The following is a 115,343-nucleotide window of genomic DNA, read 5'->3' as shown; positions in this document are numbered from 1 at the left end:
GAGCGCGCGACGCTTACGATCACCGCACCCGCCGGGCTCAAGGACGTAAGCGGCCGTGCGCTCGCGAACGCCGATCTTTTCCCGCTGCATACGGCGACCGCGCCAATGCCGCCGCTCGCGAAATTCCCGTCCTCGACCTTCGGCATCATCGAGCGCTACGCGGAGCCCGGCACGCCGCCGCTGGTGCCGGTCACGCTGCGCAACGTAGAAGCCGACCTGCACGTGCAGGGGCTCAACGCGGGCGAGGCGAAGTTCGCGAAGCTCGCGGTGCAGTCCGATACCGACATGCGCCGCTGGATGCGCCTCGTCGACCAGTTCGACAATTTCGGCATGAGCGAGACGTCGATCGACAAGCAGATGCCGGGGCTGCTCGCGCGCGCGAAGTCGCCCGTGGTGATTCCGCGCACGACGGGCGAGGGTGACGACGACGCGAAGGAGCGCATCATCGACGTGCGCTCGCTCTCACTGCTCGATGGCCAGCCAGGCGTAGAGACGCTCACGCTGCCCAAAGCCGATCCCAAGGCGTTGCGGCCGTTCGAAGTGGTGGGCATTCCCGTGCCGAAGCCGGGCTTCTACGTGATCGAACTCGCTTCGCCTTCGCTCGGCGCCTCCTTGCTCGGCAAGCCGGCGCCCATGTACGTGCGCACGACCGTGCTCGTCACCAATGTGGGCGTGCACTTCAAGCAAGGCCGCGAGAATAGCGTGGTGTGGGTCACATCGCTCGACAAGGGCGAACCGGTAGCCGGCGCCGAGGTACACGTATCGGATTGCAACGGCGAGATGCTCGCCACGGGAAAGACGGATTCCCATGGACTCCTGACGATAGACGGACCGCTCTCGAATCGTCGCGACTGCGGCGAAAACAGCTTTAGCGGACTGTTCGTTTCGGCGCGCATCGACGACCCGAAAACGGGCCCCGACATGGCCTTCGTGCAATCGGACTGGAATCGCGGCATCGAGTCGTGGCGCTTCAACGTGCCGACCGACACGAGCGTGCAGCCCACGGTGCGCGCGCATACCGTGTTTGACCGCACGCTGCTGCGCGCGGGAGAGACGGTGTCGATGAAACACTACATCCGCGCGCAGACGATGCATGGTTTCGCGCTCCCGCAGCAGTACCCCACACGCGTGACGATACGTCATGCCGGCAGCGGGCAGACATGGCATCTGCCACTGAAGTGGGCCGCCGACCATACGGCGGACTCGACCTTCGTGTTGCCGCCCGAAGCGAAGCTCGGCGAATATGACGTCTCGCTAGACGACGGGGACGCGAACGCGAGCACGGCAGGCGACGGCAACGACGAAGCCGACAACAGCGCGGACGCCATGCATATGAGCTACGACAGCGGCAGCTTCCGCGTGGAAGCCTTCCGCTTGCCGGTGCTCAAGGGCACGATCGCCGTGCAGAACGAGAAGACGTCGCCGCTCGTCGCCGCTACGCAGGCGAGCGTGGCGGTGCAGATCGATTATGTGTCGGGCGGCGCGGCTTCGAATCTGCCTGTGCAGGTTTCGGCGCTCGTGAAGGACACCACGCCGTCGTTCGCCAGCACGTACAGCGATTTCAGTTTCGCACCGTATGTGAGCCGGAGCCCGGCCGATAACGCGTCAGAAGACGAGGACAGCGGCCCGCGCGAGGACAACGAGGTCGCGAAGCTCGTGGCCGACAAGGAGCCGCTCACGCTCGACCGCAACGGTGCGGGCACGCTCGTGCTGAAGAACCTGCCGGCCGTGGACGCGCCCAAGCGCCTCGCGCTCGAAGCGACCTTCGCGGACCCGAACGGCGAAGTGCAGACCATCAGCGGCGCGGCCACGCTCTGGCCCGCTGCCGTGGTGGCGGGCATCAAGTCGGGGCATTGGGTCTCCGTGGGCAGGACCGTGCCGGTCACCGCACTCGCGCTCGATCTGCAGGGCAAGCCGCACGCGGGCGTGAAGCTCGAGGTGCGCGGTGTGGCGAAGATCACGACGACTTCGCGCAAGCGCATGGTGGGCGGCTTCTACGCCTACGACAACCACACGGAAACACGCGATCTCGGCACGCTGTGCAGCGGCACGAGCGACGATCACGGCTTGCTCACCTGCGACGCGAAGCTCAAGGAAGCGGGCAATATCCAGCTCGTAGCCACGGCGCGCGACGGCGACGACCATGCCTCGACGGCCACGACCTCGGTATGGGTCACGCGCGAGGACGAGCTCTGGTTCGGCAGCGAGAACACGGACCGCATCGACGTGTTGCCCGAAAAGACGAGCTACGAACCCGGCGAGACCGCGCGGTTCCAGGTGCGCATGCCATTCCGCTTTGCGACGGCGCTCGTGGCCGTGGAACGCGAGGGCATCATCGAAACGCACGTGGTGCAACTCGACGGGCGCGATCCGACCGTCGAACTGAAGGTGAGCGAGACGTGGGGGCCCAACGTCTACGTTTCGGTGCTCGCGCTGCGCGGGCGTATTCACGAAGTGCCGTGGTATTCGTTCTTCACCTGGGGGTGGAAAGCGCCGCTCGAATGGGCCCGTGCGTTCTGGTACGAAGGGCGCCAGTACGAGGCGCCCACGCCGCTCGTCGATCTTTCGAAGCCGGCTTTCCGCTACGGGCTCGCGCAAATCCGCGTGGGCGACGCGGCGCACCGCCTCGCGGTGAGCGTGACGCCCGACGCGAAACGCTACGCGGTACGCGCGACGTCCCACGTCCAGTTGCGCGTGCAGCTTCCGGGCGGCCAGCCGGTGCCGGCGGGCACGCAGATCGCCGTGGCAGCCGTGGACGAAGCGCTGCTCGAACTCATGCCCAACCGCAGCTGGGATCTGCTCGACGCCATGCTGCAGCAACGCGCCTACGGCGTGGAGACGGCGACGGCGCAAATGGAGATCGTCGGACGGCGGCACTTCGGGCGCAAGGCGGTGCCGGCGGGCGGCGGCGGCGGGCATGGCGCGACGCGCGAACTCTTCGACACGCTGCTCTACTGGAACCCGCGCGTTACGCTCGATGCGAAGGGCGAGGCGCAAGTGAGTGTGCCGCTGAACGACTCGATCACGCGTTTTCGCATCGTCGCGATTGCGGCGAGCGGGGTGGCGCGTTTCGGCACGGGCAGCGCGACCATCGAGAGCACGCAGGACCTGCAGCTGATCTCGGGCCTGCCGCCACAGGTGCGCGAGGGCGACACCTTCCGCGCGCAGTTCACGCTGCGCAATACGACCGCGCGCGCGATGAAAGTGCTGGTCGCGCCGAACGTACCGCCGCTCGCGCTGGCCGCGCAGACCGTGGAGCTCGCGCCCAATTCGTCGCGTGAGATTGCGTGGACGGTTGCGGTTCCCGACGATCTCGCCGAGGCGGAGCGGCCCGCGCTCGTGTGGAACGTGAGTGCGGCGGAGCAGGGCGGCGCGCATGCGGCGGATGCGGTGAAGCTCGCCCAGCAGGTGAGCGCGGCGATACCCGTGACGGTGCAGCAGGCCACGCTCGCGCAGGTGGACGGTACGCTGTCGATTCCGGTTGCGCCGCCGGCCAACGCGAGCATGACGCGTGCAGGCGCGGTGCGTGGCGGCATTGCGGTGTCGCTGCAGCCGAAGCTCGCGGACGGCCTGCCCGGCGTGCGCCGCTGGTTCACGCGCTATCCGTATTCCTGCCTCGAGCAGCAGACGTCGATAGCGATCGGCTTGCGCGACCCCGCGCGCTGGCAGGCGGAGCTTGCGCGCCTGCCGGTGTATCTGGACCGTGACGGCCTCGCGAACTACTTCCCGCCCGCCGACGACAGCGCGAGCCGCGGCAGCACCGCGCTCACCGCGTATCTGCTCACGATAAGCGACGAGGCGTCGAAGCTCGACCCGCGCTTCGCGCTTCCCGACGCCTTGCGCAGCAAGATGGTGGAGGGCCTCACGCGCTTCGTGGAAGGCCGCATCGAGCGCAATTCGTGGGCGCCGCGCCGCGATCTGGATCTGCGCAAGCTCGCCGCCATCGATGCGCTGTCGCGCTACGGCGCGGCGAACGCGCGCCAGTTCGGCTCGATCGAGATTGCGCCGAACCAGTGGCCCACTTCGGCGGTGATCGACTATGCGGAAAGTCTCGCGCGCATGCGCGACGTGCCGGACCGCGCGGAGAAACTGGCGCAGCTCGAGCAGATCCTGCGTGCGCGGCTCACGTGGCAAGGCACGCAGCTGACCTTCTCCACGGCCGCCGAAGACGATTTGTGGTGGCTGATGACGGGCACGGAGGTCAACGCGGCGCGCCTCGCGCTGGCCTTTGTCGGCAACCCCGCGTGGAAGGAGGAAATGCCGCGGCTCGTGGCGGGCCTGCTCGCGCTGCAACGCAACGGCGCATGGAGCACGACGACGGCGAACGCATATGGCTCGCTCGCGGTCGAGCGCTTCTCGCGCGTGTTCGAGCACGACCCGGTGACGGGCGCGACGAAGATCCAGCTCGGCGATACGTCGCGCATCGTCGACTGGAACGCGGCGGCTCAATCGGCGGCTCAATCGGCGGCGCAAGCGGCATCGGGCGCCAGCGGGGCCACGGCGGCGACGCGCAACGCGCCCGTGCGCAGCACGCTGCTAGCATGGCCAAAGCAGAACGCGGCGGTGCCCCTCACGTTGACGCAGGAAGGAAGCGGGAAGCCATGGGCCACGGTGGAGAGCCTCGCGGCGGTCGCGTTGCGTGCGCCGTTCGCGGCAGGCTATCGCATCACGAAGACCATCACGCCGGTGGACGCCACGGTGAAGGGCGTGTACACGCGCGGCGACGTCGTACGCGTGCGCCTCGACATCGACGCACAAACCGACATGACGTGGGTCGTCGTGAACGACCCTATCCCCGCGGGCGCGACGATCCTCGGCTCCGGGCTCGGGCGCGATTCGGCCGTGGCGACGCAGGGCGAGAAGCAGGACGAGAACGGTCCGTGGCCCGCGTTCATCGAGCGCGGCTTCGACGGTTATCGTGCGTACTATGAGTTTCTGCCCAAGGGCATGGTGTCGGTGGAGTACACGGTGCGGCTGAACAACGTCGGCACCTTCGGGTTGCCGCCCACGCGCGTGGAGGCGCTCTACGCGCCGGCCACGTTCGGCGTCGCGCCAAATGCGCCGGTGGTCGTGAAGGCGGCGCCGTGAGCGGGCCATTCGCGCTACGGCATCGCGCGGCGTGCGCACTCGGCGCCGCCGCGCTGTGCTTCGTGCTCGTGCCGCTGCCCGCGCTTGCACTGCCGACTTTCGATGATGTGCGCGGCCAGTGGAAAAGCTCCGACTGGGTTCTGCTGGCGCGCGACGGCACGCCGTTGCAGCGCACGCGGGTGGAACACGCCGCGCGGCGCGGCGACTGGGTCGCGCTCGCCGACGTGTCGCCGGCGCTGCGCGAGGCGATTGTCGTTTCGGAGGACAAACGATTCTATGAGCACAGCGGCGTGGACTGGCGCGGCGCGACTGCCGCCGCCTGGGCGAACCTGTGGAGTACCCGCACGCGTGGGGCATCTACGGTCACGATGCAGCTCACGGGACTGCTCGACGACGACCCGAAGCACTCGGGCCAGCGCTCGCTCGCGCAAAAGGCCGTGCAAGCCGTGGACGCGCTACGGCTCGAACGCACCTGGCGCAAGGACCAGATTCTCGAGGCGTATTTGAACCTCGTGCCGTTTCGCGGCGAGACCGTGGGGCTTGCTGCGCTTTCGCAAACGCTGTTCGGCAAGGCGCCGTCGGGGCTCGACGAACGCGAATCGGCCGTCGCCGCCGCACTCATCCGCGCGCCCAATGCGCCTTATACGAAGGTCGCCACGCGCGCGTGCCGCATCTTGCGCGACATGCGCGCAGCGAACGTCGAGAGCGGTTGCCCGAATCTCGATGCTTTCGTGCAGATCGCCTTCGCGCGCCCGGCCATCGCCACCGACGATCCCTCGTTCGACGGGCGCAGCGAAAACTCGCCGCAGCTGGCGCCACACTTCGCGCGCCAGATCGCGAACGCCGTGCATCCCGCGACCGGCATGCGCGTGCGCTCGACGCTCGACGCGAACCTGCAACGCTACGCGCGCGACACGCTTACGCGCACCCTCATCGAACTCAATGCGCGCGCGCATCCGCGCAACGTGCAGGACGGCGCGGTCGTCGTGCTCGATAACGCAACCGGCGACGTGCTCGCGTGGGTCGGGTCGTCAGGCGGCCTGTCGAAGGCACGGGAGGTCGACGCAGCGCTCGCGCTGCGCCAGGCGGGCTCGACGCTCAAGCCTTTTCTCTACGCCGAGGCCATCGACGAGCGCCGCGTGACGACCGCCTCGCTGCTCGACGACGCCCCGCTCGATCTCGCGGCGGGCGGCGGCCTCTATATGCCGCAGAACTACGACAAGGGCTTCAAGGGCTGGGTGAGCGTGCGCACCGCGCTCGGCTCGTCGCTGAACGTGCCGGCCGTGCGCACGCTCGTGATGGTGACGCCGCATCGATTCGCGAAGACGCTCACGGCGCTCGGCTTGCCGCTCACGCAGGCGGGCGACTACTACGGCTTCAGCCTCGCGCTGGGCAGCGCCGACGTGAGCCTCGTCACCCTCACGAACGCGTATCGCGCGCTGGCCAATGGCGGCGTCGTGAGCCCGATCGCCGATTTGCCCGCGTCTGCGCAGGCCGCATCGAATAGCGCGTCGAAGCGAGTATTCAGCCGCGAGTCGGCGTTCATCGTCACGGACGTCCTCGCTGACAACAATGCGCGCACGCGTACCTTCGATTTCGACAGTCCGCTGGATACGCGCATGTTTTCCGCGGTCAAGACGGGCACGAGCAAGGACATGCGCGACAACTGGACCGTGGGCTTCACGTCGCGCTATACGGTGGGCGTGTGGGTCGGCAACGCGGATGGCTCGCCCATGTGGGACGTGTCGGGCGTCACGGGCGCGGCGCCGGTGTGGGCCGCCATCGTCGGCTATCTGCATCGGCGCGTGCCGAGTGTCGCGCCTGCCGCGCCGCGGGGTGTCGAGCGCGTGCGCGTGCAGTTCGCCAATGCCGTGGAGCCATCCCGCAACGAGTGGTTCATCGCGGGCACGTCCACGCCGCTCGTGGGCCTCGCATCGAATGCCGCCGATCTCGCGCGTGGGCCCGCGCAAATCGGCAGCCCCGTGGACGGCACCATTTTCGCGCTCGATCCCGACATTCCCGCGCAGCGTCAGCGTGTCTGGTTCGAGCGTGCCACCGGCTCGAGCGCGCGCGTGAACTGGCGCCTGGACGGCAAGGCGTTGGGCGGCGCCGCGCGCCTCGCGTGGCTGCCCTGGCCGGGCAAACACACGCTCGAACTCGTCGATGCGAGCGGACAGGTGACCAATACCGTGCGCTTCGAGGTACGCGGCGCGCTTGCGAAGCCGCAGAAGTCGATGCGCGCCGACGCCGCGCAAGGCGGCGTGGCGCGCTGAGGGAGAGGCGAGCTTAGTTCGCGGGCGCAGTCGCGGCGGTTGCCGCCGGTGCTGCTGAAGCCGGTTGCGTGCCTTGCGCCCCCTGCTGCTGCAGCGATTGCTGATTGCCCTCCCAGCCGCCGCCGAGCGCGAGGAACAACCGCACCTGGTCGAGCGCGACTTCGCCTTCGGCCGCGGCGACCTGTGCGTGCACACTGGTGAGCGTGCGCGTGGCGTCGAGGTCGGAGAGGAAGGGTTCGCGGCCCGCCGCATAGAGACGATGCGTTTCGTCCGCCGACTGCTGCGCCGACGTATAGGCCGTGCGCAGTGCATCGGCGCGCAGGTCGTCGGCGGCGTAGGTCGCGAGGCTCGACTGCGTTTCGCGCAGCGCGTTGAGCACCACGCCGTCGAAGTGCGCGAGCGCGCCGCCCGTGGCAGCCTCCGCGGCGCGCACGCGGTCGCGCTGGCCGTTGACCGGGAAGGTCCAGCTGATCAGGGGTCCGAATGACCAGGCATTGGTCGCAGGGGTGAACAGATCGCTCGTCAGGCCGACCGTGCCCACGCCCGCGCCGAACGTGACGTCGGGGTACATCTCGGCGATCGCCACACCGATGCGCGCCGTCGATGCCGCGAGCTGGCGTTCCGCCTCGCGCACGTCGGGGCGGCGCTTGAGGAGCGCGGCGCCGTCGCCGACGGGAATCGGCTGCTTGAGCCTCGGCAGGCGTTTGCACGCGAGCGCGGCGGGCGGCAGGTCCTTGGGGGCGCGCGCGAGCAGCATGGCGAGCTGATACTGTGCCACGCGGCGGCGTCCCTCGAAGCGCGGGATATCGGCGGCGATCGTATTGGCCTGGGTCTGCCCGCGCGTCACGTCGGGTTGGTTGCCGCGGCCCGCGTCGCGCAGGCGCTTGGTGAGCGCCACGCGCTCGTTCTGCAGCTTGAGCGATTCCTGCGCGATCTCCAGTTCCTCGGCGGCCGAGCACGATTCCACGTAAGCCTGCGCCACGTTGGCGACCACGGTGATGCGCGCGAGGTCGGCCGCGGCTTCCACGGCTGCGTCGTCGGCGCGCGCGGCTTCCACGCCGCGCCGGAGCTTGCCGAACAGGTCGAATTCATACGAGATGTTGACGCCGAGGTCGCCCAGCGTCGCGACAGGCACCTTTTCGAACAGGAGGTACTGCTCGCCCGACACCTGCGCGCGCTCGGCGGTGGCGTGCGCGGTGCCCGAGAAGCCGCCCTGTGCATTGGCGATGTCGACCGCCGCACGCGAGCGCGCGAGATTCGCCGCCGCCACGCGCAGGTCGGTGTTCGACTTCAGCGCCTCCTGCACGAGTTCGTTGAGCGTGGGGTCGTCGTAAAGCTGCCACCAGTTGGCGGGCACGCCCAGTTGCGAGACGGGCGCATGGTCCGCGCCGTCGATCGGCCCTTGCGCGAGCGGCGCATTGACCGCGGCTTCCTGCGGCACGTGATAGTTGGGACCGAGCGTGATGCACGCGCCCAGCGCGAGCGTGAGCGGCGCGAGCGCGAGGTTGGGCCAGACGTTGGGCGACAAGCGGCGGCGCCAGAGACTACGGCGTGTCATTGCGAAGCTCCGGCAGCCTGGGAAGCGGCGGGGGCGCTCGCATTCATGGCGGGCTGCGAAGCGACGGCGCCGCTTGCGTTGTTCGCGTGGGCGGCCTGGTGGTCGTTGTTCGCTTCCGTGCGCACGGCCACGGTTGCCGTTCGCCCCGCGATCATGCGGAAATCGGCGGGCACTTCGTCGAGCGCCACGCGCACCGGAATACGCTGCGCGAGACGCACCCAGCTGAACGCCGGATTCACGTTGGGCAGCAGGTTCGGCGCCGCCTGGCGGTCGCGGTCCTCGATCGCCGCGACGATGCTCTGCACATGACCACGCAGCGGGCGCGTCTCGCCCATCACCGTGATCTCCACGGGTTGGCCGATCTGAATGCCGTGCAGGCGCGTTTCCTCGAAATAGCCATCCACGCGGAACGAATGCATGTCCACGACGGCGACCACCGCGCGGCCTGCCGTGACGTATTCGCCAGCCCGCGGCGCGCGGTCGTTCAAATAGCCGTCCACGGGGCTCACGATCGTCGTGCGCTGAAGATTGAGCCTGGCGGTGTCGACCTGGACCTGGGCGTCGGCGGCCGCGGCCTCGCCCTGATCGACGCGCGTGCGGCTTTCCTCGAGCGTTTCCGCCGCCACGAGATTGCCGAGCCCGATATTGCGCGCGTATTCGCGCTTCGCCTGGGCGAGCGTGGCCTTGCGCTGCTCGAGCGCGGCCTGCGCGAGGCGCAGCGCGAGCGAGTAGCGCGCCTGGTCGATCACGAACAGCACCTGGCCTTGCTTGACCTGCTGGTTGTCGACGACGTCGACGCGGGTGATGAGTCCGCCCACGTCGGGCGCGACCTGGATCACGTCGGCGCGCACGCGGCCGTCGCGCGTCCACGGCGAGAACATGTAGTAGTTGACGATGCGCCACAGCACGAGGGCGGCGACCACGACGACGATGAGCGTCAGCAGGATCTGTCCTGCGGAGAACCAGGTTTTTTTCACGTTCACGTTAATTCACGAAGCGATGCGACACGATGATGACGGCAGCCAGCACGAAGACATAGATGCCGAGATCGAAAATGGAACGATGCCACACGAGGCGGTAAAAGCCGACGCGCGTGAGCACCTTGCCGATCACGACATTGATGAGGTACGCAATCAGCATCAGGACGAGCACGGCGGGCACGAACACGCCAAAGATATCGATTTCGCCGATCATGATGCGAGTTTCGAAAAAGGATGAGAGGGACGCGCGCTCATGCCGCGGCCTCCGGGTTGGAAGGCGATTGTGCCGCAAGGGCCGGATAGAGCGCGATGCGCAGGCCCACCAGCGCGTGCAGCGTGTCGCGCAGCCAGCGCTGCGAGACGAGCGCGCGCGGCGCGGGCTGGGCATCGGCGTCGGCAAGCGTGGCGGGCGGCAGTTGCGCGCGCGCGCGGGCCGCCACGCGGCGCATGGCGTCGTCGATGCTGGAGAGCAGCGCCGACGGGGCGTCCTGGCGCTCGCTCGCTCGCGCGCAGCGCGCATAGTGGTCGCTCACGCCCGCGAGCACGCGGTCGATCGCGTCGGGCACGTCGCCGTCGAGCTTGTGGCGCGAGCGGCGCAAATCGAGCGAATTGAGCGCGATACGCAGGTCGCGGAAGCTCTCGATCGACGGATGGCGGTGCTCGTCGGAAGCCGCGAGACGCGGAATGAGCTGCATGAGGCGATCGACCATGCGTGACGTGAGGTTGCGCTGGTCCGCGATAGGCGTGGGCGATGCCGAGAGCGCGACATCGCTCCAGCTCGAGCGCAGGAGGCGCCGCGCCGCGAGCTCGGCGCCGAACGGGCGCGTGACGCGCGTCCACAGGTAGGCGAACAGGAGGCCCGCCACACCGGCAATATTGCTGTTCAGGAAGACGAAGAAGTCCGACTCGTAAGCACTCTGCACGCTGATGAAGGTGGCCGTGTTCACGGCCACGAGCATCGTCACCATGTTGAAGGCCGGGCGCGGAATGAGCGTGCCGATCAGGATGAACGGGCCCGCGAACAGCAGCACGAGCATCGCGAAGTCGTGCACCTTGGGCAGCGCGACGAACAGATAGAGGCCCGCGAATACCACGCTCGCCGCGGTGGCGAGGAAGAAGCGGAACACCAGCGGCGCGGGCTCGTCGGATGCCGCAAAGAAGCAGCAGGCCACGGCCGCGAGCGTTACCGCGCCCGCGCCGTCGTGCCAGCCCGAACTGACCCATAGCCAGCAGGCCACGAGAATCGCGCTCACCGGCACGAGGCACGAAAACACCATGAGGCCGCGATCGTAGAAGCGTTCGGTGCCGCCAAGGCGCCAATGGCGATAGCGCGGCCGCCACGAGCCGATTTTCGCTTCGTGCGCGATGAGCGCGCGCAGCGCGCGGCAGTCCTGCCACACGTCGATCACCTGGCCGAGCCGCCAGAGTGCGTTCGAGAGCAGCGCGCCTTCCCAGCTCGAGAGTGCGTCGCGCGCGGGCTGCAGCGTCGCGATGCGCTTGCGCAGATTCTCTGCGGTCGGGTCGCCCGCGTCGTCGTGCATTTCGGCGGCGCGCGTGGGCAGCGGTTCGTCGAACCAGCGCGCCGCGTCGGCGAGCAGGCTGTCGAGGCCCTCCGGCCACACGTGCAGATCGCGGCGCAGCGCGACGAGCGGGTCGGCGAGCGCGGAGATCATCGGCAGAAAAAGCTGCATGCGCCCGCGCAGCGACTCGGCGCGCTCGAGGATCTCGGGGTGCGTGTGGTCGTAGCTCAACTGGCTCAGCAGGAATTCGAGCTGGTTGACCGTCGCGGCGAGACGTTGACGGCACGCCGAAAGCGCCTTGCCCGCAATATGGCCCGAGAGCGTTTCGCGGCCGTACCAGGCGGCGTCGCGGAACCACGCGTCGGCGCGCTCGATGAGCGTGGGCGCGAGACGGCTAGGCAGGATGTTGCTGCCCACCACGCTCGCGCAAATGATGCCGACCGTAATTTCCTGCGTACGCGCGATCGCCACGTCGAACACCGTGGTGGGATCGCTCACGGTGGGCAGCGCGATGAGCGGCATCGTATAGCCCGCGAGCATGAACACGTAACTGCGCGCGGTGCGGTCGGAGATCGCCAGATAGAGCAGCGTTCCCGTCCAGGTCGCGACGATCGCGCTGAAGAGCAGCGGCGTTTCGACGAAGGGCGGCACGAGCGCGACGGCGGCGGCCGCGCCGAGCGCGGTACCGAGCGCGCGGTACAGCGCCTTCGAGCGCGTGGCGCCCACGAACGGGTTCGAGACGATGTACACACTGGCCATCGCCCAATAGGGGCGCGGCAGCTGAAACTTGAGCGCGATATAGAGCGCCAGCATCGACGCGGCGAAGGTCTTGACCGAAAAGAGCCAGTCGCGGATGGAGGGGTAGGTCATGAGTCCGCTTTCTGCTTTCAGTCGTGTAAGGGCCGGTCAGCCTGGTCTGCGGGGGGAACGGCGTTGAACGCGTTGAGCACGCGCAGCGTCGCTTCGAGGTCGGCGCGGCTCACGCCCTTGAGCACGCGGGCGCGCAGCGAGCGCAGCTCGTCCTCCATGCGCTCGGTCACGGCGCGGCCTTCGCTCGTGAGCGAGATCGTTTTTGCGCGGCGGTCGTCGGGGTCTTCGTCGCGGCGCACGAGGCCCGCGGCGCACAGCTGGTCGAGCAGGCGCACGAGCGACGGGCCTTCGATGCCCACGTGCTCCGCAAGCGTCACCTGGCGCACGGCTTCGCCAAGGCGCCCGGCGGTGAGCAGCGGCGCGGCGCACGCCTCGGAGACGTTGTATGCGGTGAGGGCGCCGTGCGTGGTGCGCCGCCATTTGCGTGCCGCCACGACGAGCGTGCTGCTGACCGCAAGGCGTAAAGTATGAAGATTCGACATCGGCGGATCATAGCCCAAAGCGATTCGATAGCAAACTATCTTTTTCTTTCGCAGCGCCACGAATCGGATGGTATGCGACTCGTCGGCGGCCTGCTTTCTATCTGATGCGCGGTGATGCGTACGGCCAACAGTGCGCGAGGCGCACGGCTTTTTTGGCGTTGTTTCGTACGCGCTTAACTATTTGACCAGCGGGAAAGCAGGGCGGGAAGCTGCACCATGTCGGTGAATACGTGTGCGACGCCCGCCTCGAGCAGCGCCTGAGCGCTGCTGTGGCCGGGCTCGGGCGGGCTGAAGCCGAACACCGTGGCGCCCGCGGCGAGGCCCGCGCGCGCGCCCGTGACCGTGTCCTCGATGACGGCGCAGCGGGCGGCCTGCACGCCGAGGCCGGCCGCCGCCGCGAGATAGACATCGGGATGCGGCTTGCTGCGCGGCGTTTCGTGGCCGCTATAGATGTGGCCGGCGAAGCAGTCGAGCAGGTTCACCTTGCGCAGCTGCAGCTCGACCTTGCGCCGGTCCGCACCCGAGGCGACGGCGATGCGCCCGTTCATTGCCGCGTGCACCGCGCGCACGGCGGCGGGCGCGCCCGGAATCTCGACGAGATCGCGCTCTAGCGCGTCGTTGCGGCGCGCGCGAAAACCTTCGAGCCAGGCGTCGGTAATCGCGAACCCCGTATGCGCTTCGATGCGCGCGGCCTCGTCTTTCACGGCCTTACCGACGAAGATGCGCATGGCTTCGTCCACCGTGAGTGTCCAGCCGAGTTCGCCCAGCATCTGCGTGAGCACCACGTGCGTAATGCGTTCTGAGTCGACGAGCACGCCGTCGCAGTCGAAGAGGATGGCGTCGAAGGGGATGGGGGACATCGTTTGCCTGCGGTTGCTTTCGGTTGCCTGCGGTTGCGTCATGCGGCGCGCATCGGGATCGCGCACGCAAGAGCGCGATGATAACCGGGGTCGCGTTTGCGTGGCTTTCTCTCGGGCAAGCCGTGCAGGGTGCGGCGTTGGTCGGCCCGTGCGAAACGATGGACAATAGCGTACCCAATCGCTACCCCACCGCTCTGATGTCCACCGACGAAAAGACCCCCAACGAACTCCCCGGCCGCGCCAGCTACACACAATTCGCCGACCGCTACGCCGAGCAGGCCCCGGTCAAGCCGCACAACGCGCTCTACGAACGGCCCGCCACACGCTCGCTGCTAGGCGCGGTAGCGGGGCTCGACGTGCTCGACGCGGGCTGCGGGCCCGGCATCTTGAGCGCGGAGCTGGCGGGCGAGGGCGCACGGGTGCAGGCCTTCGACGTCACGCCCGCGATGGTCCAACTGGCGAAGGCGCGCTGCGCAGGCCTCGCGGTCGATATCGCGCAGGGCGATCTCGGTCGGCCGCTCGACTGGCTCGCGAGTGGCTCGGTCGACCGCATCGTGTGCTCGCTGGCCCTCGACTACGTCGAGCACCTCGCGCCGACATTTCAGGAGTTTCACCGCGTGGCGCGCCCCGGCGCACTGCTGGTGTTTTCGATGTCGCATCCCATGCGCGACTGGATCGACACGCGCACGCGCGGTTCGCGCACCTACTTCGAGACGACGCGATTCGGCCTGCATTGGGGCGGCTTCGGCGAGCCGAAGCCGTGGGTGGAAGCGTTCAGGCGCCCGCTTGCCGATATCTTCAACGCGCTCATGGAAGCGGGCTGGGCCATCGACCGCGTGCTCGAACCCATGCCACAACCGGAAATGAAGGCGGTGTCGCCGGCGCTGCACGCGGAACTGGCACAGGCCCCGGCGTTCATCTGCGTGCGCGCACGGCGCGTTTGACTGGTCGAGCGGCGCCATGGCGCCGCAAGCGCTTAGCGCCGCGCTTCGCGCGAGCCGGCCGAAAGCGATTCTTCGAGCGCGGCAACTCCGGCGGGCAGATCGACCTTCACGCCGAGATCGCTCATCGTGCGACCAAGCGCATGGACGGTGCGAAAGAGGTTGTGCTCGCGGCACTGTTCGCCCATCTGCCCGATGCGAACGATCGGGAGACCGAACGATCCGGCAATCTCCACCTGGTATTGCTGCGAGATGTGATTGCACACCTCGCGTGCGGTGACGCCCTCGGGCAGCCCGATGCCGACCACGGAATTCAGGCGGCACGTTTGCGGCGTATAGAGCGCGAGACCCAGCGCGCTCACGCCGCTTTGCAGCGCGAGCGAGCAGCGCAGGTGGCGCGCAAAACGCTTTTCGAGCGTTTCCGTGCACACGAGGCGCAATGCTTCGTGCAGCGCCAGCACGCCCGAGACGGGCGCTGTGTAGTGATAGCCGGCGTTGTGCCAGAAGTTTTCGGCGAGTATGGCGTCGAGGCACCAGTGCGTGTTCGGTGCGGTGCGCGTACGCACGCGCTCCCAGGCGGCGTCCGAAAAGGCGATGAGCGAAACGCCAGGGATCGAAGAGAGGCCCTTCTGGCCGCCCGTGATGACGACGTCGATGCCCCAGGCGTCCATTTCGAGCGGCATGGTGCTCAGCGTGCAGACGGCGTCCACCACCACGAGCGCGCCGGCGGCTTTGGCGAGCTGCACGATTTCCTTGAGCTCGCGGTTCCATACCGTATTGGAGGTTTCGCCGTGCACGATCGTAACGACGGCCGGGCGCGTGCGCTCGATGGCTTGCGCCACGGCTTCGAGCGAGGCGATTTGGCGGTCGGCGACGTCGAGCGTGGTGACCTCGGCGCCCACGCGGCCCGCCATTTCGGCCATGCGCTGGCTGAAGAAGCCGTTGACGATGGAGAGCACGCGCGTGCCCGGCCACGCGAGGTTCGAGATCGCCATTTCCATGGCCGCCGAGCCGGGGCCGGCCACACCGAGCACCCAGTTCGAACGCGTCTGGAACACGTAGCGCGCCATCGTCTTCACTTGATGAATGACGCGCGCCATCGTGTCGCCGAGGTGATTGATGACGACGGTATTGGCCTTGGCCACGGCGTCGGGAATCGGCACCGGGCCCGCACCCATCATGAGGAGCGGCTCCTCGGGCAGGATGCGGTCGAGCGTTTCGACGCTGGGGCAAGGCACGGGCGCGGCCTCGGCCGCTGCCGCCGCTGTGCGCGAAGTGGCCAGCGGGTCGGGGTGGAGCGCGTTGTCGTTCATCTTGAGTACCTGGTTTTACCTTGAAGGGAGTTGCGTGAGACGCGCGCGATTGGCGCGCCATCAGGCAGTGTTGTGTGGCGCGGCAGCGCTGACCATGTACAGTTGCGCGGAATTTCGCTGAACAGTCGTACGGGCGGCGCAGCGGCCCGCTGCGGCATTGCGGCAGCCACCCTATAATCAATCGCATCGCCCGATAATGCAAGGAAGACCGCGTATGTCGCAATTCGCCGTGGACAACCCGTTTCTTGAAACGCTCGGCGTGAGCGTCGCGCAGTGGCGCGAGGGCTACGCGGAGCTCGTGATGCCCATCGACGCCTCGAAGCTCAATCGCCAGGGCGTGCTGCAAGGCGGCGCGATTGCCACGCTGCTCGACGCTGCCGCCGGCTACGCGGGACTCTTCGCGCCGGTCGGCGACCCGCCGCGTCATGGCTTCACCCTCTCGCTCACGACCAACTACCTCGACAAGGGGCTTGGTCAGTTCGTGCGCGCGAAGGGGTTTCTGGAGCGCGGCGGCCGTTCGATCTTCTTTGCGCGCGCCGAGGCGTGGGTGGACGATCGTTTGCTGATCGCGAGTGCGCAGGGGACCTTCAAGTATTCGTATCCGAAGAAGGCATGACCGAAACGCCGCCCATTTGAATCGGCATCCGAAATAATTTCGCTGAAAAGCAGAAGCCCGCCGCTTCGATTGAAGGGCGGCCTTTTTAACGCTGGGCGCGGGCACTTATCCCAGTAGCAGCGCGTCGTCGTCGAGCTTCTCGTGGCGGGTCTGCTCGAACATGCGCAGGAGGTCCGGCACGTCGAGGCCGCGGCGCGCATCGCCCGAGACGTCGAGCACAACCTGCCCCTGGTGCAGCATCACCGTGCGTTGTCCGTAGTCGAGCGCCTGGCGCATGCTATGCGTGACCATCATGGTCGTGAGCTTCGCCTCTTCCACGATCCGTGCGGTCAGCTCCAGCACGAACGCGGCAGTTTTCGGATCGAGCGCCGCCGTGTGCTCGTCGAGCAGCAGGATGCGCGAAGGCTGCAGCGACGCCATCAGCAGACTCACCGCCTGGCGTTGGCCGCCCGAAAGCAGGCCGATGCGATCGGACAGGCGATTTTCGAGGCCCAGATTCAGGAGGCGCAGCTTCGCGCGGAACAGCTCGCGATCCTGCTTTTTCAGCGCGGAGCCGAAGCCGCGGCGCTTGCCGCGCGCCATCGCGAGCGCCATGTTCTCTTCGATGGTGAGCGCCTCGCAGGTGCCGGCCATCGGGTCCTGGAACACGCGCGCGACGAGATGCGCGCGGTCCCATGCCTGTTTCTTCGTGACGTCCTGGCCGTCGATGGTAATCGTGCCGCCATCCACCCTCTGGTCGCCGCTGATCGCGTTGAGGAAGGTGGACTTGCCCGCGCCGTTCGAGCCGATCACGGCCACGAACTGGCCGCTCGGGATGTCGAGCGTGAGGCCGCGCAGCGCGCGCGTTTCGATCGGCGTGCCGGGGTTGAAAGTCAGTTTGAGGTCTTTGGCGCTGAGCATCTCATGCCCTCCCGTTCTTGCGGCCAAACAGCTTCTTGCGCGTGGCGGGCAGCACGAGCGCGATCGTCACGAGCACTGCAGTAACGAGATTCAGGTCCTGCGCCTTGAGGCCGATGAAGTCGCTGTTGAGCGCGAGCGCAATGAAGAAGCGATAAAGAATCGCGCCGAGCACGGCGGCGAGCGTGGTCAGCATGAGCCGGCGCGCGGGCAGGATGCTCTCGCCGATGATCACGGCCGCAAGCCCGATCACGATGGTGCCGATGCCCATCGAAATGTCCGAGCCGCCCTGGGTTTGCGCGAAGAGCGCGCCGGCCAACGCGACGAGCGCGTTGGAGAGCGCCATGCCGGCGAGCGTCGCGCGGCCCGTGGCGATGCCCTGTGCGCGCGCCATGCGCGGGTTCGCGCCCGTCGCGCGCAGCGCGAGGCCGTATTGCGACGAGAAGAACCAGTCCACGCCGAACTTCGCAGCCAGTACGACGACGAGGAGCGCGAGCGGACGCAGCACGTAGTCGGGCAGCCAGGCGGGCTGGATGATCGTGAATACCGTCGACTCGGAGATGAGCGGCACGTTCGGCGCGCCCATCACGCGCAGGTTGATCGAATAGAGCGCGATCATCATCAGGATGCTCGCGAGCAGATCCATGATCTTCAGGCGCACGTTGAGCCAGCCGGTGATGAAGCCGGCGATGGCGCCAGCGACGACCGCACAGGCGGTGGCGAGAAACGGATCGTGACCGGCCGCGATCAGCGTGGCGGCGACTGCGCCGCCCAGCGGGAAGCTGCCGTCGACGGTGAGGTCGGGGAAGTTGAGGATGCGAAACGAGATCAGCACCCCGAGGGCCACGAGACTGAAGATCAGGCCGATCTCGAGCGCGCCCAGAAGCGAGTAGAGGGACATGAGGAAGAATCCTGTTGCGGCGGCGGTGCGCCGGAATCGACGCGCGGCGCACCGCCCGGATGGGGCGGCGCGCCGTTGCGCGCGTAAGTGGCCGTTATCGGGCCAGGCAGTGCGGCTGCGTGTGATGCGCCATGCCTGCGCCTTACTTCACGACAGTGGTCGCGTCCTTGAGCAGATCGGCCGAGAGCGTCACGCCCTGCTTTGGCGCGGCGGCGGGGTTCACGAACAGTTGCAGCTGGCTGCTGGTTTCCGAGGCGATCGTGCCGGGCTTCTCGCCCTTGAGAATACGCACGACGACCTTGCCCGTCTGGTGGCCGAGGTCGCTGTAGTCGATGCCGAGCGCCGCGATGGCGCCGCGCTTCACGCTGTCCGTATCGGAGGCGACGAGCGGGATCTTCGCGTCGTTGGCGACCTTCACGAGCGCTTCGTAGGCCGAAACGACGTTGTTGTCGGTGTTCGTGTAGATCACGTCGACCTTGCCGATCAGGCTCTTCGCTGCGGGGCCGATGTCCACGGTGCGCGGCGCGGCGGCTTCCTTGAGCGTCATGCCCTGTTGCGCGAGCAGTGCCTTGAGCGCCTTCACGACGACGACCGAATTCGCTTCGCCGGGGTTATAGACCATGCCGACGGTCTTCGCATTGGGCACGACGCGCTTGATGAGCGCGACCTGCTTGTCGAGCGGCAGCTTGTCGGAAACGCCGGTCACGTTCGTGCCGCTCGGCGTCCACGTCTTGACGAGCTGTGCGGCCACCGGATCGGTCACGCCCGAGTACACCACGGGTACGGACTTCGTTGCGGCCACAACGGCTTGCGCCGACGGCGTCGCGATGGCCACGATCGCGCTCGGGTTGTCGCCGACGAACTTGCGCGCGATCTGTGCGGCGGTGCCCGTGTTGCCCTGCGCGCTCTGGTATTCCCACTTGAGGTTCTTGCCGGCGTCGTAGCCCGCGGCCTTGAGTTCGTCGCGCACGCCGTCGCGGATCGCGTCGAGCGCGGGATGCTCGACGATCGACAGCACTTCCACGGTCGCGGTTTCGGCGGCGCGTGCGGCGGCCGAAGTCAGCGCGAGTGCGGCGGCGCCGGCGAGCAGGGAAAGGGTGGCGGCAGCGGCTGCCTGCTTGAAGGTCTTCATTCTGTTTGATCTCCCCCAGTGCTGGGTTCTTGCGGTTTTTTCGGATCTGCACGGTGTGGCGTCGCCGGCTTCACGCGTGGCGCGAGAGCACGCGGCATGCGCCGTAGTGGTGCATGCGGGCGCGGCGAGGGAGCGAGGATACCACCGTCTCTTGCGGGGCTGGAACGCGGTGCCGAGCCAGTGAGGCGGGCGCGCCACGGTGTCGCGCGGATTAATTCGAACTCACTCGATTCGATTATGAGAAAAATTCGCGCTTTAACGAAAGCTTTCGCGGTTCCATAGTGGAAGGCGGAAAAGTAGGGTGGTGTGAGATTTATGGTGCCAGTTCAGCGAATATAGAACTTCAATTTTAAGGATTTCGTAATATTTGTTCTTTGAAATCAATGATTTGGCGCATTTTGCATTTAGGGTAATCCCGATTGATCGATTATTGGATTGACGCTTTTATCGCGACAAAAGATTAACTTTTAAAGTTATTGCAAGATGCCATTCGTCGATCAGATTTCATTGGAATTAAAATAACGATCGACAGCGCGTAAAAATCAAGAAATGCAGGAATTCCATACATCCGCGCCAGTCGGTCATCGCAGCCCGGTGACTAGCCCGTCGCTCGCCCGAAAGACTATTTTCACGAGCGTTTTCAAGCGCTTTCCGACATGCCCCTCTATTGACCGATTTCAAAACTCAACTCGATATCCGAAAAAACCCCTGGTTGCGGTGAAATGGGATTATTGATAGCATCCGCCGGTCGCTGATTCAGGCCGGTCCACCTTTCCGGTACGAATTGCAGCGAACGGGGCAGGCGGAATGCTTGCGCAACAGAGTCTGTAACTCAGCAGTCTCTCCGAACTCAGTCGCCTACCAGGGCGCTGATACACGCCGGGCCCCGTCACGTCTTTTTTCTCTGGTGCTCGTCGTGGTTGTTCCCCATTGAAGATCATTGGGGCGCTGTTCGTTTGCGCAGGTCATTCCGTCTGACCGGTTGACCCGAAAACAATCGAGGAGCTCCTGATGATGTCGTTGTCCCGCCTTACCTCCGTTTCCGTGGCCGCCGCGCTGCTCGCCTTTGGTGCAAGCGCAAACGCCGACACCGTGAAGATCGCCATTGCCGGCCCGTTCAGCGGCCCGGTCGCCCAGTACGGCGACATGGTCAAGGCGGGCGCGCTGACTGCGATCGAGCAGATCAACGCCGCCGGCGGTGTGAACGGCAACAAGCTCGAAGCCGTCCTGATGGATGACTCGTGCGAGCCGAAGCAGGCCGTCGCCGTCGCCAACAAGATCGTTTCGCAGCACATCCAGTACGTGGTCGGCCACGTCTGCTCGGGCTCGACGATTCCCGCTTCGGACATCTACGAGAACGAAGGCGTCGTGATGGTCACGCCGTCGGCCACCGCGCCGCAGCTGACCGAAGGCAAGAAGCGCCAGTTCATCTTCCGCACCATCGGCCGCGACGACCAGCAAGGTCCGGCTGCCGCCGCCTACATCATCAACAAGGTCAAGCCGAAGAAGGTCGCGATCCTGCACGACAAGCAGTCGTACGGCCAGGGCATCGCCACCTCGGTCAAGGCCGCGCTCGACAAGGCGCACATTCCTGTCGTCGTGTTCGAAGGCATCAACGCCGGCGATTCGGACTACTCGGCAGTCGTCACGAAGCTCAAGTCGCAGGGCGTGGACTTCGTCTACTTCGGCGGCTACCACCCGGAAATGGGCCTGCTCATGCGCCAGTCGCGTGAACAGGGCGTGAAGGCCACGTTCATGGGTCCGGAAGGCGTGGGCAACAAGGACGTGACGGCCATCGCCGGCCCGGCTTCGGAAGGCATGCTCGTCACGCTGCCGGCCGACTTCGCTTCGGACCCTGCCAACGCCAAGCTCGTGAAGGCCTTCGCCGACGCCAGGCGCGACGCCAACGGCCCGTTCCAGATGCCGTCGTACGCGGCAGTCGAAGTGATCGCCGACGGCATCGCCGGCGCGAAGAGCACGGACCCGACCAAGGTCGCGGCCTACCTGCACAAGAACGCGTTCAACACGCCGATCGGCAAGGTCGAATACGACGCACAGGGTGACCTGAAGTCGTTCCGCTTCGTCGTCTACACGTGGCACAAGGACGCCACCAAGACCGCTGCGAACTGATCCCGGCGCTGCACGCTGCTAACGCCCCGCCTTCTCGTGGACGGGGCGTTTTTATAGCGGTTGTGCGCGCAACTAAAAGAGGGTTGGTACGGTTCCAAAGGTCTCTCCACAGGTCTCTCATCGGCTTCACGGCCGCGGGGCTTACGCATGAATGATTTTCTTCCTCAGTTCACCCAGCAGCTCGTCAACGGGCTCACGCTGGGTGCGATCTATGCGCTGATCGCCATCGGCTACACGATGGTCTACGGCATCATCGGCATGATCAACTTCGCTCACGGCGAGATTTACATGATCGGCGCCTATGTGGGCCTCGTCACGCTCACGGCCATCGGCACCTCGGCGGGTTATCCGCTGCCGCTCGTGCTGGGCGCGGCGCTCATCGTCTCGGTGGTGGTCACCGGGCTCTACGGATTCGCGGTCGAGCGCGTGGCGTACCGGCCGCTGCGCGGCGGGCCGCGCCTCGTGCCGCTCATCTCCGCCATCGGCATGTCGATCTTCCTGCAGAACTACGTGCAGATCGGGCAGGGCGCGCGCGACGTGTCCGTGCCGATGCTCATTTCCGGCGCGCTCGACTTCAACATGGGCGGCAACTTCGAAGTGACGGTTCCGTACTCGCGCATGCTGATCGTCGGCGTGACGCTCGTGCTGATGATCGCGCTCACGCTCTTCATCTCGCGCTCGCGCATGGGCCGCGCGTGCCGCGCCTGCGCGGAAGACATGAAGATGGCGAACCTGCTCGGCATCGACACGAACCGCGTGATCTCGTTCACCTTCGTGCTCGGCGCGATGCTCGCGGCGGTGGGCGGCGTGCTGATCGGTCTCACGATCGGCAAGCTCAATCCGTATATCGGCTTCATCGCGGGCATCAAGGCGTTCACGGCCGCGGTGCTGGGCGGCATCGGCAGCATTCCGGGCGCGATGCTCGGCGGCGTGCTGCTCGGTCTCGCCGAAACCTTCGCGTCGGGCTACATGCCTGCGGAGTACAAGGACGTCGTGGCCTTCGGCCTGCTCGTGCTCGTGCTGCTCTTCCGTCCCACCGGCCTGCTCGGCAAGCCGGACGTCGAAAAGGTGTGAGGTCGAAATGAGTCAGACTGTTTCGGTTCGCGTGGCAGCAGTTGGCCCGTCCTCGTCGCAAACGGTGAAAGGCGCGCTCGCCGCCGCCGTGGCGACCATCATCCTCACGGCCCCCATCCTGGGCCTGCAACTCACGCTGGATGGCTATCAGGTCGTGCTGCAGCAGCACTGGCGCCCGGTGTGGATCGCGGCCGCCGTGGTGTTCGTGTTCCAGCTCGTCAAGCCGATGTTCGTGCGCGCCACGAGTCGCGTGCGCTTGCCCCGGGCCCCCGCGCTCGGCGCGCGTCAGCAGCGCGTGGCGATCTGGGTGCTGCTCGCGTTCGGCGCGGTGTTCCCGTTTCTCGGTTCGCGCGGCGCGATCGATGTGGCGACGCTCGCGCTCATCTACGTGATTCTCGGCCTCGGCCTCAATATCGTGGTGGGCTTCGCGGGTCTGCTCGACCTCGGCTACGTGGGCTTCTACGCAGTGGGCGGCTACACGTATGCGCTGCTCAACCAGTACTTCGGCTTCACGTTCTGGGAATGCCTGCCGCTCGCCGCGCTTGCCGCGGCCACCTTCGGCTTCGTGCTCGGCTTCCCGGTGCTGCGCCTGCGCGGCGACTATCTCGCCATCGTCACGCTCGGCTTCGGCGAGATCATCCGCCTCTTGCTCAACAATCTCACGAGCATCACGGGCGGCCCGGACGGCATCTCCAGCATTCCCAAGCCCACCGTGTTCGGCTTCGAAATGGCCCGCCACGCGAGCGTGGAAGGCGCGAAGACGTTCAACGAGTTGATCGGCATCGAGTACAGCGGCGAGCACATGGTGATCTTCCTGTACCTGCTCGCGCTCGTGCTGGTGGCGTTCACGCTGTTCGTCACGAGCCGCCTGCTGCGCATGCCCATGGGCCGCGCCTGGGAAGCGCTGCGCGAAGACGAGATCGCGTGCCGCTCGCTGGGCCTGAACCCCACGCGCATCAAGCTCTCGGCGTTCACGCTGGGCGCGTCGTTCGCGGGTCTCGCCGGTGCGTTCTTCGCGGCGCGCCAGGGGCTCGTCACGCCCGAGTCGTTCACCTTCATCGAGTCGGCGCTGATTCTCGCCGTGGTGGTGCTGGGCGGCATGGGCTCGCAGCTGGGCGTGGTGCTCGCCGCGATCCTGCTCACGGTGCTGCCCGAAGTGGCGCGCGGCTTTGCCGAATACCGCATGCTGATCTTCGGTCTGGTGATGGTGCTGATGATGATGTGGCGTCCGCAGGGCCTGTTGCCCGCGAGCCGTCCGCACGTGGAGTTGCCGCAATGAGTGCACAAGCGTTGTTGAAAGTAGCCGGCTTGCAGATGCGCTTCGGCGGTCTGCTGGCCGTGGACGGCATCGACTTCGACGTGCGTCCGGACGAAGTCTTCGCGATCATCGGGCCGAACGGCGCGGGCAAGACCACGGTGTTCAACTGCGTGGGCGGCTTCTACAAGCCCACCGCGGGCGACATCGTGCTCGAAGGTCACGCCATCACTGGCCAGCCGAGCCACCAGGTCGCGCGCCGCGGCCTCGTGCGCACGTTCCAGAACATTCGCCTCTTCAAACAGTTGACGGTGCTGGAAAACCTCATGGTCGCCCAGCACCTGAAGGTCAACCGCAACATGCTGAGCGGCCTGTTCGCGACGCCCGCCTATCGCCGCGCCGAACGCGCCGCGCTCGAGCATGCTGCGTACTGGCTCGAGCGCGTGGGCCTGAAGCAGGTCGCGAATCGCGAAGCGGGCACGCTGTCGTACGGCCATCAGCGCCGGCTCGAAATCGCGCGCTGCATGATCACCGATCCGCGTCTTCTGATGCTCGACGAACCCGCGGCAGGCTTGAACCCGCAGGAAAAGGTCGAGCTTCAGCAGATGGTGGACGGCCTGCGCAACGAGTTCGGAATCTCCGTACTCCTGATCGAGCACGACATGAGCCTCGTGATGGGCGTGTCGGACCGCATCCTGGTGATGGAGCACGGCAAGCCGATCATGATCGGCAAACCCGACGAAGTGCGCAACGACCCGCGCGTGATCAAGGCCTATCTCGGAGAGGACTGATGCTGAAGCTGGAAAAGGTCCATACCCACTACGGCGCGGTGCAAGCGCTGGCGGGCGTGTCGATCGAAGTGAACAAGGGCGAGATCGTCACGCTGATCGGCAGCAACGGCGCCGGCAAGACCACGCTCATGATGACCGTGTGCGGCACGCCGCGCGCATCCGCGGGGAAAGTGACGTTCGAAGGCGAGGACATCACGCGCATGCCCACGCACGAGATCATGCGCAAGGGCATGGCGATTTCGCCGGAAGGCCGCCGCGTCTTCCCGAGCCTCACGGTGCTCGACAATCTGCAGATGGGCGGCTTCTTCGCCTCGCAGCACGAGATCGATGCGGGCATCGAGCACGTGTTCAAGCTGTTCCCGCGCCTGAACCAGCGTGCGAAGCAGCGCGCGGGCACGATGTCGGGCGGCGAGCAGCAGATGCTCGCCATTGGCCGCGCGCTCATGAGCAAGCCGCGTTTGCTGCTGCTCGACGAGCCCACGCTCGGCCTCGCGCCGCTCGTGATCGCGCAGATCTTCGACATCATCCGCACGATTCGCGAAGAGGGCGTGACGGTGTTCCTCGTCGAGCAGAATGCGAACAAGGCGCTGCACGTGGCCGATCGCGGCTATGTGCTGGAAACCGGACGCGTCGTGCTCGCCGATAGCGCCGACAATCTGCTCGCCAACGACAACATCAAGCGGGCCTACCTGGGCGGTTGATCGTCGCGGACAAGACCGCACTGCGGCCCGCGCCATCCGCGTTCATCGAACGCGGGATGCGCGGGCCGCTTCTTTTGCGTCGACGAAATGTCGAATCAATCGCCGCGTGCAATCGCAAGCTGCGCGATCAAACGCATCAGCTCGGCCTGGCGGCGCGTGGTGGTTTTCGCGAACACGTGATGCAGATGCGTGCGCACCGTCGAGGGCAGCACCTGCAGCACTTCGGCCACGTCCTTAGGGTTGAGGCCCTTGCCGACCTCGCAGGCCACGCGCGCTTCCGCGGGCGTGAGTCCAAACAGCGCGATAAGACGCGTTTCCACGCCGCGCCGCGACGATTGCGGATCGATCACGATGAGCATGGCCGTGCCGGCGCGCGAGCCGTGGGCGAAGTAGTCGGCGTGACGGTGCTCGCCTAGCGGCGAAATGAGCGCCTGCAGCGGTTCGTCGGGCGGCTGGCGGGCGATCAGCATCGCGCCGCCGCTGCGCCCGCGCACGTCGCGCCCCGCGGCTCGCGCAATCAGCGAGCGCAACTGCTGGGTGGCGGCTGCCGTGGCGGCGCTGAGCACGGCGTGTTCGGTGCGCAGCCCGTTTGCGCGCGCGAGCTGCGCCGTGGCGGCGCGATTCGCGAACACGATGTGCGCATCGGCGTCGACGATCAGCACGCCATGCGCGAGCGCGTCGAGTGCGTCCGCGGGGGCATTCGCGCTTTGATCGCGCGAGGCGAGGGTGCGCGCCGTGTGCCGCTGCACGCGCAAGGCATTGCGCAGATGTGGCAGCAGCGTGCGCAGCGCGTCCAGTTCGTCTTCGCTATAGAAGCGTGTTTCATGGCGCAGCGCGCCGAGCACGGCGGCCATATCGCCTTCACGCAGCACGTTGGCGAAGGCCACCGTGTAGAAGCGCTGCGGGCGCACCCACTCCTGCACGAAGGCGCTGCGTTGCAGACTCCCCTGCGAGTGGATCATCGTGTCGGTGACCAGCGTGCCGGCGGCCCAGCGGCGCACCTGCGGCACGAGCGGATCGAAGCCGCCGTAGTGCTGCGCGTACGATTGGGCAAACGAAGCGTCGATGCCGTCCCACTCGGCGAGCGAGAACGTGCTTTCGGGCGGCAGCATGGTGAGATTGACGTGTTGCGCGCCGATGCGTTGCGCGATGCGCGCACACACATCCGGCCAGCGTTGCGCGTCAAAGCCGGCATCGTAGATCGCGTCGATCAGGCCGCCGGTATCATCGGGCTCGCCGTACCGCGCGCGCGCGCTGTGTGCCACAGTATCGATAGCCGCGGCGTGTGCGGCCGTGGTGGGCCCCATGATGGTCTCCAGGCTGGAAATTATCGACGGCAGAAGGCCTCAGGGCAGGCCGCACGAGGCTGCATACAGGGCCATGTGGCACTGCAACGACGCAAGGGGGCGCTCAGGGCTTGAATCCACGTTTGCAAACGGCGGGCGGGAGGGGATGCACTGCAACATCCCGGGGTACCTATTCTGAATGAATAGACGATCAAACCTACGATTCGCTTTCGTCAGAAGAGATTTCGGGTTTCGTTACATCCGATGCATTGCGGGTACTGGACAAGCGCGTCGCGCTCACGATAATTGAGCGTCCAAACAGGCGCGCCGCACGGGGAAAAGGCGGTGCGCGTCAGTGAAAGTCAGAGAAAGCGGAGAGTCTTTGGATGTCTGAAGAGTACGAAGTGCATGGACCGCACGACCACGCGGTCGAACACGCCGCGGCGGGCCATGGCGGCCACGGCGAGGGCGATCCGTTCCCGGGCCGCATGGCGGTGATGACGGCCATCCTCGCTTCGATTGGAGCGATCTTTGCCTACCAGAGCGGCAACAGCGAGAACCAGGCGCTCTACTACAAGAACGAAGCGGCGATCCGCAAGACCGAAGCCGCGAATCAATGGGCTTACTATCAGGCGAAGGGCGAGAAGCAGAACCTCGCGGAACTGGGCGCGCAACTCTCCGCGCTAGCGCCGAATTCGGACGCTGCGCAGAAGCGCTTTGCCGCCGACGCCGACCGTTATCGCCAGCAGAAGGAGCCGATCCGCGCCAAGGCGGAGGCGCTCGAAAAAATCGTCGAGCAGGACGATGCGCTCAGCGAGCACGTGCTGCATGGCCATCATCGCTGGGCACAGGCCACGACGCTCATCCAGATCTCGATCGCGCTTACGGCGATTACGCTGCTTACGCGGCGGCGCTGGCTGCTCAATACGTCGGTGGGCGTCGCGATCGTCGGGGTGGGGCTGGGCGCGTTGGCGTTCTTCGGCGGCTGAGCGCTCACCCGCCGCACACGATCGCCGTGAGCAGCAGCGGCACGACCGATTGCACGGTGGCGTCGCTGTTGGTCTCGCGCACGCGTGAGCGCACCTTCTCCGCAGGCGCGGACACCACCACACCGTAGAGCGGCGAGGTGATCTCCTTGCCGGCGCCGCGCTTGAAGAGCGTGTCGTCGCGGTCGTAGCCGAGCACCACGTAAATGGGGAAGCCGAACGCGCTCAGGCGGCTGCCGCGCACCGGGCTGAACGCGTTGACCGAATTCGCTTCGACGCGGCTCGGCTCGGGCTCGATGGATTTTTCGTCAATCAGCGACGAAATGAATGTGTGAGGATCGGACTTGCAGTCGAACTGCTGGTCGTGTGTGGCGGATTGCGTGGCTTGCGCATGCGCGGCCACCGGGACCAGCAGGGCGGCAAAAGCGGCAAGGCCGCTCAGCGCACTCCGCAGCGTGGCGGCCGGGAGCGCGAATATCACGGGAGTGTAGTGCTTGGTCATAGCTACGAGCAGCAATGCCGAGAGAAGACCGGATGACTCCATTCGACAGCCGGACTTCGTTCGTGTTCAAAGCTTACGGCACATAAATTGCGCGGGCCGTGCGCCCGCGCACATCTTCATGCTGGATGGGGGCGGCTAGAGCATTGACTTCGCCTGGCTCAGGATCTTGTCGCAGACCTGCTTCGTGGCCTCCTCCTTGAGGCCGCCGCCCGTGAGGTCGAGCTTCTGTCCGTTGCCGGCCGTGAGGATGCCGCTCGTGCCCTGCGTATAGCCGCTATCCGTCGTGTTCGCGCCGCCGGGCAGCTTGCCGAGCAGCGAATCCTTCACGTTGCTCGCGGCGTCGGCGTTCAGGTAATTGTTCTTGATGCAGTACTGCAGCACGCCGGTGACATTGCCGAGACTGTTCGAGGTGAGCGAGGGTGCCGAAAGCGAGTTGCCGAGGCCGCCCAGATTGCCGAGCGCGCCCTGTGCCGAACCGCTGTTGCTGCCGCCCTGGTTGAGCAGGTTGCCGAGCTGCGCCTGTGCGGCGCCCCAGGGGGCGAGCAGCGCCAGGGTCATGGTGGCCATCAACGCCGTGGCGATGCGCGGCGTGGCGACGCCCGGAACAGACGTTTGCATACACGAATCTCCGTGGTGGTTCAGTGCGCCCTTACTATAGACGGATTCGTTTAGCCGGCTTCGCTACGTGACGCCGCACGAGCGTTCGGTTGGCGGCGGTGCAACCGCTGCGAGGTGCGACCGCCGGGACTCGCCGTGAACGTTTCATGATGCATCTGATGTTTTCATCGCCATGTCATTTGTTGCGGGCACAACGATAGCGCTGCAGGAGCAAATCTGGCGTTCGTCGAGGCGGATATGTCTTAAGTGGTATGCATGCGTTCGGAATTGCGTAGGGCGCGGTTCGTGTGCCAGCTACGCAACGATTGAACCTGTTACAAGTGTATCTGCGCTGTAAAACACTGCGTTTCAGGCCTTTTTTGGCGATCTTTCCGGCTATTCAAGGTTGAGATTGTTTCGAACCGTAACACTTATTACGGCCCTCCTCATCGGCTGGTTTCAGGTGGTATGCTTCCTGCACAATTCTCCCTTGCACGAGTGAGACCACGTGTATTGCGTCAATACAGTGAAAGAACGCACTGCCAGAGTGCGCATCGCGACGCAAATGAACACGTCATACAAGCATATGGTGCAACCGAGCTAGCCAACGCGGGCAACAAGATCCGCAGGCCAGTGCTCCGTCACTGCAGCCCCGGTCCGGCTGCGTGGAGAACAGCATGAATTTCGAAGAACTGAGCGACGACGAGTGGATGCAGGTGTCTTCGCTCGTGTCAGATGAACCTCCAATCAGGCTCAACCGGCGCGGCCGCCCTCGTGCCGAGCCGCGCGTGGTGGCCAATGCCGTCCTGTGGATTCTCACCACCGGTGAGTCGTGGTCGCGTCTGCCCGCGCGTTATCCGTCCGGGCCTACCTGCCGTCGTCGTTTCGAGGAATGGCACAGTAGCGGCACGCTGATCGAGCTGGTCGAGCTGCTCTCGCAGCGCGGCCGCAAGTTCGTTTATGTGCCGCAGCCGGCGCAGGCCGATGCGCAACCCGTTGCAGTCGCAGTCGAGGAAGTCGCCGAGGACGATGGCCAGCCGGCCGTGTTCTGGAAGAGCCCCGAAGCCTGGCAGGCGCCCGCTGCGCTCGCCGACGCGCCGCTTGCCGATCCCATGGAAAGCATGATGCGTCAGCTCGCGGGCGGCGAAGCGGCATTGCCCGTTTCGATCGACGCGCCTGTCGTGTCGGCCGCAACGAGTGCAACGACTGTTGCGAGTGCGACGCGTTCGCAGAACGATGCGCCGTTCGCACCGTTCTCGCCTTCCCGCGTGAGCAAGCCGGTTGCGACTCGCGCGATGCCGCGCGACGCGTCGCATCGCAGCGCGCATCCGGCGGGCGGCGTGGTACAGGTCGCGGAATGGCGCGGCTATACGATGAGCCTCACCGTGCAGCCCGTGCGCAACCGCATGTTCCGCGGGGCCGTGGAAATTCTCAAGGATGGCAAGCGCATCGAGCGCTCGGGCCTGATCGGGCCGCCGTTCCAGGATCGCGAATCCGCCAGGAATTTCGCCTTCGACTGGGCGCGTGAATGGCTCGATCGCGAAGGCATCGCTGAGTCCGCGTCCGGCGTTTCGTGGCCGGGTTCGCATCCGGCCAAACATGCCGCGTCGAAGAGCGCTGCACCGAGCGCTTCGCAAACGGCGCTGCCCGACGTCGCACCGCACGCGCCCATCCAGGCGCCAGGCGTGACGCGCGGCGATCCGTCCAATGCCGCCGCCGCGCGCGCGTTGCCTCCGGCCGTGCCGGGCAGTGTGCGCCTCGCGCCGCTGCAAGCGCCGGTACAGCGTTACACCGCCACGGGCGCACTGCTCACGGGCAGCGAAGCCAATACGACGTCGTCCGGCACTGCCGAGCGACGCACCGATGGCACGACCGGAACGCGCTACCGCACGCTCTCGCGTTGATCTTGCAAGGCCGCGCGCGCGATGCGCGCGGCCTTCCTGCATGGCCGCTACTGCTTTCTTCACTGCCTGCCGTACTGGTCGTCGAGACGCACGATATCGTCTTCGCCGAGATACGAGCCCGACTGCACCTCGATGATCTCGAGCGGCATCTTGCCCGGATTTTCCAGTCGATGCGACACGCCAAGGGGGATGTACGCTGACTCGTTCTCCGAAACGATGAAGCGTTCTTCCCCACGCGTGACGAGCGCTGTGCCGCGGACGACGACCCAATGCTCGGCGCGATGGTGATGCATCTGCAGCGAGAGACGTGCGCCCGGTTCGACCACGATCCGCTTGACCTGGAAGCGCTCGCCGCTGTCCACGCTGTCGTAGTGACCCCACGGGCGATGCACGAGGCGGTGCGCCACGGCTTCGGTGCGGCGTTCCTGCTTCAGGCGCTGCACGATCTTCTTGACGTCCTGGGCGCGCGAGCGGTCGGCGACGAGCAGGGCGTCCGGGGTCTCCACGACCACGAGGTCCTTCGTGCCGAGGCAGGCCACGAGCCGGCCGTCAGAATGCGCGAAGGTATCGCTGGCGCCTTCGAACATCACGCGGCCGTGCGCGACGTTGCCTTCGTCGTCCTTCGGCGAAACCTGCCAGACGGTGTCCCATGAACCGAGGTCGGTCCAGCCTGCCGTCAGCGGCACGACCACGCCGCTAGCGACCGTCGGGTCGCCGGAGAGCGGTTCCATCACGGCGTAGTCGATCGAGTTCGAAGGCGAACGTGCGAACGCTTCGCTATCCACGCGGAAGAAGTCGCCGTCGGCCTTGCCGTTCTCGATCGATTCCGCGCATGCGGCGTAGATGGCCGGATGGAAATGACGAATCGCCTTGAGCCAGGTCGATGCGCGCACGATGAAAATGCCGCTGTTCCACCAGTAGCGCTGCGAAGCGACGTACTGCTGCGCCAGCTCGAAATAGGGCTTTTCGACGAAACCGTTCAGACGCCGCGCACCGTTGGGTTCGCCATTCGCGAGCGGCTCGCCCACGTGAATGTAGCCATAGCCCACTTCGGGATGCGTAGGCACGATGCCCATCGTCACGATCTGGCCATTCGCGGCATGACGCACGCCGTCGGCCACGGCGTTCTGGAACGCTTCGAGGTCGGCAAGCGCATGGTCGGCCGGCATCACCACGAGAATGCCGTCTTCGTGCTTTGCCGCCACCGACATCGCGGCGATCGTGAGCGCGGGCGCCGTATCGCGGCCCACGGGCTCGAGAATCAGACGCGCCTGCTTGCCCGCCGCGCGAACCTGGTCGGCAGTGGTGAATCGATGTTCTTCATTGCAGACGATCAGCAATTCCTCTGCGAGCGTCACGCGCTCGGCGAGCGCATCGAGGCGGCCCGCGGTGTTGGCCAGCAGCGACTGCTCGCCAACGAGGTTGATCATCTGCTTCGGATATTGCTCGCGCGACAATGGCCACAACCGCGAGCCCGCGCCGCCCGCTAGCACTACAGGGCACACCTGCAATGCACTGCGCGTTTCGGCACGCGTCTGGGACGCTTTTGCCGATGCCGTAGCGGAACCCGTATCCGTCATCTCGCTCTCCTGTAAAAGGTATCGGTGATGCGATTTGTAGCATGCTTAAAATCGTCATAAATCGAGTCGTAAAGAAGAAAACGGAAAATATTCGAATTAAATTTAAATCATGCTTCCGTCACAACAGAATTCAGATAAAAAATTCAATAAAAATTCCGTTGCAGGTCGCCGCAATTTCTTGTTGGAACCCAAATTCAGGCGTCATGGCAGGAAAAATCTGCCGGAATGACCGGGTTGTGAACCAATGCAGGCGTGTGTTCCGGTAATCTTTGCCGACAAAAGCCGCGAAAAAATGGCCCGCAAGGGCCGAAACAATTGGAGATACTTTTAAGGCTTGCGGCCAGAATTTTTATCGCGCCTTATTAGGGTTTATTCGGATCAGAATTCGCGACGCCAGACGTTTTTTTGTGGCGACGCAGTCCCAGAAACTTTTGAAGCGACCGGCCATGATTTGCAGTGCGTGGCCGCGATTCATTTTTTAAACCCGAGGTGCCGGACATGCTCAGCGTTCTAGCCAGAATTTTCGACGTTGCCGCCATCGCCGCTGGAGCGCTGCTCGCGGCCGCCTTGCACCGTGGCCAGCTCGTGCCGCTCACCGACGCGGAGAGCGTGGCGCTCGCGTTCAACTGCGTGCTCGCGATCTGGATGTTCCCGGCATTCGGCATCTACAAGTCGTGGCGCGGCAAGTCGCTCTACGCCCTCTTTGCCCGCGTGTGCGCCGCCTGGCTCGCCGTGGAGGGCACGGGCATCCTGCTGAGCTTCAGCCTGCACCGCGCCGATTCGCTCTCGCGCCTGTGGCTCGCGTACTGGGTCGTCGCCTCGGTGGCGCTCCTGATCCTCTCGAAGGCGCTCGTGCACATGGTGCTGCGTGGCATTCGCCGCGAGGGCTACAACCAGAAGGCCGTGGCGGTGGTGGGCGGTCCGCGCTACGGCCGCTTCCTGATCGAACACATGCGCTTTCACCCGGAAGCGGGCTTTCACCCGGCGCTCGTGTTCGACGAGGACAGCGACGCCGATGGCGCCGCCGCAATCGACGGCGTGCCCGTGGAGCGCAACCTGCAGGCGATGCTCGAGTTCGTGCGCAAGAACGAAGTGCGCGAGCTGTGGCTCGCCTTGCCGATCACCAAGGAGCGCACGATCCATCGCATCGTCACGGCCTTGCGCAACGACTTCGTGAACATTCGCTTCATTCCGGACGTGCGCAGCCTGTCGTTCTTCAGCCAGCCCGTGGTCGATCTGCTCGGCGTGCCGGCCATCAATCTCGCGGCCTCGCCGGTCACGGATCTGCGCGTGCTGCCCAAGCGCGTGTTCGACATCGTGTTCGCGGGCGGCGTGCTGGTCGCGCTCGCGCCGCTGCTGGCCGTGATTGCGCTTGCCGTGAAGCTCACGTCGAAGGGCCCGGTGTTCTTCAAGCAGCGCCGCAAGGGGCTGGATGGCAACGAGTTCGAAATCTACAAGTTCCGCTCGATGAAGGTCCATGCGGAAGTCGCGGGGCAGATCACCCAGGCGCGCCGCAACGATCCGCGTGTGACGCGCGTGGGTGCGTTCCTGCGCCGCACGAGCCTCGACGAGCTGCCGCAGTTCATCAACGTGCTCAAGGGCGAGATGTCGGTGGTGGGGCCGCGCCCGCACGCGCTGGCCCACGACGACATCTACAAGGACCTCGTGCGCGGCTACATGGCGCGCTACCGCATCAAGCCGGGCATCACGGGCTGGGCGCAGGTCAACGGCTTTCGCGGCGAAACCGATCGCGTGGAAAAGATGCGCGACCGCGTGCGCTTCGATCTGCACTACATGCAGCACTGGAGCTTCGCGCTCGACCTGCGCATCGTGGCGATGACCATGTGGAAGGGCTTCGCAGGCCAGAACGCATATTGAGGCGAAGCGAGTGCGCGCGATGCAAATGTGCGCAACGTTTCGCGTGACATGAAGAATCAATCACTTTTGAGGTGGGCATGAATCTGACGATCATTGGCAGCGGTTATGTGGGTCTCGTGACGGGCGCCTGTCTTGCCGACATTGGCAACGACGTGTTTTGCCTCGACGTCGACGAACGCAAGATCGACCTGCTCAATCAGGGCATCGTGCCGATCCACGAGCCGGGCCTGAAGGAAATCATCGAGCGCAATGTGCGCGCGCGCCGGCTGAAGTTCTCGACCGACGTGGAAGCGGCGGTCGCGCACGGCGACGTGCAGTTCATCGCCGTCGGCACGCCGCCCGACGAAGACGGCTCCGCCGACCTGCAATACGTGCTGGCGGCCGCGCGCAACATCGGTCGCCACATGACCGGTTTCAAGGTGGTAGTGGACAAGTCCACGGTGCCGGTGGGCACGGCTGCGCTCGTGCACGACGCGATCGCCTCCGAACTGCGCAAGCGCGGCGAGAGCCACATGTTCTCGGTGGTCTCGAACCCGGAGTTCCTCAAGGAAGGCGCGGCAGTCGAGGACTTCGCGCGGCCCGACCGCATCGTGCTCGGCTGCAACGACGACGTGCCGGGCGAGCGCGCGAAAGAGGTCATGAAGCGCCTGTATGCGCCGTTCAACCGCAATCACGAGCGCACGCTGTACATGGACGTGCATTCGGCCGAATTCACCAAGTACGCGGCCAACGCCATGCTCGCCACGCGCATTTCGTTCATGAACGAACTCGCGAATCTCGCCGACCGCGTCGGCGCCGATATCGAGGCCGTACGCCGCGGCGTGGGCTCGGACCCGCGCATCGGCTACGACTTTCTCTATGCGGGCTGCGGTTATGGCGGCTCGTGCTTCCCGAAAGATGTGAAGGCGCTCATGCGCACTGCCGAGGATTTCGGCGAGCCGCTGCAGATCCTGCGTGCCGTGGAGTCCGTCAATGAAGCGCAGAAGCAGGTGCTCGCCCAGAAGATCGTTACGCGCTTCGGCTCCGACCTCACCGGCCGCACGTTCGGCGTCTGGGGGCTCGCGTTCAAGCCGAACACCGACGACATGCGCGAGGCGCCGAGCCGCACGCTCATCGCCGAACTGCTCGCGCGCGGCGCCACGGTCAAGGCTTACGACCCGGTTGCGACCGCCGAGGCGCAGCGTGTACTCGCGCTCGATCTCGCGCACGCGCCAGAACATCAGGCGCGGCTGTCGTTCGTGAACGACGCGATGGAAGCCGCGAGCGAAGCGGATGCCGTGGTGGTCGCCACCGAATGGAAGGTGTTCAAGGCGCCCGATTTCGAAACGCTGAAGTCGCAGCTGAAGATGCCGATCGTGTTCGACGGCCGCAATCTCTACGAGCCGTCCGCGCTGCAGGAACTCGGCATCGAGTACCACGCCGTGGGCCGTGCGAGCGCGACGCAGGCAAGCCGCGCGCGCGCCGAAACCGCCGCAACGCAGGCAGTGGCCTGAGCGGTGCCGGGCTTCGTGCTTAGCGCCATGTAAAGGAAGGGAGTCACGCGATCATGATCAAGAACGTGCTCATCGTCTGCCACGCCAACGTCTGCCGCTCGCCGGCGGCGGAACAGCTCTTTCGCGAGCGTCTGAGCGAACAGACAGGCTCACGGCCGGATTCGTTTCAATCGGCGGGCCTGCGTGCGCGCGATGGCGACGACATGGACCCCGTGATGCAGTGGCTCCTTGCCGAGCGCGGCGTGAAGGTCGGCGGGCACCAGTCGCGCCGCCTCACCAGCCGCCTCGTGCGCTCCGCAGACCTCGTGCTCGTCACCGAGCGCCGCCAGGTCGCCGCGGTCGAGCGCATTGAACCCACCGCGCGCGGCAAGGTGTACGCGCTCGGTAATTGGGAAAACTCTGATGTCAGCGATCCGCATGGACTCCATGAGTCCGCGTATCGCCAGAGTCTTGAATTGATGGATCGTATGGTTAAGGGATGGTTGAGCCGAATATGCCAATGACAAAACTGAAACTGACGGCGGTGGTCGCGTTGAGCGTCTTCGTTTCCGCGTGCGCGACGGCGCCCGGCAATTATCTCGACACGTCGAGCCTGAAGGAACAGCCGAACAACCAGCCGCAGCAGCAATTCAACGTGACGCTCATCACGCAGCAAGTCGTGCTGCAGCAGGCGCAAGCGGCCGCAGCCCAGCCGAGGGCGCCGCTGCCGCCCTCGAAGTTCTCGAGCGCTGCCGACTACACGTATCACATCGCGCCGCAGGACATTCTTGGCGTGACCGTGTTCGATCACCCCGAGCTGTCGACGCCGCAGGGCTCGACGTTCTCCACGGGCGGCAACACGACGCAGACGGTGGGTCAGGCGCTCACGCAGCCGTATACAAACGCGCTGCCGGGCCAGGCCGACCCGTACGGACAGACCGTGGCCAAGGACGGCACGATCTTCTTCCCGTTCGTGGGCCGCATCATGGCCGCGGGCAAGACGCCCGGCCAGATCCGCGACCAGCTCGCGTCCGGCCTCGGCCCCTATGTGAAGAACCCGCAGGTGGACGTGCGCGTGCTCGCGTACCGCAGCCAGAAGGTGCAGATCACGGGCGACGTGAAGACGCCGGGCCCGCTCTCGATGAGCGACGTGCCGCTCACGCTGGTGGACGCCATCACGCGCTCGGGTGGCACGACCGACAACGCCGACATCAACCGCGTGCGCCTCACGCGCAACGGCAAGCTGTACATCCTCGATGCGAACCGCATGCTCGACGGCGGCGATTCGACTCAGAACGTGCTGCTGCAGGACGGCGACGTCATCAATATTCCGGATCGTTCGGATAGCAGAATTTTCGTGATGGGCGAAGTGAAGACGCCGCTGCAGACGAACCTGATTCGCGGCGACCTCACGATCGCCGACGCGCTCACCCAGGCGGGCGGCATTCTCGATACCGACGCGAACCCGCGCCAGATCTTCGTGATGCGCGGCATGAAGGACAACCCAACGCAGCCAGAGATCTATCGTCTCGACATGACCAAGCCCGACGCGATCATGCTTTCGTCGCAGTTCCAGCTCAAGCCGCTGGATGTGGTGTACGTGGGCACGGCCGCTTCGACGACCTTCAACCGTGTGTTGCAGCAGGTGCTGCCGACCATCCAGACCGTCTTCTATCTGAAGCAGATCGCGAAGTAAGCACGTGATCGAAAAGCTTCGAAAGAGGACCCAGGAGCAACACCTAAACAACGGGATTGAATCGTGACCATACAAGCCAATAGCCAGGCGGCCCCGGCGGCCCGCACCGAGGAAGAGGACGTCGTCCTCGGCCAGTTGCTGCGCGTCATCATCGACGACATCGGCTGGCTCATCGCGATCGCGGCGGCGGTGATCGCCATGGCCGTGTTCTACTGCTTCATCGCCAAGCCGGTCTATACGGCCGACACCCAGGTTCGCGTGGAGCCTTCCGACTACACGTCGCAGGCCCTCACGCAAACGCAAACCGGCGCGAACATCAGCTCCGGATCGTCGACGGGCAGTCTGCCCACCGACGCCGAGATCCAGATGATCAAGAGCCGCAGCGTCGTCGAGCCGGTGGTGAAGCAGTTCAAGCTGAACACCACCGTCACGCCGGTCATGCTGCCGCTGATCGGCAGCCTGTCCGCGCGTCTCGCGACACCGGGCACGCCGGCGCGTCCGTGGTTCGGGTTGAGCAACTGGCTCAGCAATTTCGCGTGGGGCGGCGAAGTCATCAACATCGACTCGATCGAGGTTACGCCCGAGCTCGAAGGCAAGAAGCTCACGCTCACCGCGCTCGACAACGACCGCTACGTGGTTTCGACCCCGGACGGCGCGCGCCTGCTCGAAGGCGCCGTCGGCCAGGTCGAGCAGGGCGGCGGCGTCAAGCTGCTCGTCAACAAGCTCGTTGCGCGTCCTGGCACCCGCTTCAAGGTCGTGCGCCTGAACGACCTCGACGCGATCAGCGGTTTCCAGAACGCGATCCAGGTTCAGGAGCAGGGCAAGCAAACGGGCGTGATCGACATCTCGCTCGAAGACAACGACCCCGAGCACGCGGCAGCAATCGCCAACGCGGTGGCGCAGTCGTATCTGCGCGAGCACGTAGCGACCAAGCAGGCCGACGCGAGCAAGATGCTCGACTTCCTGCGCAGCGAACAGCCGCGCCTGAAGTCGGACCTCGAGAACGCCGAAGCGGCGCTCACGGCTTATCAAAGCAAGTCGGGCTCGATCAACGCGAGCGACGAAGCGAAGATCTATCTCGACGGCAGCGTGCAGTACGAGCAGCAGATTTCGGCGCTGCAACTGCAGATCGCCTCGCTCCAGCAGCGCTTCGGTGACCAGCACCCGGTGCTGATCGCGGCGCGCCAGCAGCTCGCGCAGTTGCAGGGCGAGCGCGCGAAGTACGACACGAAGTTCCGCGACCTGCCGGCAACCGAAGTGAAGGCCGTGCAGCTGCAGCGTGACGCGAAGGTGGCCGAGGACATCTACGTGCTGCTGCTCAACCGCATCCAGGAGCTTTCGGTGCAGCGCGTGGGCACGGGCGGCAACGTGCATATCGTCGATCCGGCCCTGCGCCCAGGCAACCCGTCGAAGCCCAAGAAGCTGCTGATCATCTCGGCGGCGTCGCTGCTCGGCATCATTCTCGGCACGGGCTTTGTGCTCATGCGCCGCAACATGTTCAAGGGCATCGTCGATCCGGACCAGATCGAGCGCTCGTTCCAGCTGCCGGTGTACGGTCTCGTGCCGCTTTCGCCGGAGCAGCTGGCGCTCGAAAAGCGGGCCCCGGTGCGCGGCGGCACGCGTCTGCGTGAAGTGCTCGCGAACTCGCGCCCGAAGGACCTCACGGTCGAAAGCCTGCGTAGCCTGCGCACCTCGCTGCAGTTCAGCGTGATGGACGCGCGCAATCGCGTCGTCATGCTGACGGGTTCGGTGCCGGGCGTGGGCAAGAGCTTCCTCACCGCGAACCTCGCCGTGCTGCTCGCCCATTCGGGCAAGCGCGTGCTGATGATCGACGGCGACATGCGCCGCGGCGCGCTCGAACGCCATCTGGGCGGCCCCCAGGAAAACGGCTTCTCCGAGCTGCTCTCGGGGCAGATTTCGCTGGACGAGGCGATTCGCGCGACCGAAGTGGACAACCTGCACTTCATGTCGTGCGGCCGCCGTCCGCCCAATCCTTCCGAGCTGCTGATGTCGCCGCGTCTAGGCCAGTACCTCGAAGGCCTGTCGAACCGCTACGACGTGCTGCTCATCGACACGCCGCCGGTGCTCGCCGTGACCGATGCCGCCATCATCGGCGGCCATGCGGGCTCGACGTTCCTCGTGCTGCGCTCGGGCATGCACACCGAAGGCGAAATCGCCGACGCGCTCAAGCGTCTGCGCAATGCCGGCGTGCGCGTGCAGGGCGGCGTGTTCAACGGCGTGCCGGCGCGTACGCGCGGCAACTACGGCTATGGCTACGCGAACGTGCGCGAGTATCTCAGCGCATGACGCAGGTGGCCCCATCAAGCACAGCAAAGGAGAACTCGCGATGAAAGTGACCGTGCTCGTGCCGACCTATCGGCGTCCTGACGATCTGTCGCGCTGTCTTTCGGCGCTGCTGCGCCAGCAGCGCGCGCCCGACGAGATCGTGGTGGTGGCGCGTGCCGACGACGAGGCGACGCACGCGTGCCTCGCCGAACACGTCACTCCCCGCGTGCTCAACGTGGAAGTGGCCATCGTCGAGGAGCCGGGGCAGGTGGCGGCGCTCAATCGCGGCATCGAGGCCGCGACGGGCGACGTGATCGCGATTACCGACGACGACGCCGCGCCGCGCGCCGACTGGGTCGCGCGCATTGCGGCGGCCTTCGAGGCCGACCCGAAGCTCGGGGCGCTGGGCGGCCGCGACTGGGTGCATGAAGGCGGCCGCGTGATCGACGGCGAGCGCACGCTGGTGGGCAAGCTGCAGCGCTCGGGCCGCATCATCGGCAACCATCATCTGGGCGCGGGCGGTGCGCGCGAAGTCGATCTGCTCAAGGGTGCGAACATGAGCTATCGACGCGCGGCGATCGGCGACCTGCGCTTCGACCGGCGCCTGCGCGGCACCGGCGCGCAAACGCACAACGACATGGCATTCAGCCTGAGCGTGAAGCGCGCGGGCTGGAAGCTCGTCTACGACCCGCTGGTGGCCGTCGACCATTACCCCGCGCCGCGCCCGGGCGAAGACCCCCGCAACGCGCAGACGCTCGCCTCGATCCGCAACGCCGCCTACAACCTGCATCTGATCCTGCTCGGCCATCTCACGCCGCTGCGCCGCGAAACCGCCTGGTGGTGGTACGCGCTCGTCGGCACGCGGGTGTATCCGGGCCTCGTGCATACCGGCCTGAGCGCCGTGCGCGGCGATTCCGCGGGCGCGGCGTTCGCACGCTGGCGCGCGGTGCGCGGCGGCGCACGAGAGGCGCGCCGCGCGCTCGTTTGACTGGCGCGGCCAACGACTACAGGGAGGACCCCGAATGAGCAGTACGCAAGTCCACGTCCACCTTTTCTATGGCGCCGATCCGCGCCGCTATCGCAAAGGCGAGAACATCGGCAGCCTGTATGGCTACCACCACGCGGAATCTGCGGAATTCGCCCTCAATTACGCGCAGGACGCGAGCGAAAGCACGCCCATGCGCTTCATGCGGCGTGCGCTGAAGGCCGCGGCCGGTTTCGACTTCATTCACGCCTGGCGCAATCGCCGCGCCATTCTGCAGTCCGACGTCATCTGGACGCACACCGAGCAGGAGCATCTGGCTGTGGCGCTGGTGCTGCTGATGAACGCGAAGAAGGGCGGCGCGCGCCCGCTGCTGCTCGCACAAAGCGTGTGGCTGCTCGACCGTTGGCCCGGCTACGGCGCGCTGCGCCGTGCGATCTACAAGCGGCTGCTCAAGCGTGCCGATCTGCTCACCACGCTCGCGAGCGAGAACGCCGCGCTGTGCGGCGAGTATTTCGGGCGCGAGGCGCGTCACGTGCTCTATGGGCTCAATACCAGCGATTTTCCGCTGCGTCCGCCTGCGCAGTGGACGCCGCATACGCCCGTGCGCGTGGCCGCGATCGGCAACGACCGCGATCGCGACTGGACCACGCTCGTCAGCGCGCTCGGCAGCGATTCGCGCTACCAGGTGCGCATCGCCACGCGCCGGCGCATGCCGGCATCGGCGCGCGCGGACAACGTCGAGATCGTGCGCGTTTCCGGCATCAAGCAACAGCACGCGCTGTATGACTGGGCGGACATCATCGTCGTGCCGCTGCGTCCCAACACGCATGCTTCGGGCATCACGGTGATGCTGGAAGCCGCGGCGCTCGGCAAGCCGATGATCGCGACGAAGGTCGGTGCGCTCGAAGATTACTTCGACGACAAGGCCGCCTCGTACGTCGAGCCGTTCAACGCCGAGCAACTGCGCGACGCGGCGAATGCCCTCGTGGCCGACCCGGCGCGGGCGCTCGCCCAGGCGCGCGAGGCCTGCGAGCAGCTGCGCACGCGCGATCTCACGACTGAGCACTTCGCGCGGCAGCACGCGCAGCTCACGCGCGAGATGCTGCACGAGCGCGATGCGCGCAACGGCGAGTCGATCGCGAGCGAACCCCAAGGCCGGGGCGTCGCCGCGCGCGGGATGTGATCATGGACGTCACGACCGCTATCCCCGCACCCGCGCCGGCGAGCCAGCCGGGCCGCCGCCGCGGCGGCCTGCGCAGCCTGCTCGGCCGCGATACGCTGCCGCCGCTCGCCTTGTGGGTATTCACGGTGCTGCTGATCGGCGCGCACCAGGGCACCGTGCTGACGCTGGCGTTTCCCGTGCTGTCGATCGCGGTGGGATTCTGGCTCTACTTCGTGAACCCGGTGCGCTATATCGGCTTCATGTGGTGGCTGTGGTTCCTGAGCCCCGAAGTGCGGCGCCTCGCCGACTACGGCAAGGGCGGCTTCACGCCCACCAGCCTCATTCAGGTCGCGCCGCTCGCCGTCACGATGATCAGCGGTATTTCGCTGCTGCGCTACTACCCGATCCTCGGGCAGCGGCGCGGTCTGCCGCTCCTGCTCGCGCTGCTCGGCATCGGCTATGGGTTCGTGGTGGGCGTGGTGGGCAGCGGCCCGGCCGCGGCGGTCTATGACCTTGCCAACTGGATCTATCCGTTCCTGATCGGCTTTCACATCATGGTGCTCACGCGCCAGTATCCCGAGTGCAGCAAGACCATCATCAACACCTTCATCTACGGCATGCTCGTGATGGGCGCGTATGGTCTCGTGCAGTTCTTCATCATGCCGCCGTGGGATGCGATGTGGATGATCGGCTCGGACATGAACTCGCAGGGCGACCCCGTGCCGCTCGGCGTGCGTGTGTTCAGCACGATGAACTCGTCGGGCCCGTTCGCGTTCGCGATGATGGGCGCGATGGTGTTCGTGATGGCCGCGAAGCATCGGGTGCGCTGGGTCGCGGCGGCGTTCGGCTTTTTCTCGTTCGCGCTCTCGCTCGTGCGCTCCACGTGGGGCGGCTGGGCAATCGCCATGGTGATCCAGCTGATGAAGTCGAGCAACAAGGTGCGCATTCGCATCATCGTCAGCGCGATCGTGCTGGCGGGCGTGTGCGTGCCGCTGCTCACGTTCGGTCCCGTGGCGGACCGCATGCAGCAGCGTCTGAATACGCTCGTGAACCTGAAGGACGACCAGAGCTACGAGGCGCGTAACCAGTTTTATGCCGACTTCGCGAAGAAGGCTTTCACCGACGTGACGGGCGAGGGTCTCGGCGCCACCGGCGCATCGACCAAGCTCTCGAGCAACAACGGCCAGCTCGGCCAATACGGCAGCTTCGACAGCGGCGTGATGAACATTCCGTTCGTGCTGGGCTGGCCCGGCACGCTGCTCTACATGTCGGGCGTGCTGTGGCTGCTCGTGCGCGCGGTGCGCGTGTCGATGCGTTTTCCAGAGGACCGCTACGTGTGCGCGTGCCTGAGCCTCGCGATATCGATCTTCGCCATGCTCGTATTCACCAACTCGCTCGTGGGTACCGGCGGCCTGCTGCTCTTTTCGAGCGTGTTTTCCATTCTCAGCGCGGGGCATTGGGCGAAGCTGCAACGCCGGGCCCCTACCACGGAGGTCTCCGATTGAGAGTCGCAATCGTCACGCATGTCGTGCGCCACAATGACGGCCAGGGCCGCGTCAATCATGAAATCGCGCGCGCCGCGCTCGACGAGGGGTTCGAGGTGACGCTGGTCGCCTCGCATGTCGCGCCGGAGCTGCTTGCCCACCCCAAGGTGAAATGGGTGAATGTGCAACCTTCGCGCGCGTGGCCCACCAACCTGCTGCGCCAGCAGGTATTCGCGGTGAAGAGCGCGCTGTGGCTGCGCCGCAACCGGCGCGCATACGATGTGCTCCATGTGAACGGCTTCATCACCTGGGCGCACGCCGACGTCAACACCGCACACTTCGTGCACGGCGGCTGGGCGCGCAGCAAGTACTACCCGTTCGGTCTCACGCGCGGCGTGTGGTCCGCTTACCAGTTCGTCTACACGCGCGCCAATGCGGTGCTGGAGCGCTGGGCGTATCGGCGCTCGCGCGTGATCGCGGCCGTTTCGCGCAAGGTCGCCGACGAAATTCGCGCGTCGGGCGGCAACCCCGTGGAGCGGCTCGACGTGATCTACAACGGCGTCGATACGCGTGGCTTCTCGGCCGCGAGCGCGGACCGCGCGAAGTTCTCGCTGCCCGCCGACGCGTTCCTGCTGCTCTTCGTGGGCGATCTGCGCACGCCGCGCAAGAACCTCGGCACGGTGCTGCACGCCATGAAGCAGATGCCCGACAACGTGCATCTGGCCGTGGCGGGCTACCTGCCGGGCAGCCCGTATCCCGACCTCGCACGCGAGCTGGGCATCGAGTCGCGGGTGCATTTTCTCGGCCTCGTGCGCGAAATGCCCACGCTCATGCGCTCCGTCGATACCTACGTATTTCCTTCGCGCTACGAAGCAATGAGCCTCTCGCTGCTCGAAGCGATGGCGGCGGGCTTGCCCGTCGTCACCGCGCGTACGGCAGGCGGCGCCGAAATCATCACGCCCGATTGCGGCATCGTGCTCGAAGACCCCGACGACGTGCCCGCGCTCGCCAACGCCGTGAAGACGCTCGCCACCGACACGCCGCGCCGGCTCGCGATGGGCGAGGCGGCGGCGGAACTGGCCACGCAGTTCGGCTGGGCGCGCATGGCCGCGCAGTACATCGCGCTCTACCGGCAACTGGCCGGCGACGCGAGCGAGGCCGTACGCCGCGAAGAACCCGCGTTCGCTGCTGCGACGCTGCCGGGCGGTCAAACGCTCCAGCGCGCAGAGACCCCCCGATAACCGCATACGTGCAGAATGAGGACACGCGATGACCACACAATCCATTCAATCGCTGCAGATCGGCATGCACTGGTTTCCCGAGCGCGCAGGCGGCCTCGACCGCATGTACTACTCGCTCGTCGGCGCGCTGCCCGGCGCGGGCGTGCGCGTGCGCGGCGTCGTGGCCGGCTCGCCCAAGGTGGCCCAGGACAGCGGCGGCGCGATTCACGGCTTCGGCTCCGCTTCGCGCTCGCTGCCGTTTCGCCTCATGGACGCGCGCCGTGCGCTGCGCAGCGAGATTCGCCGCCACCGCCCCGACGTGATTTCCTCGCACTTCGCGCTGTACACCTTCCCCGGGCTCGACGTCACGCGCGGCATTCCGCAGGTTTCGCACTTCCAGGGCCCGTGGGCCGACGAAAGTTTCGTGGAAGGTGCGGCCACGCTGAGCCAGCGCATCAAGCACTCGCTGGAGCAGTCGGTGTATGAGCGCTCCTCGCGGCTCATCGTGCTGTCGAAGGCGTTTGGCGACATTCTCACGCGCCGCTACGCTATTTCGCCCGAGCGCGTGCGCATCGTGCCGGGCTGCGTGGATACGGCGCATTTCGACCCGGCCTGCACGACGGCGGAAGCGCGCCTGAAGCTCCAGTTGCCGCAAGGCCGCCCGATCATCCTCGCCGTGCGCCGCCTCGTGCGCCGCATGGGCCTCGAAGACCTGATCGACGCGATCAAGATGGTGAAGCAACGCCACCCGGACGTGCTCCTGCTGATCGCGGGGCGAGGCCGTCTGGAGTCCGAACTTCAGCAGCGTATCGACGAAGCAGGGTTGGCTGACAACGTGAAGCTGCTCGGTTTCGTGCCCGACGCGCACCTGCCCTCGCTCTATCGCGCGGCCACGCTGAGCGTGGTGCCGACAGTGGCGCTGGAGGGCTTCGGCCTGATCACGGTGGAGTCGCTTTCCGCGGGTACGCCGGTTCTGGTGACACCCGTGGGCGGTCTGCCGGAGGCGGTGGCGGGTCTGTCGCAAGATCTCGTGCTGCCGAGCACGGGCGCGAACGCGATCGCCGATGGCATCGACGGCGCGCTTTCGGGCCGCATCAAGCTGCCGGATGAAGAGGCATGCAAGGCGTACGCGCGCGAGCACTTCGACAACGCCGTGATCGCGAAGCGCGTGGCCGGTGTGTACGCGGAAGCGATTGCCGCTCACTGAAGCGGGTCGATCGACCCAAAGAAAACCGCCGCTCGGGAGAGCGGCGGTTGATTTGTAGAACGAGAGCAGGCAAGCAGCGCTATTGCGTTTCGAGCACGCGTTCGCGGGCCTCTTCGTACATCCAGCGCAAGGTTTCTTCGAGGTGTTTGCGCGAGCTGTCGCCAACGATGGAACGCAGCTTCGCATTCGACCCGATCAGCTGACGCACCTCGTTGGCGCGCACGAACCGCGGATCGACATGCACCTCGATCTCGTAGCCGGCGATGCGCGCGAGCATGTCGAGCAGCGCACCGAGCGTCTGACCGCTGCCCGAGCAGACGTTGACGGTGGTGCCGCGCGGCGCGACTTCGACGAGCCGCGCATAGGCGTTCACCACGTCGCGCACATCGGAGAAGTCCCGGGCCACGTGGAGGTTGCCGAGCGAGATCTCTTTTTCGCCGCGTGCGTAGTGCTCGACGATCTTCGGGATCAGGAAGTCCGGCGACTGGCCTACGCCCGTGTAGTTGAACGGGCGCGCGATGATGATCGGCAACTGCGCCTGAAAGCGCCTCGCGACGTATTCCATCGCGAGCTTGCTGACCGCGTAGTCGTTGGCGGGTTGGGGATCGACCTGTTCGTCGATCACGCCGTTCGTGGCGTTGCCGTAGACGTTCGCGCTGCTGGCCAGCAAGACGGCGCGCGGCACGTGCTTCTGCTGCGCGAGTGCCTCGAGCAGATTGCGGGTGCCGACGATGTTCACGACGTAGGTGCGTGCCACGTCGCTGTCGGCCACGTGGGCCACTGCGGCGAGATGCACGACCACGTCGGGCTGTACGGTTTCGAGCGCATGGGCGATCGCGGCGCGGTCGAGCAAGTCGGCCTCGATTGCGGTGGCGCCGAACGGGAAGGCTTCCGCGTCCAGCGATTCGCCCGTCCGCACGGTGCCCCACACGCGGTAGCCGTCCGCCGCGAGGCGGGCGGCCATATAGCGGCCCGTAAAGCCGCCAATGCCCGTGATGAGCGCGCGCGGACGGCTAGCGGGCTCAGAATGTGTCATGGCGTTCGTTACGCGCAAGGTCGGCCGTGACCATCATCTGGCAGAGCTGCTCAAGCGAAGTCTGCGGTTTCCAGCCGAGTTTCTCCTGCGCCTTGGTCGCGTCACCGATGAGCAGATCGACTTCGGCGGGGCGGTAGTAGCGCGGGCTCACGCGCACGAGCGTGCGGCCCGTGGCGACGCAGATGCCGGTTTCGCGCTCGCCCTTGCCCGACCATTCGAGCTGGAAACCGGCGGCGGCGAAGGCCATCTTCACGAAGTCGCGCACGGTTTCGGTGCGGCCCGTGGCGAGCACGTAGGTGTCGGGCTCGTCGGCCTGCAGCATGCGCCACATGCCCTCGACGTATTCGGAGGCGTAGCCCCAGTCGCGCTTGGCGTCGAGGTTGCCGAGTTCGAGCATGTTCAGCTTGCCGAGCTTGATCTTGGCGACGCTGTCGGTGATCTTGCGCGTGACGAACTCGCGCCCGCGCAGCGGCGACTCGTGGTTGAAGAGAATGCCGCTCGTCGCGAAGATGTCGTAGGACTCGCGGTAGTTGACCGTGGACCAGTGCGCGAACAGCTTGGCCACGCCATAGGGGCTGCGCGGATAGAACGGCGTGTCCTCGCATTGCGGAATGGCCTGGACCTTGCCGAACATTTCGGAGGTCGAAGCCTGGTAGAAACGCGCCTTCGGATTTACGACGCGAATCGCTTCGAGCATGTTCAGCACGCCGATGCCGGTGACTTCGGCGGTCGTGGCGGGCTGGTCGAACGACACGCCCACGAAGCTCTGGGCGGCGAGGTTGTAGACCTCCTGCGCCTGGGCGCGTTCGACGAGGCGCAGGGTCGAGCCCGCGTCCGTGAGGTCGTGTTCGACGAGGTCGAGCGACGGATGGTCGAGGATCCCCAGCTCGTTCATGCGCCAGAAGTTGACGGAACTGGTGCGGCGATAGGTGCCCGTGACGTTGTAGCCCTTGTCGAGCAGAAGACGCGTGAGGTAGGCGCCGTCCTGGCCGGAAACACCGGTGATGATCGCTTTGCGACGTTCGTTCATGTGATGTGCCTTTGAAGTATCGAACGGGATTCAGGAATTACGACTGCGGGCTCGACTGGCTCACGCGCGCGGTGAGGTCGACCGGCTCAACCGCTGGGCGGCGGCGCGGACCGCGCGTGAGGCGGCGCTCGAAGAGAAACCAGCTCGCGCTCGCATAAGCGAGCGTGAGGACGAGCGCAATCGCGGCGCTCTGGATGCGGCCGTAATGGAGCGGCCACACGGCATAGAGAATCGTGAGGTGAATGAGGTAGATCGTGTAGCTGATCGTGCCGATATACACGAGCACCGGGTTGGACAGCAGGCGCCGCACGATGCCTTTCGACTGCAGCGCGAACACGACGATGGAGGTGCAGAGCACGAGCGAAACGCTATAGAGCATGGCGTTGGAGAGCGGCGTGTTCATGCCTCGAAAGCGCGGGTAGTGCAGGTGCAGCCAGGCCAGCACGCCGAGCGCCGCGAAAAAGAGCACGGCGGCGGGCCATTTGAAGGGCTCGAGCGCATTGCGGTCGCGGCGCACGAGCACGGCGAGCAGCGCGCCGGCGGCCAGCAAATCCATGCGGAACGGCGTGAGGTAGTAAATGGGCCAGTACGAGTCGAACCACGGGGTCGCGACGGCGCGCAGCACGGGTACGACAAAAATGAGCGCGGCGGCCACGACGGCCATGAGCCGTTGCGGCAGAAGCAGCACGACGAAGGGCCACACGATGTAGAACTGCTCTTCGACGGCGAGCGACCAGAGAATGTTGAGGCTGTCGTGCCCGCTCTGGCCGAGTGCGTCGCCGATATTGGTCGCGAAGAACGCATACCACGGCCAGTAGTGTGCCCAGCCGAAGCCGAACAGCAGCGACGAAACGATGAGCAGCAGCACGTAGGGCGGCAGGATACGGCGCACCCGGCGCGCATAGAAGTAGCTGAAATACGATTGCCCCCGCGCCTTGCGTTCGAGCAGGATGCCGGTGATGAGAAAGCCGCTCAGCACGAAGAACAGGTCGACGCCCATCCACAGCGGCGCGCGCAACGCGTGCTGCGCGAACACGGCGAGCACGGCGAAGGCACGCAGACCGTCCAGCTGGACGATGCGGTGGGAATGGTCGGCGAGGCCTTGTTGACTGACTGGGCGGCTTACGGTCATCGGTTCTCCGGTGGGGTCATGCATGCGCGATTGCTTCGCGATTCATTCTAGAAAGAATTAAATGTTCAAAAAGCCGAAATATATTGATTCTGGATTTTTGAATTTAAATGCCGGAATTTGCGCGATATGAAATACGCATTGCCGAATGGAAAGTGTGGCGGGCGTGCCGAACACCGCGCCGCATGGCTTTTTGGCGTGATATCCGGTGTTCGGGAGTTTATTTCCGGATGACTCAGAAATGGGTCATAAATACTGAATTTTTTTGAATTATTTTCCCTTTTTTGGAGGCGATTTTTCAGCGGATTTGTACGGCATGATCCTGGCAGATTGCCGTCACTTGACCGGAGGAATTGCCTTGCCGTTATCGAATCCCGATCGCCGCTTGCGCAGGACGTTGGCACTGGCCGCGATGTGCACGTTTATCTGCACGTCGTCGGTTCAGACCATCGCCGCGCCGCAACTCAATGTGACGACCTCGTGGATCGGCAATAGCTTTGGCAACGGCCAGGGCACCTGGATGCAAATCAACGTCACGGCCATCGCCGTCACGCCCGAAGGCAAGGTGTTCACCAATGCGCCGTGGGACGAGAGCGGCGCCGAGATCAGCGCGTACCAGGACGGCAAGCCGCTCGGCTTCGCCGGCGGCACGCATGGCTGGGGGGGAGCCGGCGGCAACGCCGTGGCCGTGAATCATCGCTATCTGTATGCAGCGGTCGGCGTGGGCAACGAGAAGGGTCATCTGGTCGGCAGCGGCATCTGGCCTGCGAAGGGCAGCCAGTGGTACGGCATCACGCGCCGGCCGCTCGACGAGCCCAAGCGCGCCGCCGCATTTCAGGCTTCGCCCGATCCGCTCAATCCGCATGCGCAGCTTTCCGCGTCTTTCCTGAAGATCAACGACGTGCCCATGGGCACGCATGCCGACATTGGCGGACTCGCCGCGACGGATTCGACGCTCTATGTGAGCAACACGCCGATGAACCGCATCGAGGTGTACGACGCGAATTCGATGCAGCGCAAGGGACAATGGGACGTGCAGGCGCCGGGCCGCATCGCGCTTGCAGCCGACGGGTCGGTGTGGGTGCTCACGGGCGCCGAAGCGGGTAAGGGCGCCGCGCATCCGCGCGTCGAGCACTACTCGGCGGATGGCAAGCGCCTCGACGACACGCTCGCGCTACCCGACGATTCGGTGCCGGTGGATCTCGCGTTCGATCCGCAGCAACGGCTGCTGATCGCCGATAACGGTCCGCGCCAGCAGATCCTCATTTTCACGCGCAACGGCAAGAGGTGGACGCAGAGCGCCACGCTCGGCGAGAGCGGCGGCATTTTCTCGGGCGTCGCGGGCCGGCCGGGGCCGGGCCGTTTCAACGGCCTCACGGGCGTCGGCACCGACGCGCGCGGGAACATCTATGTCTCGACCAACGGCGTCGGGCCGCAGCACGAAGACAACATCGGCGCGGGTCTTGGCGCAACGCTGGAGGCCTATACGCCTGCCGGCAAGCGCCTGTGGAACCTGGAAGGCCTGCTGTTCGTGGACGGCGCGTGGGTGGACCCGCAGCGCCCCAACAGCGTCTACACGGGCAACAAGCGCTTCGAACTCGACTTGTCGAAGCCGCCGGGGCAGGACTGGAAATATGTCGGATTCCTGTCCAATCGATTCCGCTATCCCGACGATCCCGTTTTCCACACGGACCAGTGGCCGGGTCTGCCTACCGCGCGCGTGTTGAGCGGGCACACGTTCCTGTTCCTCACCGACATGTACGCGGACCACCTGAAGATCTACCGCTTCGACGCGCAGCGCGACGGCGAGACCGCGATTCCCTCGGGCTTCATTGCGGGCCGCGGCCGCGGGGTGCAGAACGTGCCGAACGCGCCGCCGCCCGGCGGCGACTGGATCTGGCGCGATGCGAACGGCAACGGTGCCTTCGACGCCGACGAATTCACGCGCAATCCGGGCCGCGACCATCTGGCAGGCGGGTGGGGCTGGTGGATCGACACGCGCGGCGACATCTGGCGCGCGCGCGACGACAAGGGCATCTGGCGCTTCCGCTATGGCGGGCTCGACGCGAAGGGCAATCCGATCTACTCGTACGACAAGCTCGACAAATACGCGGTCCCCGCGCCGTTCACCGAAGTGCATCGCGCGATCTACGAGCCGCAGACCGACACGCTCTACGTGACGGGCTATACGGCCGATGCGCCGCACGATCCGGGCTTCTGGAAGGAAGCGGGGCGCGTGCTGGTGCGCTACGACAAGTGGTCGAGCGGCCACCCCGAGCAGCACTACATGCTGCGCCTGCCGTGGGACCCGAAAGCGAAACCGCCCGTCACGCCCGCGGGGCTCACGGTGGAAGGCCAGTACGTGTTCGTGGTCGAGCCCGCGGGCAACGTTCACGTGTACGACAAGGACAGTGCGAAGGAGATCGGCACCTTCGGCCCGGGCGCCGAAGTGGGCAACACCTCGGGCTGGGTCGACGTGCCGTTCGGCATCACCGCGCATCGCGAAGCGAACGGCGAATACCTCGTGTTCGTCGAGGAAGACGCGCGCGGCAAGGTGCTCATGTACCGCTGGAAACCGGCCTGACCCGCTACGGGCCCCGCAACTGGATACCCAATGGATAAAGGCATACTGCGCAACGTCGCAATCAATCTGTTCGGTCTCGTGCTGCCGACCTTCGTGTCGCTCGTCACGGTGCCTTCCTACATCCGCCTGCTCGGTGTCGAGCGCTACGGCGTGATCGCGCTCGTCTGGACGCTGATCGGCTACTTCAGCGTGCTCGACCTCGGCATGAGCATGGCCGCGCAGAACCAGATCTCGAAGGCGTATGCGTCGAAAGACGCCGACGCCTGCGAGCGTGTGTTCTGGAGCGCGTTCTGGCTGAACTTCACGACCGGCGCGATTGGCGGCCTGCTGATCTATTCGGGCGGCGCGCTTTATACCGCGTATTTCACGCACGTCACGCCCGAGTTGCGGCACGAAGTCTATCTCGCGCTGCCCTGGCTCGCCGTGGCGATTCCGGTGGCGAACGTCTCGTGGGTGTTCGCGGGTGCGATCAACGGCGCGGAGCGCTTCGGCATCTACAACACGAACCAGACGCTCGGCACGTTCCTGTTCCAGCTGCTGCCGCTTGCCGCTGCCTGGGCGTACGAGCCGAATCTGCAGACCGTGCTGGCCGCCGCCGTATTCGCGCGTCTGGCCGCCGCGATCCTGCTCGGCCGCTCGGCGCTGCGCGTGCTCGGCATTCGCAAGGTGCGCGGGCCGCGCCTCGATACGTCGAAGGCGCTCTTCAATTTCGGCGGCTGGATGCTGGTCGCGAGCATCACGACGATGGTCGCGGACTCGCTCGACCGCATGATGCTGGGCGCGGGCCTCGGTGCGCGCTTCGTCACGTATTACACCGTGCCGCAGAACCTCGTCACGCGCCTGAACATGGTGCCCAATGCGCTCGTGCGCACGCTGTTTCCGCGCCTGTCCGCGCTGGGCCGCGAGCATGCCGATGAAATCGCCGCGCAGTCGCTGCAGTTTCTCAATGCCGTGTTCACGCCGATCGCCATCGGCGCGATCGTGGTGCTCCAGCCCTTCCTGCATGCGTGGGTCGGGCCCGTGATCGCCGCGCATGGCGCACCGGTTGGGCGCGTGCTGATCATCGCCGTGTGGCTCGTCGGGCAGGCGGGCGTCACGCGCATTCTCATCCAGTCGCAAAACAATCCTGCCGCCGCCGCGCGCGTGGGGCTCGTGGAGCTGCCGCTCTTTGCCGGTCTGCTGTGGCTCGGCATTTCGCGCTTCGGCTTGCCGGGCGCGGCCGCCGCCGTGCTGTTTCGCGCACTGTTCGACTACGTCGTACTGCTGTGGCTTTCGCGCATTCATAGCCGCACGATCATCGTCGATATGTTCGCTCACCTGAGTTTTCTCGCCGCTGCGCTCGCTCTTGCGTGGTGGCTGCCGGACGCGCTGTACGCAATCGGCGCCGGTGTCGTGCTCGCACTTGCCAACGTGGTGTGGTCGGTTGCGACCACGCCGATGCTGCGCGGCTACGCCCGTTCCCTTCTCTTTCGACTGAATTCACGGAAAAGCGCATGAGTCACGAACTGATCGACGAAGCGGCGCCGTCCGAAAGCGCTGCCGCGCCCCTTCAACGGCGCGACGCCACCAAACCGCGACGCTCCGAAACGGGCGCCGTCATGCCGCTGCGGCCACTGCGGCCCGCCCTCGCCGCAGGCCGTGCGCCGCGCGTGGCCATCGTGCACGACTGGCTCGTGACCTACGCGGGCGCGGAGCGGGTGCTCGAGCAGATCCTTGCCTGCTTTCCGGATGCAGACCTGTTCTCGGTCGTCGATTTCGTCGATGCGAAAGACCGCACGTTCCTGCGCGGCAAGCGCGCGACGACCTCGTTCATCCAGAAGCTGCCGGGCGCGCGCAAGCGTTATCGCGCGTACCTGCCGTTCATGCCGCTCGCCATCGAGCAGCTCGACGTGTCGGCCTACGACGTGGTGATTTCGAGCAGCCATGCGGTGGCCAAGGGCGTGCTCACGGGACCGGACCAGTTCCATATCAGCTACGTGCATTCGCCGATCCGCTATGCGTGGGACCTCCAGCATCAGTACCTGCAGGAGTCGAGCCTCACGCGCGGGCCGAAGTCGATGCTCGCGCGCCTGATCCTGCACTACATCCGCAACTGGGACGTGCGCACCGCGAATTCGGTGGACCAGTTCGTCGCCAACTCGGAGTTCATTGCGCGACGCATTCAGAAGGTGTATCAGCGCCAGGCCGAGGTGGTCTATCCGCCCGTGGATATCGACGCGTTCGAGCTGGAAACCACCAAAGACGACTTCTATTTGACGGCCTCGCGGCTCGTGCCGTACAAGAAGATCGACCTGATTGTCGAGGCATTCGCGCGCATGCCCGAGCGGCGCCTCGTGGTGATCGGCGACGGCCCCGACATGCACAAGGTGCGCGCGAAGGCGACGCCCAATGTGGAAGTGCTGGGCTATCAGCCTTTCGCCGTACTGCATGACCGTATGCGCCGCGCCAAGGCGTTCGTGTTCGCTGCGGAAGAAGACTTCGGCATTTCCGTGGTCGAGGCGCAGGCTTGCGGCACGCCCGTGATTGCATTCGGCAAGGGCGGCGCGCTCGAAACGGTGCGCGACACCGGTTCGCGCCCCACGGGCATTTTCTTCGAAGAGCAAAACGCGGACGCGATCATCGACGCCGTCGAGTCGTTCGAAAGCGATCCTGGCCGATTCCGCGCCGAGGATTGCCGCGCGAATGCCGAGCGCTTTTCTTCGCGGCATTTCCGCGAGCAATTCTTCGCGCGCGTGGCGAAAGCGGTGCCGGCGATCGCGCAGGCGGGCTCGGCACACGGCGCAGCGCCGTACGAGATCGAAGCGGACGCAGCGGACGCGCCGCGCGTGCTCGCCATCGACCAGAGCGGTGTGCTGGGCGGCGCCGAGCTATCGCTGCTGGAAGTGGTGAAGGGCTTGCGCTCGCGCATCGACGTGCTGCTCTTCAACGACGGGCCCTTCAGGGAGGCGCTCGACAAAGCCGGCGCGCGCGTGGAGGTGATCGATTCGGGTGCGTTGAACAAGGTGCGCCGCGATGGCGGCACGGCGCCGCGACTGGGCGTGCTTGCGGGCATTGCCGCGCTCGTGCGCGAGACGCGCCGCCGCGCGCGCGAAGCCGACGTGCTCTACGCCAACACGCAGCGCGCGATGGTGATCGGCGTGCTTGCGGGCAAGCTCGCGCGCAAGCCGGTGGTCTGGCATTTGCGCGACATTGTTAGCGACGAGCATTTCGGCCGCGTGCAGCGCGCGGTGATCAAGGGCTGCGCGAAGCTGGGGCTCGCGCATGTGATCGCGAACTCGCATGCATCGGCGAAGGTGTTTGCGCAGCTCACGCGCTTCGACGCGAAGCGCATCGACGTGGTGCACAACGGCGTGGATGAATCGCCGTTCCGTGCGCTCGCGCGCGTGCCGCAGGCTCAACTGCGGGTGCAGATCGGGTTGCCCGAGGATGCGTTCCTGGTTGGTGCTTTCAGCCGTCTGGCGCGCTGGAAAGGCCAGCATGTGCTGCTCGAAGCTTTGCTCGACGAGCCGCGTGCGCATGCTGTGTTTGTTGGTGCGCCGCTGTTCGGTGAGGACGCTTACGCTGCCGAGCTGCGTGCATTCGTCGAGGCGAACGGGTTGCAGGCGCGGGTGCATTTTCTCGGCTTCCGGCATGACATTGCGGCTTGCATGCGGGCCGTCGATGTGATCGCGCATACGTCTATTACGCCTGAACCGTTTGGGCGTGTGGTCGTTGAGGGGATGCTGGCGCAAAGGCCTGTGGTTGCTTCTCGCGATGGTGGTGTGACTGAGATCGTCGAGCATGGTGAAAGCGGGCTGCTTTGTACGCCAGGTGATGCCAAGGAACTCGCTGCCACCATCGGCAGGTTGCACGACGACGCGGCGTTGCGGGATCGGCTTGCTGTGCAAGGGCTGGCTACTGCCCGGGAGCGGTTTGGGAAGCAGCAGTATGTCGATGCTGTCGAGCGGGTGCTCGATGGGGTTGTTGCTCGGGGCAAGTAAGTTTTTTTGCTTTTTTTAGGCCTTTTTTCGCGGCTTCTGGCCGCGTTGGCCTTTCCTTGTGTTCGCGTCGGTATGCAGGCGTTGCCCCTGTGCGGGGCGGCACCTACTTTCTTTGCGGCGGCAAAGAAAGTAGGCAAAGAAAGCCGCTCAAACCGCCAGCGCCCGCCACAGTTCACATCGCACCACTAATGGTTAATGGCTCCGGAGCGTCTGTCGCCTCGCACCACCCAACTCAGTGACAAGGCAGTCATTCATCCCGCTGCTCGCTACGCGCGCTGCGGTCGGGGCTGCATGGGAAACCAGGGGCGCTGTCAGCCTCGGCTAGGATGCACGCGCACCAATGGTTTCGGGCTATGCCATTCGGCGCGCGGAGCGCCGCCGGAAGGATGAGCGCCTTGTCACTACCTTTGAAGGTGCGAGGTGACAGACGCTCCGGAGCCATTCAGCATGTACGGCGCGATGTGAACTGTGGCAGGCGCTGGCGGTTTGAGCGGCTTTCTTTGCCTACTTTCTTTGCCGCCGCAAAGAAAGTAGGTGCCGCCCCGCACAGGGGCAACGCCTGCATACCGACGCGAAAACAAGGAAAGGCCAAAGTGGCCAAAGCGGCCAAAGCGGATCAAGCGACGACCCGCTTCCTAAGCCGAGCAGCAGCATGAAGCGCGGGCTTTTCGAAGATCCGATAGAACACCCAGGCAACGGGAATCACGGCCAGCGTGAAGCCGAACGAAGGCCATATCGAAGTCTGCAGCTCCGAGCGGAACAATAGCGAGCCGAGCAATACGAAGAGCGGCAAGTGAATGAGATAGAGCGAGTAGCTGAAATCGCCGATCCTGGAGAACAGCGACTGCAGAAAGCCAGGGGAAGCGGGCGCAGGCCGCGCAAGCGCTTTGACGAGATAGCAGGCGAAAGCGCAGGCCCAAAGCTGAAACGCCCCAAACTGCCCGAAGTGAAACGCCACGCAACCGGCGACAGCGAAGAGCGCCGCAGCAGGATAGGCGAACCGAAAGCCAGAAGACCCGCGCAAACGCACTTCGGCGATCCAGGCGCCAAGCATCCACGAGAACCAGTACGAAGTGAAAACGATGATGTCATGCCGCTCCAGCGTCAACGCGGAAACGACGTTGATGAGGGCCACGGCAGCGAGCACGACATTCAACCCAAACCGGCGGCGCGCAGCAAAGAGCAGCGGATACAGCAGATAGAACTGCACCTCGAGCGAAAGAGTCCAGAGCGCGCCATTCGAGCCATACGTCTTACCAGCCACGCCTTGCAGCGAGAACAGGTTCACGAAGAAATCACGCACCCCGATCTCATTGATCTTGTGGCTCACAGGAAGCAGCGAGAGGCTGACCGAATCCACAGCCAGCGTGAGCAGCAACGCGGCGAGCAACACCGGATAGATGCGCACGAAGCGGCGCAACCAGAACTGCCGCGCGTCGAGCCGGAAATCGGGGTTCGAGAAGAGCCGCGCGGCGCCGCTGCGGTGAATGCAATAGCCGCTGATGACGAAAAAAATCGGCACGCCCGCCGATCCCCACGCAATCGGGAACGTCAGCCACGCGGCCAGCGTCCCGGGGCTCGCGAGGCTGGCGTGCAGCTGGTGGAACGCGCCCATGCCGATCCAGGTGACCTGGCGGCAATGGAAATAGGCCACCAGCAAGGCCGCAAAGCCGCGCAGGGCTTCGATCAGATGCTCGCCGGCAAGCTCGCGGGCCGCAGCCACCGGCCGCGCTGCAGGAGCAGCAGCGGCGGGCAGGGCGGATGCAGGCGGCATGGCGGTTTGGAGTACGGGATCGCTCATCGGTGTCGGCCGGTCCTTGGGGAGAGTATCCGCCGATCTTAGGGGCGCGCGCGCGAGGGAAGTAAGCAAAAGATTTTCAAAATGTATTCATACGGAAGCGATAAATGGAGAAATAAATGGATTGAAAAACAAAGCGGTTTATTTATCGAATTTGGAATGCTAGTTTGAGCGTGATCGACTATGGTCGCTGGAGAATCCGATGAACCTGCACTTGCTGGCCGGCGTGGCCGTGCTGTTGATACTCGTGGGGGTGTCCGCGTATCGCGAGGCGTTGCGCAACGAGCCCATCCGGCGCGCACGCACGCGCTCCGGCGCATTGCCGCCCGTTGACGAAGCGGAGTAGCCTGCGCCCCGAACAAGACGCGTCATTGACAGAAGACCCGAGCAGGAAATTCATGCCGATCTGCCTGGAATTATCCAGGATGAATGGTAATAATTTCCGGTGTTATGCTGGAATCGCGGAATCCGAATTTATTGGCCTTTTTTTATTCCTTAAAAGGCGCTAAACAATCTTATTCAATACAAGAATCTGCCACGGCAGAACCTCGGGGAAGTCGGCTTGCCTCGCTGCGAGACCGAGACTCAAACGAACGATCTGGGAATGGACATCATGCTGAAAGTAACCAAAGCGGTATTTCCTGTTGCAGGCCTTGGGACGCGCTTCTTGCCCGCCACCAAGGCGAGCCCGAAGGAAATGCTGCCGATCGTCGACAAGCCGCTCATTCAGTACGCGGTGGAAGAAGCGATCGCTGCGGGGATTACCGAAATGATCTTCGTGACCGGCCGCAGCAAGCGCGCGATCGAAGACCATTTCGACAAGTCGTACGAGATCGAATGCGAACTCGAAGCCCGCAACAAGCAAAAGCTGCTCGACGTCGTTCGCAGCATCAAGCCAGCCAATGTGGACTGCTTCTACGTGCGCCAGGCCGAGGCGCTCGGTCTCGGCCACGCCGTGCTGTGCGCGGAAAAGCTCGTGGGCGGCGCGCCGTTCGCCGTGATTCTCGCGGACGACCTGCTCTACAGCCACACGCCGGTCATGAAGCAGCTTGTGAACACGTTCAATCACTATCACAGCTCGGTGGTGGGCGTCGAATCGATCGCGCGTGAAGACAGCGCGTCGTACGGCATCGTCGACGGCCGCGAGTGGGAAGAGGATGTGTTCAAGCTGTCGGGCATCGTCGAAAAGCCGGCGCCGGAAGTCGCGCCGTCGAATCTCGGCGTGGTGGGCCGCTACGTGCTGATGCCCACGATCTTCGAACATCTGCGCGCACTGAAGCCGGGCGCAGGCGGCGAGCTTCAACTCACCGATGGCTTGCAGTCGCTGCTCACCGAAGAACAGGTGCTCGCATACCGCTATATGGGCACGCGTTTCGACTGTGGCAGCAAGCTCGGCTACCTGAAGGCGACGGTGGAGTTCGCGCTGCGCCATCCGGAAGTCAAGGACGAGTTCGAAGCGTATCTGCAAGCGCATCTGCCGGCGGCGCTGCCCGCGGCGGCATAAAACTCCATAGCGGCACAACCACGCTACGGGGTACTTCATGCGCGCGGGCTCGACACCCGCGCGCGTTTCGCCCATCTCGCATTACCTCCCCAACATTCCTCCGCGACCTGGCCTTCCCGCGTCGCCGTGACAACTTTGCAATCGTCACCGGTGTATAACGGTTCTGGCGGGCATGCCGAATGCGTGCAACGCGTCGTTTGCGTTCGTGCCGCGTGGTGGGCCGCTCGTGCGGCGGCCATGCTGCGTGAATATTCCAACGATTTTGTACGGCATTCCGGGCCGGTTTGGCGCGCGGAACTCCCGTCATTCAACGCGTGTCCGAAGACCAGAACCCAGGCACGCGCTTCAAGGAGGAGCAACCGGCCATGACCAGGCACCTACCCGTGGCAGGCAGTGAACATCCCGCGCCCGCCGGCGCGCAGTGCGTCGGCGCTTGCGACCCGGCGGAGCGCTTCAGGGTCGTGCTGATCCTGCGGCGTCAGGCGTCGGCAGAATTTCACGAGCTGGTGGACCGGCTCGCCGCGAACGACCCCGCCGCGCAGCCGGTTTCGCGCGAGGAATACGAGCGGCGCTTTGGCGCGAGCGCTGCCGACATCGAGCGCGTCAAGCAGTTCGCGAGCGCGCATGGGCTCAGCGTGGATCAGGCCGATGCCTCGGCGCGCCGCGTCGTGCTCTCGGGCACGGTGCAGCAGTACAACGCCGCCTTCGGCATCGACCTGCAGCGTTTCGAGCATCAGGTCGGCAAAACCACCCATCACTTTCACCAGCCGAGCGGCCCCCTGCATTTGCCGGAAGACATGCATGAGGTCGTCACCGCGGTGGTGGGGCTCGACAATCGTGCGAAGGCGCAGCCGCACTTTCGCATCATGCCGACGAGTCTGACCAACGCGCCGGCAGACGCGCCGGGCGCACCGGGTGCCTCTATCCGCCCGCCAATCCGCGCCGCGCGAGCGGTGACCAGATCGTTCACGCCGTTGCAGCTCGCGGAGCTCTACAGCTTTCCCGCGGGCGACGGCGGCGGCCAATGTATTGCCCTGATCGAAATGGGCGGCGGCTATGACACGGCGGACCTTAGCGCCTATTTCAGCGAGCTGGGCGTGAGCGCGCCGCGCGTGGAAGACGTGTCCGTCGATCAGGCGACGAACGCGCCGACCGGCGACCCCAACGGCCCCGACGCCGAAGTCACGCTCGATGTGGAGATCGCCGGTGCGCTGGCACCCGGGGCGCTCATCGCCGTCTATTTCGCGCCGAACAGCGAGGCGGGCTTCGTCGATGCGGTGAGCGCCGCGCTGCACGACAGCCAGCGTAAGCCTTCAGTCATCTCGATCAGCTGGGGCGCGCCGGAGTCGGCGTGGTCGCAGCAAACGCTCGGCGCGCTGAACGACGCGTTGCAAACGGCCGTCGCGCTCGGCGTGACCGTGTGCACGGCTTCGGGCGACAGCGGCTCGTCGGACGGCGTGAGCGACGGCGCCGATCATGTGGACTTCCCCGCGTCGAGCCCTTACGCACTGGGTTGCGGCGGCACGCACATCGCGGCGTCGAACGGACGTATCTCGCAGGAAACCGTGTGGAGCGAAGGTGATAACGGCGCGACCGGCGGCGGCGTGAGCGCGACGTTCGCGTTGCCGGACTGGCAAAAGGGCCTGCGCGTCGTGCGTGGCAGCGGCGGGGCGGGGGCGCTGGTGCGGCGCGGCGTGCCCGACGTCTCAGCCGACGCCGATCCCGCCACGGGTTACGAAGTGCGCGTGGCGGGCGCGGATACGGTGGTGGGCGGCACGAGCGCCGTCGCGCCGCTGTGGGCGGCGCTGATCGCGCGCATCAACGCGGCGCGCGGCACGCCCGTCGGTTTCGCGAACGCGAAGCTCTATGCGCAGCCCGGCGCCTTCAACGACGTGACGAGCGGCAGCAATGGCGACTTCTCGGCGGCGCCGGGCTGGGACGCCTGCACGGGCCTCGGCACGCCGGTGGGCAGCAAGGTGGCAACCGCGCTCGGCTCGGCGTAGGATGAGCGCGGCACGCCGCCGCGACGCGCGCTGAGCACGAGAGGCAAGCGGCGGGCGCGATGCGGGTTGCATGAGAGGTTGCATTCGAAGTTGCATTCACTGTCTCGAACGCGAACACACAGAATGTGGAGACGACATGAACGACGAAGCGCAGTCCACCAAGGGCAACGGCGGCGCTCAAGGGGCCAGCCCCGCGAGCGGCAACGGCAAGCATCGCTCCCAGGCCGATCAGCCTTGCTTCGATCCCACCGCTTACGGCAACGGTCCCGACGACTTCGTCACCGACATGACCGAGAACGCCGCGATCACGCATCACGCCATCCAGATCGGCAAGGAAGTCATCGCCTATACGGCCACGGCGGGTCACCTCGTGACGGTCGATCCGAGCAGTTCGCAGCCCGACGCCAAGATCTTCTACGTGGCGTTCACGAAGGACGGCGTGCAGGCGCAGGACCGTCCCGTCACGTTCTTTTACAACGGCGGGCCGGGCTCCTCTTCCGTGTTCGTGCTGCTCGGCTCGTTCGCGCCCAAGCGCATCAAGACCTCGATGCCGGGCTTCACGCCGCCCGCGCCCTATACGCTCGAAGACAATCCGGACAGCCTGCTCGACAAGAGCGACCTCATCTTCATCAATCCGGTGGGCACGGGCTATTCGGCCGCGATCGCGCCGCATCACAACCGCGACTTCTGGGGCGTGGATCAGGATGCGGATTCGCTCAAGCAGTTCATCAAGCGCTACCTCACGGCGAACGATCGCTGGAATTCGCCGAAGTTTCTCTATGGCGAGTCGTATGGCACGGCGCGCAGTTGCGTGCTGGCCTACCGGCTGCACGAGGACGGCGTGGATCTGAACGGCATCACGCTGCAGTCGTCGATTCTCGATTACACGCAAGCCGGCAATCCGGTGGGCGCGCTGCCCACGGCGGCCGCCGACGCGTGGTACCACAAGCGCCTCGGCGTGACGCCCGCGCCGAAGGACTTGCAGGCGTTCGCCGCGCAAGTCGCGCAATTCGCGCGCACCGATTACCTGCAGGCGCTGTCGAAGTTTCCCGATCCGAACGACAAGAGCATTCCGGCCACGCTCAAGACCTTGTCGCAATACACGGGCATCGACACGCAAACGCTGGAGTCGTGGAATCTCGACATCGCCTCGTACGACAGCCATGGCAATTCGCTTTTTCTGATCTCCCTCCTGAAGGACAAGGGCGTGGCGCTCGGCTCGTACGACGGCCGCGTGACCGCCATCGACACGGGCATTGCCGGCAACATCGACCCCAACTCGGGCGGCAACGATCCCACCATGACGGCGGTGAGCGGCGTCTATACGGCGATGTGGAACAGCTATCTGAACGAGCAGCTCAAATTCCGCACGAACTCGTCATTCACGGACCTGAACGATCAGGCATTCAAGAACTGGAACTTCGGCCATATCGACCCGACGGGTGCGCAAAAGGGCGTGGACGCGCAGGGCAATATCGTGCTTTACACGGCCGGCGATCTCGCGGCGGTGATGGCGCTGAATCCGGATTTGCGCGTGCTCTCGGCAAACGGCTACTACGACTTCGTCACGCCGTTCTACCAGACCGTGATCGACCTGCAGAAGATGCCGCTGCTCGACCAGAAGGTGCGCGATAACCTGAGCGCGCGTTTCTATCCATCGGGGCACATGGTGTATCTCGACGCCGGCTCACGCACGGCGCTCAAGGCCGATGTCGCGAAGCTCTATCAAGTCGCCGTGACGGACCGCCCCGCGGTGGCGCGCATTCGCGCGCTCCAGCGCATGAGCACGATGAGCACCATGCATCATTGAATTTTTTGCCGGCGCCGGCGCACGCATTTGCACGCGGTTATGGCGTGCGCCCCTGCGCCATGGCTTCGAGACACGCGCGCGCGTCGCCCTGCACGAGGCGCGCCGCGCACGCGATCATCAGGTTCTTCGCCAGGCCGAAATCTTCCACCAGATAGCCGCGTTCGCACACGCGCCCTTGCGCGTCGGGTACGGAGGGCACGCGTTCGATGAGCGTGCCTTCGTCGGATGAGTAAGCCCAGATTTCCTTGCCCAGCGCGGCCGCATAGCCGATCTCGAAGGCGGTGCCGGAGTCGGGCTCGCCGGGGCCACGAAAGTCGTTGACGTTTGCCATCACGATATCGGCGGCGCGGATCGATTCGACGTTCGCGCGATAGATCCACGCGGCCTGGCGCGGGCCGTCGAGGTCCGCGGGCGCTTGCGCGTCGAGCGGATAGACGCCTTCGAAGCCGAATTCCGCACACGCGGCGACGAGGCGTGCGCCGTGCTCGAGCGCGTCGCGCCGGAAGACGTCGAAGCCGGCGAGATACACGCGCGGGCGGCGGGGCAGCAGGGTCGAATTCATGGCGCGCGGTCCTCCAGTGCAAGGGGGTCGTCGAGACCCCCGGTTCGACGATTCTAGCGCCGGGTCCCGGGCCGGTGAGGTTTCGTCTATCTTCCTGTTGCTTACAGACGATTGACAACATTTGTTGCCTCTCGCTACGATCATCTTCCTGATCGAAGCGCTGCCTTCGCTCGTACCCCTGGTATTTCCCGCATGTTGCGCGATGGTCGATTGTGGCGACAAATGGATGCTTCGACCGCGCAAGATGATGCCCGCAGACGAAGCGAACGACGAGGACCGACCCATGAACCGACTGAAGCGGCTGTCGCCGGCTTGCTGGGCCATCGTGCCGTGCCTCTGTCTGCTGCAGCCCGCGGCCGCGCAGGTCGCTCAGCCTACGCTCGAGAAGATCCGCTCGGCGAATATCATCGCCATTGGTCATCGCGAGACCTCGGTGCCGTTCTCGTACGTGGTCGGCGACCACCAGGTGATCGGCTTTTCGCAGGACATCTGCGACAAGGTCATCGACGCAGTCAAGCTCAGGACGAAGCGCCCGAACTTGCAGGTGCATTTCATTCCCGTCACTTCGCAAAACCGCATTCCGCTCGTGCAGAACGGCACCGTGGACCTCGAATGCGGCGTCACGACGAACCTGAAGGCGCGCCAGGCCCAGGTGAGTTTCTCCGATACGTTCTTCGTCGCGACCACGCGCCTGCTCACGCGCAAGGACTCACGCATTCACGACTTCGCCGATCTCGCGGGCAAGACGGTGCTCACGAACCAGGGCACGACGTCCGAGCGTATCTTGCGGCGCATGAACATCGACAAGCAGATGAACATGCGCATCATCAGCGCGCGCGATTATGGCGAGGGGCGCGCCACGCTCGAGTCGGGCCGCGCAGTGGCCTACATGATGGACGACGTGCTGCTCGCCGGCACGCGCTCGCTCACGGCGAAGCCTTCCGAATGGGTGATCGTGGGCACGCCGCAATCGTCGGAGGCCTATGCCTTCATGATGCGCAACGGCGACCCTGAGTTCCGGCAACTCGTGAACGACACGATGGCGGGGCTCATGAAGAGTGGCGAAATCAATGCGATGTACGCGAAGTGGTTCGAGAAGCCGGTGCCACCCCAGCGCGTGAATTTCGAGTTTCCGATGAGCGAACAACTGCGCGCGCTCTATGCCGCGCCGAACGACCGCGCCTTCGACTGATTGCCTTGTGCAAGCGCGAACCATGAGATGATCTCGTTCCTGACGCGGCGGACGGCGCGGGCGGCCCATAGGCGCGAGGCTTCCAGCGCGCCTGTGAGTCGCGGCCGCCGCTGCGCGCAATGAATCAATTAACGGGTAGAAAGCGGAAAAAGGCGGGAGCGGACATGCAGGAAGACGGCAGCGCGGTGGTGATCGTTGGGGCAGGGCACGCGGGCGGCAACGCCGCGGCGCTGCTGCGGCAATACGGGTTTGGCGGCCGCGTGGTGCTGGTCGGCGAAGAACCGGTGCCGCCTTATCACCGGCCGCCGCTCAGCAAGGCGTATTTGAAGGGCGAGGCCGACGTCGAGCGCCTGTGGCTCAAACCGCGCGCGTTTTACGACGAGCAGCGCATCGAACTGAAGCTCGGCGCGAGCGCGCAGTCGCTCGACCGCGCGAGCCGCACGCTCACGCTCGCCGACGGCAGCCAGCTTCAATACGACCAGCTGATTTTCGCCACCGGCTCGACACCGCGCGCGTTGACGGTGCCGGGCCACGATCTCGCGGGCGTGATCGCGTTGCGCTCGCTCGCCGACGCCGACGTGCTGCGCGAGCGCGTGAAGCCGGGCGAGAAGCTCGTGGTGATCGGCGCCGGTTATATCGGCCTCGAAGCGGCCGCGGCGGCGCGCCAGCTCGGCCACGAGGTCACCGCGCTCGAAGCCGCGCCGCGCGTGCTGGGCCGCGTGACGGGCGAGACCGTTTCCACGTTCTATGCGAACGAGCATCGCGCGCAGGGCGTGGAACTGCGCCTGAACGCGAAGATCGAGGCGCTCGTGGGCGAGGGCGGCAAGCTCACCGGCGTGAAGCTGGCGGACGGCGAGGTCGTCCCCGCCACGCTCGCGCTGGTCGGCATCGGCATCCTGCCGAACGAGGCGCTCGCGAAAGCGGCGGGCATCACATGCGCCAACGGTATTCAGGTGGACGACGACGCGCGCACGAGCGACCCGGAGGTCTTCGCGATCGGCGATTGCGCGCATCGGCCGCTTGCGCACTATGGCCGCGCGGGGCGCCTGGAAAGCGTGCACAACGCGGTGGAGCAGGCGAAGCTCGCGGCCGCCGCGATCGTCGGCAAGCCGCGTCCTGCCTGCGACGCGCCGTGGTTCTGGTCCGATCAGTACGACCTCAAGCTGCAGACGGTGGGCCTGCTCGAAGGCTATGACGAGGCCATCGTGCGCGGCGACCCGGCAGCGCGGCGCTTCGCGGTGTACTACCTGAAGGACCGTGTGCTGCTCGCGGTCGACGCCGTCAATTCGATGCCCGATTTCCTGTGCGGCAAGAAGCTCGTTGGCAAGGGCGTAAAGCTCGATCTCGACGCGCTGCGCGATCCCGCCACCGACATGGGCAAATTCGCAGCGGCGGCGCTCGCCTGAGCGGCGAGTCGAACGATGAAGTCGGGGGCGGCGACGTCCCCGCTATTTTCGCGATCGGGAGACGCTGTGCGCCGGATCAACCCTCCGCGCAGCCCGCTCGCCCCATACCTTCCCGCGTCAATCCCGCTCCCGGCGCCCGAGCGCGGCCTCCAGTCCCGTGCTTTCCCCCGTGCTTTCCCCCGCGCTTTCCCCCGCGCTTTCCCCCGCGCTTTGACCCGCGCTTTGGCCCGTATTGTCACGAGTCTCGGCTAGAATGCGAACGCGGCGCCGCCCATGAAGCGGCTCAATTCGATCAACAAGCCGCTTCAACCGGTGTTCTCGGCCGTCCGAACGCCGCCACTCGAGGAGAGTGACGCAATGGAACAACGCTCCCGTTTTGGGGCGAGCCTGCTGCCGTACCTGCTCGTCGGGCCGCAACTGGCGGTGACCGTGATCTTTTTCCTGTGGCCGGCCGGGGTGGCGCTCCTGCAGTCCACCCAGGCCCAGGACGCCTTCGGCACGTCGTCGGTCTTCGTCGGCTTCGCCAACTTCACGCGGCTCCTGCACGATCCGCTCTATCTGGCCTCGGTCCAGACGACGCTCGTGTTTACGGCGCTCGTCACGTTCGGCGGCCTCGCCATTTCGCTGCTGCTGGCAGCCATGGCGCACCACGTGACGCGCGGCAAGCGCTTTTATCAAACGTTTCTGATCTGGCCGTATGCGGTCGCGCCGGTCATTGCCGCCGTGTTGTGGGGCTTTCTGTTCAACCCGAGCATCGGTCTCGTGACCTTCGCGCTCGCACACTTCGGCGTGACGTGGAATCACGCGCTCAACCCCGGCCAGGCCATGACGCTCGTTGTGATCGCATCGGTCTGGCAGCAGATCAGCTATAACTTTCTGTTCTTCTACGCGGGCCTGCAGTCGATTCCGCAGTCCCTCTTCGAGGCGGCGGCCATCGACGGCGCGGGTCCCGTGCGGCGCTTCTTCGGCATTGCGTTCCCGCTGCTTTCGCCCACGAGCTTCTTTCTGCTCGTGGTGAACGTGGTCTACGCGCTCTTCGACACCTTCCCCGTGATCGACGCGGCAACGGGCGGCGGGCCTGGCCAGGCCACGCGCACGCTCGTCTACAAGATCTTCGACGAAGGTTTCCGGGGTCTCGACATCGGCAGTTCGGGCGCGCAGTCAGTCGTGCTGATGGTGATCGTGACCGCGCTCACGATCTTCCAGTTCCGCTTTATCGAACGACGGGTGCAGTACTGATGGTCGAGAACCGCAAATACTTCAACCTGTTCTGCCACGTCATGCTGCTGCTCGGTGTGGCGGTGGTGGCCTTTCCCGTGTACGTGGCGTTTTGCGCCGCCACGATGAACGAGAAAGAAGTCTTCTCGGTGCCGCTCTCGCTCGTGCCGGGCACCCATCTGTTCGCGAACATGGCCACCGTGTGGAACGTGGGCACGGGCAGCGCGGCGAGCCCGTTCGGCGTGATGCTCATGAACAGCGTCATCACGGCGCTCGTGATTTCGGTGGGCAAGATCGCCATATCGATCATCTCGGCCTATGCGATCGTGTTTTTCCGCTTTCCGTTCCGGCGTCTCGCGTTCTGGCTGATCTTCGTGACGCTCATGCTGCCCGTGGAAGTGCGCATTTTCCCCACGGTGCAGGTCGCGGCCACACTGCATCTCACGAACACTTACGCGGGCCTCACGCTGCCGCTCATCGCTTCGGCCACGGCCACGTTTCTGTTCCGCCAGTTCTTCCTCACGCTGCCCAACGAGCTGATCGAGGCGGCGCGTATCGACGGCGCGGGGCCGCTGCGTTTCTTCTGGGACGTCGTGCTGCCGCTTTCGAAAACGAACATCGCGTCGCTGTTCGTCATTACGTTCATTTACGGCTGGAACCAGTATCTGTGGCCGATTCTCATGTCGAGCACGGCTTCGATGACGACCGCCGTGGTGGGCATCAAGAGCATGATTTCGAGCGGCGACGCAGCGACGCAATGGCATCTCGTGATGTGCGCGACGATGATCGCCATGCTGCCGCCGCTCGTGGTGGTGCTGGCCATGCAGCGCTGGTTCGTGCGCGGCCTCGTGGACGTGGAGAAATAAGCATGAAGGCAATTCGGGGGACGGCATGGCGGCATTGAGCATACGGGGCGTCACGAAGTCTTACGATGGCGCGCAACAGGTGTTGCACGGCATCGACGTGCAGGTGGCGGACGGCGAATTCATGGTGCTCGTCGGCCCGTCGGGCTGCGGGAAGTCCACGCTGCTGCGCATGGTCGCGGGGCTGGAAACGATCACGTCGGGCGAGATCGCCATCGGCGAGAAGGTGGTCAATCGCGTGGAGCCCAAGGATCGCGACATCGCCATGGTGTTCCAGAACTACGCGCTCTATCCGCACATGACGGTCGCGCGCAACATGGGCTACAGCCTCAAGCTGCAGGGGCTCGACCGCTCGACGATCGATTCGCGCGTGGCGGCGGCCGCCGAAATCCTCGAACTGGGCAAGCTGCTCGAGCGCAAGCCGCGCGAGCTTTCGGGCGGCCAGCGTCAGCGCGTGGCGATGGGCCGCGCGATCGTGCGCGAGCCTTCGGTGTTTCTGTTCGACGAACCGCTCTCGAACCTCGACGCGAAGCTGCGCGTGCAGATGCGCCTCGAGATCCAGCGTCTGCATGCGCGTTTGCGTACGACGAGCCTGTACGTCACGCACGACCAGATCGAGGCGATGACGCTTGCGCAGCGCGTGATGGTGCTCAACGGCGGACGCGCGGAGCAGATCGGCACGCCGAGCGAAGTGTACGACCGGCCCGCTTCGATGTTCGTGGCGAGCTTCATCGGCTCGCCGGCCATGAACCTGCTGCGCGGGCGCGTGAGCGACGACGGCCGGCGCTTCGAAGTCGCGGGCAACGGGCCGCATCTGCCGCTCGGCGATGCGCCGGCCTGGCTGCCGAAGGGCGCGCAATGCGTGTTGGGCGTGCGGCCCGAGCATATGCACGCGCGCGGCGCCAACGAGCCGGTCACGCTCGAAGTCGAGACCTGTGAATTGCTCGGCGCGGACAACCTCGCGCACGGCCGCTGGGGCAGCGCGGATGTGGTGGTGCGCCTGCCGCACGAAACGCGGCCCACGCCCGGCGAGCGGCTGGCCGTGCACCTGCCGCCGGCGCGCCTGCACTTCTTCGATCCGGCTACGGGCAAGCGTCTGGGCTAGGCCGCGCCTGCCGGTGCCAACGCCGCGGCCTGCGCGCGAAAGCGGCGCTCGCCACGGCCTCGATTGTCGTAAACTGTCGCATCGCGCGGGCGCAAATGCCGCCCGCGCCATTCGTATCGGCAAGTAACGGCGCGTACCGGCATGTAGCGGTATGTACCGGCACTAAACACGAACAGGCGACATGGCCGCAATTCCTTTTCTCCGCTTCCCCGCCCCATCTGCACAACCCGCGCGTAACCTGTGTCAGGCGCGCCGGAGCCGCGCTTGAGCGCGCGCGAACTGCCCACCGGGCTGATGCTCGTTCACGGCAATCAGCCCGAGCGCATGCGCGACCTGATCGTGAGCTGGATCGGCCAGAACCCGATCGCGCCGCTCGAAAAGGAAATGTTCCTCGTGCAGAGCAACGGCATCGCGCAGTGGCTCAAGCTCGCGTTTGCCGCCGATCCCGAGGAGGGCGGCTGCGGGATCGCGGCGGCGTTCGAAATGTCGCTGCCGTCGCGCTTCCTGTGGCAGGTATATCGCGCCGTTCTCGGCAACGACGCGGTGCCCGCGGTCTCGCCGTTCGACAAGTCGCGCCTCGTCTGGCGTCTCATGCGCATGCTGCCGGCGCTGCTCGACGAGCCGGGCTACGCGCCACTCAAGCGCTTCATGGCCAACGACGAAGATCAGCGCAAGTGCTTCCAGCTCGCGCAGCGCGTGGCGGATTTGCTCGACCAGTATCAGGTCTACCGCGCGGACTGGCTCGCTGCGTGGGCCGCGAACGAGGACGTGCTGATCGATGCGCGCAACGCGCGCACGCCGCTGCCCGAGGAGGCGCGCTGGCAGGCTGCGCTCTGGCGCGCGCTGCTCGCGGATGTGGGCGCGCAGGCGCAAGACGGCATCGGCCTGCGCGACACGGGGCGTGCCGCCGTGCACGAAGCGTTCATGGCGCGCGCGCAGTCGTGGCAGGCGGGCGACGCCCGGCCGAAAGGCCTGCCGCGCCGGCTGGTGGTGTTCGGCATTTCGAGCCTCGCACGCCAGTCGGTGGAAGTGCTCGCGGCGCTCGCGCGCTGGAGCCAGGTGCTGATGTGCGTGCATAACCCCTGCATGCACTACTGGGCCGACATCGTCGCCGATCAGGATCTGCTGCGCGCGCGCCACGCGCGTCAGCGCCGCCGCGCGGGTGCGCCCGACCGGATCGATGAGGCGCAGTTGCATCTGCATTCGCAGCCGTTGCTCGCGGCCTGGGGCAAGCAGGGACGCGACTTCATCGGCCTGCTCGACGAATACGACAGCGACGAAGCGCGCGAGACTTACGCGCCGCATTTCACGCGCATTGGTCAGCGTATCGATCTGTTCGACGGCGAAGACGCGCTCACACTGCTCTCGCAGTTGCAGGACGACATTCGCGATCTGCGTCCGCTTGGCGAGACGCGCGAGCACTGGGAGCCTGTCGATGTGCAGGCGGACGAATCCATTCGCTTTCACGTTGCGCACAGCGCGCAGCGCGAAGTGGAGATCCTGCACGACCGCCTGCTCGCCGCATTTACGGCAGACCCCACGCTGCGTCCGCGCGACGTAATCGTGATGGTGCCCGACATCGAAGTCTATGCGCCGCATATCCAGGCGGTGTTCGGCCTGCTCGACGGCAGCGACCCGCGCAGCATTCCGTTCAGCGTGGCCGACCGCGCACAGCGCACGTTCGACCCGCTCATCGGCGCGCTGGAAATGCTGCTTTCGCTGCCGTACTCGCGCGTGACGGTGAGCGACGTGCTCGACCTGCTCGAAGTGCCGGCCGTGCGCGCGCGCTTTGGCATCGACGCCGAAGACGTGCCCACGCTGCGCAACTGGATCGACGGCGCGAATATCCGCTGGGGCCTGCATGCGGGCCAGCGTGCGAGCCTCGGGCTCCCCCAGGCCGACGAACTCAGCGCACCCAATAGCTGGGCGTTCGGTCTGCGGCGCATGCTGCTGGGCTACGCCGCGGGCGAGCGTGCGGGCGCCTGGCGCGGCATCGAACCGTACAGCGAAATCGGTGGGCTCGACGCCGCGTTGCTGGGCCCGCTCACGCGCCTCGTGGATGCGCTCGATCACGCGTGGCGCACGCTGCGCGAACCGGCTACGGTGGAAGTGTGGTGCGAGCGTCTGCGTGCGTTGAAGGCGGCGTTTTTCGCGGCGCAGGACGAAGACGCCTACACGCTCGACCGCCTCGACGGCGCGCTCGAAACGTGGCGCGAGGCCTGTGATGAAGCCGCGCTCACGCAGAGCTTGCCGCTCGCCATCGTCGCGGAGAACTGGCTCGCGGCGCTCGAAGGCGGCGGCCTCTCGCAGCGCTTCTTCGCGGGCGCGGTGACCTTCGCCACGCTCATGCCGATGCGGGCGATTCCGTTCCGGCGCGTGTGCCTGCTCGGCATGAACGACGGCGACTATCCGCGCAGCCGCACGCCGCTCGACTTCGACCTCATGCGCCGCGACTATCGCCCCGGCGACCGCTCGCGCCGCGAAGACGACCGCTATCTGTTCCTCGAAGCGCTGCTTTCGGCGCGCGACCATCTGCATGTTTCGTGGATCGGGCGCAGCGTGACCGACAACACGCCGCGTCCGCCTTCGGTGCTGGTCGGACAGTTGCGCGATCATCTCAAGGCCGGCTGGCGGCTCGAAGGCGACGAAAACGACAACGGCGAAGCGCTGCTCGACGCGTTGACCATCGAGCATCGCCTGCAGCCGTTCAGCCCGGACTATTTTCCGCCGCGGCCGGATGAGGCGACGCTGTATACGTATGCGCACGAGTGGGGCAAGCCCGCCCAGGTGCGGCCCGCGGCTGAAGCGAACGCCGACGTCCTCGCGCCGACTGAACGCGACGAGCCGCTGTCGATTCGCGAGCTCGGCGAATTCCTGCGCGAGCCGGTTCGCAGCTTCTTCCGGCAGCGTCTGCGCGTGGCCTTCGGAAGCGTGGACGCGGCGAGCGAAAATCACGAGCCCTTCGAGGTGGACGCGTTGCAGGCGTGGCAGCTCCAGGGCGAGTTGATCCGCGCGCAGGTTCTGGCAATGGAACGCGGCGAAGACGATCTCGAACCGGCCGCGCTTGCGCGCCTCGAGCGCATGCATCGCAGCGGCGACCTCGCGACCGGCGGCTTTGGCGAGGTGATCGGCGAAGAACTGCTCGCGCCCATGCCCGAGCTGTTCGCCGAATATCGCAAGGCGCTCGCGCGCTGGCCCGAGCCGCTCGAGCATCAATACGAAATCCGTCTCGATGCGACGCGGGAAGGCCGCATCGTCTCGCTCGACGACTGGCTCGACGATTTGCGCGCGGGCCCGGACGGCGCGCTCGGCCGCGTGATTCTGGAGCCGGGCACGCTCGTGAAGGACCACCGCTATCGCAGCGACCGTCTCGTACCTTATTGGGTCGCGCATGTGGCCGCGCAGATCGCGGCCGGGCCGGTGACCACGGTGATCGTCAGCAAGGTGGGCGTGGTGGAGTTCGCACCGCTCGCCGCGCAGGTTGCGCGCGACTATCTGGTGGCGCTGCTGGCCGCGTGGGACGACGGTGCGCGCCGGCCCTTGCCGCTCGCGGTGAAGACCGCGTTCGCATGGCTGCGCAAGCTGCCTGATCCATTCGACGGCACGCGCGCGATGGTGCCTGCCGAAGCGTGGGAAGCCGCACGCGCGGCCTACGAGGGCAATGGCCGCACGCCGGGCGAGCGCGAGACGAACGCGTATTTGCGCCGCGCTTTCCCCGATTTCGACGCGCTCGTTGCCCACGACGAGTTCATTACGCTCGCCACGACGCTGCTGCTGCCGGTGAGCCGCGCGCCGCTCGCGTCGTCGCGTGCGAAGCGGGCCTCGAGCGAGGCAGGAGGGGCGGCATGAATCCGCTCGGGAACATGGACGTCCAAGTCCTGGAGCCACTGCGCTTCCCGCTTTACGGCAGCCGCCTGATCGAAGCGAGCGCAGGCACGGGCAAGACCTTCACGATCGCCATGCTGTACGTGCGCCTCGTGCTGGGGCACGGCGCGCTCAACGCAGCAAGCGCCGAAGCGGATTTCGATGACGAGGCGCGCACGTCAGGCCGCGCGCTCACGCCGCCCGAAATTCTCGTCGTGACCTTCACCGACGCGGCCACGAAGGAGTTGCGCGAGCGCATTCGCGCGCGCCTCATCGAAGCCGCCGAATGCTTCCGCGTCGAGCCTGAAGACGTGCCCGAGCGTGAGCCGGGAGAAGACCTGTTGCACGATCTGCGCGAGGACTACGCGCCGGAGCAGTGGCCCGCGTGCGCGCGCCGCCTGCAACTGGCGGCCGAATGGATGGACGAAGCCGCGGTCTCGACGATTCACGGCTGGTGCAATCGCATGCTGAGCGAGCACGCGTTCGACAGCGACAGCCTCTTTTCGCAGACGCTCGAAACCGACCAGACGGAATTGCGCGCCGAAGTCGTGCGCGACTACTGGCGCACCTTCATGGCGCCCCTCGACGCGGCGAGCGCCGCCGAAGTGAGGGCATGGTTCGCGAGTCCCGACGAATTGCACGACGCGATACGCGGGCTGCTCGCGCACGCCGATCTTTTGCCCGACGCATGCGACCCTGGCGCAGCACTGGCAGACGCCCGCCGGCGCGCACGCGACGAACTCGAAACGCTGAAGGCGCCGTGGCGCATCTGGATCGACGAGGTCGAGGCGTTGCTCAACGCGGCGCGCGCCGCGAAACAGTTCGACGCCAGAAAGCTCAATTCGAAGCACAGCGAAACATGGATCGGCAAGCTGCGCGACTGGGCCAACGATCCCGCATCCGCGCATCCCGGTTTCGACGACAAGGCGGCCGTGTGGACGCGCCTCACGCCCGCGGGCCTCGCCGAGATCTGGGTGAAGGGCGAGCCGCCCGGGCATGCGGCCTTCGTGGCGATGGAAAGCTTGCGCGAGTCGCTGGCTGCGCCGCCCGCGGCGAAGCAAGACCTGCTGTGCCACGCGGCACGCTGGGTGGCGAAGCGCTTCGAGGAAGAAGAGGCGCGCCGCTCGCAAATGGGCTTCGACGATCTGCTCACGCGGCTGCGCGCGGCGCTGCAGCGCGAGAACGGCCCACGTCTCGCGGAAATCATCCGCAAGCAGTATCCGGTCGCGCTGATCGACGAGTTTCAGGACACCGACCCGGTTCAGTACCAGATCTTCGATGCGGTCTATCGCATCGCCGAACACGACGCCGAAACGGCCATCGTCTTGATCGGCGACCCGAAGCAGGCGATCTACGCGTTTCGCGGCGCGGACATCTACACCTACCTGCGTGCGCGTCGTGCCTGCGAGGGGCGGCTCTACACGCTCAAGAAGAATTTCCGCTCGACGCGCGCGATGGTCGAGGCGGTGAATCGTTGCTTCGAGGCGGCGGAATCGCGGCCAGAGGGTAGCGGCGCGTTTTTGTTTCGCAGCCCTGATGGACGCGAAAACGCACTGCCGTTCGTGGCTGCCGATGCGCATGGACGCCCCGAGAAGCTGGTTGCCGCCGGCGCGGCGCTGCCCGCGCTCAACGTCTGGTGGATGCCGCCTGCCGCAGATGGCAAGCCGCTCAGCAAGGGCGCGTATCTCGCGGGCATGGCCGGCAGCTGCGCGACCGAGATGGTGCGCCTGCTCAATCTCGGCCAGGAGCAGGCAGCGGGTTTCTCGGGCGAGCGCGGCATGCGGCCGTTGCAGCCCGCGGACATGGCGGTGCTCGTCAACAACCGCAGCGAGGCGCAGGCGATACGCGAAGCGCTGGCCGCGCGTGGCGTGCGCAGCGTCTATCTGTCGGATCGCGACTCGGTGTACCAGACGCCGCAGGCCGAAGAACTGCGCTTCTGGCTCGCGGCCTGTGCCGAGCCCGACGACGGCCGCCTCGTGCGCACGGCGCTCGCCACCCCCACCCTCGGGCTCGCGTGGGCAGAACTCGACCGGCTCGGGCACGACGAGATCGCGTGGGAGTCGCGCGTGCTGCAGTTCCGCGAGTACCGCGAATGCTGGCGCAGGAAGGGCGTGCTGCCGATGTTGCGCCGCTTGTTCAACGACTTTCACGTGCCGCAGCGCCTGCTTGGCGAAACCGCTGGTGCCGGGCTCAATGGCGAGCGCGCGCTCACGAACCTGCTGCATCTCGCCGAACTGCTGCAACAGGCGAGCACGCAGCTCGATGGCGAGCACGCGCTGATCCGCTATCTCGACGAGCAGCGCGAAGACGAAAGCGCGGGCGGCGGAGGCGACGCGCGGCAGTTGCGTCTGGAAAGCGATGCGGGACTCGTGCAGGTGGTCACGATCCACAAGTCGAAGGGCCTGGAATATCCGCTCGTGTTTTTGCCGTTCGCGTGCGCGCACCGCGCCGTCAAACCCGACGACGTGCCGTTCAAGTGGCACGACGACGAAGGCGAATTGCGCGTCACGCTCGAGGCTGACGCGCGCGTGCTGCGTCAGGCCGATCGCGAGCGCCTCGGCGAGGACCTGCGCAAGCTCTACGTCGCGCTGACGCGCGCGCGTTACGCCACGTGGGTCGGCTATGGGCCGGTGCAGGGCGTCGAGGCGAGCGCGTTCGGGTATCTGCTCGGCGGCGGCGCGGCCATTCCTGCTCAGGAAACCGAAGCATGGCTCGACATGTTGCGCGGCCAGTGCACGGACATTGCAGTCGCGCCCGCTCCGGTAGCGCGCCGCGATCTGCTCGCGCTGCGCGACACCGGCGCCGTGCGCGGTAAGGCGCGCACGCTCGCGCATCGCGAGCGCGAACGCTGGTGGATCGCGAGCTATTCGAGCCTGAAGACGCTCGAAACGTCGATCGGTTCGGGCGTGCCCGTCGAAGCGGACGATGCGCGCGGCGCGCCCGACACGCGCAGCGAGGATGTGTTCCTCGAACTGCTCGACGCGAGCGTGCCGCCTGAAGACGACGATGCATTCGCAAACGCCGGCCAGACGCTCGTCGCACCCGCGCTTGCGCCGATGCACGGGTTCGAACGCGGCGCGGACGCGGGCACGTTTCTGCACGAACTGATGGAATGGGCCGCCAACGAAGGCTTCGCCGAAATCGCGCAGGACGAAGCGCGCGTGCGCGACATGGTCGCGCGGCGCTGCAGCGTGCGCGGCTGGTCGCAGTGGATCGAGACGCTCACGGCGTGGATGCTCGAACTTGTGCGCACGCCGCTGCGTCTGCCCGACATCGACGGCGAGAGCGTGGCGCCCGTGGCGCTCGCGGCGTTCGAACCCGGCGCGTATATGGCCGAACTGGAGTTCTGGGTCACGGCGCATGCCGTCGATACGCTCGCAATCGACGCGCTTGTGACCGAATTCACGCTGGACGGCGAAGCGCGCCCCGCGCTCGACGCCGCGACGCTCAACGGCATGCTCAAGGGCTTCATGGATCTCGTGTTCGAACACGAAGGCCGCTATTACGTGGCCGACTACAAGTCTAACTGGCTCGGCCCCGACGATGCGTCCTACACGCCCGCGAAAATGCGCGCGCAGATCCTGCATTCGCGATACGAACTGCAATACGTGCTCTATCTGTTCGCGCTGCACAGGCTGCTCAAGTCGCGCCTGCCCGATTACGACTACGACCGCCACGTGGGCGGCGCCGTGTATCTGTTCCTGCGCGGCGGCCGCGCGCCGGGGCAGGGGCTGCATTGCGAACGGCCGCCGCGCGAGCTGATCGAACGACTCGACGCGCTCTTCGCGCGTCGCAACACGCTGGAGGATGTGGCATGACGAGGCGCCGCACGAAAGGGCAGGACGGCCTCACCGGCGATCTGTTCGAGCATCTGGAGATGCCGGACGCCGCGCCGGAACCGAGGCCCGGCGCCGCGCGCGAAACGGCCGGGCAAATGCTCGGCGTGCTCGACAATTGGGTCGAGCGCGGCTGGCTCCGCACGCTCGATGCCGCCTTCGCACGCTTTTTGTGGACAGAAGCGCCGCACAGTCCGCCGTTGCTGCTGCTGGCGGCCGCGCTTGCGAGCCATCAGCTTGGGCGTGGTCATGTGTGTCTCGACCTGAAGGCCACGCTGGAAGATCCGGCGTTCGCGTTGTCCCTTCCTCCAGATGGGCCGCAAATGCTGGCTGCGGTGCCGGCGCAGCCGCCTGCCGAAGTGCTCGCCGGCGTGACACTCGCGCAATGGCGCGCGGCGCTCGCGGTGCCCGATCTCGTGAGCGAGGAGACACCGATTGCCGACGTGGCACAAGGCAATGCGCCGCTCGTGCTGGCGGGCACACGGCTTTATTTGCGGCGCTACTGGCAATACGAGCAGGACGTGCGCGAGGGCATCGAGCGCCGGCTCACACGCGCGGCACAGCTCGAAGCCGCGTTGCCGCTCGACATCGCACGCGCGGCGCTCGATGCGCTGTTCGCACCGCGTAACGGCGAGGCACGCGCCAGCCAGGCCGCGCGCGCCGACTGGCAGAAGCTCGCCTGCGCGCTCGCCGCGCGCAGCGCGTTCAGCATCGTCACGGGCGGGCCGGGCACGGGCAAGACGACGACGGTGGTGAGATTGTTGGCACTCCTGCAGACACTCGCGCTCGGCCGTGCAGGGCAGGGAGCGCATGCCGCGCGGCCCTTGCGCATTCGGCTTGCCGCGCCCACCGGCAAGGCCGCGGCGCGTTTGAACGAATCGATTGCAGGCGCGGTCGAGCGGCTGCCGTTCGATGCGCTGCAGGCGCATGTCGACGCCGTGGCGCTGCGCAACGCGATTCCAACCGTCGTGACGACGCTGCATCGCGTGCTCGGCACGCGGCCCGGCAGCCGGCGCTTCAGGCACGACGCCGCGAATCCGCTGCCCGTGGACGTGCTCGTGATCGACGAGGCCTCGATGGTCGACCTCGAAATGATGGCCGCCGTGCTCGACGCGCTGCCGCCCTCCGCGCGGCTCATCCTGCTTGGCGACAAGGACCAGCTCGCTTCGGTCGAGGCCGGGGCGGTGCTGGGCGAGTTGTGCGACCGCGCGCGCGAAGGGCACTACACGCAGGCGTCGCGGGCGTGGCTCGAAGCGGCCACGGGCGAGCGCATCGACGCGGCCATGCTCGACGCGCACGGCCTGCCGCTCGACCAGGCCATCGCGATGCTGCGCGAGAGCCATCGTTTCGCATCGGAGAGCGGCATCGGCGCGCTGGCCGAACTCGTCAATCTGGGCGATGCAGTGGGAGTCGCGAAGATCTGGTCGCGCGGTTACGAGGATCTGGCACGCCTCGTGTGTCCCGCAGACGATGATGGCCCGTTGCGCTCGCTGATCGTCGATGGCCGCGTGGGCAAACACAGCGCCGCCCACACGCAGCGCCAGGGCTACCGCCACTACCTCGAAACGATGCGCACGACCCGGCCCGAGCCCGGCGCGACGCCCGAGGCGCTTGCCGGCTGGGCCGCTGGCGTGCTGAAGGCGCACGGCGCGTTTCAGCTGCTGTGCGCGCTGCGGCGCGGTCCGTGGGGCGTCGAAGGCCTGAACCGGCGCGTCGCGCGTCTGCTGCACGAAGAAGGGCTCATCGATCCGCACGGCGACTGGTATGCGGGCCGGCCCGTGCTCGTCATGCACAACGACTACGAGCTTGGGCTCATGAACGGCGATATCGGCATCGCGCTGGAGCTGCCCGTTGTGGCGGGGGAGCCGCCCGTGTTGCGCGTGGCCTTCCCGGCCGGCGACGGCTCGGGCGGCGTGAAGTGGGTCTCGCCGAGCCGGTTGCAGGGCGTGGAGACGGTGTTCGCGCTCACCGTCCACAAATCGCAGGGCTCGGAGTTTACCCACGCCGCGCTCGTGCTGCCCGACACATACAGCCCCATTCTCACGCGCGAACTCGTCTACACCGGCATTACGCGTGCGCGCTCGTTTCTCACGCTCGCGGTGCCCGAGGGGCGCTCCGTGCTCGATCGCGCCGTGCTCGCCAAAGTGCAGCGCGCCAGCGGCCTCATGGCGGGACTCGCGCGCGACGCTCAGGCTGCGTGAACCTGCGTGAGCGGCCGGCACATAGGCCGAGGGCCGCTTTGGGCGGCCCTCGGCGCGTGCTGCATGCGGCTCGCGGCTTAGACGATCGTGAGCGTCACGTCGATGTTGCCGCGCGTGGCGTTCGAGTACGGGCACACGATATGGGCCTTGTCGACGAGCGCCTGGGCGGCTGCGCGATCCATGCCGGGCAGCGAAATCTTCAGTTCGACTTCGATGCCGAAGCCATTCGGAATCTGGCCGATGCCGACATTGCCGGTGATCGAGACATCGGCGGGCAGGGCAATCTTGTCGCGCGCCGAGACGAACTTCATTGCGCCGATGAAGCATGCGCTGTAGCCCGCGGCGAACAGCTGCTCGGGGTTCGTGCCGTCGCCGCCCGCGCCGCCGAGTTCGCGCGGCGTGGTGAGCTTGAGGTCCAGGTTGCTGGCGGGAATGACGGCACGGCCGTCGCGGCCGCCGGTGACGTTGGCTTCGGCGCGGTAGAGGACTTTTTCGATCGACATGACAGGCTCCTTTGAGCAAAGACGGTTCGTTGAAGGTACGGCGGAGTACGGCATTCAATTTACTGATGCAAGGCGACAGCCATGTGCACCAGGGTCCAGCAGAAGAGCGGCGCTTGCGAATTTCCGGTCGTCAATTTCTGCATTCTATCTATTGCCAGATAGATTTCCGGCCGTCGAAACACGTTCATGATGCTCCTCTTTCTAACTATCTATCAGAAGATAGAATTCGCGGCCCGATAAAAGGGCGCTGAGCCGCCCCGTGTTTCAGGCCAGAGTACGTTACTGAGCCACGCGCCACATGGCTTCGACATCTTCGAGGCGCGACTTCGTATGGAACAGCCGGCTCGCCAGGACGCTGCCCTGCAAGGCCGCGAACAACGTACGGGCCGAGCTTTCCGGCTTGCCCCGCACGACCAGCGTGCCTTCTTTCGCGCCTTGAGCCAGCACCTCGGCCAGCCAGCTTTCGTTGGCGCGGAAGAACGCCTGCACCGCGTGACGCACAGTTTCCGGCAGTGATTCGATGTCGGCGGCCAGCATGCCGCACAGACAGATCTGGTTGCCGTCGCCCAGCGTCTTGCCGAAGAGCCGCGTGTACGTAGCGAGCTTTTCGCGCGCCGGCAGCGCCGCGTCGATCGACTGCAATCCCGCCATGACTTCGCCGCTGTACTGGCTCACCGCTTCGAGCACCAGGTCGTCTTTCGACGGGAAGTAATAGTGGATGCTCGACGTTTTCACGCCCACCAGCTCTGACAGGTCGCGGTAGCTGAACCCGTTGTAGCCGCGCAGCATCATGAGGGTGATGGCGTGGTCGAGAACCTGCTCCCGCACTGTCAGCTTCGTGTTCATGGGCTCTAATTTATCTACTGGAAGATAGATTGTCAAGCGCCTCACGAAATAAATTCCAGTGCGCCGGGCGCGACCTTGTGGCCGCGTCCGGCGGGGCGGCGTCAGATCCCGCGATGCCCGGCGCTGAAAATGAGGCGCAGGCCCAAGGCCCCGATCGCGCCGGCCGCAACGCGGTCGATCCAGCTCTTGGCGCGCAGATAGAGATCGCGCGGACGCTGGCTCGAAAAGCACAGCGCGACGACCGTGTACCAGCCGGTTTCGATCGCGAAGACGAGCGGTGGCAACGCGAAGTAGCACCACAGCGGCGGGTTATGCGGCAGCAGCGCGACGAAGATGCCGCCGTAGGCAATGGCCGTTTTCGGGTTGCTGAGCTGGGTGGTGAGGCCGCTCCAGTACGACTTGCCGGGGCGCTCGCCGGGTGCGGCCGTCCTGCTCACCGTGACGGGCGAGCCCGCGCCGCGCCAGATGCGCGAAGCGATATAGAGCAGATAGGCGCCGCCTGCGATCTTGAGCGCGGCGTACAGCCAGGCCACGGTGGCAAGCAGGGTGTAGAGCCCGGCGAGTGCGATGCCCGCGAAGCAGATCGCACCCGTGCCCATGCCGAGCGCGGTGGCGACGCCGTCGCGGCGCGAGAGACCGATCGAGTTGCGCGCGACGAGCACGAAGCTCGGCCCGGGGCTCATGGCCCCGATCAGGACAGCGAGGAGAATGCTGGCAACGGCAGCGAGGGGAGACATGCTGGCGGCTCCATGCGGGTGGGAAATTCGAACGCTAACACGCGCGCAGATGCGCCGCGGGGATTCCTCACTGGCGCCGCGGGATCGTGCCGGCCGCCTGAATAGTGCTTAGTTATCTTGAGCGATTGGGCTTGTCGCGCTCGCGATTCCAGTGGCGCAGCAGCACGCGCGTTTGTTCCGCGATGCTCTCTTTCAGAAAATCGGCCTTCGCCCTGTCGATGTCGTCCCAGCCGAGCATCGAGAGCGTGGAGCGGCGGGCGATGAAGAAAAGCAGAAACTGCCCATACAGGCTGAACATGCGCACCACGGTGAGCGGATCGCGGGCCGGCATGCCGGTAATGCGTTCGAGCAGTTCCACGTTGATGGTGTTCAGCGGCGAGCGCACGCGCTCACGCAGGATTTCCGAGCCGATCTCCGGTTCGCCGCCGCCCTGTTCGCGCGCGAAGAAGAGACGCTGGTCCGGCCCGTGCTGCTTGACGAAGGAACGGTCGGCCACGGCCGACTGGATGTCGATGAAGGCGTCGATCAGCGCTTCGACGTCCGCGTTGTGCTCGAGCGCTTCGCGTGCACGCAGCACGGCCGGCGCGAACGATTGCCACGATTCGTCGGCGATCGACTCCGCGCAGGCGCGATAGAGGCCTTCCTTGTTCTCGAAGTAATACTGCAGCGCCGGCGCGTTCACGCCCGCGCGCGCGGCGATGTCGCGCGTGGAGGCGCCGTCGAAGCCGTGCTGCCCGAACAGGCTGATGGCCGCCTCGATGATCTTGCGACGTGTCTCGTCGCCACGCGCATAGCCTCCGTCGGGCGAGCGTCGCAGTTTCTTACCTTCGCTCATGCATTTCCTTTCGTATCCCTGCGAAATATAACACTTGACACAATTTTTCCAGGTGGAATAATTTTGCCGACTGGAATAAATTGAGAATCAACAACATGTCTACGACTGCAGGCGCGCCCGGACGCGACGTGCCGGACGCCGCCGCTGCACCTGCGCGCAGCGGCGCGAAACGAACCCTTCTGATCCTGCTGGGACTGGCAGCGCTCATCGCCGCTGCGGTGTGGCTGGGCCACTGGTGGGTCGTCGGGCGCTTCATCGAATCCACTGACGACGCCTATCTGCAGGCCGACAGCGTGACGATCGCCCCGAAGGTGAGCGGCTATGTGACGGACGTCTACGTGGCCGACAACCAGGCCGTGAAAGTGGGCGACCCGCTCGTGAAGCTCGACGCGCGCCAGTATCAGGTGGCCCTCGACCAGGCGCAGGCCACCGTCGATGCGCGCACAGCGGACATCGAGCATGCGCAGGCGCAGATCGAGCAGCAGCGGGCGAACGTCGCTCAGGCACAGGCGCAGCAGGAAGTCGCCCAGGTGAGCCTGCGCCACGCGAACGACGAAGTGGCGCGCTACGCGCCGCTCGCGGCCACGGGGGCAGAAACGACCGAACGGCTTGCCGAACTCAAGAGCGAACGCGACAAGGCGCAGGCCACGCTCGCCGCCGACGCAGCCGCCGTCACGTCCGCGCGCTCGCAGATCTCGGCGCTGAACGCGCAGCTCTCGCAGGCGCGCGCGCAGCTCGAGGCGGCGCGTGCGAACGCCGCGCAATCGCAACTCGACCTCGACAATACCGTGGTGAAGAGCGCACTGGCGGGCCGCGTGGGCGACCGCACCGTCCGTGTGGGCCAGTACGTGCAGCCGGGCACGCGCATGCTGACCGTCGTGCCGGTGGAGCGCACCTACCTCACGGCGAACTTCAAGGAAACGCAGATCGGCCGCATGCGCGCGGGCCAGCCCGTGGAACTGCACGTCGACGCGCTGCCTGGCCACACGCTGCACGGCGTGGTGGACAGCTTCTCGCCGGGTACCGGCGCGCAGTTCGCGCTCTTGCCGCCCGAGAACGCCACCGGCAACTTCACGAAGATCGTGCAGCGCGTGCCGGTGCGCATCCGCCTCGATACCGGGCCCGAAACGCGCAGCGTGCTGCTGCCGGGCATGTCGGTGACCGTCGATGTCGACACGCGCTCCGCGCGTGAGGACGACCGCCGTATCGACCAAGAGAACCACCGTGGCTAATACGGCTCGCGCAGCGGTGCCGCATCCGCACGGCGAGCGCGCGAGCGCGGCCGACTGGATCGCCGTCGCGGCGGGTGCGCTGGGCGCGTTGATGGCCACGCTCGACATTTCCATCACGAACTCGGCGCTGCCGCAGATCCAGGGGCAGATTGGCGCGACCGGCACCGAGGGTACGTGGATCTCCACGGGCTATCTGATGTCCGAGATCGTGATGATTCCGCTCGCCGCGTGGCTCACGCGGGTGTTCGGACTGCGAAATTTCCTGCTGGCGAATTCGGCGCTCTTCATCGCCTTTTCGATGATGTGCGGCTGGTCGACTACGCTCGGCATGATGATCGCCGGGCGTATCGGCCAGGGCTTCACGGGCGGCGCGATGATTCCGACCGGGCAGACCATCATCCGCACGCGCCTGCCGCTTTCGCAACTGCCCGTGGGCATGACGGTGTTCGGCCTGATCGTGCTGCTCGGCCCGCTGCTCGGGCCCGTGGTGGGCGGCTGGCTGGCGGAGAACATCAGCTGGAGCTGGTGCTTCTTCATCAATTTGCCGGTGTGTCTCGCACTCATCACGCTGCTTATCGTCGGCCTCGAGCCCGACCGGCCGCACTGGGAAGCCTTTCTCAAGGCGGACTGGCTCGGCATTGCCGGACTGGCAGTGGGCCTGAGTTCGCTGACCGTCGTGCTCGAGGAAGGCCAGCGCGAACGCTGGTTCGAGTCGAGCTTCATCGTCACGCTCACGTGGGTCTCGCTCGCGGGCATGGTGCTCATCGCGCTTTCGCAGTTCACCGCGAAAAAGCCGATTCTGCGTCTGTCGCTCATGCGCAATCCGCGCTATGCGAGCGTCATCATCATCGTGTTTGCAGTGGGCGCCGGGCTTTACGGTATTTCGTATCTGCTGCCGCAGTTTCTGAGCCTCGTCGCCGGCTACAACGCGCAGCAGTCCGGCGCGATCATGCTGCTTTCGGGGCTGCCCGCTTTCCTCGTGATGCCGATTCTGCCGCGCTTGCTAGCCAAGGTGGACTTTCGCATCCTGGTGGTGTCCGGGCTGCTGCTCTTCACGTTGAGTTGCATGCTCGACATTTCGCTCACGGCGCAGAGCGTCGGTCACGATTTCGTCTGGTCGCAGCTCGTACGCGGCGTCGCGCAAATGCTCGCGATGATGCCGCTGAACCAGGCGTCGATGGCGGCGGTGTCGCGCGAAGATTCCGGCGACGCGGCCGGCCTCTACAACATGGCGCGCAATCTGGGCGGCTCGGTGGGTCTTGCGATCATCGGCACGCTCATCGACCGGCGCGAGACGTTCCATACCGCCGTGCTGCGCGAATCGCTCAGCGCCAATTCGGTCATCGGCCAGGAGCGCGTGGCCGGGAGCGCGGCCAGCTGGTTCACGCAGACGGGCGACATGGCGCATTCGCAAATGCAGGCGCTCGGCCAGATCGCGGCGCAGATCACGCAGCAATCGATGGTCATCACGTACTCCGAAACATTCTGGGTGCTCGGCATCGCGCTGGCGGCGTGCGTGCCGCTCGCGCTCCTGCTCAAGAAGCCGCAGCCTGGCGCACAAGCGCCGTCTGGCAGCCACTGAAGATTATCACTGACTCATGACGGCAACCCGTTACTCCCGAATCTCCTACGCCGCGCTGAGCGCGTTCGCGGCCGCCTGCTCGCTGGCCGCCTGCACCGTCGGCCCCGACTATCACGGCGCACCGGCCGTCGCGCCGGAAGCGGCGAACGCCGCTTCGTTCCTGCGCACGCCCGCGCAAGGCGTGACGCCCGCGCGTGCACCGAGCCAATGGTGGCTTGCGCTGAACGACCCGCAACTGAACACGCTGATCGAAGCAGCGCTTGCCCACAATCCCGATGTGCGCGCGGCGCAGGCGCGTCTGCGCGCCTCGCGCGCGCAACTGCAGCAGCAACGCGCCGCCGAACTGCCGAAGGTCGGCGCGAGCGCGGCGGCGATCCGCATGCGTGAGCCCAACCTGGGCGCCTTGACGTCGTCGAGCAGCAGCTCGGGTCAGGGCGGCTCTTCGGGCGGCGGCCCGATCACGTTCTACACGGCGGGCTTCGATGCCTCGTGGGAAATCGACCTGTTCGGCGGCACGCGCCGCGCCGTGGAAGCAGCGAGCGACGAGGCCGATGCCGTGGACGCCGATCTTGCGGATACCCAGGTATCGCTCGCGGCCGAAGTTGCGCAGGCCTATATCGACCTGCGCGACGAGCAGCAGCGCCTGACCATCGCGCAGCGCACGGCGCAACTGCAGCAGGAGATGCTCACGCTCACCGAGCAGCGCCGCGCGGGCGGTACGGCGGCCGAGGTGGACGTGGAGCGGCTCACCACCCAGGTGGAGAACACGCGCTCCACGATTACGCCGCTCGCGGCGCAAGTGGAAATATCGCTGGATCAACTGGCCGTGCTCACCGGCAAGGCGCCCGGCGCGCTGGATGCGGAACTGGCGACGGCGCAGCCGCTGCCCACGCTGCCCGCCAGCGTGCCCGTGAGCGATCCCACCACGATGCTCGCGCAGCGTCCCGATATTCGCGCGGCGGAGCGCCGCCTCGCCTCGAGCAACGCGCAGATCGGCGAGCACGTGGCGGATTTTCTGCCCAAGCTCACGCTGTTCGGCGACCTCGGCTTTACGGCCGCGGAGCCGGGCCACTTGTTCCGCAAGAGCAATTTCAGCTGGGTTGGGGCGCCGTATCTGCAGTGGAACGTGTTCGACTTCGGGCGCACGCTGGGCGCGGTGCACGGCGCGCAAGCTTCGCGCGACGAAGCCGAAGCGCATTACGAGAAGGCTGTGCTCGCGGCATTGCAGGACGCCAACGCGTCGCTCTCGCGCTATGGCTATCAGCGCGAGCATCTGGTGACTTTGCAGAAGGTGCAGGTTTCTGCCGAGCGTTCGGCGACGCTCATGCGCCAGCGCTACCGCGCAGGGGCGTCGAGCCTCGTCGACCTGCTCGACACGCAGCGCACGGAATTCGCCGCGCAGCAGAACGTGGTGTCGGGCCAGGCCGATTTGCTCAAGGACTACGTGTCGCTGCAGAAGAGCCTCGGTCTCGGCTGGCAGACCACTGCGGCAGCCACGGTCGCGACAGCCGCCCCTCCGGGCTAACCGGGTCCGGCAGGCGCATGCTCGTGCACGGCCGGCTCACGATAGCCGAGCCGCGCCGAGATTGCCGCGCCCGCGCGCTCGAGCAGGGCGATGTAGCGCGCTTTCGTATCCGCGCCGCAGCGCATGGTCGGAAACGAGATCGAGAGGCCGGCGTTGCGGGCGGCAACGGTGCTGCGGGCCTCGCGGCATCGTCAACGGCGGGCGCGGCGGTGGCGAATCCGGCCATCATCGGCGAGATGATTCCGCGTTTCGAACCGCTCGTGCCGGCGGCGACGGCGATGGTCGCCACCGCCTGCCTCGTGACCGCGATCCTCGTGCCGATGCTCGCGTCAGCTGCGTGCCTCGCCGCGTGCCATGCTGGCGAGTACGCCGTCACGGCGAATGAGCGCGTGAAAGAGCGCGGCGCCCAGATGCAGCAGCACAGTCGCGTAGAGCGCCATCGCAAGCCATGTATGCGCGGCGCGCAGCCATGCATAGAGCGTGACGTTATGCGGCACGATGGGCGGCAGGTGCACGCCGCCGAACATCACGATGGGATAGCCGCCCGCGGATAGCATCGACCAGCCGATCAGCGGCATGGCGATCATCAACGCATAGAGGACGAGATGCGAGGCGTGCGCGCCGAGGCGCTGCCAGACGGGCAGATCGGCCGGCAGGGGCGGTACGCCGCGCGTGAGCCGCACGGCCAGGCGCAGCAGCACGAGCGCGAGCAGCGCGATGCCCAGCGGCCGGTGGAGCGCGATCAAGGTGTCATGCAGCCTCGAGACGGTCGAGACCATCCCTACGCCGACGAACAGCATCGTAACGATCAGGACTGCCATCGACCAGTGAAGCAGGCGCTGGAGTGCGCTGAAGTGTTGGCCCGGTTGTTTCATGGCTGCACGTCTCCATGCGTTTGCGTGAGGTTGGCCTCTTCACGCGTGCGTCGATTGAACGAAACGGCATACGCTGCCGAACGGGCGGCGAGCAAGGGGTCGTCCGAAGGCTTCAGGCCGTTGGGCAGGATGGTCGGATCGTAGTTCACGTCGCGGCACATGCCGTTGGCTTGCGGCTCGGCGCGCTGCAAGACCAGCGTGCCGGCGTCGATCTGCTGGCGGTCCGCGGGCCATGATAGCGTGGCGTCGTTCGTGGGGTCGCCCGGTGCGGCGACCGCGAGCACCAGATGCCAGCGTAGCGGTCCTCCGGCGAAACGCGTGGAGAAGTCGTCGGCGAGGAAGTTCGGATCGGCTCTTTCTGCCGCGGTTTGCGGTGCATAAGCCACTTCGGGCACGGTCTGCCAGCGCACGGCGTGCTGGTTGCCCGCGGCATCGGTCGCGATGAACGCGTTGACGCTGTAGAACGCCGTATTCGCGAAACTGGAGGAGGGCGGGTGCGCCTTCAGCCACTGGCGGAACGGCAGCGTTTCCGGGTTCGCCTGGAAGAAGGCGTCGAGCTTCGCGGGGTCGGGCTTGCCCGTCGCCGGGTCCGGCTTCGAGGCGACTAGCTGGCTATAGAACTGCTTCGGGGTGCGAACGACGAAGATGGGCACGGAATTCATGCCGGTGCGCCACTGCTCGCCGTCCTGCAGCTGGAACAGTAACGCCATGCTGCGCACGGGCGTGCTCGCGTCCGGCGCGCCGGGGTTGCTGCCGGGAATGGCGAAGCGTCCGATCACGGGTGTGCGTCCTGGCGCGAACACCGCTGCTCGCGAGACCTGCGCGCCGTTGCCGTTGCTTTCGAACCAGCCTTCCACGCAAAGCCCCTTGGCGTGGTTGCGCCGATAGCCCGAGTGGATGCCGTAGTTCGACTCGAACGTATTGATGATATGTGGCGCGGTGATGCGCTTCGGCGTGAGCCAGCCGGCCGTCCATGCAAATGCCGCGCCAGCGCAACCCACCACCACCGCAATGGCCGCGAGCCGGCACGGCACGCAGATCGAGGCGCGGTTCACGGGCGGGCTCCGGTGCGCATGCGCCGCAACGCATGCGAAAGCGAAATGTGTGCGAGTGTATGCATGATGGATCCAGTCGATGGTCCGAGGGTCGTTACTGGCGTCAACAACACGTCGCCGCGTTTTATTCCATGCGCGAAGCGAATTCGTGCAACCATGCCCGGGCGGTCGTGGTTACCGTGCCGAAAGCGTTGAGCAGGCGTGGTGTGCGAAGGAGAGAGCGATGCTGACTGGCGGCTGTTCATGCGGCAAGGTCCGCTACCAGATTTCGGCTGCGCCGGTCGGCAGCACGGTATGCCATTGCGCGGATTGCCGGCGTGCAACAGGTGCGCCGTTCGTCGGCTGGCTCAGCGTGCCGTGGAGTGCGTTCCGGCTCGTTGCGGGCGCAACGAAAACGCATGCGTCGAGTCCGGGTGTCGAGCGCGCGTTCTGCGCCGATTGTGGCACGCCGCTCACGTACCGGCACGCGGCGTTCGTGGGCGAGATCGACATCGCGACCGGCACGCTCGATCGTCCCGACGACGCGCCGCCCGACAATCACAGCTGGACCTCGCAAAAGCTGGCCTGGGTGCAGCTCGCGGACGGCTTGCCGCAATATCCGCGTGCGCTTCCCGGGCCGTAAGCCGGAGAAGCGCGCGCGTTTTCAGCGTGAAGCGATCAACGATGCTCGGTCACGAACTTCGTGACGAGATAGGCTTCCATCGCTTCGCTGCCGCCTTCCGAGCCGTAACCCGAGTCCTTCACGCCGCCGAACGGCGTTTCCGGCAGGGCGAGGCCGTGATGGTTGATCGACAGCATGCCGGTTTCCACGTCGTCGGAGAGAGCGGCCGAAGTCGCGCTCGAACGCGTGTAGGCATACGCGGCGAGACCGTACGGCAGACGGTTCGCTTCGACGATCGCGTCCTTGTAGCTCGAGAAACGCGAGATCGGCGCGATCGGGCCGAACGGCTCTTCGTTCATGATGCGCGCGGAAAGCGGCACGTCGGTGAGCACGGTCGGTGCGAAGAAGTAGCCTTCGCGGCCCACGCGTTCGCCGCCCGTCAGCACCTTCGCGCCCTGTTCGCGCGCGTCGGCGACGAGGCGCTCCATGGCGGCGAGGCGGCGGTCGTTCGCGAGCGGGCCCATTTGCACGCCGTCTTCGAGACCGTTGCCCACCTTGATCGCGCGCGTCGTCGCGACGAAATGCTCGACGAACTCGTCGTACGCGGCGTCTTCCACCATGAAGCGCGTGGGCGAGATGCATACCTGGCCCGCGTTGCGGAACTTGGCGCTCGCGAGCAGCTTGGCGGCGCGCGGCACGTCCGCGTCGGCGAAGACGATGGCGGGGGCGTGGCCGCCCAGTTCCATCGTGGCGCGCTTCATGTGTTCGCCGGCCTTCGAGGCGAGCAGCTTGCCCACCGGCGTCGAGCCCGTGAACGAAATTTTGCGGATCGCCGGATGCGCGATCAGGTACGACGACACTTCCGCGGGCACGCCGAACACGAGGTTCAGCACGCCTGCGGGCAGGCCCGCGTCGGTGAACACCTTCACGAGTTCGGCGCAGCTGGCCGGCGTTTCTTCCGGTCCCTTGAGCACGACGGTACAGCCCGAGGCGAGCGCGGCCGACACCTTGCGCACGGCCTGATTGAGCGGGAAGTTCCAGGGCGTGAACGCGGCGACCGGACCCACCGGCTCGCGCGTGACGATCTGGCGAACGGCGTCAGTACGCGAGGGAATCACGCGGCCATAGGTGCGGCGGCCTTCTTCGGCGAACCAGTCGATCGTGTCGCCGCCCGCGAGCGTTTCGAGCTTCGCTTCGCCGAACGGCTTGCCCTGCTCGCGCGTCATGATCGCGGCGATGTCGTCTGCGCGATCGCGCAGCAATTGCGCGGCGCGGCGCATGAGCTTGCTGCGCTCGAGCGGCGAGACCTTGCGCCATTCGCGGAAGGCGCGCTCGGCCGCGCTGGCCGCATCCGAAAGATCCTGTTCGCTTGCGAGGCTCAGGCGGCCGATTTCCGCTTCGGTCGCGGGGTCGATCACGGCAATCGTCTTCGCGCCGGCGCGCCATGCGCCGTCGATGTAGATCTGGGTGTCGGGATAGGGCTTCACGCTGGAACTCATGATGGGACGATCCTTGTCAACGGTTCAACGACAGGCGCCCGCCTGCGCGCACGGCATTGCGCGCGGCGGGCGCCGGAAAATGCGGAGCGCCCATTGTGCCACTGCTTCGCCGAGGCTGCAGGGCGTGCCATTGCGAAGGGTGCGTTGGCCCCTCTTACCCACACTTTGAGACGGAGTGCATCCGCTGCGCGAGGGCAAAAAAAACGGCGCCTGAAGGCGCCGCAACCAGAGAACAGAAAAGAAATCGTCAGACCTTCGTTCTGTGCTGGGCTTCAGCTCAGCTTCGTGACCGGCGCAACGGCCGCCGGATCGCTGATGCTCGGCCGGCCGTTCTCGATGTGTCCGGCGAAGCGCCAGGCAAACGTCGCGTCGTCGCGGCTCGTGACCGTGAGGTCGTACCAGTGATGGCTCGAGGCAAGAACCCAGACTTCGTCGATTTGCGCGCCGGCCGGCACGACTACGTTGCGCTCGTGCGCGCCATAGGCGTTGTCGGTCACGTTCAGGTGCGCGACGCTGCTGCCCGCGTTCGAGAACCTGAGGAAGAGGTTGCCGTTGGCCACGTCGTAGTGCGCCGTCACGGCAGGCGCCGGTGCGCGGCCCGACTTGCCCGGACCCGATTGCGCGGCCGTACCCGCAAAGCGGCGCAAGAAGCCGTTCGGGCCATGCACCTCGAACGCATAGACGCCGTTCGTCACGGTGAGGTCCCACGTGTCGTCGAGCGACTTGCCCGCTTCGACCGTATAGCGCCACGGGCCGTCACTGCGGTTCGTGCCGTACACGTAGAAGTGCGCGCCCTGGCGGCCCTTGTTCGCGAACGTGATCGACAGCGTGTTGTTCTGCGCTTCGGCCTTCCCGTTCACATGAAGCTCGTAGGGCAGCGCACGCGCGTAGCGCACGCCGGGCTCCTGCGCGTCGATCGGCAGCGGCGTGGCCGGCACCGTGGGCGCCGAGTTGGCCGAGCACTGCTTGTCGGCGAGCGCCATGTAGTTGCTCGTGTCGGGCAGCGTGGGCATCGTGGCGTCGGGCGTGCGGAAGTCGAAGCACGTGGTGAGGTCGCCGCACACCGCGCGGCGCCACGCTGTGATGTTGGGCTCCTGCACACCGAAACGCGCCTCGATGAAGCGGATCACCGACGTGTGGTCGAACACCTGCGAGCAGACGAAGCCACCCTTGGTCCACGGCGAGACGACCGTCATCGGCACGCGCGGTCCGAGACCATAGGGCAGGCCGTCGGCAGTGTACTTGCCGCCGCGCAGCGGGTTGACCACGTTGTGGATCTCGCCGTCCACGCTCACCGTCGACTTGCCCTGGGCGGACGTCGTGGGCGGCTGCGGCGGCACGATGTGGTCGAAGAAGCCGTCGTTCTCGTCATACATGATGAAGAGCACGGTCTTGCTCCACACATCGGGATTCGAAGTCAGCGCTTCGATGATCTGCGAAGTGTATTCGGCGCCATAGGCCGGGGTGTACTTCGGATGCTCCGAAAAGGCCGCGGGGGGCAGCAGCCATGAGACTTGCGGCAAATTGTTCTGGAGTACGTCGTTTTTCAGGTCGGCGATGGTGCGCACCGTTTGCGCGCGCTGGTAAAGCGCCGAGCCGGGTTGCGCGTTGATGAAGTTCGCGAAGTTCTGCAGGATGTTCGTGCCGTAGTTGCCGTTCAGCGGGTCGCTGCCGTTCGTGCCCTGCTGGTAGATCTGCCAGGAGATGCCGGCGGCCTGCAGGCGCTCGGGGTAGGTCGTCCACGAAAGCAATTGGTACGTGGGCGGCACGTCGCCGTCCACGAAGTCGTTGTTGTCGAGTAGCGGGCCGCCCATCGTGCCGGTCGGATCGACCATGCCGGTCATGAGATACGAGCGGTTCGGGTGCGTTGGGCCAGGCAGCGAGCAGAAGTAGTTGTCGCACACCGTGAAGGCGTCGGCCAGCGCGTAGTGGAACGGAATGTCCGCGCGAAGGTAATAACCCATCGTCATGTCGGTCTTGTACTGCGGCCACTGGTTGTACAGACCGTTGTTGATTGCGTACTGCGTCGGGTACCACGAGTGGTCGAGGTCGCCCACGCATTGCGCGCTCGTCTTGAACGTGTCGAGGTGGAACGGCAGCACGGGCTTCGTGGCGTCTTCTTTCGACGGCTGATACCACACCGGCAGGCCGCCCGGCAGCGCAATGGGCAGGCGGTCGTTATAGCCGCGTACGCCGCGCATATGGCCGAAGTAGTGGTCGAACGAACGGTTCTCCTGCATGAACACGACGATGTGCTCGACATCGCGGATCGTGCCGGTGCGCGAATTGGCCGGAATGGCCAGCGCATTGCGGATCGATTCGGGAAGAACGGTCATCGCTGCGGCGGCGGCGCCCGATTGCGCGACGGTCTGCAGGAAACGGCGACGGCTGTTTGACGTCATTGTTGCTCACCTTTCTGCTTGGGTTGGAGTGTCGTGCCCGACGGCGTACTCGCACAAGGGCACGCAGGTGCAATGCTTCAATGGCTGGATGTTGCGGGACTGCCGGATTCGTTGCCGTTGCTGGCCTGGGTCTGCGCGCTGTCTCCCGGCGCGTAGCTCAAGACCGGCGTGACCTGGTCGCTGTCGGCGGCGAGGCTGGCCTGTGCGCCTTGCACGGGGTCGCTCGCGTTGTTCGTGGCGGTTGCCGCGTTCGCGCCGTAAGCGGGTATGGCGCTCGGGTTCGCCGAAGTGTCGGTCGAGGCGTTCGCCGACGCATTCGCCGCCGTGTTCGTGTCGGTCGGCAGCGGCGATATGCGCGCGCTATTCGCCAACGGCGATTGCGATGGCGTTGCGGCGCTCTGACTTTCCGATGGATCAGCCGTCGACGAAGCTGCCGACGAGCCGTCGCCCAAGCCGCATGCATCGAGCATGATGGTTGCGAGTACAACGATCGCCGCGGTCGACAGGGTCGTCGACACGCGGTTGGTAACGCGTATTCTCATATGCGCATCCGTTCTGTGGGGATGGGTCGCGCACAGTTTCGCCGTCGATGAAGAAAGAATTGTGAAATGCACGAAAACGTTTGCACACGATGAATTTTCTTTGCAAACGTGCCGTGCGATAACCAATCGCTGCCGATCGCCAGTTAACGAAATCCTTTCACTTTCCAGAGCCGGTTTCGTGAGCGGGACGCAGCACGTCGGTCGCGCGATGCGGCATCTCGACTTGATCGATCAGGAACACTTCGCCGCGCGAGTGCTCCGCGCGCAGCGGCAGGATCGCCTGATAGGCGCTCGAGCGATACCAGGCGCGCGCGATCTCGCGGTTCGCGAATTCGATCATGATGAGGTCGCCGGAAAACTTGCCCTCGAGCCGCTCCACGCGTCCTCCGTGAATGATGAAGCGGCCGCCGAAAGGGGCGAGCGTTGCGTCGATCTTCTCCAGATATTCGACGATGGCGGGGCAAGGTTCGACGTCGCGCAGATGGGCAATGGCGTAGGCGGTCATGGCAGGTCTCGTGAGCGTGAAAGGGTGGGGCCACGCTTGCGAGAATAGGGCGCGCCGGGCAGGGAATCGATTACCTGGGAGGTAAAGACCGCGGGAGCGGCGGCCTTAGGCTGATGGCGTGCCGCGGAGTAAAATACCCACCATCCGCACTCCGGATCGAGACGCTTTCGTTTTCCGCCACCGCCGCCATGAACCCGTCACCCGAGAATAAACCCGCGCGCAAGCAGCCGCCCACGTGGCTGCTGAACACCCTCACTGCGCTCGTGGGCGTACTCACGCTCGCGCTGGGTATCGGCTGGATCGTCTACAAGTGGGTCGTCGATCTGGAGATTCCGTACTTCGCCATCCCGCTCGTGATGTGCGTGCCGGTGATCGCCGCCGTGGCGTTCCGCAACATCTGGGATTGAGGCGCGCGAGCGCCTCCCTCATCCCCCGAAATCCCGCGAATTTTCAAACGCCGAAGCGCTCCGCGCACGCCGCGCGCACGCGCTCCACAACAGCGCTCCACGCCTCGTTCATGCGCTGGCGGAACAGGCGCATCGTGCCCGGATACCACGGCGAGTCTTCGCGCTCGTGCATCCAGCGCCAGTCGAGGTCGTACTGCGGCAGCAGCACCCAGCACGGTTTGCCGAGCGACGCCGTCAGATGCGCCGTGGACGTATCCACGCAAATCACGAGATCGAGCTGCGCGATGATCGCCGCGGTATCGACGAAATCGCGCACGTCGGTGCCGAGGTGGAGCAGCGGCAGGCTCGTGGGCGGATTCTGCGCCTCGTCTTCTCCCTGACCTTTTTGCAGGCTCACGAACTGCACGCCCGGCAGGTTCCAGAGCGGGGCGAGCGCGGCCAGCGAGGGCAGCGAGCGGTGCGCGTCGTTGAAATGCTTCGGATTGCCCTTCCAGATGATGCCGATGCGCGGGCCCGGCGCGAGCGTGGCGAGGCGCGCCCTCCAGTGATCGACGAGCGCGGGCTCGGGCGTATAGATGAGCGGCGCGGGGATGGTCTCCAGCGTCGTGCCCAGGCGATGGGGCACGCTGATCGGGCTCACCCAGTAGTCGAACTGGCCGGCTGCCGCTGCGCCGGCTTCATGGCCCAGCACGGCGTCGATGCCGTCCACGCTGCGAAAGAGCCGCTGCAGGGGCGGCTGGCAGGCGAACGCGACGTGCGTCGCGCCCTGTTCCTTGAGCAGGCGCGCGTAGCGCCCGAATTGCAGCATGTCGCCGAGGCCGTCCTCCTGCCATAGCAGCAGGGATTTGCCGGCGAGCGGCTCGCCCTGCCAGCCGGGACACTGCAGCAGACGTTGCGTCGCGTGATGCACGAAGCCGGGCATGGTGTAGCGGCATTCGTAGCGCGCGAAGCCTTCTTCGAAGCGGCCCATGCTGATGAGTAGCGTGGCGAGGCGGAACTTCGCGTCGCCGTATTCCGGGTTCGCGTCGAGCGCGCGGCGGTAGCCGGCCTCGGCTTCGTCGAGCCGGCCGTATTCCTTGTGCAGGCTCGCGATATTGAAGTGCGCCTCGGCGAAATCGGGCCGCACGGCGATGGCTTCCTGGAGCACGTCGAGCGCTTCGGCGCGGCGCCCGAGCGCCATCAGCACACAGGCGAGATTGTTATAAGCCTCGACGCGGCCCGGCAGGCGGCGCAGCGTCTCGCGATACGCCGCTTCGGCCTCGGGCATCCGTTCGAGCGTATGCAGCGCGACGCCGAGGTTGTACTGCGCTTCGGCGTGATTCGGCGCGAGTGCGAGCGTCTGGCGAAAAGCCGTCTCCGCCTCGGTTACACGCTCGAGGTCGGTGAGCACGCAACCGAGGTTGTTCAGCGCATCGACGAAATTGGGGCGAATCTGCAGCGCGAGGCGCACCGCGAGTTCCGCTTCGGCGAGCTTGCCGGACGCCTTGAGCAGCGTGGCGAGATTGTTGAGCGCCTCCGGATACTGCGGGTGGATCAGCAGGGCCTGGCGAAAAGCTTCGGCGGCTTCGTCGCCGCGCGCCTTGTCCCGCAGCAGTGTGCCCAGCGCGTTGTATGCCTTCGCATGACGCGCATTCGCAGCGACGGCGCCGCAAAACGCGCTTTCGGCTTCTGCGTGGCGGCCTTGTCCCTGCAGCAGGAGGCCGAGGTTGTAGTGGGCGTCGGCGTGATCTGGGCGGTCCACGAGCACGGCGCGAAAGGCGGCTTCCGCTTCGGCGTGGCGCGTCTGGCGCTGCAGGACGACGCCCAGGTTGCTGCGTGCGTCGGCGTCGGCGGGCGTGAGGCTCAGCAGCCGTTCATAGAGCGACTGGGCCTGATCGAGGACGCCGAGCGCCGCAAAGAGTGCAGCGAGGCCGCTGTACGCCTGCGCGAAGTCGGGTTTTGCCGCGAGGCAGCGCTGCCACAACGCCTGGGCGCGCGCCGCGTCGCCCGTACCCATGGCGCTCAGGGCCGCGAGATTGAGCGCCGGCGCGAGCGCGGCGTCGTCCATTGCATCGGGTTGGCCGCCGACATGCGGTTCGAGCAACGCGAGTGCGTCGGCGAAGCGGTGCGCTTCGCAATGCGCATTGGCTTCCCGCAGGATGTCGTCGGGGGCGGGCGCGAGGGGCGTCGACATGGTCACAGTGAAAATCGTAAGAGACGGGGCGCGACGCGTGGGCGACACGGACAATGCGGCAGTGTCGAGATTACGACAGCTCGTGCTCAGTCAACGGCGCGAATTGAGCGCATCCGGTGCGCTTATTCGGGCGATAAGCGCACCTGGCCCACAAAAGCTTGCAGGTGCCTTGCAAAATGGAGCGAGCGCAGGGGTAAGCCGTAAGGGAGCGTTTGGGGCGCTTGCGCGCGCAGAAGGGGGATCGACGCCGTGGGCCGATCCCCCCGGTTGATTCGAATTCCGAACGATTTGCTATCGCGCGCGCCGAAACAGGCCGCGCGCGATGAAATGCATCAGGGCACCAATATTTGCCGCCCGACCACCTTGCCCTGCACGAGCGCTTCGAACGCCGCGTTGATTTCCGTGAGCGGCCGCGTGGAGACGGGCGAGGGCTGCATCTTGCCTTCGCGCATCAGCGTCACGAGTTCGCGCAACTCGGGCAGCGTGCCCACGTAGCTGCCCTCGATCCTCAGCGGCCGCATCGGGATGACGGGCAGCGAGAGCGTGAGGTCGCCGCCCATCAGCCCGACGATCACCACGTGGCCGCCGCGCGCGCAGGAGTCGAGCGCGAGCTTGACGGTGGGCGTCGCGCCGACGAGGTCGAGCACCGCGCGTGCGCCGCCGCCCGTTGCCGCGATAATTTGCTGTACGGCGTCGTCCGCGCGCGCATCGATTGCCGCGAGCGCGCCCGCCGCAAGCGCGGCTTCGCGCTTCGCGGGGTCCACGTCCACGACGATCGCGCCCTGTGCGCCCATCGCCTTGAGCACTTCGAGCGCCATCATGCCGAGGCCGCCCGCGCCGATCACGACCACGGGGCCTTCATGGATGCGCGCGCCGAACTTCTTCACCGCCGAATACGTCGTCACGCCCGCGCAGGCGAGCGGCGCGGCCTTGACGGGATCGAGGCCGGCGAGATCCACGAGATAGCGCGGATGCGGCACGATCACGTAATCGGCAAAGCCGCCGTCGCGCAGCACGCCAAGCGATTGCGGCTTCGCGCAGATGTTCTCTTCGCCGCGCTCGCAGGCCGCGCATGCGCCGCAGCCGATCCACGGATGCACCACTACCGACGTGCCCGCCGCGAGCGCTTCCGGTGCGCCTTGCGCGTCGGGGCCGAGCGCCGCAACCTCGCCGCAGATTTCATGACTCGGCGTGAGCGGCAGCTTGATGCCGCGGTCGGCGAGCGAGAGCTTCTTGCCGCCGCCCAGGTCGTAATAGCCCTCCCAGATGTGCAGATCGGAGTGGCACAGGCCCGCGGCCTTCACACGCAGCAATACCTCGGTGCCCTTGGGTTCGGGCACGTCGCGCTCGACCAGTTCGAGCGGCTTGCCGTGATGGATAACGCAGTAACAGCGCATTTGCATCGATGTCTCCGTGAGTGTTGTATACGGCGGCCATGCCCGGCCAGACGATTGCGGCGTCTTTGCATCATAGCCGATGCCGTCTAAATTCGTCCGATCGTTCTATTTTCTGCTGCTGCGCGCTTTGATTTGTCAGAAGGCCCGGCACATGCGTTCGGAGTAGATCGTTGCATAGCTAACTATATTGGGTTATCCTGTGTGCATGTTCGATCATTGCCTTTACTTCAACACCACGGCGCTCGCGCGGCGCCTCGAGCGCGAATGGGCGCAAGCCTTCGAGTGCTTCGAGCTCACGCCGCCGCAGGGTTTCATGCTGCGCGCCGTGCTGGAGCGTCCCGGTTTGCCGCAGCGCGAACTGGCCGATCTGCTCTCCATCGCGCGCCCCACGGCCACGCGCGTGCTCGACGGCTTGGAGGCGCGCGGCTACGTTGAGCGCCAGCGCACGGATGGCGACGGCCGCGAAGTGGCGATCGTGCCCACGGCCCAGGCCATCGCGATTCGCGAAGCGCTCAATGCGGCGAGCGCGACGGTCGCGAGCCGCCTGAAGCGCACGCTCGGCGGGGAGGCGTTCGTGGATACGGTGTCGCGTCTGCGCACGGCGCGGGCCACGTTGGACTGATGTCGGGCTGCAAACGTGCGGCACGCGTCATGCGCCGCCACGCTTCATTCAAAAGGGCATTAAAGAGTAGGGAGTGGCATCATGCGGCGCATTGGCGCTTTCTGTATTTCAACCTGGCTTGCGGCCGCGGTTCTTTTTCTCGGCCGCCATTCGGTGCCGTTGATGGCGCTCAGCGGTGTGATCGTATTCGCCGGCTTCGATCTTTTTCGTCCGGATTCGGGCGACCGGTAAAGCCGTGCTGCGAGCGCCCCGCATGATGCGCGGCGCTCGCGGTCCTTCACATTTACATCTCTTCGGCCCACGACATGTTCTCTCGCGCGAGCAGCGCCGACGATGCCGCCGGCCCGAACGTGCCCGCCGTGTAAGTGCGCGGGCGGTCGTTCAGCTCCTTCCAGCCGTCGAGAATCGGCTCGACCCACGTCCATGCGGCTTCCAGTTCGTCGCGACGCATGAAGTGCGTGAGGCGGCCGCGAATCACGTCGATCAGCAAGCGCTCGTAGGCTTCTGCGCGGCGCTCGGGGATGGCCTGCTGCAGGTCGAGATTCAGGCTCACGGGCAGCATGTTCATGCCGCTGCCCGGCTCCTTCGCGAGCATCTGCAGCTGGATCGACTCCTCCGGCTGCAGCTGGATCACGAGGCGGTTGCCGTAATTGCGCGGGCCGCTCGGGAAGATGGAGAACGGCAGGTCCGCGAATTCGATCACGATTTCCGACTGGCGCTTCTGCATGCGCTTGCCCGTGCGCAGGAAAAACGGCACGTTGGCCCAGCGCCAGTTGTTGATGTGCGCGCGCAGCGCGACGAACGTTTCCGCCTTGCTGTCGGCCGGCACGTTGTCTTCCTGCAGATAACCCTTCACCGGCTGGCCGTCCACGGCGCCTGCCGCGTACTGGCCGCGCACGGTGTCGCGTGCGATATCGGCGAGCGACATGGGGCGCAACGAGCGCAGCACCTTGAGCTTTTCGTCGCGCACGGCGTCCGGGTCGAGCGAGACGGGCGGTTCCATCGCCACGATGCACAGCAGTTGCAGCAGGTGGTTCTGCACCATGTCGCGCAGCGCGCCGGTGTGATCGTAGAAGCCCGCGCGGCTGCCCACGCCCACCGTTTCCGCAACCGTGATCTGCACGCTGCGGATATACGGCGCCTGCCATAGCGGCCCGAAGATCGGGTTGCCGAAGCGCAGCACCATCAGGTTCTGCACCGTTTCCTTGCCCAGATAGTGGTCGATCCGGTAGATCTGCGATTCGGAGAAGTGCCGGCCCACCGATTCGTTGATCTCCTGCGCCGAGGCGAGATCGTGGCCGAGCGGCTTTTCGAGCACCACACGCGAGCTGCCGTCGATCAGGCCGCCCGCCGTGAGGTTGTCGCAAATCGTCGTGAACAGTTCCGGCGAAGTCGAGAGATAGAACACGCGCAGGGCATGCTCGCGCGACGCCGCCTTCAGGTTCGCGTAATTGACGGGGTCGTTCACGTCGATGATCACGTACTGGAACAGGTTCAGATAGCGGTCCCACGCTTGCGCATCGAACGCTTTCGCGTCGATGAACGGACGCGACTGCTCTTCCATGAACTTGCGATAGTCGTCGATCGTCCAGTTCTTGCGGCCCACGGCGATGATGCGCGTTTCCGGCGGCAGGTTGCCGTGCAGGTGCGCCATGTAGAGCGCGGGCAGCAGTTTGCGCGCGGCCAGGTCGCCTCCGCCGCCGAAAATGATCATGTCGACGGGCTGTTCGGGCAAGGCTTGGGCAGGCTGATTCGTCATGGCAGGTCGGAGGTGACGCGCGCTCGGGCAACGTTGTTGAGCACGACCGCTAGCGCGCGGTTACAGAACCCGCACCCGGCGCAAGAGCGGGGTGCGGCGAAAACGCTAATGGTGCATGGTTTCGCGCGAGTTTGCACGCATGGCGCGAACGAGCCGTCGCGCGAGACGCCTGTCGTCGATAAACCGACCGGCCGTTCATGCATCCATCGCCCGGCAGCGAGCCGATCCTTACCCGAGCCCCGGCACCGCCACGCCGAAGGTCGTGAGCACCAGCACGACATTGAGCGAGAGCACCGCGGCCGCGCCCGCCACGGCTGCCGCAGCCGTGAGCGCGCGGTTGCGATGGGACCCCATCACGTCGCCGCGACCCGTGAACCAGACGAGCGCGGCCATCGGGAACGGCAAGGCGAGGCTCAGCACGACCTGGCTCATGACGAGCGCGTCGGTGGCGTTCACGCCCAGCGCCACCACGACGAAACTCGGCACCATCGTCACCGCGCGGCGCAGCCACAGCGGAATGCGAAAGTTCACGAAGCCTTGCATGATCATCTGCCCCGCAAGCGTGCCGACCACCGAGCTCGAAATGCCCGAGGCGATCAGCGAAACGAGGAAGATGCTGGCGGCCGCCGCGCCCAGCAGCGGCGCGAGCGTGCGGTAGGCGGTCTCGATTTCGGCGACATCCGCGTAGCCCTGGTGGAACGCGCCGGAGGCCATCACCACCATCGCCATGTTGATGAGCCCGGCCACCGAAAGCGCGACCACGACCTCGACGTTAGAAAACTTCACGAGGCGCTTGCGCTCGGCGTCGTTGCGCGCAAGCACGCGCGCCTGGGTGAGCCCCGAATGCAGAAAGAGCGCATGCGGCATGACCGTGGCGCCGATGATGCCCACCGCGATCGTCACGGCTTGCGCGTCGGGCAGGCGTGGCGTAGCGAGGTGGCGCAGCAGGGTCTGCCACTCGATCGGCGTAATGAAAAGCTCCAGAACATAGCAGATGCCGATCACGCCCACGAGCGCGCCGATCAGCAATTCGAGCGGCCGGAAGCCCGCGCGCTGGAGAAACAGCAGCGCATAGGTCACGACAGCCGTGACTGCCATGCCCGCGAGCAGCGGCAGACGAAAGAGCAGCGCAAGGCCGATCGCGCCGCCGAGGAATTCGGCGAGATCGGTGGCCATGGCCGCGATCTCGCTCACGCCCCACATGAGCCACACGAGCGGCGCGGGCAGGCTGTCGCGGCACAGCTCGGCGAGATTGCGTCCCGTGGCGATGCCGAGCTTCGCGGAAAGCCCCTGAAACAGCATGGCGATGACGTTGGCGAGCAGCACGACCCAGAGTAGCGCGTAGCCGTAGCGCGCACCGGCCTGGATGTTGGTCGCGATATTGCCGGGGTCGATATACGCCACCGAGATGACCACGGCCGGACCCGCAAGCGGCAGCAGAAGGGCGACGCCGCGGCGGCGTCCTTCGAGCGCTTCGCGTACCGCGGCGGCCGTGTTGCGTGTGAGGCCGTCGGGGGCGCGCGGCACCTCGTCATCGCGGGCGCGATGATCCATGCAACTTCTCGCGCGGGCCGGGGTCAGAAGCCGCAGCCCATCGCTCTGTGGCACGCATCGAGCAGGTGTGAATACGTTGAAAGTGCGTCATCGGAATCGGGCCCTCACGCGTTAAGCAGGCAATCCGCACGCCTGTCTTGGCGCTATCTCAGCACAAACCGGCGCGCCGCGCCTTCGCTGCTCTCTTTCCCTTACGAAATGCCTGAATTCCCGATCTTTTCGTTTACACCGGTCCGTATGAAGAAACCGTTCGCGACTGCGCTGCTGATAAGCGGCCTCGCATGGGGCGCGCTCGCCCACGCCGACGACAAGGTCATCGTGCTCGACTCGGGCGAGGCGAAGCTCTCGCTCATCGACCAGGCAAGCCGCACCGTGGTCGGCACCGAGCCCACGGGCAAGGAACCGCACCACCTGATGATCACGCCCGACGGCAAGTCGCTCATCGTCGCCGATTCGGTGTCGAACGACCTGCTGTTCCTCGATCCGCATACGGGTCAGGTGCAAAGCCGCCTGGAAGGGATCGAAGACCCGTACCAGCTCGGCTTTTCGCCCGACCGTAAATGGTTCGTGACCGCGGGCCTGCGACTCGACCGCGTGGACGTCTATCACTACGACGGCAAGAACCTCACGATCGCCAAGCGCATTCCGCTCGGGAAAACGCCGAGCCACATCACGTTCGCCTCAGACAACAAAACGGCATTCGTTACGCTGCAGGACACGGGCGAAGTGGCCGCCATCGACCTGCCGACGCAAACGGTGCTCTGGAAGCTGCAAGTGGGTAACACGCCCGCGGGTCTGTGGATGACGCCGGGCGACAAGTACCTGCTCGTGGGCATGACGGGTGAGGACAACGTGGCCGTGGTGGACTGGCACAACCGCACGGTCGTGAAAAAGATCCAGACCGGCCGCGGGGCGCATAACTTCCGCAATCTGGACGATGGCAAACATATTGCCGTGTCGAATCGCGTCGAGAGCACGATCAGCATTCTCGACTACACGACGCTCACGAAAGTCGCCGACATCACGGGCCTGCGCCCCGGTCCCGACGACATGGAACTTTCGGCGGACAAGCGTTACCTATGGGTGACGTTCCGTTTCGCGAAGCACGTGGGCATCATCGACCTGAACACGCGCAAGCTGATCGACACGATCGCGGTGGGCCGCTCGCCGCATGGCATCTACTTCGCGAACAGCGCGCCGGTGTACGCGCCGAACCCGGACTGACTGAGGAGTCTCGATGCTCGATACGCTGATTTCGCAGGCCGACAACCTCGTTTCGTGGCTGCAGACGCTCGTCTACGTGGACGTGGTGCAGCCGGTCTTCTACAAGGTCGGCCTGATGGGCTACGACGAGGACACGTATGACGCGCTCTACTGGGTGATCGTCGGCGTGCTGCAGATCTGCGCCTCGTATGTGCTGCTGCGCCCGCTCGAAGCGCTGCGGCCCGCGGAAGACTGGGGCGATCGCCGGGCGCTGCGCGCCGACGTCTGGTACACGTGGATCGCGAAACTCGGCATTCTGAACATCGCGTTCTTCTTTCTGCTCACGCCCGTGTTCAATCACTGGCAGAGCCTGATGGCGATCCACAACATACCGAACATCGAAGTGGATAGCCTCTGGCCCGGCGTGACCGACAAGCCGATCGTGTCGTTCCTCATCTATCTCGTCGTGCTCGATTTCGCGGGCTACTGGTATCACCGGTGGCAGCATCGCTTCGGCGTGTGGTGGGAACTGCACGCCGTGCATCACAGCCAGCAGCAGATGTCGCTGTGGTGCGACGATCGCAATCACTTCCTCGACGATATCGTGCAGGCCGCGTTCTTTGCGGGCATCTCGCTCCTTATCGGCGTGCCGCCCGCGCAGTTCGTCGTGCTCGTGGCCGTGAGCAACTTCATGCAGAGCGTGCAGCACGTGAACGCGCGGCTCGACTTCGGCTGGCTGCTCGAGCGCATCGTCGTGAGCCCGGCGTTTCATCGCCGCCATCATGCGATCGGCTATGGCCACGAGGGCACGCGCTACGGCTGCAACTTCGGCGTGCTGTTTCCGTGGTGGGACGTGATGTTCCGCACGGCGTCGTGGAACAAGGAGCATGAGCCCACCGGCATTCGCGAGCAGTTGCCCGCGCCGTACGGCCGGGGCGCGAACTATGGCGAAGGGCTGCTCGCGCAGCAGTGGTTCGCGCTCGTGCGCATCGCGCGGCGCCTCGCGGGCAAGGGGTATCCGATGGGGGACGCGGCGCGCTGAGCGTTGCGGTGTTCGTTGCGGTTCCTCGTGCGAGGCGGTCTTCGGGCCGCCTCGTTTCGTTTCAGGATGACGTATCGGCATGCTGTTTCGGGATACCACCGGCGCGCCGGATGCGATAATCGCGCATTCGTCCACCACACATGCATGATGCGCGCGTCAAAAGCGCAGTCGGAGAACATCTTGAGCCGTATCGACAATCCGCAGCACGACCAGGAAGTCGGCGTGGCCGACGCCACCCAGGACACGACCCGCATCGACGACACGCGCATCGGCGCCGTGCGCCCGCTCATCTCGCCCGCGCTGCTGCTCGACGAGCTGCCGGTGCCTCAGGAGACGCAAACGCTCGTCGAAACGAGCCGCAGCGAGATCGCGGAAGTGCTCGCGCAGCGCGACGACCGGCTCGTGGTGGTGGTGGGCCCGTGCTCGATCCACGACCACGACCAGGCGATCGAATACGCGAAGCTGCTCAAGGCGAAGGCCGATACGCTCGAGGACGACCTGCTGATCGTCATGCGCGTGTACTTCGAGAAGCCGCGCACCACGGTGGGCTGGAAGGGCTATATCAACGACCCGCGTCTGGACGGCAGCTTCCGCATCAACGAGGGCCTGCGCGCCGCGCGCCAGTTGCTGCTCGACATCAACGCGCTCGGCCTGCCCACGGCCACGGAATTCCTCGATCTGCTGAGCCCGCAATTCATTGCCGACCTCGTGGCGTGGGGCGCGATCGGCGCGCGCACGACCGAAAGCCAGAGCCACCGGCAGCTCGCCTCGGGCCTCTCGTGCCCGATCGGCTTCAAGAACGGCACCGACGGCGGCGTGCAGGTCGCCGCCGACGCCATCGTCGCGGCGCGCGCGAGCCATGCGTTCATGGGCATGACGAAGATGGGCATGGCCGCAATCTTCGAAACGCGCGGCAACGACGACTGCCACGTGATCCTGCGCGGCGGCAAGAGCGGGCCGAACTACGACGCGGCTTCCGTGGCGGCGTGCTGCGCGGCGCTCGCGAAGGCGGGGCTGCGCGAGCAGGTCATGATCGACTGCTCGCACGCGAACTCGAACAAGGCGCATCAGCGCCAGATCGACGTGGCGCGCGATATCGGCGAGCAGTTGGTGGGCGGCGACAAGCGCATTGTCGGCGTGATGATCGAGAGCCATCTCGAAGAGGGGCGCCAGGACCAGAAGCCGGGCGTTCCGCTCAAGCACGGCGTGTCGATCACCGATGCGTGCATCAGCTGGGCGCAGACGGCGCCGGTGCTCGATGGGCTGGCGCAGGCGGTGCGGGAGCGGCGCAAGGCGGCCTGAGGGCGTTATCGCCCCTTGCGCGAGCCTTTCTTCGCAGACGTTGTTCGCGGCGCCTCCTTGACCGGCGCCGCCACTCCCACACTCGCATTCAGCTGCTCGAGCCACGAAAGCGCATCGGCATAGGCGAGAAATTGCTGCAGATAGCCCGGCGACACTTCTCGCATCAGCGAGAGCGCGCGATGCACGAGGCTGCTCGAATTGAGCGGCCCCGCGTTTCTGGGCACCTGGTCCAGCGACTGCCGCAACTGCTTTTCGGAGCGCACGCGCAGCCACGTTTGCCGGAAGTATTCGACCAGTTCCGGGTCCGGCTCGTGCCGCACGCGCGTCGCCGGTTGAGCGGGTTCCGCACGCGTGAGCGAATCGACGAGGCGGCCCAGCTCGCTTCTCGGCGCATCGCCGTCGAACTGGTGCGTGATTTTCGATGTCTCGCGCGCGAGGTCGTCTGAAAAGGCTTTAAGTAGTTGTGCGAGTCGCGCGTCGAGGAGCCGGCGCGCTTCACCCGCGTGTGCGGCGGCGCGGCGTTCCAGCGCCTCGATGAAGTGAAAGCGCACCGGGTCGAGCTGATCCGCCCCGCGTGCGCGCCAGGCGTCGAGCAGCGCGCGGGCGGCGGGCGCAGCGGTTCGTTCGACCTCCAGGCCCGCATCATTGAGCATGCTTGCCCTCGCCGACGGTCGGCCGCGGCACCGGCGCAATCTCCACGCGGCGGTTCTTCGCGCGGCCGGCTTCATCCGTGTTGGCGCTCACCGGCTGCTCGGAGCCGAACGCAGCCGCGAACACCGACGACGCGGGAACGCCCGCGTCGATGAACGAGCGCGTGACCGTCAACGCGCGTTCGGCCGAAAGCTCCCAGTTGTCGGCGAAGCGGCGGTTGCCTGCGTGCACCTGCTGGTCGTCGGCGAATCCGCTCACCATCAGGATTTCGTCGCGGCTCTTCAGATACGCCGTGAGCGGCCCGGCGAGGCTCTTGAGCAGATCGTGGCCTTGCGGCGTCAACTGGTCCGAGTTCAGCGCGAACAGCACGCTGCCGCTAATGCCGATGCGTCCGTTCACGAGCGTCACGCGCCCCGCCGCGAGCGGGCCCGCGAGCGCCTCTTCGAGCGTCTTGCGGCGCTCGGTTTCGGCCTTGCGCTGTTTCACCTCGTTCGCGAGCCGGCTCGACAGTTCGAGCTGCATGCCGACCACACCGACGAGGATCAGCAGGAACGCGCCCAGCAGCACCGACATCAGGTCGGCGAACGCGGGCCAGACCGGCGCAGCGGGGGCCGCGCCGCCGTCGATTTCGTCGTTCATGCCGCGTCCGCTCCGGCTGCGGCGCGCTGGCTCGCGAGCTGCTGCAGGTTCTCGACGATCTGCTTCTGCGACAGCATGCTCAGGTCGATGACCTCACGCGCTTGCGCCACATAGTAGGCGAGCTGGTCGTCGCTGCGCGCGAGCGATTTGTCGAGCGCCGCCTCGATGCGCTCCAGATGCGCCACGAGCTTGTCGTTCGATTCGCCGAACACGCTCACGGCCGCGCCGAACGCATCGCCGAGGCTCGCCACTTCCACGGCGCTGCCGCTGACCTGCGCGGCGATCGCGCCGAGCTTGCCGCTCCCGGCTTCGACGCTCGCGCTGAACTGGCCACCCACGCGCTCGAGCAGATCCGACGACGTGGAGACGAGCGCGTCGATCGCCGAGCGCTGCTCGGTGGAGGCGCGGTTCACGGCGTCGAGCAGCGTTTCGAGCGTGGCGAGCAGGCGGTTGCGTTCGTCGAGCATCGCGGTGTCGCGGACCATGCTGTCCGACAGTTTCTGGCGTAGCTCGGCGATGACTTCGGCTGCCGCCTGCGGCGCGGCCGATGCGGCCTGCACGAGGCTGCCGATTTCGGCGATCGTGCTGGCGTTATGGGCCTGCGATTGCGTGGTGATGTCGCTGGCGGCCTGGGCGAGCGTTGCGCAGATTTCCTGCTGGCGCTGCGCGGTGGCCGCGCTCGTGGCTTCCCATTGCGTGCGCAATGCAGCCGACATTGCGGCAAGCGACGCGCTCCATGCTTCAAGGCGTTGCTCGTCGCGCGAGGAGATTTCCGCGTGCAGATTCGCTGCGGCCTTCGGCGCGTCGGCGGCGGCATCGACGAGACGATCGATCTCGGCAATCGTCTTGCTCGCCTGCTGCTGCGATTGCGTAGCGATTTCGTTCGCGGTCTGTGCGAGCGTGGCGCAGATTTCCTGCTGACGTTGCGCGGTGGCGGCGCTCGTCGCTTCCCACTCCGCGCGCAACGTGGCGGCCATCGCCGCGAGCGATGCGGTCCATGTTGCGATGCGCTGATCGTCGCGCGCGGAAATTTCCGCGTGCAGGTTTGCTGCGGCCTTCGGCGCTTGCGAGGCGGCATCGACCAAACGATCGATTTCGGCGATCGTCTTGCTGGCGTGCTGCTGCGCTTGCGCGGCGATGTCGTTCGCGGTTTGCGCGAGCGTCGCGCAGATTTCCTGCTGACGCTGCGCCGAAACCGCGCTGGTCGCTTCCCACTCCGTGCGCAAGGTGGCGGCCATCGCCGCGAGCGCTTCGGCCCAGCTTGCGAGCCGCGCTTCGTCGCGCGCGCCGAGCTTCGTCTGCAGGTCCGCATGGGATGCATCGACCGCGCGCAGCAGCGACGCCGAATGCTGCTCGAACGCCGCCGCTGCCGTCGCGAGCGCCTGCTGGTTGCCTGCGGCGAGCTTCTCGCCGGCGCGTTCTTGCTGTTCGAGCGCCGCCTGCCATGCCTGCGACATCGTTCCGGACGCACTTTCGAAGCGCGTCGACACGCCATCGAGCAGGCCCGAGGCGCGTTGCTCGAAGCTTGCGTTGAAGCGCTCCAGCGCGCCGCCCAGGTCGGCGGCAAGCGCCTCGTTGGTCTCGCGGTGCTGCGCGAGCGCGCGGTTCCAGATCTCGGCCACGTTCGCCGTCGACGCCTCGAAGCCGCGCGCGAGCCCTTCGAGCTGTTGCTGCACGGCCTGCGTGAGCGCGCCCTGCATCGACGCCGATTCGCGCGCGAGGCCCGCCATAGTCGCTTCGACGACGGGCTGCAGCGCCGCACCCGCGGCGCGTGCGCTTTCGGCGGCGCTCGACTTGAGCGACTGGCCCACGGAAGCGGCGAGGCGGCTCCAGGCGGCTTCGGCGTTCGCGGCGAAGGCCTGTTGGGTCGCGATCTGCTGTTCGTGTTGCGCGGCGCCCTGGTGTTCGATCAGCGTCATCAGCGCGCCCAGCTTGTCGACCAGCGCTGGCATGGCGTCGGCCTGGCGCTGCAGCAGCTTGAACGAGGCTTCGCGCTGATGGGCCGGCGAGAAGGCGCGCAGCGTCGTCGCGATCTTCACGTCGAGCTGTTGCGCGGCTTCGATGCGGTCACGGCGGCAAAGCGCGGAGAGCAGGCCGAGCATGGCGGAGGTGGCCACACCGGCGATCGAGGTGCCGAACGCGAAGCCGAGGCCGTTCACAGGTGCGGCGAGCGAGGCGCGGATGGCGTCGAGGTCGGTGGCGCTTTCCAGCGCCGCGCCCGTGCCCTTGAGCGTGACGACCATGCCGAGCAGCGTGCCGAGCATGCCGAGCAGCACGAGCAGGCCCGTGAGGTAGGGCGCGAGCGCCGGGCCCGGGAGGGCCACGCGCTCGCCTTCGATACGCGCGCGCACGGCGTTGCGCAGGCCCGGATGCAGCGTGTCGAGCCAGCCCGCGAGGCGCGCGGGCGGCGTGTTCAGTTGCGCGATGGCCTGGGCGAGCGTGGTCGTGGCCTGGTGGAAGCGATAAAGCTCCCAGGCGCCCGTGACATAGCATGCGCCGATCAGCAGCGTGACGGCGCTCGCAAGCGGGTTCGTGACCGCGTAGCCGGCGCCGATCCAGCACACGGCAGCGAGACCGACGACGAAGACAACAGGTTCAATGCGAAAACGGGACATAGCTCGGGACATAGCGTTTGGGTTAGCTGGTGCGAAGGGCGGCAAGCAGCCCCTCCACCGGTTGAAACCGAATCTCAAGTTCGGCGAGCAACACGCTCTGCATATCTTTGCGAAAGCCGGCGAGCCAGGCGTGAGGCGCGCCGCTTTCTCCGGCGGATTCCAACGCGGCCGCTGCGCGCTGCCGCTCGAAATGCGCGCCGAGCAGCGCGGGCACGCCGGCAAGCAGGCTGCGCTCGCGCGCGCCGAGTGCCTGTTCCATCACGGCGTCCACCGTCGCGAGGCGCGCGAGCGCAGGCGCACGGGCGGCCAGCGTGGCGCGCAGACGGGCGCGCAGCGTGGCGATGTCAGTCTCCATCGCCTGCTGCAGCGCGAGGTAGCGCTGGCGGAAATCCGCGAAATCGGCTTCCACATCGGCAGGCTGGCTGGCGGCCTGCGTGCGTCGTCCGTCGCGCCGCGCAGGCGCGCCTTCGCCCACGATGGCCCTTCTCAGCGTCGCGCGCACGCGCTCGCTCTGGCTTTGTTCGGCAGTGGCGCCCACACGCGTGGCTGGCTCGCCGCCCGGCGTCTGGACGCTCAGCGCCGTCGAAAGCGCGATCGCGTCCGTCCAGCCGAGCCACTGGCTCAGATGGTCCGAGATCGATTGCCGGGATTCGGGCACTTCGGCGTCGCCGAAGCGGGCAAGTAAGCGAACGAGCGTCGGGCCGCTCAACGCGAGGCGCTGCGGGGCTAGCACTTTTCCACCTGGGCAAAAAACCCGCTAGTTTACACGCCCGCGAGGGGGCGGCCGGCATCGGCCGTCTGCCGGGCGTCTGAATGTGATGGCGCAGCGGGCCGTGAAAGCGCGGCGCCCGCGGGCGCGAGGCCGCGCCACACGGGGGCTTCAGGCGCCTGAGCGGTTCAGGCCTTGGCGCTCTCGGCCAGGATCTGCTGGATCGCCTGCTCGAAGGTTTCGACGGGCTGGCCGCCGCTGACCAGATACTGCTGGTTGAAGACGATCGCCGGCACGGACTGGACACCGGCCGCCTGGTATTCGTGCTCTTCTGCATGCACCTCGTCGGCATACTGGCCGCTTTCCAGGACCGCACGCGCTTTATCTGCGTCGAGCCCCACGGACTGCGCCGCCGCGACGAGCACCGCGTGGTCGCTCGTGTCCTTGCCCTCGCCGTGATACGCGCGCAGCAGCGCGAGCTTGAGCGGCAGCTGCTTGCCTTCGATGCCGGCCCAGTGCAGCAGACGATGCGCGTCGAAGGTGTTGTAGATGCGCTCGCGCGGCCCGAACGTGAAGCCGACGCTCGCGCCGCGCTCGCGGATCATGTCCTGCGTCTCGGCGATCTGCTCGGGCGTTCGGCCGTACTTCTTGCCGAGATACTCGAGCACGGATTCGCCGCCCGGGCCCATCTGCGGATTCAGTTCGAAGGGGTGCACGACGATCTGTGCATCGACGGTGTCGCGCAGCCGTTCGAGCGCGAGGTTCAGCGAAGAGAGGCCGATTGCGCACCACGGGCACGCGATGTCGGAGACGAAATCGATTCTGAGCGGTTGTTTCATGGCTTTCCTGATCCGGTTGAACGCCGGGCAACTGAGGCGCGGTGCAGCGGGGGTGCGCAAGCAGCGTGCGCACCCGGCGCGGATGATTCGTCAGTTCATTCGTCCATCATACGGGCTTTGACCTTCTTGCCCTTGACCTTGCCCGCGTTGAGCTTGCGCAGCGCGTCGCGCGCGATGCTGCGCTCCACGGCCACGTAGGTCGAAAAGTCTGTCACGTTGATCTTGCCGATCTGCGAGCCGCTGAAGCCGGCTTCGCCGGTGAGCGCGCCCAGCACGTCGCCGGGGCGGATCTTCTCCTTGCGGCCGCCAAGGATCTGCAGCGTTTCCATCGGCGGCAACAGCGGCTCGTTGCTGGCGGGCTTCAGTTCTGCGAGCGGGCTCCACTCGACTTCGCGCTTGAGCGCCTGCTCGATGCCGCCCACGCGGCCCATCTCGTCCATGCTCGCGAGGCTGAGCGCCCAGCCGTCCTGGTCGGCGCGGCCCGTGCGGCCGATACGGTGCACGTACACCTCCGGGTCGGGCGTGACGTCCACGTTGATCACGGCTTCCAGCTGCGCGATGTCGAGGCCGCGCGCGGCCACGTCGGTTGCCACGAGCACCGAGCAGCTGCGATTGGCGAACTGGATCAGCACCTGGTCGCGCTCGCGCTGGTCGAGCTCGCCATGCAGCGCGAGCGCGTGAAAGCCCTGCGCGCGCAGCACGTCGAGCAGGTCGCGGCATTGCTGCTTGGTGTTGCAGAACGCGAGCGTGCTCACGGGGCGGTAGTGGTTGAGCAGCATGCCCACGGCGTGCAGACGCTCGTCTTCCGTGACTTCATAGAAGCGCTGGCGGATCTTGCTGTCGTCGTGGTGCTCTTCGAGCTTGACTTCCTTCGGGTTCCGAAGGAATTGCTGGCTCAGCTTCGTAATGCCTTCGGGGTAGGTCGCCGAGAAGAGCAGCGTCTGGCGCTCCTTGGGGCATTGGCGCGCCACGGTGGCGATGTCGTCGAAAAAGCCCATGTCGAGCATGCGGTCGGCTTCGTCGAGCACGAGCGTATTGAGCGCGCCGAGCGCGAGGTTGCCGCGCTCCAGGTGATCCATGATGCGGCCCGGCGTGCCCACGACGATATGCGCGCCGTGTTCGAGGCTCGCCGCCTGCGGGCGCATGGGCGTGCCGCCGCACAGCGTCAGCACCTTGATGTTCTCTTCCGCGCGCGCGAGGCGGCGGATTTCCTGCGTGACCTGGTCGGCCAGTTCGCGCGTGGGGCAGAGGATCATGGCCTGCACATCCTGACGGCGCGGGTCGAGGCGCGAGAGCAGCGCGAGCGAGAACGCCGCCGTTTTGCCGCTGCCGGTCTTGGCCTGGGCGATCAGGTCGTGGCCTGCGAAGGCGATGGGCAGGCTCGCGGCCTGGATCGGCGTCATGTCGACGTAGCCGAGGCGCGTGAGGTTCTCGAGCGTGGCGGGTGCGAGCGGCAACTCGCTGAAGGGCTGGGCTTGCGTAGGAGTGGCTTTGTTTGTCATGACGGGGTCTCGCGCCGGACGGGTGAGGGCGACGCGGCCGTTCGGTAGAAGTGGCGTCGATGCGGGTGGTGCGCGCGCGGTGCGCGCGCGTTCCGGGATTTTAACGGATGCGCGCGCTCGCGCCCGCGCGCGTGCCGCGCGAGGGGCGCCCACGAGCGCCTCAAAGGACGCCGAAAATCATCGGTTTGATAATCGCGATTTCGCGCAATAATAATCGCTGTATATAGCAATAATGCACGCGCGCGATAAGACTATGATCGTGCTCATAAAGTTTCATCGGCCGCGAAGATTTTAATCTCGCGAAATCGCCTGGAATTAATCCACTTTTCACAATAATCGAATCTCCGCGCTGAAGCGGGCGTCGCGTCCTTGCCACACGGCCTATTCCGGCCGATCTGCGCATTACTCCGTATTTCCCATTCGCCACAATGACTTACGGATTATTATTCCGATATTTCCAGATTTAGCAAATAACTGTTACAGCGTTTGCCAAGACGATTTAAAGCCTTTGACACGTAGACTTCGCCCGGGATTGCCGGTGTGGCTCCAATACCCGGAGCCGCGTCAGCGCGGTCTGAATGTCATAAGGAAAGTCATGAAGAATACTTTGATTATCGCGGGCGTCCTCGGCGCATTCGCAGCCTCCGCTCACGCACAAAGCAGCGTTACTCTCTACGGCGCACTGGATGCGGGTATCGTCTACGCGAACAATGCAGGCGGCCACGCCGCATGGAACCAGGGTAGCGGCACCGTCGGCGACACGTACTTCGGCCTGAAGGGCAGCGAAGACCTGGGCGGCGGTCTGCATGCGATCTTCACGTTGGAAAACGGCTTCAACCTGAACAACGGCAAGGACACCGAGAGCGGCACGATGTTCAACCGCCAGGCGTTCGTCGGTTTGCAGAGCGACCGCTTCGGTACGCTGACGCTCGGCCGCCAGTATGACTCGATGGTCGACTACCTGGCACCGCTCTCGGCAACCGGCAGCGGCTACGGCAACAACCTCGCGGCTCACCCGTTCGACAACGACAACCTCGACCACTCGTTCTCGATCAAGAACTCGGTCAAGTACCAGAGCGTCAACTACCAGGGCTTCAAGTTCGGCGGCCTGTATGGCTTCAGCAACGACGCCGGCCAGTTCGCGAACAACCGCGCATGGAGCGCAGGCGCATCGTACGGCAACGGCCCGCTGAACTTCTCGGCTGCCTACCTGCAGATCAACAACACGCGCACCGGTAACACGAACGGCGCGAGCTCGGCATCGAACGGCAACAACTTCAACCTGTCGGCTCAAACGCAACGCACGTTCGGCGCAGGCGCGAACTACAACTACGGCCCGGCAACGGTTGGCTTCGTGTGGACGCACACGCAGTACCAGAACCTGATCGCCGGCGGTCAGGGCGGCACGACGTTCTCGATCCCCACGGGCACGAACCTGCACCTCGACAACTTCGAGTTGAACGGCGCCTATGCACTCACGCCGGCTCTCGCCCTGAACGCGTCGTACACGTTCACGGACGGCAAGGTCACGGGTTCGAACGGTTCGGGCGATCCGAAGTGGCACACCGTTTCGCTGACGGCTGACTACTCGCTGTCGAAGCGCACCGACGTCTACGCCGGCGCCGTGTATCAGCACGCTTCGGGCGAACTCGGCGACGCTGGCGCGAACGTTGCGATGATCAACACGCTGTCGCCGTCGACCTCGCAGAACCAGGTCGCCGCAACGGTGGGTCTGCGTCACCGCTTCTAAGCATCGTTGGCTCGCTCCCTCGCGGAGTGACGCAGCGCGGGCACCCGATCGGCCGGTCGGGTCCCGCGCTGCACGCGGGCAAGCTACCCAAGGCCCGCGGTTTCATCCGCTTTCTACCTGAAGCACGACCGGTTCGCGGTGCGTGACGCGCTCATGAGGCGCATCACGGCTGCGAACCGGTTTTCTTTTGTGGCTCAGGATTTCGCAGCCGCAGCCGCCGGTGCTGCGCTCACAGTTGCGGCGACGTCATTCGACACGTCTTCCGACGCCCCACGCACCCGCGAAACCCACAACACCGCCACGCACGTGAGCGCTGCGGCGATCCAGCCGTTCTGCCCGAAGCCGATGATCGCGCCGTGCGCGCCATTCGTGAGCCACTGGCCGCCCAGCCACGCGCCGATGCCGGTGCCGAGCGCCTGCACCGCGCTGTTGGCGCTCAGGAAGGCGCCGCGCCGCGCGGGCTCGGGAATCGTCGTGAGCAATGCCTGCATCGGCACCATGCGGCCCGACATCGAGATCATGAACAGGGCGAAGAACGCCACGAGTGCGAGGAAAGGCAGCGTGGGCATATGCGTGACGAACAGCACAGGCACGAGCGAAACGAGCGCCATCACGCGGAACACGCGGCGCTTGCCGTAGCGGTCCGCGAGACGGCCCACCGCGCGCGAGGTCACGAACGTCGCCGCGCCGCCCGCCATATAGAGCCACGAAAGCTGCTGCGGCGCGATGCCGTGATTGCCGACGAGCATCGGCGCGATGAACGGGATCACGAGCATATGGCCGGCCATCATCGTGAAGGTCAGTGCAAAGGCCTTCAGGTGACGCGGCAGCGTGAGCAGTCGCCAGAGGTTCGGCAGCACTTGCGCGAGCGGCGTGCGCTGGCCGAGGTGCTCGGTGAGCGAGGGCACGACGCGCGAGCCCGCGAGCCAGATCGCAACCGAGAGCACGACGAGCAGCATGAACGGCGCGCTCCAGCCGTAATGCGCGCCGAGCAGCACGCCGGCCGGCACGCCCGCGATCGCGGCGATGGAGAATGCCGTCATGATGATGCCCGTGGCCGCGCCGCGCCGCGCCGCGGGAATCACGTCGCTCACGATCGCCATCACGATCGAGCCGAGCACGCCGCCGGTGAGACCCGCGAACGCACGCGCGGCGAGCAGCAGATGAAAGTTCGTGGCGAGCGCGCAGGCGAGATTGGAAAACGCGAAAAGCGCGTAAGTCGCTTGCAGCAGGCGGCGGCGATCGAAGCGGTCGATATACGTCGCAGCAAGGAGTCCTGATAGACCCGAACAGAGCGAATACGCGGAAACGGCCGTCGCGAACGCCGCGGGCGTGATCGCGAACGCGCGCATGATCTGCGGTCCGAGCGGCATCATCACCATGAAATCCATGATGACGGTGAACTGCGTGAGCGCCAGCAGCCAGAGCAGGGTGCGTTCGCGCAGCGATGTGAGAGAAGTGGTCATGTATTGGCTTCGAGCCTGAACGTAAAAAGGCGCGGCAGTATTGCCGCGCCAGCGAGATCGATCAGTCGTCGATCGTTTCGTGGGCCCCCTGCGCGCCGCGGCGCCAGTAGGCGCAAGCGCGAATGCGCTTCTTGTCGACGCCGCGTTCGTTGCACAGATGCGCGCGCACTGCGCGGATCGCCGAGGCTTCGCCGGCAGCCCAGACGTAGCCCTCGCCCGGCGGCAG

Annotated in this window: 88 protein-coding genes and 2 pseudogenes (1 of these 90 running past the window's edge); 48 read left to right on the top strand and 42 right to left on the bottom strand. The window is 66.1% G+C overall.

Features of this window, described 5'->3' with window-relative positions; translation table 11 throughout:
• On the top strand, window positions 1-5,088 hold the 3' portion of the coding sequence (locus BFD71_RS20170) for an alpha-2-macroglobulin family protein (protein WP_069266070.1). The gene continues 963 nt to the left of window position 1, outside the view; only the last 5,088 of its 6,051 coding nucleotides appear in the window; its start codon lies beyond the left edge, outside the window; its stop codon occupies window positions 5,086-5,088.
• A gap of 62 nt (window positions 5,089-5,150) precedes the next feature.
• On the top strand, window positions 5,151-7,361 hold the full coding sequence (pbpC, locus tag BFD71_RS20165; protein WP_370684296.1) for a penicillin-binding protein 1C: 2,211 nt from the start codon (window positions 5,151-5,153) through the stop codon (window positions 7,359-7,361).
• 13 nt (window positions 7,362-7,374) lie between these two features.
• On the opposite strand, the gene BFD71_RS20160 is transcribed toward pbpC, so the two are convergent.
• The 6 genes from BFD71_RS20160 to BFD71_RS20135 form a co-directional block, all read right to left on the bottom strand.
• Window positions 7,375-8,919 carry an efflux transporter outer membrane subunit gene (locus tag BFD71_RS20160; protein ID WP_069266068.1) on the bottom strand — a complete coding sequence of 515 codons (1,545 nt, stop codon included), beginning with the start codon at window positions 8,917-8,919 and terminating at the stop codon, window positions 7,375-7,377.
• Window positions 8,916-9,896: an efflux RND transporter periplasmic adaptor subunit gene (locus BFD71_RS20155; protein WP_069266183.1), complete on the bottom strand. Its 981-nt coding sequence runs from the start codon at window positions 9,894-9,896 to the stop codon at window positions 8,916-8,918. Before BFD71_RS20155 ends, BFD71_RS20160 begins: the two co-directional genes overlap by 4 nt.
• Window positions 9,897-9,903: 7 nt before the next feature.
• Window positions 9,904-10,113: a DUF1656 domain-containing protein gene (locus tag BFD71_RS20150; protein WP_027818583.1), complete on the bottom strand. Its 210-nt coding sequence runs from the start codon at window positions 10,111-10,113 to the stop codon at window positions 9,904-9,906.
• A 37-nt stretch (window positions 10,114-10,150) separates the two neighbouring features.
• Window positions 10,151-12,289: an FUSC family protein gene (locus tag BFD71_RS20145; protein ID WP_069266067.1), complete on the bottom strand. Its 2,139-nt coding sequence runs from the start codon at window positions 12,287-12,289 to the stop codon at window positions 10,151-10,153.
• Between the two features lie 17 nt (window positions 12,290-12,306).
• Window positions 12,307-12,771, bottom strand: a complete 465-nt coding sequence (locus BFD71_RS20140; RefSeq protein WP_069266182.1) for a MarR family winged helix-turn-helix transcriptional regulator — start codon at window positions 12,769-12,771, stop codon at window positions 12,307-12,309.
• Window positions 12,772-12,944: 173 nt separating this feature from the next.
• Window positions 12,945-13,631, bottom strand: coding sequence for an HAD family hydrolase (locus tag BFD71_RS20135; RefSeq protein ID WP_069266181.1), 687 nt, complete (start codon window positions 13,629-13,631; stop codon window positions 12,945-12,947).
• A 197-nt stretch (window positions 13,632-13,828) separates the two neighbouring features.
• Between BFD71_RS20135 and BFD71_RS20130 the strand changes: the two genes are divergently transcribed.
• Entirely contained in the window at window positions 13,829-14,575 is a 747-nt protein-coding gene (locus tag BFD71_RS20130; protein WP_069266180.1) for a class I SAM-dependent methyltransferase, read from the top strand.
• A gap of 32 nt (window positions 14,576-14,607) precedes the next feature.
• Here BFD71_RS20130 and BFD71_RS20125 read toward each other — a convergent pair whose 3' ends face one another.
• A complete protein-coding gene (locus BFD71_RS20125; protein WP_342947191.1) occupies window positions 14,608-15,753 on the bottom strand; it encodes a pyridoxal-phosphate-dependent aminotransferase family protein in 1,146 nt (381 codons plus the stop codon).
• A 346-nt stretch (window positions 15,754-16,099) separates the two neighbouring features.
• Between BFD71_RS20125 and BFD71_RS20120 the strand changes: the two genes are divergently transcribed.
• Window positions 16,100-16,501, top strand: a complete 402-nt coding sequence (locus BFD71_RS20120; protein ID WP_069266065.1) for a PaaI family thioesterase — start codon at window positions 16,100-16,102, stop codon at window positions 16,499-16,501.
• 105 nt (window positions 16,502-16,606) lie between these two features.
• Here BFD71_RS20120 and BFD71_RS20115 read toward each other — a convergent pair whose 3' ends face one another.
• The 3 genes from BFD71_RS20115 to BFD71_RS20105 form a co-directional block, all read right to left on the bottom strand.
• Entirely contained in the window at window positions 16,607-17,401 is a 795-nt protein-coding gene (locus tag BFD71_RS20115) for an ABC transporter ATP-binding protein (RefSeq protein WP_069266064.1), read from the bottom strand.
• 1 nt (window position 17,402) lies between these two features.
• Window positions 17,403-18,299, bottom strand: a complete 897-nt coding sequence (locus BFD71_RS20110; protein ID WP_069266063.1) for an ABC transporter permease — start codon at window positions 18,297-18,299, stop codon at window positions 17,403-17,405.
• Window positions 18,300-18,441: 142 nt separating this feature from the next.
• On the bottom strand, window positions 18,442-19,431 hold the full coding sequence (locus BFD71_RS20105) for an ABC transporter substrate-binding protein (protein ID WP_069266062.1): 990 nt from the start codon (window positions 19,429-19,431) through the stop codon (window positions 18,442-18,444).
• Between the two features lie 1,014 nt (window positions 19,432-20,445).
• On the opposite strand from BFD71_RS20105, the gene BFD71_RS20100 reads away from it, so the two are divergent.
• The 5 genes from BFD71_RS20100 (at window position 20,446) to BFD71_RS20080 (ending at window position 25,382) form a co-directional block, all read left to right on the top strand.
• A complete protein-coding gene (locus tag BFD71_RS20100) occupies window positions 20,446-21,561 on the top strand; it encodes a branched-chain amino acid ABC transporter substrate-binding protein (protein WP_069266179.1) in 1,116 nt (371 codons plus the stop codon).
• 147 nt (window positions 21,562-21,708) lie between these two features.
• Window positions 21,709-22,635 (top strand): high-affinity branched-chain amino acid ABC transporter permease LivH, encoded by a 927-nt coding sequence (livH, locus tag BFD71_RS20095; protein WP_069266061.1) that lies wholly within the window; start codon window positions 21,709-21,711, stop codon window positions 22,633-22,635.
• Window positions 22,636-22,642: 7 nt separating this feature from the next.
• The gene (locus BFD71_RS20090) at window positions 22,643-23,914 is read left to right on the top strand and encodes a high-affinity branched-chain amino acid ABC transporter permease LivM (protein WP_069266060.1); all 1,272 of its coding nucleotides are present in this window, start codon (window positions 22,643-22,645) and stop codon (window positions 23,912-23,914) included.
• Window positions 23,911-24,681 carry a high-affinity branched-chain amino acid ABC transporter ATP-binding protein LivG gene (livG, locus tag BFD71_RS20085; RefSeq protein ID WP_069266059.1) on the top strand — a complete coding sequence of 257 codons (771 nt, stop codon included), beginning with the start codon at window positions 23,911-23,913 and terminating at the stop codon, window positions 24,679-24,681. The genes BFD71_RS20090 and livG overlap by 4 nt, the downstream gene beginning before the upstream one ends.
• The gene (locus tag BFD71_RS20080) at window positions 24,681-25,382 is read left to right on the top strand and encodes an ABC transporter ATP-binding protein (protein WP_069266058.1); all 702 of its coding nucleotides are present in this window, start codon (window positions 24,681-24,683) and stop codon (window positions 25,380-25,382) included. The genes livG and BFD71_RS20080 overlap by 1 nt, the downstream gene beginning before the upstream one ends.
• 95 nt (window positions 25,383-25,477) lie before the next feature.
• Here the strand turns inward: BFD71_RS20080 and BFD71_RS20075 are convergent, their stop codons facing one another.
• Window positions 25,478-26,689, bottom strand: a complete 1,212-nt coding sequence (locus BFD71_RS20075; protein WP_069266057.1) for a helix-turn-helix transcriptional regulator — start codon at window positions 26,687-26,689, stop codon at window positions 25,478-25,480.
• Between the two features lie 365 nt (window positions 26,690-27,054).
• On the opposite strand from BFD71_RS20075, the gene BFD71_RS20065 reads away from it, so the two are divergent.
• The gene (locus tag BFD71_RS20065; RefSeq protein ID WP_069266055.1) at window positions 27,055-27,657 is read left to right on the top strand and encodes a DUF4337 domain-containing protein; all 603 of its coding nucleotides are present in this window, start codon (window positions 27,055-27,057) and stop codon (window positions 27,655-27,657) included.
• A 4-nt stretch (window positions 27,658-27,661) separates the two neighbouring features.
• On the opposite strand, the gene BFD71_RS20060 is transcribed toward BFD71_RS20065, so the two are convergent.
• Window positions 27,662-28,198: a hypothetical protein gene (locus tag BFD71_RS20060; protein ID WP_256094817.1), complete on the bottom strand. Its 537-nt coding sequence runs from the start codon at window positions 28,196-28,198 to the stop codon at window positions 27,662-27,664.
• Between the two features lie 93 nt (window positions 28,199-28,291).
• A complete protein-coding gene (locus tag BFD71_RS20055) occupies window positions 28,292-28,774 on the bottom strand; it encodes a DUF2501 domain-containing protein (protein WP_069266054.1) in 483 nt (160 codons plus the stop codon).
• 656 nt (window positions 28,775-29,430) lie between these two features.
• On the opposite strand from BFD71_RS20055, the gene BFD71_RS20050 reads away from it, so the two are divergent.
• Window positions 29,431-30,657, top strand: a complete 1,227-nt coding sequence (locus BFD71_RS20050) for a transposase (RefSeq protein ID WP_069266053.1) — start codon at window positions 29,431-29,433, stop codon at window positions 30,655-30,657.
• Window positions 30,658-30,716: 59 nt separating this feature from the next.
• On the opposite strand, the gene BFD71_RS20045 is transcribed toward BFD71_RS20050, so the two are convergent.
• Entirely contained in the window at window positions 30,717-32,237 is a 1,521-nt protein-coding gene (locus BFD71_RS20045) for a mannose-1-phosphate guanylyltransferase/mannose-6-phosphate isomerase (protein WP_069266052.1), read from the bottom strand.
• A 498-nt stretch (window positions 32,238-32,735) separates the two neighbouring features.
• On the opposite strand from BFD71_RS20045, the gene BFD71_RS20040 reads away from it, so the two are divergent.
• From BFD71_RS20040 to BFD71_RS19995, 10 genes are all read left to right on the top strand, one after another.
• On the top strand, window positions 32,736-34,115 hold the full coding sequence (locus BFD71_RS20040; RefSeq protein ID WP_069266051.1) for an undecaprenyl-phosphate glucose phosphotransferase: 1,380 nt from the start codon (window positions 32,736-32,738) through the stop codon (window positions 34,113-34,115).
• A gap of 77 nt (window positions 34,116-34,192) precedes the next feature.
• Window positions 34,193-35,608: a UDP-glucose dehydrogenase family protein gene (locus BFD71_RS20035; protein ID WP_069266050.1), complete on the top strand. Its 1,416-nt coding sequence runs from the start codon at window positions 34,193-34,195 to the stop codon at window positions 35,606-35,608.
• A gap of 53 nt (window positions 35,609-35,661) precedes the next feature.
• Entirely contained in the window at window positions 35,662-36,111 is a 450-nt protein-coding gene (locus BFD71_RS20030) for an arsenate reductase/protein-tyrosine-phosphatase family protein (protein ID WP_069266049.1), read from the top strand.
• Complete coding sequence (locus tag BFD71_RS20025) at window positions 36,108-37,283, top strand: polysaccharide biosynthesis/export family protein (RefSeq protein ID WP_069266048.1); 1,176 nt, start codon at window positions 36,108-36,110, stop codon at window positions 37,281-37,283. Before BFD71_RS20030 ends, BFD71_RS20025 begins: the two co-directional genes overlap by 4 nt.
• 60 nt (window positions 37,284-37,343) lie before the next feature.
• Entirely contained in the window at window positions 37,344-39,590 is a 2,247-nt protein-coding gene (locus BFD71_RS20020; protein WP_069266047.1) for a polysaccharide biosynthesis tyrosine autokinase, read from the top strand.
• 40 nt (window positions 39,591-39,630) lie between these two features.
• Window positions 39,631-40,557 (top strand): glycosyltransferase family 2 protein, encoded by a 927-nt coding sequence (locus BFD71_RS20015; RefSeq protein ID WP_069266046.1) that lies wholly within the window; start codon window positions 39,631-39,633, stop codon window positions 40,555-40,557.
• A gap of 34 nt (window positions 40,558-40,591) precedes the next feature.
• Window positions 40,592-41,737, top strand: coding sequence for a glycosyltransferase (locus tag BFD71_RS20010; protein ID WP_069266045.1), 1,146 nt, complete (start codon window positions 40,592-40,594; stop codon window positions 41,735-41,737).
• A 2-nt stretch (window positions 41,738-41,739) separates the two neighbouring features.
• A complete protein-coding gene (locus BFD71_RS20005) occupies window positions 41,740-43,221 on the top strand; it encodes a glucose-6-phosphate isomerase (RefSeq protein ID WP_069266044.1) in 1,482 nt (493 codons plus the stop codon).
• Window positions 43,218-44,441, top strand: a complete 1,224-nt coding sequence (locus BFD71_RS20000; protein WP_083245355.1) for a glycosyltransferase family 4 protein — start codon at window positions 43,218-43,220, stop codon at window positions 44,439-44,441. Before BFD71_RS20005 ends, BFD71_RS20000 begins: the two co-directional genes overlap by 4 nt.
• Before the next feature lie 28 nt (window positions 44,442-44,469).
• Window positions 44,470-45,627, top strand: coding sequence for a glycosyltransferase family 4 protein (locus BFD71_RS19995; RefSeq protein ID WP_069266043.1), 1,158 nt, complete (start codon window positions 44,470-44,472; stop codon window positions 45,625-45,627).
• 79 nt (window positions 45,628-45,706) lie between these two features.
• Here the strand turns inward: BFD71_RS19995 and BFD71_RS19990 are convergent, their stop codons facing one another.
• Genes BFD71_RS19990 through BFD71_RS19980 form a run of 3 tightly spaced genes read right to left on the bottom strand, consistent with a single transcriptional unit; the run spans window position 45,707 to window position 48,825 of the window.
• A complete protein-coding gene (locus BFD71_RS19990; RefSeq protein ID WP_069266042.1) occupies window positions 45,707-46,663 on the bottom strand; it encodes a GDP-mannose 4,6-dehydratase in 957 nt (318 codons plus the stop codon).
• Entirely contained in the window at window positions 46,650-47,693 is a 1,044-nt protein-coding gene (gmd, locus tag BFD71_RS19985) for a GDP-mannose 4,6-dehydratase (RefSeq protein WP_069266041.1), read from the bottom strand. The genes BFD71_RS19990 and gmd overlap by 14 nt, the downstream gene beginning before the upstream one ends.
• Window positions 47,694-47,730: 37 nt before the next feature.
• A complete protein-coding gene (locus tag BFD71_RS19980) occupies window positions 47,731-48,825 on the bottom strand; it encodes an acyltransferase family protein (RefSeq protein WP_069266040.1) in 1,095 nt (364 codons plus the stop codon).
• A gap of 409 nt (window positions 48,826-49,234) precedes the next feature.
• Between BFD71_RS19980 and BFD71_RS19975 the strand changes: the two genes are divergently transcribed.
• From BFD71_RS19975 to BFD71_RS19965, 3 genes are read left to right on the top strand one after another with little or no spacing between them, the layout of a single operon-like run.
• Window positions 49,235-51,406, top strand: coding sequence for a hypothetical protein (locus BFD71_RS19975; protein WP_069266177.1), 2,172 nt, complete (start codon window positions 49,235-49,237; stop codon window positions 51,404-51,406).
• 30 nt (window positions 51,407-51,436) lie between these two features.
• Window positions 51,437-52,903 (top strand): flippase, encoded by a 1,467-nt coding sequence (locus BFD71_RS19970; RefSeq protein ID WP_069266039.1) that lies wholly within the window; start codon window positions 51,437-51,439, stop codon window positions 52,901-52,903.
• Window positions 52,900-55,386, top strand: coding sequence for a glycosyltransferase family 4 protein (locus BFD71_RS19965; RefSeq protein WP_069266038.1), 2,487 nt, complete (start codon window positions 52,900-52,902; stop codon window positions 55,384-55,386). The genes BFD71_RS19970 and BFD71_RS19965 overlap by 4 nt, the downstream gene beginning before the upstream one ends.
• 616 nt (window positions 55,387-56,002) lie before the next feature.
• Here BFD71_RS19965 and BFD71_RS19960 read toward each other — a convergent pair.
• Complete coding sequence (locus BFD71_RS19960) at window positions 56,003-57,187, bottom strand: acyltransferase family protein (RefSeq protein ID WP_069266037.1); 1,185 nt, start codon at window positions 57,185-57,187, stop codon at window positions 56,003-56,005.
• A gap of 199 nt (window positions 57,188-57,386) precedes the next feature.
• Between BFD71_RS19960 and BFD71_RS41485 the strand changes: the two genes are divergently transcribed.
• The 4 genes from BFD71_RS41485 to BFD71_RS19945 all read left to right on the top strand — a co-directional run bounded on the left by BFD71_RS41485 (window position 57,387) and on the right by BFD71_RS19945 (window position 62,501).
• Complete coding sequence (locus tag BFD71_RS41485; protein WP_165979327.1) at window positions 57,387-57,530, top strand: hypothetical protein; 144 nt, start codon at window positions 57,387-57,389, stop codon at window positions 57,528-57,530.
• Window positions 57,531-57,797: 267 nt separating this feature from the next.
• Window positions 57,798-58,688 carry a UTP--glucose-1-phosphate uridylyltransferase GalU gene (gene galU, locus BFD71_RS19955; RefSeq protein WP_069266176.1) on the top strand — a complete coding sequence of 297 codons (891 nt, stop codon included), beginning with the start codon at window positions 57,798-57,800 and terminating at the stop codon, window positions 58,686-58,688.
• A 365-nt stretch (window positions 58,689-59,053) separates the two neighbouring features.
• Entirely contained in the window at window positions 59,054-60,691 is a 1,638-nt protein-coding gene (locus tag BFD71_RS19950) for a S53 family peptidase (RefSeq protein WP_069266036.1), read from the top strand.
• Between the two features lie 136 nt (window positions 60,692-60,827).
• Entirely contained in the window at window positions 60,828-62,501 is a 1,674-nt protein-coding gene (locus BFD71_RS19945; protein WP_069266035.1) for a S10 family peptidase, read from the top strand.
• Window positions 62,502-62,538: 37 nt separating this feature from the next.
• Here BFD71_RS19945 and BFD71_RS19940 read toward each other — a convergent pair whose 3' ends face one another.
• Complete coding sequence (locus BFD71_RS19940) at window positions 62,539-63,063, bottom strand: nucleoside 2-deoxyribosyltransferase (RefSeq protein ID WP_069266034.1); 525 nt, start codon at window positions 63,061-63,063, stop codon at window positions 62,539-62,541.
• A 283-nt stretch (window positions 63,064-63,346) separates the two neighbouring features.
• Between BFD71_RS19940 and BFD71_RS19935 the strand changes: the two genes are divergently transcribed.
• The 8 genes from BFD71_RS19935 (at window position 63,347) to recD (ending at window position 78,748) form a co-directional block, all read left to right on the top strand.
• Window positions 63,347-64,255, top strand: a complete 909-nt coding sequence (locus tag BFD71_RS19935) for a glutamate/aspartate ABC transporter substrate-binding protein (RefSeq protein WP_069266175.1) — start codon at window positions 63,347-63,349, stop codon at window positions 64,253-64,255.
• Window positions 64,256-64,419: 164 nt separating this feature from the next.
• The gene (locus BFD71_RS19930; protein WP_083245354.1) at window positions 64,420-65,661 is read left to right on the top strand and encodes an NAD(P)/FAD-dependent oxidoreductase; all 1,242 of its coding nucleotides are present in this window, start codon (window positions 64,420-64,422) and stop codon (window positions 65,659-65,661) included.
• Window positions 65,662-66,018: 357 nt separating this feature from the next.
• A complete protein-coding gene (gene ugpA, locus BFD71_RS19925; protein WP_069266174.1) occupies window positions 66,019-66,900 on the top strand; it encodes a sn-glycerol-3-phosphate ABC transporter permease UgpA in 882 nt (293 codons plus the stop codon).
• Window positions 66,900-67,745 carry a sn-glycerol-3-phosphate ABC transporter permease UgpE gene (gene ugpE, locus BFD71_RS19920; RefSeq protein WP_069266032.1) on the top strand — a complete coding sequence of 282 codons (846 nt, stop codon included), beginning with the start codon at window positions 66,900-66,902 and terminating at the stop codon, window positions 67,743-67,745. The genes ugpA and ugpE overlap by 1 nt, the downstream gene beginning before the upstream one ends.
• 25 nt (window positions 67,746-67,770) lie before the next feature.
• Window positions 67,771-68,847 (top strand): sn-glycerol-3-phosphate import ATP-binding protein UgpC, encoded by a 1,077-nt coding sequence (locus BFD71_RS19915; RefSeq protein WP_069266031.1) that lies wholly within the window; start codon window positions 67,771-67,773, stop codon window positions 68,845-68,847.
• Window positions 68,848-69,111: 264 nt separating this feature from the next.
• A complete protein-coding gene (gene recC, locus BFD71_RS19910) occupies window positions 69,112-72,696 on the top strand; it encodes an exodeoxyribonuclease V subunit gamma (protein ID WP_256094816.1) in 3,585 nt (1,194 codons plus the stop codon).
• Window positions 72,693-76,529 (top strand): exodeoxyribonuclease V subunit beta, encoded by a 3,837-nt coding sequence (gene recB, locus BFD71_RS19905; protein WP_069266030.1) that lies wholly within the window; start codon window positions 72,693-72,695, stop codon window positions 76,527-76,529. Before recC ends, recB begins: the two co-directional genes overlap by 4 nt.
• The gene (gene recD / locus BFD71_RS19900; RefSeq protein ID WP_083245353.1) at window positions 76,526-78,748 is read left to right on the top strand and encodes an exodeoxyribonuclease V subunit alpha; all 2,223 of its coding nucleotides are present in this window, start codon (window positions 76,526-76,528) and stop codon (window positions 78,746-78,748) included. Before recB ends, recD begins: the two co-directional genes overlap by 4 nt.
• 77 nt (window positions 78,749-78,825) lie before the next feature.
• On the opposite strand, the gene BFD71_RS19895 is transcribed toward recD, so the two are convergent.
• The 4 genes from BFD71_RS19895 to BFD71_RS19880 all read right to left on the bottom strand — a co-directional run bounded on the left by BFD71_RS19895 (window position 78,826) and on the right by BFD71_RS19880 (window position 81,669).
• A complete protein-coding gene (locus BFD71_RS19895) occupies window positions 78,826-79,251 on the bottom strand; it encodes an organic hydroperoxide resistance protein (protein WP_069266029.1) in 426 nt (141 codons plus the stop codon).
• A 279-nt stretch (window positions 79,252-79,530) separates the two neighbouring features.
• Window positions 79,531-80,097, bottom strand: coding sequence for a TetR/AcrR family transcriptional regulator (locus BFD71_RS19890; RefSeq protein ID WP_069266028.1), 567 nt, complete (start codon window positions 80,095-80,097; stop codon window positions 79,531-79,533).
• A 101-nt stretch (window positions 80,098-80,198) separates the two neighbouring features.
• Window positions 80,199-80,834 (bottom strand): LysE family translocator, encoded by a 636-nt coding sequence (locus BFD71_RS19885; RefSeq protein WP_069266027.1) that lies wholly within the window; start codon window positions 80,832-80,834, stop codon window positions 80,199-80,201.
• Between the two features lie 112 nt (window positions 80,835-80,946).
• Window positions 80,947-81,669, bottom strand: coding sequence for a CerR family C-terminal domain-containing protein (locus BFD71_RS19880; protein ID WP_069266026.1), 723 nt, complete (start codon window positions 81,667-81,669; stop codon window positions 80,947-80,949).
• A gap of 95 nt (window positions 81,670-81,764) precedes the next feature.
• Here BFD71_RS19880 and BFD71_RS19875 point away from each other — a divergent pair, with 95 nt between their 5' ends.
• From BFD71_RS19875 to BFD71_RS19865, 3 genes are read left to right on the top strand one after another with little or no spacing between them, the layout of a single operon-like run.
• Window positions 81,765-82,901 (top strand): HlyD family secretion protein, encoded by a 1,137-nt coding sequence (locus BFD71_RS19875; protein ID WP_069266025.1) that lies wholly within the window; start codon window positions 81,765-81,767, stop codon window positions 82,899-82,901.
• A complete protein-coding gene (locus BFD71_RS19870; RefSeq protein WP_083245352.1) occupies window positions 82,837-84,483 on the top strand; it encodes an MDR family MFS transporter in 1,647 nt (548 codons plus the stop codon). The genes BFD71_RS19875 and BFD71_RS19870 overlap by 65 nt, the downstream gene beginning before the upstream one ends.
• Before the next feature lie 16 nt (window positions 84,484-84,499).
• A complete protein-coding gene (locus BFD71_RS19865) occupies window positions 84,500-86,008 on the top strand; it encodes an efflux transporter outer membrane subunit (RefSeq protein ID WP_069266023.1) in 1,509 nt (502 codons plus the stop codon).
• On the opposite strand, the pseudogene BFD71_RS42210 reads toward BFD71_RS19865, so the two are convergent.
• Window positions 86,005-86,160, bottom strand: a pseudogene (locus tag BFD71_RS42210) (DNA-binding transcriptional regulator KdgR); the annotation flags it as partial. The gene BFD71_RS19865 and the pseudogene BFD71_RS42210 overlap by 4 nt on opposite strands.
• On the opposite strand from BFD71_RS42210, the pseudogene BFD71_RS39205 reads away from it, so the two are divergent.
• Window positions 86,161-86,340 (top strand): annotated as a pseudogene (locus BFD71_RS39205) (2-keto-3-deoxygluconate permease); the annotation flags it as partial.
• Here the strand turns inward: BFD71_RS39205 and BFD71_RS19860 are convergent.
• Entirely contained in the window at window positions 86,338-86,883 is a 546-nt protein-coding gene (locus BFD71_RS19860) for a cytochrome b (RefSeq protein ID WP_069266022.1), read from the bottom strand. The pseudogene BFD71_RS39205 and the gene BFD71_RS19860 overlap by 3 nt on opposite strands.
• Complete coding sequence (locus tag BFD71_RS19855; RefSeq protein ID WP_069266021.1) at window positions 86,880-87,938, bottom strand: catalase family peroxidase; 1,059 nt, start codon at window positions 87,936-87,938, stop codon at window positions 86,880-86,882. Before BFD71_RS19855 ends, BFD71_RS19860 begins: the two co-directional genes overlap by 4 nt.
• 223 nt (window positions 87,939-88,161) lie before the next feature.
• Here BFD71_RS19855 and BFD71_RS19850 point away from each other — a divergent pair, with 223 nt between their 5' ends.
• Window positions 88,162-88,560 (top strand): GFA family protein, encoded by a 399-nt coding sequence (locus BFD71_RS19850; protein WP_069266020.1) that lies wholly within the window; start codon window positions 88,162-88,164, stop codon window positions 88,558-88,560.
• 35 nt (window positions 88,561-88,595) lie between these two features.
• Here the strand turns inward: BFD71_RS19850 and BFD71_RS19845 are convergent, their stop codons facing one another.
• From BFD71_RS19845 to BFD71_RS19830, 4 genes are all read right to left on the bottom strand, one after another.
• On the bottom strand, window positions 88,596-90,038 hold the full coding sequence (locus tag BFD71_RS19845) for an NAD-dependent succinate-semialdehyde dehydrogenase (protein WP_069266019.1): 1,443 nt from the start codon (window positions 90,036-90,038) through the stop codon (window positions 88,596-88,598).
• A 272-nt stretch (window positions 90,039-90,310) separates the two neighbouring features.
• A complete protein-coding gene (locus BFD71_RS19840; protein ID WP_069266018.1) occupies window positions 90,311-92,440 on the bottom strand; it encodes a phosphocholine-specific phospholipase C in 2,130 nt (709 codons plus the stop codon).
• Window positions 92,441-92,517: 77 nt separating this feature from the next.
• On the bottom strand, window positions 92,518-92,982 hold the full coding sequence (locus BFD71_RS19835; RefSeq protein WP_069266017.1) for a hypothetical protein: 465 nt from the start codon (window positions 92,980-92,982) through the stop codon (window positions 92,518-92,520).
• 157 nt (window positions 92,983-93,139) lie between these two features.
• Window positions 93,140-93,487 carry a DUF1330 domain-containing protein gene (locus tag BFD71_RS19830; protein WP_069266016.1) on the bottom strand — a complete coding sequence of 116 codons (348 nt, stop codon included), beginning with the start codon at window positions 93,485-93,487 and terminating at the stop codon, window positions 93,140-93,142.
• A gap of 188 nt (window positions 93,488-93,675) precedes the next feature.
• Between BFD71_RS19830 and BFD71_RS19825 the strand changes: the two genes are divergently transcribed.
• Entirely contained in the window at window positions 93,676-93,894 is a 219-nt protein-coding gene (locus BFD71_RS19825) for a hypothetical protein (protein WP_028206128.1), read from the top strand.
• A 43-nt stretch (window positions 93,895-93,937) separates the two neighbouring features.
• On the opposite strand, the gene BFD71_RS19820 is transcribed toward BFD71_RS19825, so the two are convergent.
• Window positions 93,938-96,067 carry a tetratricopeptide repeat protein gene (locus BFD71_RS19820; protein WP_256094815.1) on the bottom strand — a complete coding sequence of 710 codons (2,130 nt, stop codon included), beginning with the start codon at window positions 96,065-96,067 and terminating at the stop codon, window positions 93,938-93,940.
• Window positions 96,068-96,399: 332 nt separating this feature from the next.
• On the bottom strand, window positions 96,400-97,464 hold the full coding sequence (locus tag BFD71_RS19815) for an alcohol dehydrogenase (protein ID WP_069266171.1): 1,065 nt from the start codon (window positions 97,462-97,464) through the stop codon (window positions 96,400-96,402).
• A gap of 205 nt (window positions 97,465-97,669) precedes the next feature.
• Here BFD71_RS19815 and BFD71_RS19810 point away from each other — a divergent pair, with 205 nt between their 5' ends.
• Window positions 97,670-98,086 (top strand): MarR family winged helix-turn-helix transcriptional regulator, encoded by a 417-nt coding sequence (locus BFD71_RS19810; RefSeq protein WP_069266014.1) that lies wholly within the window; start codon window positions 97,670-97,672, stop codon window positions 98,084-98,086.
• Between the two features lie 81 nt (window positions 98,087-98,167).
• Window positions 98,168-98,317, top strand: a complete 150-nt coding sequence (locus BFD71_RS41480) for a hypothetical protein (protein WP_176732918.1) — start codon at window positions 98,168-98,170, stop codon at window positions 98,315-98,317.
• A 52-nt stretch (window positions 98,318-98,369) separates the two neighbouring features.
• Here the strand turns inward: BFD71_RS41480 and zwf are convergent, their stop codons facing one another.
• Both zwf and BFD71_RS19800 read right to left on the bottom strand, forming a co-directional pair.
• Complete coding sequence (zwf, locus tag BFD71_RS19805; protein ID WP_069266013.1) at window positions 98,370-99,845, bottom strand: glucose-6-phosphate dehydrogenase; 1,476 nt, start codon at window positions 99,843-99,845, stop codon at window positions 98,370-98,372.
• A gap of 228 nt (window positions 99,846-100,073) precedes the next feature.
• Window positions 100,074-101,399, bottom strand: coding sequence for an Nramp family divalent metal transporter (locus BFD71_RS19800; RefSeq protein WP_069266012.1), 1,326 nt, complete (start codon window positions 101,397-101,399; stop codon window positions 100,074-100,076).
• Window positions 101,400-101,636: 237 nt separating this feature from the next.
• On the opposite strand from BFD71_RS19800, the gene BFD71_RS19795 reads away from it, so the two are divergent.
• The 3 genes from BFD71_RS19795 (at window position 101,637) to BFD71_RS19785 (ending at window position 104,946) form a co-directional block, all read left to right on the top strand.
• Window positions 101,637-102,623 (top strand): YVTN family beta-propeller repeat protein, encoded by a 987-nt coding sequence (locus tag BFD71_RS19795; RefSeq protein WP_069266011.1) that lies wholly within the window; start codon window positions 101,637-101,639, stop codon window positions 102,621-102,623.
• 13 nt (window positions 102,624-102,636) lie between these two features.
• Window positions 102,637-103,644 (top strand): sterol desaturase family protein, encoded by a 1,008-nt coding sequence (locus BFD71_RS19790; protein WP_069266010.1) that lies wholly within the window; start codon window positions 102,637-102,639, stop codon window positions 103,642-103,644.
• A 180-nt stretch (window positions 103,645-103,824) separates the two neighbouring features.
• Window positions 103,825-104,946, top strand: a complete 1,122-nt coding sequence (locus tag BFD71_RS19785; RefSeq protein WP_069266170.1) for a 3-deoxy-7-phosphoheptulonate synthase — start codon at window positions 103,825-103,827, stop codon at window positions 104,944-104,946.
• Window positions 104,947-104,951: 5 nt separating this feature from the next.
• Here the strand turns inward: BFD71_RS19785 and BFD71_RS19780 are convergent, their stop codons facing one another.
• From BFD71_RS19780 to dbpA, 6 genes are all read right to left on the bottom strand, one after another.
• Complete coding sequence (locus tag BFD71_RS19780; protein ID WP_069266009.1) at window positions 104,952-105,599, bottom strand: DUF2894 domain-containing protein; 648 nt, start codon at window positions 105,597-105,599, stop codon at window positions 104,952-104,954.
• Window positions 105,589-106,236 carry an OmpA family protein gene (locus BFD71_RS19775; protein WP_069266008.1) on the bottom strand — a complete coding sequence of 216 codons (648 nt, stop codon included), beginning with the start codon at window positions 106,234-106,236 and terminating at the stop codon, window positions 105,589-105,591. The genes BFD71_RS19780 and BFD71_RS19775 overlap by 11 nt, the downstream gene beginning before the upstream one ends.
• On the bottom strand, window positions 106,233-108,851 hold the full coding sequence (locus BFD71_RS19770) for a DUF802 domain-containing protein (protein WP_069266007.1): 2,619 nt from the start codon (window positions 108,849-108,851) through the stop codon (window positions 106,233-106,235). Before BFD71_RS19770 ends, BFD71_RS19775 begins: the two co-directional genes overlap by 4 nt.
• Before the next feature lie 22 nt (window positions 108,852-108,873).
• A complete protein-coding gene (locus tag BFD71_RS19765; RefSeq protein WP_069266006.1) occupies window positions 108,874-109,584 on the bottom strand; it encodes a DUF3348 domain-containing protein in 711 nt (236 codons plus the stop codon).
• Between the two features lie 164 nt (window positions 109,585-109,748).
• Entirely contained in the window at window positions 109,749-110,399 is a 651-nt protein-coding gene (locus BFD71_RS19760) for a DsbA family oxidoreductase (RefSeq protein WP_069266005.1), read from the bottom strand.
• Between the two features lie 95 nt (window positions 110,400-110,494).
• The gene (gene dbpA / locus BFD71_RS19755) at window positions 110,495-111,901 is read right to left on the bottom strand and encodes an ATP-dependent RNA helicase DbpA (RefSeq protein ID WP_069266004.1); all 1,407 of its coding nucleotides are present in this window, start codon (window positions 111,899-111,901) and stop codon (window positions 110,495-110,497) included.
• 595 nt (window positions 111,902-112,496) lie between these two features.
• On the opposite strand from dbpA, the gene BFD71_RS19750 reads away from it, so the two are divergent.
• Complete coding sequence (locus BFD71_RS19750) at window positions 112,497-113,651, top strand: porin (RefSeq protein ID WP_069266003.1); 1,155 nt, start codon at window positions 112,497-112,499, stop codon at window positions 113,649-113,651.
• A gap of 194 nt (window positions 113,652-113,845) precedes the next feature.
• Here BFD71_RS19750 and BFD71_RS19745 read toward each other — a convergent pair whose 3' ends face one another.
• Together BFD71_RS19745 and BFD71_RS19740 are read right to left on the bottom strand one after the other, a co-directional pair.
• Complete coding sequence (locus BFD71_RS19745) at window positions 113,846-115,117, bottom strand: MFS transporter (RefSeq protein WP_069266002.1); 1,272 nt, start codon at window positions 115,115-115,117, stop codon at window positions 113,846-113,848.
• 61 nt (window positions 115,118-115,178) lie between these two features.
• The coding region (locus tag BFD71_RS19740; protein ID WP_141710737.1) for an SIP domain-containing protein at window positions 115,179-115,343 on the bottom strand (165 nt) is incomplete at its 5' end.

The sequence above is a fragment of the Paraburkholderia nodosa genome (assembly GCF_001718195.1).
Lineage (GTDB): Bacteria > Pseudomonadota > Gammaproteobacteria > Burkholderiales > Burkholderiaceae > Paraburkholderia > Paraburkholderia nodosa_A.
Note: the sequence above shows the minus strand (reverse complement) of the source record. Positions and strands in the feature narration are given on the sequence as shown.

Excerpts from the sequence above, each read along its gene's own strand:
- BFD71_RS20145 (WP_069266067.1), bottom strand. The coding sequence starts at position 12,289 with ATGACCTACCCCTCCATCCGCGACTGGCTCTTTTCGGTCAAGACCTTC.
- BFD71_RS19875 (WP_069266025.1), top strand. The coding sequence starts at position 81,765 with ATGTCTACGACTGCAGGCGCGCCCGGACGCGACGTGCCGGACGCCGCC.
- BFD71_RS20150 (WP_027818583.1), bottom strand. The coding sequence starts at position 10,113 with ATGATCGGCGAAATCGATATCTTTGGCGTGTTCGTGCCCGCCGTGCTC.
- BFD71_RS19970 (WP_069266039.1), top strand. The coding sequence starts at position 51,437 with ATGGATAAAGGCATACTGCGCAACGTCGCAATCAATCTGTTCGGTCTC.
- ugpA (WP_069266174.1), top strand. The coding sequence starts at position 66,019 with ATGGAACAACGCTCCCGTTTTGGGGCGAGCCTGCTGCCGTACCTGCTC.
- BFD71_RS19950 (WP_069266036.1), top strand. The coding sequence starts at position 59,054 with ATGACCAGGCACCTACCCGTGGCAGGCAGTGAACATCCCGCGCCCGCC.
- BFD71_RS20030 (WP_069266049.1), top strand. The coding sequence starts at position 35,662 with ATGATCAAGAACGTGCTCATCGTCTGCCACGCCAACGTCTGCCGCTCG.
- BFD71_RS19800 (WP_069266012.1), bottom strand. The coding sequence starts at position 101,399 with ATGGATCATCGCGCCCGCGATGACGAGGTGCCGCGCGCCCCCGACGGC.
- BFD71_RS20090 (WP_069266060.1), top strand. The coding sequence starts at position 22,643 with ATGAGTCAGACTGTTTCGGTTCGCGTGGCAGCAGTTGGCCCGTCCTCG.
- BFD71_RS20130 (WP_069266180.1), top strand. The coding sequence starts at position 13,829 with ATGTCCACCGACGAAAAGACCCCCAACGAACTCCCCGGCCGCGCCAGC.
- BFD71_RS19995 (WP_069266043.1), top strand. The coding sequence starts at position 44,470 with ATGACCACACAATCCATTCAATCGCTGCAGATCGGCATGCACTGGTTT.
- BFD71_RS19895 (WP_069266029.1), bottom strand. The coding sequence starts at position 79,251 with ATGTCGATCGAAAAAGTCCTCTACCGCGCCGAAGCCAACGTCACCGGC.
- galU (WP_069266176.1), top strand. The coding sequence starts at position 57,798 with ATGCTGAAAGTAACCAAAGCGGTATTTCCTGTTGCAGGCCTTGGGACG.
- BFD71_RS19870 (WP_083245352.1), top strand. The coding sequence starts at position 82,837 with ATGTCGACACGCGCTCCGCGCGTGAGGACGACCGCCGTATCGACCAAG.
- BFD71_RS20105 (WP_069266062.1), bottom strand. The coding sequence starts at position 19,431 with ATGAAGACCTTCAAGCAGGCAGCCGCTGCCGCCACCCTTTCCCTGCTC.
- BFD71_RS19850 (WP_069266020.1), top strand. The coding sequence starts at position 88,162 with ATGCTGACTGGCGGCTGTTCATGCGGCAAGGTCCGCTACCAGATTTCG.
- BFD71_RS19960 (WP_069266037.1), bottom strand. The coding sequence starts at position 57,187 with ATGAGCGATCCCGTACTCCAAACCGCCATGCCGCCTGCATCCGCCCTG.
- BFD71_RS19865 (WP_069266023.1), top strand. The coding sequence starts at position 84,500 with ATGACGGCAACCCGTTACTCCCGAATCTCCTACGCCGCGCTGAGCGCG.
- BFD71_RS19840 (WP_069266018.1), bottom strand. The coding sequence starts at position 92,440 with ATGACGTCAAACAGCCGTCGCCGTTTCCTGCAGACCGTCGCGCAATCG.
- BFD71_RS20055 (WP_069266054.1), bottom strand. The coding sequence starts at position 28,774 with ATGCAAACGTCTGTTCCGGGCGTCGCCACGCCGCGCATCGCCACGGCG.
- BFD71_RS20135 (WP_069266181.1), bottom strand. The coding sequence starts at position 13,631 with ATGTCCCCCATCCCCTTCGACGCCATCCTCTTCGACTGCGACGGCGTG.
- BFD71_RS19760 (WP_069266005.1), bottom strand. The coding sequence starts at position 110,399 with ATGAAACAACCGCTCAGAATCGATTTCGTCTCCGACATCGCGTGCCCG.
- BFD71_RS19990 (WP_069266042.1), bottom strand. The coding sequence starts at position 46,663 with ATGACACATTCTGAGCCCGCTAGCCGTCCGCGCGCGCTCATCACGGGC.
- BFD71_RS20080 (WP_069266058.1), top strand. The coding sequence starts at position 24,681 with ATGCTGAAGCTGGAAAAGGTCCATACCCACTACGGCGCGGTGCAAGCG.
- BFD71_RS19830 (WP_069266016.1), bottom strand. The coding sequence starts at position 93,487 with ATGACCGCCTACGCCATTGCCCATCTGCGCGACGTCGAACCTTGCCCC.
- zwf (WP_069266013.1), bottom strand. The coding sequence starts at position 99,845 with ATGACGAATCAGCCTGCCCAAGCCTTGCCCGAACAGCCCGTCGACATG.
- BFD71_RS20060 (WP_256094817.1), bottom strand. The coding sequence starts at position 28,198 with ATGGAGTCATCCGGTCTTCTCTCGGCATTGCTGCTCGTAGCTATGACC.
- BFD71_RS20140 (WP_069266182.1), bottom strand. The coding sequence starts at position 12,771 with ATGTCGAATCTTCATACTTTACGCCTTGCGGTCAGCAGCACGCTCGTC.
- BFD71_RS20005 (WP_069266044.1), top strand. The coding sequence starts at position 41,740 with ATGGACGTCACGACCGCTATCCCCGCACCCGCGCCGGCGAGCCAGCCG.
- BFD71_RS19935 (WP_069266175.1), top strand. The coding sequence starts at position 63,347 with ATGAACCGACTGAAGCGGCTGTCGCCGGCTTGCTGGGCCATCGTGCCG.
- BFD71_RS20040 (WP_069266051.1), top strand. The coding sequence starts at position 32,736 with ATGCTCAGCGTTCTAGCCAGAATTTTCGACGTTGCCGCCATCGCCGCT.
- BFD71_RS19980 (WP_069266040.1), bottom strand. The coding sequence starts at position 48,825 with ATGACCGTAAGCCGCCCAGTCAGTCAACAAGGCCTCGCCGACCATTCC.
- BFD71_RS20120 (WP_069266065.1), top strand. The coding sequence starts at position 16,100 with ATGTCGCAATTCGCCGTGGACAACCCGTTTCTTGAAACGCTCGGCGTG.
- BFD71_RS19810 (WP_069266014.1), top strand. The coding sequence starts at position 97,670 with ATGTTCGATCATTGCCTTTACTTCAACACCACGGCGCTCGCGCGGCGC.
- BFD71_RS20125 (WP_342947191.1), bottom strand. The coding sequence starts at position 15,753 with ATGATGGGTGCGGGCCCGGTGCCGATTCCCGACGCCGTGGCCAAGGCC.
- BFD71_RS19965 (WP_069266038.1), top strand. The coding sequence starts at position 52,900 with ATGAGTCACGAACTGATCGACGAAGCGGCGCCGTCCGAAAGCGCTGCC.
- gmd (WP_069266041.1), bottom strand. The coding sequence starts at position 47,693 with ATGAACGAACGTCGCAAAGCGATCATCACCGGTGTTTCCGGCCAGGAC.
- BFD71_RS20075 (WP_069266057.1), bottom strand. The coding sequence starts at position 26,689 with ATGGGGCCCACCACGGCCGCACACGCCGCGGCTATCGATACTGTGGCA.
- BFD71_RS20015 (WP_069266046.1), top strand. The coding sequence starts at position 39,631 with ATGAAAGTGACCGTGCTCGTGCCGACCTATCGGCGTCCTGACGATCTG.
- BFD71_RS19930 (WP_083245354.1), top strand. The coding sequence starts at position 64,420 with ATGCAGGAAGACGGCAGCGCGGTGGTGATCGTTGGGGCAGGGCACGCG.
- BFD71_RS20065 (WP_069266055.1), top strand. The coding sequence starts at position 27,055 with ATGTCTGAAGAGTACGAAGTGCATGGACCGCACGACCACGCGGTCGAA.
- BFD71_RS19745 (WP_069266002.1), bottom strand. The coding sequence starts at position 115,117 with ATGACCACTTCTCTCACATCGCTGCGCGAACGCACCCTGCTCTGGCTG.
- recD (WP_083245353.1), top strand. The coding sequence starts at position 76,526 with ATGACGAGGCGCCGCACGAAAGGGCAGGACGGCCTCACCGGCGATCTG.
- BFD71_RS19880 (WP_069266026.1), bottom strand. The coding sequence starts at position 81,669 with ATGAGCGAAGGTAAGAAACTGCGACGCTCGCCCGACGGAGGCTATGCG.
- livG (WP_069266059.1), top strand. The coding sequence starts at position 23,911 with ATGAGTGCACAAGCGTTGTTGAAAGTAGCCGGCTTGCAGATGCGCTTC.
- BFD71_RS19775 (WP_069266008.1), bottom strand. The coding sequence starts at position 106,236 with ATGAACGACGAAATCGACGGCGGCGCGGCCCCCGCTGCGCCGGTCTGG.
- BFD71_RS20045 (WP_069266052.1), bottom strand. The coding sequence starts at position 32,237 with ATGACGGATACGGGTTCCGCTACGGCATCGGCAAAAGCGTCCCAGACG.
- BFD71_RS19790 (WP_069266010.1), top strand. The coding sequence starts at position 102,637 with ATGCTCGATACGCTGATTTCGCAGGCCGACAACCTCGTTTCGTGGCTG.
- BFD71_RS19860 (WP_069266022.1), bottom strand. The coding sequence starts at position 86,883 with ATGAAACAACCGGGCCAACACTTCAGCGCACTCCAGCGCCTGCTTCAC.
- BFD71_RS41480 (WP_176732918.1), top strand. The coding sequence starts at position 98,168 with ATGCGGCGCATTGGCGCTTTCTGTATTTCAACCTGGCTTGCGGCCGCG.
- BFD71_RS19945 (WP_069266035.1), top strand. The coding sequence starts at position 60,828 with ATGAACGACGAAGCGCAGTCCACCAAGGGCAACGGCGGCGCTCAAGGG.
- BFD71_RS19940 (WP_069266034.1), bottom strand. The coding sequence starts at position 63,063 with ATGAATTCGACCCTGCTGCCCCGCCGCCCGCGCGTGTATCTCGCCGGC.
- BFD71_RS19885 (WP_069266027.1), bottom strand. The coding sequence starts at position 80,834 with ATGTCTCCCCTCGCTGCCGTTGCCAGCATTCTCCTCGCTGTCCTGATC.
- BFD71_RS19780 (WP_069266009.1), bottom strand. The coding sequence starts at position 105,599 with ATGCTCAATGATGCGGGCCTGGAGGTCGAACGAACCGCTGCGCCCGCC.
- BFD71_RS20025 (WP_069266048.1), top strand. The coding sequence starts at position 36,108 with ATGACAAAACTGAAACTGACGGCGGTGGTCGCGTTGAGCGTCTTCGTT.
- BFD71_RS19750 (WP_069266003.1), top strand. The coding sequence starts at position 112,497 with ATGAAGAATACTTTGATTATCGCGGGCGTCCTCGGCGCATTCGCAGCC.
- BFD71_RS19820 (WP_256094815.1), bottom strand. The coding sequence starts at position 96,067 with ATGTCGACGCCCCTCGCGCCCGCCCCCGACGACATCCTGCGGGAAGCC.
- BFD71_RS20050 (WP_069266053.1), top strand. The coding sequence starts at position 29,431 with ATGAATTTCGAAGAACTGAGCGACGACGAGTGGATGCAGGTGTCTTCG.
- BFD71_RS20100 (WP_069266179.1), top strand. The coding sequence starts at position 20,446 with ATGTCGTTGTCCCGCCTTACCTCCGTTTCCGTGGCCGCCGCGCTGCTC.
- BFD71_RS20110 (WP_069266063.1), bottom strand. The coding sequence starts at position 18,299 with ATGTCCCTCTACTCGCTTCTGGGCGCGCTCGAGATCGGCCTGATCTTC.
- BFD71_RS19770 (WP_069266007.1), bottom strand. The coding sequence starts at position 108,851 with ATGTCCCGTTTTCGCATTGAACCTGTTGTCTTCGTCGTCGGTCTCGCT.
- recB (WP_069266030.1), top strand. The coding sequence starts at position 72,693 with ATGAATCCGCTCGGGAACATGGACGTCCAAGTCCTGGAGCCACTGCGC.
- BFD71_RS19825 (WP_028206128.1), top strand. The coding sequence starts at position 93,676 with ATGAACCCGTCACCCGAGAATAAACCCGCGCGCAAGCAGCCGCCCACG.
- BFD71_RS20035 (WP_069266050.1), top strand. The coding sequence starts at position 34,193 with ATGAATCTGACGATCATTGGCAGCGGTTATGTGGGTCTCGTGACGGGC.
- BFD71_RS41485 (WP_165979327.1), top strand. The coding sequence starts at position 57,387 with ATGAACCTGCACTTGCTGGCCGGCGTGGCCGTGCTGTTGATACTCGTG.
- BFD71_RS20160 (WP_069266068.1), bottom strand. The coding sequence starts at position 8,919 with ATGACACGCCGTAGTCTCTGGCGCCGCCGCTTGTCGCCCAACGTCTGG.
- BFD71_RS19975 (WP_069266177.1), top strand. The coding sequence starts at position 49,235 with ATGTGCACGTTTATCTGCACGTCGTCGGTTCAGACCATCGCCGCGCCG.
- BFD71_RS19795 (WP_069266011.1), top strand. The coding sequence starts at position 101,637 with ATGAAGAAACCGTTCGCGACTGCGCTGCTGATAAGCGGCCTCGCATGG.
- BFD71_RS20115 (WP_069266064.1), bottom strand. The coding sequence starts at position 17,401 with ATGCTCAGCGCCAAAGACCTCAAACTGACTTTCAACCCCGGCACGCCG.
- BFD71_RS19915 (WP_069266031.1), top strand. The coding sequence starts at position 67,771 with ATGGCGGCATTGAGCATACGGGGCGTCACGAAGTCTTACGATGGCGCG.
- BFD71_RS19815 (WP_069266171.1), bottom strand. The coding sequence starts at position 97,464 with ATGCGCTGTTACTGCGTTATCCATCACGGCAAGCCGCTCGAACTGGTC.
- BFD71_RS20010 (WP_069266045.1), top strand. The coding sequence starts at position 40,592 with ATGAGCAGTACGCAAGTCCACGTCCACCTTTTCTATGGCGCCGATCCG.
- BFD71_RS19835 (WP_069266017.1), bottom strand. The coding sequence starts at position 92,982 with ATGAGAATACGCGTTACCAACCGCGTGTCGACGACCCTGTCGACCGCG.
- BFD71_RS19845 (WP_069266019.1), bottom strand. The coding sequence starts at position 90,038 with ATGAGTTCCAGCGTGAAGCCCTATCCCGACACCCAGATCTACATCGAC.
- dbpA (WP_069266004.1), bottom strand. The coding sequence starts at position 111,901 with ATGACAAACAAAGCCACTCCTACGCAAGCCCAGCCCTTCAGCGAGTTG.
- BFD71_RS19890 (WP_069266028.1), bottom strand. The coding sequence starts at position 80,097 with ATGAACACGAAGCTGACAGTGCGGGAGCAGGTTCTCGACCACGCCATC.
- ugpE (WP_069266032.1), top strand. The coding sequence starts at position 66,900 with ATGGTCGAGAACCGCAAATACTTCAACCTGTTCTGCCACGTCATGCTG.
- livH (WP_069266061.1), top strand. The coding sequence starts at position 21,709 with ATGAATGATTTTCTTCCTCAGTTCACCCAGCAGCTCGTCAACGGGCTC.